General features: G+C 67.1%; 109 protein-coding genes and 1 pseudogene (2 of these 110 cut by a window edge). 62 read left to right on the top strand and 48 right to left on the bottom strand.

Annotated elements, in window-relative coordinates:
• From AC6RIC_RS16025 to AC6RIC_RS16000, 6 genes are all read right to left on the bottom strand, one after another.
• Positions 1-409, bottom strand: partial view of an ABC transporter ATP-binding protein gene (locus AC6RIC_RS16025; RefSeq protein ID WP_454657193.1) — the 5' portion only. The gene continues 689 nt to the left of window position 1, outside the view; the window shows 409 of its 1,098 coding nt (coding positions 1-409); its start codon is at positions 407-409; the stop codon falls past the left edge of the window.
• A 2-nt stretch (positions 410-411) separates the two neighbouring features.
• Complete coding sequence (locus AC6RIC_RS16020) at positions 412-2,127, bottom strand: ABC transporter permease (protein WP_499733069.1); 1,716 nt, start codon at positions 2,125-2,127, stop codon at positions 412-414.
• A 175-nt stretch (positions 2,128-2,302) separates the two neighbouring features.
• Positions 2,303-3,640, bottom strand: coding sequence for an ABC transporter substrate-binding protein (locus AC6RIC_RS16015; protein ID WP_499733068.1), 1,338 nt, complete (start codon positions 3,638-3,640; stop codon positions 2,303-2,305).
• A 468-nt stretch (positions 3,641-4,108) separates the two neighbouring features.
• Positions 4,109-5,464, bottom strand: a complete 1,356-nt coding sequence (locus tag AC6RIC_RS16010; protein WP_454657191.1) for a sigma-54-dependent transcriptional regulator — start codon at positions 5,462-5,464, stop codon at positions 4,109-4,111.
• The gene (locus AC6RIC_RS16005; RefSeq protein WP_499733067.1) at positions 5,461-7,404 is read right to left on the bottom strand and encodes an ATP-binding protein; all 1,944 of its coding nucleotides are present in this window, start codon (positions 7,402-7,404) and stop codon (positions 5,461-5,463) included. The genes AC6RIC_RS16010 and AC6RIC_RS16005 overlap by 4 nt, the downstream gene beginning before the upstream one ends.
• Entirely contained in the window at positions 7,401-8,777 is a 1,377-nt protein-coding gene (locus AC6RIC_RS16000) for an ABC transporter substrate-binding protein (RefSeq protein WP_454657189.1), read from the bottom strand. Before AC6RIC_RS16000 ends, AC6RIC_RS16005 begins: the two co-directional genes overlap by 4 nt.
• Positions 8,778-8,918: 141 nt before the next feature.
• Between AC6RIC_RS16000 and AC6RIC_RS15995 the strand changes: the two genes are divergently transcribed.
• Positions 8,919-9,665: a hypothetical protein gene (locus AC6RIC_RS15995; protein WP_454657188.1), complete on the top strand. Its 747-nt coding sequence runs from the start codon at positions 8,919-8,921 to the stop codon at positions 9,663-9,665.
• A 28-nt stretch (positions 9,666-9,693) separates the two neighbouring features.
• Here AC6RIC_RS15995 and AC6RIC_RS15990 read toward each other — a convergent pair whose 3' ends face one another.
• Genes AC6RIC_RS15990 through AC6RIC_RS15965 form a run of 6 tightly spaced genes read right to left on the bottom strand, consistent with a single transcriptional unit; the run spans position 9,694 to position 15,761 of the window.
• A complete protein-coding gene (locus AC6RIC_RS15990) occupies positions 9,694-10,599 on the bottom strand; it encodes an RDD family protein (RefSeq protein ID WP_499733066.1) in 906 nt (301 codons plus the stop codon).
• On the bottom strand, positions 10,583-11,620 hold the full coding sequence (locus AC6RIC_RS15985) for a stage II sporulation protein M (protein ID WP_499733065.1): 1,038 nt from the start codon (positions 11,618-11,620) through the stop codon (positions 10,583-10,585). The genes AC6RIC_RS15990 and AC6RIC_RS15985 overlap by 17 nt, the downstream gene beginning before the upstream one ends.
• 17 nt (positions 11,621-11,637) lie before the next feature.
• Positions 11,638-12,951, bottom strand: a complete 1,314-nt coding sequence (locus AC6RIC_RS15980) for a DUF58 domain-containing protein (protein ID WP_499733064.1) — start codon at positions 12,949-12,951, stop codon at positions 11,638-11,640.
• Positions 12,948-13,904 (bottom strand): AAA family ATPase, encoded by a 957-nt coding sequence (locus AC6RIC_RS15975; RefSeq protein ID WP_499733063.1) that lies wholly within the window; start codon positions 13,902-13,904, stop codon positions 12,948-12,950. The genes AC6RIC_RS15980 and AC6RIC_RS15975 overlap by 4 nt, the downstream gene beginning before the upstream one ends.
• Entirely contained in the window at positions 13,873-15,108 is a 1,236-nt protein-coding gene (locus AC6RIC_RS15970; protein ID WP_499733062.1) for a DUF4350 domain-containing protein, read from the bottom strand. The genes AC6RIC_RS15975 and AC6RIC_RS15970 overlap by 32 nt, the downstream gene beginning before the upstream one ends.
• On the bottom strand, positions 15,108-15,761 hold the full coding sequence (locus tag AC6RIC_RS15965) for a DUF4129 domain-containing protein (RefSeq protein ID WP_499733061.1): 654 nt from the start codon (positions 15,759-15,761) through the stop codon (positions 15,108-15,110). Before AC6RIC_RS15965 ends, AC6RIC_RS15970 begins: the two co-directional genes overlap by 1 nt.
• 140 nt (positions 15,762-15,901) lie before the next feature.
• On the opposite strand from AC6RIC_RS15965, the gene AC6RIC_RS15960 reads away from it, so the two are divergent.
• On the top strand, positions 15,902-16,570 hold the full coding sequence (locus AC6RIC_RS15960) for a MarR family winged helix-turn-helix transcriptional regulator (protein ID WP_499733060.1): 669 nt from the start codon (positions 15,902-15,904) through the stop codon (positions 16,568-16,570).
• Positions 16,571-16,585: 15 nt separating this feature from the next.
• Positions 16,586-17,305, top strand: a complete 720-nt coding sequence (locus AC6RIC_RS15955; RefSeq protein ID WP_499733059.1) for a hypothetical protein — start codon at positions 16,586-16,588, stop codon at positions 17,303-17,305.
• 82 nt (positions 17,306-17,387) lie between these two features.
• Here AC6RIC_RS15955 and AC6RIC_RS15950 read toward each other — a convergent pair whose 3' ends face one another.
• Both AC6RIC_RS15950 and AC6RIC_RS15945 read right to left on the bottom strand, forming a co-directional pair.
• A complete protein-coding gene (locus tag AC6RIC_RS15950; RefSeq protein ID WP_499733058.1) occupies positions 17,388-18,005 on the bottom strand; it encodes a UbiX family flavin prenyltransferase in 618 nt (205 codons plus the stop codon).
• Positions 18,002-19,549 carry a UbiD family decarboxylase gene (locus tag AC6RIC_RS15945; protein WP_499733057.1) on the bottom strand — a complete coding sequence of 516 codons (1,548 nt, stop codon included), beginning with the start codon at positions 19,547-19,549 and terminating at the stop codon, positions 18,002-18,004. The genes AC6RIC_RS15950 and AC6RIC_RS15945 overlap by 4 nt, the downstream gene beginning before the upstream one ends.
• Before the next feature lie 83 nt (positions 19,550-19,632).
• Here AC6RIC_RS15945 and ubiT point away from each other — a divergent pair, with 83 nt between their 5' ends.
• The 4 genes from ubiT to AC6RIC_RS15925 are packed head-to-tail and all read left to right on the top strand — an operon-like array spanning position 19,633 to position 22,454.
• A complete protein-coding gene (ubiT, locus tag AC6RIC_RS15940) occupies positions 19,633-20,181 on the top strand; it encodes a ubiquinone anaerobic biosynthesis accessory factor UbiT (protein WP_499733056.1) in 549 nt (182 codons plus the stop codon).
• On the top strand, positions 20,172-21,149 hold the full coding sequence (gene ubiU / locus AC6RIC_RS15935; RefSeq protein WP_499733055.1) for a ubiquinone anaerobic biosynthesis protein UbiU: 978 nt from the start codon (positions 20,172-20,174) through the stop codon (positions 21,147-21,149). Before ubiT ends, ubiU begins: the two co-directional genes overlap by 10 nt.
• Positions 21,150-21,162: 13 nt before the next feature.
• Positions 21,163-22,059 (top strand): ubiquinone anaerobic biosynthesis protein UbiV, encoded by an 897-nt coding sequence (gene ubiV / locus AC6RIC_RS15930; RefSeq protein WP_499733054.1) that lies wholly within the window; start codon positions 21,163-21,165, stop codon positions 22,057-22,059.
• Positions 22,060-22,091: 32 nt separating this feature from the next.
• Entirely contained in the window at positions 22,092-22,454 is a 363-nt protein-coding gene (locus tag AC6RIC_RS15925) for a hypothetical protein (RefSeq protein WP_499733053.1), read from the top strand.
• Positions 22,455-22,462: 8 nt separating this feature from the next.
• Here AC6RIC_RS15925 and AC6RIC_RS15920 read toward each other — a convergent pair whose 3' ends face one another.
• The 5 genes from AC6RIC_RS15920 to AC6RIC_RS15900 all read right to left on the bottom strand — a co-directional run bounded on the left by AC6RIC_RS15920 (position 22,463) and on the right by AC6RIC_RS15900 (position 27,350).
• Positions 22,463-23,392 carry an arginase family protein gene (locus AC6RIC_RS15920; protein ID WP_499733052.1) on the bottom strand — a complete coding sequence of 310 codons (930 nt, stop codon included), beginning with the start codon at positions 23,390-23,392 and terminating at the stop codon, positions 22,463-22,465.
• 68 nt (positions 23,393-23,460) lie between these two features.
• The gene (locus tag AC6RIC_RS15915) at positions 23,461-24,579 is read right to left on the bottom strand and encodes an ABC transporter substrate-binding protein (RefSeq protein WP_499733051.1); all 1,119 of its coding nucleotides are present in this window, start codon (positions 24,577-24,579) and stop codon (positions 23,461-23,463) included.
• A 19-nt stretch (positions 24,580-24,598) separates the two neighbouring features.
• Entirely contained in the window at positions 24,599-25,402 is an 804-nt protein-coding gene (locus AC6RIC_RS15910; protein ID WP_499733050.1) for an ABC transporter permease, read from the bottom strand.
• Positions 25,403-25,404: 2 nt separating this feature from the next.
• Positions 25,405-26,259 (bottom strand): ABC transporter permease, encoded by an 855-nt coding sequence (locus AC6RIC_RS15905; protein WP_499733049.1) that lies wholly within the window; start codon positions 26,257-26,259, stop codon positions 25,405-25,407.
• Positions 26,256-27,350: an ABC transporter ATP-binding protein gene (locus AC6RIC_RS15900; protein WP_499733048.1), complete on the bottom strand. Its 1,095-nt coding sequence runs from the start codon at positions 27,348-27,350 to the stop codon at positions 26,256-26,258. The genes AC6RIC_RS15905 and AC6RIC_RS15900 overlap by 4 nt, the downstream gene beginning before the upstream one ends.
• A gap of 124 nt (positions 27,351-27,474) precedes the next feature.
• Here AC6RIC_RS15900 and AC6RIC_RS15895 point away from each other — a divergent pair, with 124 nt between their 5' ends.
• On the top strand, positions 27,475-28,383 hold the full coding sequence (locus AC6RIC_RS15895; RefSeq protein ID WP_499733047.1) for a LysR substrate-binding domain-containing protein: 909 nt from the start codon (positions 27,475-27,477) through the stop codon (positions 28,381-28,383).
• Between the two features lie 34 nt (positions 28,384-28,417).
• Here the strand turns inward: AC6RIC_RS15895 and AC6RIC_RS15890 are convergent, their stop codons facing one another.
• The 9 genes from AC6RIC_RS15890 to AC6RIC_RS15850 form a co-directional block, all read right to left on the bottom strand.
• A complete protein-coding gene (locus AC6RIC_RS15890; protein WP_499733046.1) occupies positions 28,418-29,653 on the bottom strand; it encodes a metal-dependent hydrolase family protein in 1,236 nt (411 codons plus the stop codon).
• A gap of 40 nt (positions 29,654-29,693) precedes the next feature.
• Positions 29,694-30,182: a GAF domain-containing protein gene (locus tag AC6RIC_RS15885; protein ID WP_499733045.1), complete on the bottom strand. Its 489-nt coding sequence runs from the start codon at positions 30,180-30,182 to the stop codon at positions 29,694-29,696.
• A gap of 15 nt (positions 30,183-30,197) precedes the next feature.
• Positions 30,198-31,109, bottom strand: a complete 912-nt coding sequence (locus AC6RIC_RS15880) for a branched-chain amino acid ABC transporter permease (RefSeq protein ID WP_499733044.1) — start codon at positions 31,107-31,109, stop codon at positions 30,198-30,200.
• Positions 31,109-31,972, bottom strand: coding sequence for a branched-chain amino acid ABC transporter permease (locus AC6RIC_RS15875; protein ID WP_499733043.1), 864 nt, complete (start codon positions 31,970-31,972; stop codon positions 31,109-31,111). The genes AC6RIC_RS15880 and AC6RIC_RS15875 overlap by 1 nt, the downstream gene beginning before the upstream one ends.
• On the bottom strand, positions 31,969-33,174 hold the full coding sequence (locus AC6RIC_RS15870; protein WP_454657163.1) for an ABC transporter substrate-binding protein: 1,206 nt from the start codon (positions 33,172-33,174) through the stop codon (positions 31,969-31,971). The genes AC6RIC_RS15875 and AC6RIC_RS15870 overlap by 4 nt, the downstream gene beginning before the upstream one ends.
• Before the next feature lie 47 nt (positions 33,175-33,221).
• Entirely contained in the window at positions 33,222-33,944 is a 723-nt protein-coding gene (locus tag AC6RIC_RS15865; protein ID WP_499733042.1) for an ABC transporter ATP-binding protein, read from the bottom strand.
• Positions 33,941-34,705, bottom strand: a complete 765-nt coding sequence (locus AC6RIC_RS15860; protein ID WP_499733041.1) for an ABC transporter ATP-binding protein — start codon at positions 34,703-34,705, stop codon at positions 33,941-33,943. The genes AC6RIC_RS15865 and AC6RIC_RS15860 overlap by 4 nt, the downstream gene beginning before the upstream one ends.
• Positions 34,702-35,358 carry a TetR/AcrR family transcriptional regulator gene (locus AC6RIC_RS15855; RefSeq protein WP_454657160.1) on the bottom strand — a complete coding sequence of 219 codons (657 nt, stop codon included), beginning with the start codon at positions 35,356-35,358 and terminating at the stop codon, positions 34,702-34,704. Before AC6RIC_RS15855 ends, AC6RIC_RS15860 begins: the two co-directional genes overlap by 4 nt.
• 272 nt (positions 35,359-35,630) lie before the next feature.
• Complete coding sequence (locus tag AC6RIC_RS15850) at positions 35,631-36,323, bottom strand: YcbK family protein (protein WP_454657159.1); 693 nt, start codon at positions 36,321-36,323, stop codon at positions 35,631-35,633.
• Between the two features lie 341 nt (positions 36,324-36,664).
• On the opposite strand from AC6RIC_RS15850, the gene AC6RIC_RS15845 reads away from it, so the two are divergent.
• The 25 genes from AC6RIC_RS15845 to queA all read left to right on the top strand — a co-directional run bounded on the left by AC6RIC_RS15845 (position 36,665) and on the right by queA (position 59,724).
• The gene (locus AC6RIC_RS15845; protein WP_374678812.1) at positions 36,665-37,045 is read left to right on the top strand and encodes an NADH-quinone oxidoreductase subunit A; all 381 of its coding nucleotides are present in this window, start codon (positions 36,665-36,667) and stop codon (positions 37,043-37,045) included.
• A gap of 65 nt (positions 37,046-37,110) precedes the next feature.
• On the top strand, positions 37,111-37,695 hold the full coding sequence (locus tag AC6RIC_RS15840) for a NuoB/complex I 20 kDa subunit family protein (RefSeq protein ID WP_454657157.1): 585 nt from the start codon (positions 37,111-37,113) through the stop codon (positions 37,693-37,695).
• A gap of 41 nt (positions 37,696-37,736) precedes the next feature.
• Complete coding sequence (locus AC6RIC_RS15835; RefSeq protein WP_499733040.1) at positions 37,737-38,342, top strand: NADH-quinone oxidoreductase subunit C; 606 nt, start codon at positions 37,737-37,739, stop codon at positions 38,340-38,342.
• On the top strand, positions 38,342-38,779 hold the full coding sequence (locus AC6RIC_RS15830) for a GFA family protein (RefSeq protein WP_499733039.1): 438 nt from the start codon (positions 38,342-38,344) through the stop codon (positions 38,777-38,779). Before AC6RIC_RS15835 ends, AC6RIC_RS15830 begins: the two co-directional genes overlap by 1 nt.
• Positions 38,780-38,781: 2 nt before the next feature.
• Positions 38,782-39,972, top strand: a complete 1,191-nt coding sequence (locus tag AC6RIC_RS15825; protein WP_199092713.1) for an NADH-quinone oxidoreductase subunit D — start codon at positions 38,782-38,784, stop codon at positions 39,970-39,972.
• On the top strand, positions 39,972-41,189 hold the full coding sequence (nuoE, locus tag AC6RIC_RS15820) for an NADH-quinone oxidoreductase subunit NuoE (RefSeq protein ID WP_499733038.1): 1,218 nt from the start codon (positions 39,972-39,974) through the stop codon (positions 41,187-41,189). Before AC6RIC_RS15825 ends, nuoE begins: the two co-directional genes overlap by 1 nt.
• Before the next feature lie 11 nt (positions 41,190-41,200).
• Complete coding sequence (gene nuoF, locus AC6RIC_RS15815) at positions 41,201-42,505, top strand: NADH-quinone oxidoreductase subunit NuoF (RefSeq protein ID WP_499733037.1); 1,305 nt, start codon at positions 41,201-41,203, stop codon at positions 42,503-42,505.
• 4 nt (positions 42,506-42,509) lie between these two features.
• On the top strand, positions 42,510-44,573 hold the full coding sequence (gene nuoG / locus AC6RIC_RS15810) for an NADH-quinone oxidoreductase subunit NuoG (protein ID WP_499733036.1): 2,064 nt from the start codon (positions 42,510-42,512) through the stop codon (positions 44,571-44,573).
• Between the two features lie 6 nt (positions 44,574-44,579).
• Complete coding sequence (gene nuoH, locus AC6RIC_RS15805) at positions 44,580-45,632, top strand: NADH-quinone oxidoreductase subunit NuoH (RefSeq protein ID WP_454032797.1); 1,053 nt, start codon at positions 44,580-44,582, stop codon at positions 45,630-45,632.
• Positions 45,629-45,865 (top strand): hypothetical protein, encoded by a 237-nt coding sequence (locus AC6RIC_RS15800; protein WP_499733035.1) that lies wholly within the window; start codon positions 45,629-45,631, stop codon positions 45,863-45,865. The genes nuoH and AC6RIC_RS15800 overlap by 4 nt, the downstream gene beginning before the upstream one ends.
• 20 nt (positions 45,866-45,885) lie before the next feature.
• The gene (gene nuoI, locus AC6RIC_RS15795) at positions 45,886-46,374 is read left to right on the top strand and encodes an NADH-quinone oxidoreductase subunit NuoI (protein WP_038367698.1); all 489 of its coding nucleotides are present in this window, start codon (positions 45,886-45,888) and stop codon (positions 46,372-46,374) included.
• 275 nt (positions 46,375-46,649) lie between these two features.
• Positions 46,650-47,273 (top strand): NADH-quinone oxidoreductase subunit J, encoded by a 624-nt coding sequence (locus AC6RIC_RS15790; RefSeq protein ID WP_454657150.1) that lies wholly within the window; start codon positions 46,650-46,652, stop codon positions 47,271-47,273.
• Positions 47,273-47,581: an NADH-quinone oxidoreductase subunit NuoK gene (gene nuoK / locus AC6RIC_RS15785; RefSeq protein WP_336812933.1), complete on the top strand. Its 309-nt coding sequence runs from the start codon at positions 47,273-47,275 to the stop codon at positions 47,579-47,581. The genes AC6RIC_RS15790 and nuoK overlap by 1 nt, the downstream gene beginning before the upstream one ends.
• A gap of 29 nt (positions 47,582-47,610) precedes the next feature.
• Positions 47,611-49,614: an NADH-quinone oxidoreductase subunit L gene (gene nuoL, locus AC6RIC_RS15780; RefSeq protein WP_454657149.1), complete on the top strand. Its 2,004-nt coding sequence runs from the start codon at positions 47,611-47,613 to the stop codon at positions 49,612-49,614.
• 1 nt (position 49,615) lies between these two features.
• Positions 49,616-51,136: an NADH-quinone oxidoreductase subunit M gene (locus tag AC6RIC_RS15775; RefSeq protein WP_499733034.1), complete on the top strand. Its 1,521-nt coding sequence runs from the start codon at positions 49,616-49,618 to the stop codon at positions 51,134-51,136.
• A 9-nt stretch (positions 51,137-51,145) separates the two neighbouring features.
• Positions 51,146-52,573, top strand: a complete 1,428-nt coding sequence (nuoN, locus tag AC6RIC_RS15770) for an NADH-quinone oxidoreductase subunit NuoN (protein WP_499733033.1) — start codon at positions 51,146-51,148, stop codon at positions 52,571-52,573.
• Positions 52,574-52,584: 11 nt separating this feature from the next.
• Positions 52,585-53,343, top strand: coding sequence for a biotin--[acetyl-CoA-carboxylase] ligase (locus AC6RIC_RS15765; RefSeq protein ID WP_499733032.1), 759 nt, complete (start codon positions 52,585-52,587; stop codon positions 53,341-53,343).
• Positions 53,344-53,453: 110 nt separating this feature from the next.
• Positions 53,454-55,124 carry a ribonuclease J gene (locus tag AC6RIC_RS15760; protein WP_499733031.1) on the top strand — a complete coding sequence of 557 codons (1,671 nt, stop codon included), beginning with the start codon at positions 53,454-53,456 and terminating at the stop codon, positions 55,122-55,124.
• Between the two features lie 169 nt (positions 55,125-55,293).
• The gene (gene mce / locus AC6RIC_RS15755) at positions 55,294-55,698 is read left to right on the top strand and encodes a methylmalonyl-CoA epimerase (protein WP_091859718.1); all 405 of its coding nucleotides are present in this window, start codon (positions 55,294-55,296) and stop codon (positions 55,696-55,698) included.
• Positions 55,699-55,703: 5 nt separating this feature from the next.
• Positions 55,704-56,096: a RidA family protein gene (locus AC6RIC_RS15750; RefSeq protein WP_454657143.1), complete on the top strand. Its 393-nt coding sequence runs from the start codon at positions 55,704-55,706 to the stop codon at positions 56,094-56,096.
• Positions 56,093-56,323 carry a DUF1467 family protein gene (locus tag AC6RIC_RS15745; protein ID WP_499733030.1) on the top strand — a complete coding sequence of 77 codons (231 nt, stop codon included), beginning with the start codon at positions 56,093-56,095 and terminating at the stop codon, positions 56,321-56,323. Before AC6RIC_RS15750 ends, AC6RIC_RS15745 begins: the two co-directional genes overlap by 4 nt.
• 387 nt (positions 56,324-56,710) lie before the next feature.
• The gene (locus tag AC6RIC_RS15740; protein WP_499733029.1) at positions 56,711-57,262 is read left to right on the top strand and encodes a peptidylprolyl isomerase; all 552 of its coding nucleotides are present in this window, start codon (positions 56,711-56,713) and stop codon (positions 57,260-57,262) included.
• Positions 57,263-57,304: 42 nt separating this feature from the next.
• On the top strand, positions 57,305-57,949 hold the full coding sequence (gene tolA / locus AC6RIC_RS15735) for a cell envelope integrity protein TolA (RefSeq protein WP_499733028.1): 645 nt from the start codon (positions 57,305-57,307) through the stop codon (positions 57,947-57,949).
• Complete coding sequence (locus AC6RIC_RS15730) at positions 57,949-58,419, top strand: peptidylprolyl isomerase (RefSeq protein ID WP_454657139.1); 471 nt, start codon at positions 57,949-57,951, stop codon at positions 58,417-58,419. Before tolA ends, AC6RIC_RS15730 begins: the two co-directional genes overlap by 1 nt.
• A 219-nt stretch (positions 58,420-58,638) precedes the next feature.
• Positions 58,639-59,724, top strand: a complete 1,086-nt coding sequence (gene queA / locus AC6RIC_RS15725) for a tRNA preQ1(34) S-adenosylmethionine ribosyltransferase-isomerase QueA (RefSeq protein ID WP_499733027.1) — start codon at positions 58,639-58,641, stop codon at positions 59,722-59,724.
• Between the two features lie 172 nt (positions 59,725-59,896).
• Here the strand turns inward: queA and AC6RIC_RS15720 are convergent, their stop codons facing one another.
• Positions 59,897-60,931: a purine-nucleoside phosphorylase gene (locus tag AC6RIC_RS15720; protein WP_499733026.1), complete on the bottom strand. Its 1,035-nt coding sequence runs from the start codon at positions 60,929-60,931 to the stop codon at positions 59,897-59,899.
• A 178-nt stretch (positions 60,932-61,109) separates the two neighbouring features.
• Between AC6RIC_RS15720 and AC6RIC_RS15715 the strand changes: the two genes are divergently transcribed.
• The 4 genes from AC6RIC_RS15715 (at position 61,110) to AC6RIC_RS15700 (ending at position 64,778) form a co-directional block, all read left to right on the top strand.
• Positions 61,110-61,772, top strand: coding sequence for a tetratricopeptide repeat protein (locus AC6RIC_RS15715; RefSeq protein ID WP_499733025.1), 663 nt, complete (start codon positions 61,110-61,112; stop codon positions 61,770-61,772).
• 83 nt (positions 61,773-61,855) lie between these two features.
• Positions 61,856-63,253, top strand: a complete 1,398-nt coding sequence (der, locus tag AC6RIC_RS15710; protein WP_454657135.1) for a ribosome biogenesis GTPase Der — start codon at positions 61,856-61,858, stop codon at positions 63,251-63,253.
• A complete protein-coding gene (locus AC6RIC_RS15705) occupies positions 63,253-64,350 on the top strand; it encodes an NAD(P)/FAD-dependent oxidoreductase (RefSeq protein ID WP_499733024.1) in 1,098 nt (365 codons plus the stop codon). Before der ends, AC6RIC_RS15705 begins: the two co-directional genes overlap by 1 nt.
• A gap of 17 nt (positions 64,351-64,367) precedes the next feature.
• On the top strand, positions 64,368-64,778 hold the full coding sequence (locus AC6RIC_RS15700) for an NUDIX hydrolase (RefSeq protein ID WP_499733023.1): 411 nt from the start codon (positions 64,368-64,370) through the stop codon (positions 64,776-64,778).
• Positions 64,779-64,784: 6 nt separating this feature from the next.
• Here AC6RIC_RS15700 and AC6RIC_RS15695 read toward each other — a convergent pair whose 3' ends face one another.
• The 10 genes from AC6RIC_RS15695 to rpsF form a co-directional block, all read right to left on the bottom strand.
• Positions 64,785-65,525, bottom strand: a complete 741-nt coding sequence (locus AC6RIC_RS15695) for an SDR family NAD(P)-dependent oxidoreductase (RefSeq protein WP_454657132.1) — start codon at positions 65,523-65,525, stop codon at positions 64,785-64,787.
• A 161-nt stretch (positions 65,526-65,686) separates the two neighbouring features.
• Positions 65,687-67,159, bottom strand: coding sequence for an amidophosphoribosyltransferase (gene purF, locus AC6RIC_RS15690; protein ID WP_499733022.1), 1,473 nt, complete (start codon positions 67,157-67,159; stop codon positions 65,687-65,689).
• Between the two features lie 45 nt (positions 67,160-67,204).
• Positions 67,205-67,822, bottom strand: a complete 618-nt coding sequence (locus AC6RIC_RS15685) for a CvpA family protein (protein WP_454657130.1) — start codon at positions 67,820-67,822, stop codon at positions 67,205-67,207.
• Positions 67,823-67,929: 107 nt separating this feature from the next.
• Positions 67,930-69,330 carry a DNA repair protein RadA gene (gene radA, locus AC6RIC_RS15680; protein WP_454657129.1) on the bottom strand — a complete coding sequence of 467 codons (1,401 nt, stop codon included), beginning with the start codon at positions 69,328-69,330 and terminating at the stop codon, positions 67,930-67,932.
• A gap of 158 nt (positions 69,331-69,488) precedes the next feature.
• Positions 69,489-70,619: an alanine racemase gene (gene alr, locus AC6RIC_RS15675; protein ID WP_499733021.1), complete on the bottom strand. Its 1,131-nt coding sequence runs from the start codon at positions 70,617-70,619 to the stop codon at positions 69,489-69,491.
• On the bottom strand, positions 70,616-72,103 hold the full coding sequence (locus tag AC6RIC_RS15670; RefSeq protein WP_454657128.1) for a replicative DNA helicase: 1,488 nt from the start codon (positions 72,101-72,103) through the stop codon (positions 70,616-70,618). The genes alr and AC6RIC_RS15670 overlap by 4 nt, the downstream gene beginning before the upstream one ends.
• Positions 72,104-72,322: 219 nt before the next feature.
• Positions 72,323-72,886 carry a 50S ribosomal protein L9 gene (gene rplI, locus AC6RIC_RS15665; protein ID WP_454657127.1) on the bottom strand — a complete coding sequence of 188 codons (564 nt, stop codon included), beginning with the start codon at positions 72,884-72,886 and terminating at the stop codon, positions 72,323-72,325.
• A gap of 36 nt (positions 72,887-72,922) precedes the next feature.
• On the bottom strand, positions 72,923-73,870 hold the full coding sequence (locus AC6RIC_RS15660; RefSeq protein WP_499733020.1) for a DUF2232 domain-containing protein: 948 nt from the start codon (positions 73,868-73,870) through the stop codon (positions 72,923-72,925).
• A gap of 178 nt (positions 73,871-74,048) precedes the next feature.
• A complete protein-coding gene (rpsR, locus tag AC6RIC_RS15655; protein ID WP_038367644.1) occupies positions 74,049-74,294 on the bottom strand; it encodes a 30S ribosomal protein S18 in 246 nt (81 codons plus the stop codon).
• A gap of 2 nt (positions 74,295-74,296) precedes the next feature.
• A complete protein-coding gene (gene rpsF / locus AC6RIC_RS15650; RefSeq protein ID WP_454657125.1) occupies positions 74,297-74,728 on the bottom strand; it encodes a 30S ribosomal protein S6 in 432 nt (143 codons plus the stop codon).
• A 336-nt stretch (positions 74,729-75,064) separates the two neighbouring features.
• Here rpsF and fabD point away from each other — a divergent pair, with 336 nt between their 5' ends.
• From fabD to gmk, 7 genes are all read left to right on the top strand, one after another.
• On the top strand, positions 75,065-76,009 hold the full coding sequence (gene fabD / locus AC6RIC_RS15645) for an ACP S-malonyltransferase (protein WP_499733019.1): 945 nt from the start codon (positions 75,065-75,067) through the stop codon (positions 76,007-76,009).
• A 105-nt stretch (positions 76,010-76,114) separates the two neighbouring features.
• Positions 76,115-76,852: a 3-oxoacyl-[acyl-carrier-protein] reductase gene (gene fabG / locus AC6RIC_RS15640; protein WP_499733018.1), complete on the top strand. Its 738-nt coding sequence runs from the start codon at positions 76,115-76,117 to the stop codon at positions 76,850-76,852.
• A gap of 264 nt (positions 76,853-77,116) precedes the next feature.
• A complete protein-coding gene (locus AC6RIC_RS15635) occupies positions 77,117-77,353 on the top strand; it encodes an acyl carrier protein (protein WP_047578895.1) in 237 nt (78 codons plus the stop codon).
• A gap of 55 nt (positions 77,354-77,408) precedes the next feature.
• A complete protein-coding gene (gene fabF / locus AC6RIC_RS15630) occupies positions 77,409-78,680 on the top strand; it encodes a beta-ketoacyl-ACP synthase II (protein WP_454659001.1) in 1,272 nt (423 codons plus the stop codon).
• A gap of 322 nt (positions 78,681-79,002) precedes the next feature.
• Positions 79,003-80,235: an endolytic transglycosylase MltG gene (gene mltG, locus AC6RIC_RS15625; protein ID WP_499733017.1), complete on the top strand. Its 1,233-nt coding sequence runs from the start codon at positions 79,003-79,005 to the stop codon at positions 80,233-80,235.
• 110 nt (positions 80,236-80,345) lie between these two features.
• Positions 80,346-81,227 carry a YicC/YloC family endoribonuclease gene (locus AC6RIC_RS15620; protein ID WP_499733016.1) on the top strand — a complete coding sequence of 294 codons (882 nt, stop codon included), beginning with the start codon at positions 80,346-80,348 and terminating at the stop codon, positions 81,225-81,227.
• 5 nt (positions 81,228-81,232) lie between these two features.
• Positions 81,233-81,877: a guanylate kinase gene (gmk, locus tag AC6RIC_RS15615; RefSeq protein WP_454657120.1), complete on the top strand. Its 645-nt coding sequence runs from the start codon at positions 81,233-81,235 to the stop codon at positions 81,875-81,877.
• Positions 81,878-82,036: 159 nt separating this feature from the next.
• Here gmk and rsmA read toward each other — a convergent pair whose 3' ends face one another.
• From rsmA to lptF, 5 genes are read right to left on the bottom strand one after another with little or no spacing between them, the layout of a single operon-like run.
• A complete protein-coding gene (rsmA, locus tag AC6RIC_RS15610) occupies positions 82,037-82,885 on the bottom strand; it encodes a 16S rRNA (adenine(1518)-N(6)/adenine(1519)-N(6))-dimethyltransferase RsmA (protein WP_499733015.1) in 849 nt (282 codons plus the stop codon).
• Positions 82,882-83,904 (bottom strand): 4-hydroxythreonine-4-phosphate dehydrogenase PdxA, encoded by a 1,023-nt coding sequence (pdxA, locus tag AC6RIC_RS15605; RefSeq protein ID WP_499733014.1) that lies wholly within the window; start codon positions 83,902-83,904, stop codon positions 82,882-82,884. Before pdxA ends, rsmA begins: the two co-directional genes overlap by 4 nt.
• 57 nt (positions 83,905-83,961) lie before the next feature.
• Positions 83,962-86,514 carry an LPS-assembly protein LptD gene (locus AC6RIC_RS15600; RefSeq protein WP_499733013.1) on the bottom strand — a complete coding sequence of 851 codons (2,553 nt, stop codon included), beginning with the start codon at positions 86,512-86,514 and terminating at the stop codon, positions 83,962-83,964.
• A 49-nt stretch (positions 86,515-86,563) separates the two neighbouring features.
• The gene (gene lptG / locus AC6RIC_RS15595) at positions 86,564-87,655 is read right to left on the bottom strand and encodes an LPS export ABC transporter permease LptG (protein ID WP_454657116.1); all 1,092 of its coding nucleotides are present in this window, start codon (positions 87,653-87,655) and stop codon (positions 86,564-86,566) included.
• A complete protein-coding gene (gene lptF, locus AC6RIC_RS15590; protein WP_499733012.1) occupies positions 87,655-88,848 on the bottom strand; it encodes an LPS export ABC transporter permease LptF in 1,194 nt (397 codons plus the stop codon). The genes lptG and lptF overlap by 1 nt, the downstream gene beginning before the upstream one ends.
• A 155-nt stretch (positions 88,849-89,003) precedes the next feature.
• Between lptF and AC6RIC_RS15585 the strand changes: the two genes are divergently transcribed.
• From AC6RIC_RS15585 to AC6RIC_RS15570, 4 genes and pseudogenes are all read left to right on the top strand, one after another.
• Positions 89,004-90,497: a leucyl aminopeptidase gene (locus AC6RIC_RS15585; protein WP_499733011.1), complete on the top strand. Its 1,494-nt coding sequence runs from the start codon at positions 89,004-89,006 to the stop codon at positions 90,495-90,497.
• A 49-nt stretch (positions 90,498-90,546) separates the two neighbouring features.
• Entirely contained in the window at positions 90,547-90,999 is a 453-nt protein-coding gene (locus AC6RIC_RS15580) for a DNA polymerase III subunit chi (protein ID WP_499733010.1), read from the top strand.
• On the top strand, positions 90,996-91,406 hold the full coding sequence (locus tag AC6RIC_RS15575; protein ID WP_499733009.1) for a hypothetical protein: 411 nt from the start codon (positions 90,996-90,998) through the stop codon (positions 91,404-91,406). Before AC6RIC_RS15580 ends, AC6RIC_RS15575 begins: the two co-directional genes overlap by 4 nt.
• 117 nt (positions 91,407-91,523) lie before the next feature.
• Positions 91,524-92,072, top strand: a pseudogene (locus AC6RIC_RS15570) (GNAT family N-acetyltransferase).
• A 27-nt stretch (positions 92,073-92,099) separates the two neighbouring features.
• Here AC6RIC_RS15570 and AC6RIC_RS15565 read toward each other — a convergent pair.
• Complete coding sequence (locus tag AC6RIC_RS15565; protein ID WP_499733008.1) at positions 92,100-92,756, bottom strand: class I SAM-dependent methyltransferase family protein; 657 nt, start codon at positions 92,754-92,756, stop codon at positions 92,100-92,102.
• A gap of 158 nt (positions 92,757-92,914) precedes the next feature.
• On the opposite strand from AC6RIC_RS15565, the gene AC6RIC_RS15560 reads away from it, so the two are divergent.
• Positions 92,915-93,253, top strand: a complete 339-nt coding sequence (locus AC6RIC_RS15560; RefSeq protein ID WP_499733007.1) for a YciI family protein — start codon at positions 92,915-92,917, stop codon at positions 93,251-93,253.
• A 3-nt stretch (positions 93,254-93,256) separates the two neighbouring features.
• Here AC6RIC_RS15560 and AC6RIC_RS15555 read toward each other — a convergent pair whose 3' ends face one another.
• Positions 93,257-95,128 (bottom strand): ABC-F family ATP-binding cassette domain-containing protein, encoded by a 1,872-nt coding sequence (locus tag AC6RIC_RS15555; RefSeq protein WP_499733006.1) that lies wholly within the window; start codon positions 95,126-95,128, stop codon positions 93,257-93,259.
• Here AC6RIC_RS15555 and AC6RIC_RS15550 point away from each other — a divergent pair.
• The 7 genes from AC6RIC_RS15550 to pncA all read left to right on the top strand — a co-directional run bounded on the left by AC6RIC_RS15550 (position 95,109) and on the right by pncA (position 104,305).
• A complete protein-coding gene (locus AC6RIC_RS15550) occupies positions 95,109-95,408 on the top strand; it encodes a hypothetical protein (protein WP_454657107.1) in 300 nt (99 codons plus the stop codon). The two genes, AC6RIC_RS15555 and AC6RIC_RS15550, sit on opposite strands and share 20 nt — an antisense overlap.
• 59 nt (positions 95,409-95,467) lie before the next feature.
• The gene (gene coaD / locus AC6RIC_RS15545; protein WP_454657106.1) at positions 95,468-95,968 is read left to right on the top strand and encodes a pantetheine-phosphate adenylyltransferase; all 501 of its coding nucleotides are present in this window, start codon (positions 95,468-95,470) and stop codon (positions 95,966-95,968) included.
• 164 nt (positions 95,969-96,132) lie between these two features.
• Entirely contained in the window at positions 96,133-97,464 is a 1,332-nt protein-coding gene (proS, locus tag AC6RIC_RS15540) for a proline--tRNA ligase (protein WP_454657105.1), read from the top strand.
• 43 nt (positions 97,465-97,507) lie between these two features.
• A complete protein-coding gene (locus AC6RIC_RS15535; protein WP_499733005.1) occupies positions 97,508-98,815 on the top strand; it encodes a lipoprotein-releasing ABC transporter permease subunit in 1,308 nt (435 codons plus the stop codon).
• 4 nt (positions 98,816-98,819) lie between these two features.
• A complete protein-coding gene (locus AC6RIC_RS15530; RefSeq protein ID WP_306226232.1) occupies positions 98,820-99,506 on the top strand; it encodes an ABC transporter ATP-binding protein in 687 nt (228 codons plus the stop codon).
• A 687-nt stretch (positions 99,507-100,193) separates the two neighbouring features.
• Positions 100,194-103,667 carry a DNA polymerase III subunit alpha gene (gene dnaE, locus AC6RIC_RS15525; protein ID WP_499733004.1) on the top strand — a complete coding sequence of 1,158 codons (3,474 nt, stop codon included), beginning with the start codon at positions 100,194-100,196 and terminating at the stop codon, positions 103,665-103,667.
• 11 nt (positions 103,668-103,678) lie between these two features.
• The gene (gene pncA, locus AC6RIC_RS15520; RefSeq protein WP_499733003.1) at positions 103,679-104,305 is read left to right on the top strand and encodes a bifunctional nicotinamidase/pyrazinamidase; all 627 of its coding nucleotides are present in this window, start codon (positions 103,679-103,681) and stop codon (positions 104,303-104,305) included.
• Between the two features lie 14 nt (positions 104,306-104,319).
• Here pncA and AC6RIC_RS15515 read toward each other — a convergent pair whose 3' ends face one another.
• A complete protein-coding gene (locus tag AC6RIC_RS15515; protein ID WP_499733002.1) occupies positions 104,320-105,474 on the bottom strand; it encodes a GGDEF domain-containing protein in 1,155 nt (384 codons plus the stop codon).
• 565 nt (positions 105,475-106,039) lie between these two features.
• Here AC6RIC_RS15515 and AC6RIC_RS15510 point away from each other — a divergent pair.
• The 3 genes from AC6RIC_RS15510 (at position 106,040) to pyrH (ending at position 108,967) form a co-directional block, all read left to right on the top strand.
• On the top strand, positions 106,040-107,032 hold the full coding sequence (locus AC6RIC_RS15510) for a 30S ribosomal protein S2 (protein WP_454657099.1): 993 nt from the start codon (positions 106,040-106,042) through the stop codon (positions 107,030-107,032).
• Positions 107,033-107,226: 194 nt separating this feature from the next.
• A complete protein-coding gene (gene tsf, locus AC6RIC_RS15505; protein ID WP_499733001.1) occupies positions 107,227-108,150 on the top strand; it encodes a translation elongation factor Ts in 924 nt (307 codons plus the stop codon).
• 109 nt (positions 108,151-108,259) lie between these two features.
• A complete protein-coding gene (gene pyrH, locus AC6RIC_RS15500; RefSeq protein ID WP_257732981.1) occupies positions 108,260-108,967 on the top strand; it encodes a UMP kinase in 708 nt (235 codons plus the stop codon).
• Between the two features lie 10 nt (positions 108,968-108,977).
• On the opposite strand, the gene AC6RIC_RS15495 is transcribed toward pyrH, so the two are convergent.
• A complete protein-coding gene (locus AC6RIC_RS15495) occupies positions 108,978-109,391 on the bottom strand; it encodes a VOC family protein (protein WP_499733000.1) in 414 nt (137 codons plus the stop codon).
• Positions 109,392-109,640: 249 nt separating this feature from the next.
• Here AC6RIC_RS15495 and frr point away from each other — a divergent pair, with 249 nt between their 5' ends.
• The 3 genes from frr to AC6RIC_RS15480 all read left to right on the top strand — a co-directional run.
• Positions 109,641-110,204: a ribosome recycling factor gene (frr, locus tag AC6RIC_RS15490; RefSeq protein ID WP_454657096.1), complete on the top strand. Its 564-nt coding sequence runs from the start codon at positions 109,641-109,643 to the stop codon at positions 110,202-110,204.
• A 106-nt stretch (positions 110,205-110,310) separates the two neighbouring features.
• Positions 110,311-111,069 carry an isoprenyl transferase gene (locus tag AC6RIC_RS15485; protein ID WP_454657095.1) on the top strand — a complete coding sequence of 253 codons (759 nt, stop codon included), beginning with the start codon at positions 110,311-110,313 and terminating at the stop codon, positions 111,067-111,069.
• A protein-coding gene (locus AC6RIC_RS15480; protein WP_454657094.1) for a phosphatidate cytidylyltransferase crosses the window boundary here: on the top strand, positions 111,066-111,228 show its start. The gene runs 665 nt beyond the window's last position; only the first 163 of its 828 coding nucleotides appear in the window; the start codon lies at positions 111,066-111,068; its stop codon lies off the right edge, out of view. The genes AC6RIC_RS15485 and AC6RIC_RS15480 overlap by 4 nt, the downstream gene beginning before the upstream one ends.

The following is a 111,228-nucleotide window of genomic DNA, read 5'->3' as shown; positions in this document are numbered from 1 at the left end:
CGAGATGGGTGAGACCGACCAGGCCCAGCGCCGCCTCGACGCGCCGTTCGACCTCGGCGCGCTTCACGCCGCGCTCCTCCAGTCCGAAGGCGACATTGCGGTGCACCGTCATATGCGGCCAGAGCGCATAGGACTGGAAGACCATGCCGACATCGCGCTTCCAGGGCGGCAGGTTGGTGATCGGCTTGCCGCCGATCCGGACCTCCCCGGTATCGGCATGGTTGAAGCCGGCGATCAGGCGCAGCAGCGTGGTCTTGCCGCAGCCGGACGGGCCGAGGAAGGCGAAGAACTCGCCCGGCCTGATCGCCAGATTGACGTTCTTGAGCACATGATTGGTGCCGTAGGACAGGTTGACGCCTTCGATGTCGACGGCGACGGCGGGCGTGGTGAGAGAGACGGTTGCGTTCATGATCAGTGGCCCATTCCCTTGGCCTTCTGGCTGCGTTCGATGATGAGATGGGAGAGGAAGGTGCAGGCCGCGACGAGGATCACCGCGACGACGCCGAGCGCGGCACCGGGGCCGCGCCCCGCGGCGGACTGCATGAAGACATAGAGTCCATAGGCCAGCGGTGCGTCCGAGTTGGACTGCACCAGCATCAGCGTCGCCGAGAGCTCGACGGCGGCCGTCGAGAACGAGGTGACGAAGCCGGCAAGGATGCCGCCGGCCATCAACGGCACGACGATGCGTCGGACCGTGCGCGCCTTGGTGGCTCCAAGGTTCTCGGCCGCTTCCTCAAGCGAGACCGAGATCTGCTGGAGCGCCGCATAGCAGGCGCGCAGGGCATAGGGCAGGCGCCGGATCGCCAGCGCCATGACGACGGTGACCCAGAGCGCGGCGAGCGGAGTCCCGTCCGGCAGGGTGATGCCGTAGAACGTCCTGAGATAGCCGATGCCGAGCACCACGCCGGGGATGGCAAGTGCGGCGGTCGCCATCCAGTCGAGCCATTCGCGACCGATGAGCTTGGTCCGCAGCACCAGATAGGCGATCGCCACCCCGAGCACGACGTCGATGCCGCCGGCGATGCTGGCATAGATCAGCGTGTTCTTGATGTAGACCGAGCTCTCGCCGAAGACGCGGCCGTAATGCGCGATCGTGTAGGCATCGGGCAGTGGCGAGTACGACCAGATCGTCGCGAAGGAGAGCAGCAGCAGGCCCAGATGCGGCGCCAGCACCAGCGCCAGGATCAGGATGACGATGCCGTAGCCGAACACGGCCTCCATCGGCGTCATCACCCGCTTGGCGAGGCCGCCGCCGCCGCGCTGCGTCGTGGCGTAGTCGCGCCCCTTCAGCGCCCTTGCCGAGAGCCACATCGCCAGAACCGAGGCGATGATCAGCACGACCGAGATGACATAGCCCATCGGGTCGGCGATGCCGATCGAGGTTACCCGCAGATAGGCCTGCGGCGCCAGCATGTCCTTGACGTTGAGCAGCAGCGGCGTCGCGAGATCGTCGAAGACCTTGACGAAGACGAGAGAGGCGCCGGCGAGATAGCCCGGCATGGCCAGCGGGAAGACGATCCGCCGGAACAGCCGGAAGCCGGAGGAGCCGAGATTCTGCGCGGCCTCTTCCATGGCGCGGTCGACATTGCGCAGGGCCGCCGAGAGGTTGATCAGGATGAACGGGAAATAATGGACGGACTGGACGAAGATGACGCCGTTCAGCCCTTCCATGAAGTCGATCTTGAAGCCGAACCAGTCGTCCAGCAGCAGGTTGACCGAGCCGTTGCGGCCGAAGAAGAGCTGCATCGCAACCGCCCCGACGAAGGGCGGCATGATCAGCGGCAGGAAGCCCAGCGTCTGGACGATCGCCGCGCCGCGGAAGACGAAGCGGGTCGTGAGATAGGCCAGCGGCAGGGCGAAGACGGACGCCCAGACCACAGACATCGCAGAGACATAGAACGAGTTCCACAACGAGCGCATGAACAGCTCGGTGCGGACGAAGTCGTAGAAGTTGACGAGCGTGAAGGTCGAGGTGCCCTTCTCGGTGAAGGCGACATAGATCACCGTCGTCACTGGTAGCACCAGGAACATCAGGAGGAAGGCGGCGATTGCCAGCGCCAGCGCGATCTGGCCGGGCGTGCCGGTGATGCGACGGGGGCGGGGAGCCGAGGTCGGAATGGCTGTCATGGGTGGGTGCCAGGTGTCATTCCGTGCGCGCAGCGGCATGCAAATGCCGCTGCGCAGACACGGGACCGTTGTCAGGAAAAGGCGTCTACTGGTCGCGCGGTCCCGTGTCTGCGCCGCAGCGTTTCACGCTGCAGCGCGCTCGGGAAGACACGCGGGACGACAAAGACAGGCGAGCTTACTTGGCCGCCTTGAGCGCTTCTTCAGCCTTGGCCTTGGCCTTGGCGTAGTTGTCGCGGGCGAAGCTCGCCCATTGCGCCTCGAGCTCGGCCTGGCGGGCGCCCTTTTCCTTGCTGCCTGTGAAGGCGCCGCGCAGCTCCGCGCTCGCGGCCTGCGCTTCGCTGACCGGCATGGCGGCGAGCAGCACGCGCGCTTCCTCGGCCAGCGCCTTGGCCTTGTCGTTCGGCTTCTTGGCCAGCGCCGCATCGACCTCGTGCAGCACCTTGTTGACGCCCTTCAACGCGTCGAGCTGGAAGGAGATGAGCTGGTCGAACAGCGTGTCGACGACCGCCGTGCGACCTTCAGACTTGTCGACGTCGAAGCCGATCATCTTCTGGAAACGCGGATCGGTGAAGGGGTTCGGATAATCGGCACCGGCCTTGGCGTAGACGGCCGGGTTGACCGGCAGACGGCGGATGCCGGGCTCGAGCAGCACTTCCTGGCCGGCGGGCGAGAGCAGGAACTCGACGAAGGCCTCGGCTGCGACCCTGTTCGGCGGGTTGGTGACGATGCCGACATTGGCCGGGACCACCGTCGTCACGCTCGGATAGACGAACTTGACCGGGAAGCCCGAAGCCTGGGCCGAGAAGGCGAAGAAGTCGATGACGACGCCGACGCCGACCTGGCCGGAATTGACCTGCTCCGGCACGCCGAAGGAGCGCTCGTTGATCGAGCGGAAATTGCCGGCCATTGCCTTGATGGTGCGCCAGCCCTTGTCCCAGCCTTCGCCCTGCAGGATCGTCTCGATCGTCAGGTGCGTCGTGCCGGAGCGGGAGGGCGCCGCGATCGCGACATGATCGTAGAAGACCGGCTTGGCGAGGTCCTGCCATTCCTTCGGCTCGGGCAGCTTGTTGGCCTTGGCATAGCGGTCATTCCACATGATGCCGTAGCCGGAGGCCGCGAAGCCGAAATAGAAGCCCTGCGGATCGTTGATCGGATAGGAGCCGATCTTGTCGGGGATGCCGGTCGCCTTGGGCTTGTAGGCGGTGAGCAGCTTCTTGCCTTTCAGCACCTCGAAGGCGTCGGGCGCCGAGGCCCAGAACAGGTCGACCTGGTTGTTCGCCTTGGTCTCCTCGACATATTTCACGCCGGCATTGGTGTTGCGGTTCTGCACTTCGAGCGTGACGCCCGGAACCGCCTTCTCGAACGCCTTCTTCATGGGGTCGGTGACGTCCTTGGAGAAGGAGGTCACCACCGTGACCTTCCCGGCAGGCGCCTGCGCCAGCGCGATGGTCATAAACGAGGCGCTCAACGACAGGCCAAGAGTGGTCGCGAGCGCGGTTCTACGATTCAACATGGCTTCCTCCCGAAGCGTGTTATCTGGTCGACGTCGAGGTCGATGCCATCTTCTCAGCAATGGTGATGCCAAGTGCCGGTGGCATTGATTTCGTTGCGGAATTCGGAAGGAGGGGTCTTCAGATACCCGGTTTCGGGGGCATGGCGGTAACTTGCCGGAGCCCCTGATGGGTCATTGCGGTAACGTCGCCGCCGTCATTGCGAGGAGCGAAGCGACGAAGCAATCCAGCGGGACTGGGTTGAACCTCTCGGAGCTCTCACCCGATCCCCTGGATTGCTTCGCTGCGCTCGCAATGACGATCAGTGGGGCGGAGTACCCGGCACTTTACAAAGCGCGCGTCATCCCGGACGCAGCGGAGCAGAGATCCGGGATCCATCATAGAGCGCAGCGCTTTACGATGGATCCCGGGTCAAGCCCGGGATGACGGTGTGGGTCCGAAGAAAAACCTGACTCGTGGACCTCGATTGCTCAGTCTGCGAGCGCCGCCGCGCCGCTCAAGCCATACCGGCGCATCTTGAGGTAGAGCGTCTTGCGGGTGATGCCGAGCGCCGCGGCGGTGATGCCGATGCGCCCGCCATGGCGCTTCAGGGCGGCGCCGATCGCCTCTGCCTCGGCGATGGCGACCAGCTCCTCCAGCGTGCGCTCCGCGCCGTCGGATGCTGCCGCGCCGGTATCGGCATCTTCGAAATCCTCGTCCATGCCGAGCAGGCTGCGTTCGGCGGCGTTCCGGAGTTCGCGCACATTGCCCGGCCAATCCTGCCGCGTCAGCCGTTGCAGCAGGTCGCGCCCCAGCGGCGGTGCCGAGCGGCCGACGCGGGCGGCGGCAAGCGCGAGGAAGTGCTGGAACAGCAGCGGGATATCCTCGCGCCGGTCGCGCAGAGGCGGCAGGCGCAGGGTCACGACGTTCAGCCGGTAGACAAGGTCCTCGCGGAAGCCGCCGGATTTGGCGAGCGCGGCGAGGTCGGTCTTTGTCGCCGCGACGATGCGGATATCGACCGCGATCTCCTTGTTGGAGCCGAGGCGCTCGATTCGCCGTTCCTGCAAGGCGCGCAGCAGGCGCACCTGCGCGGCCATCGGCATCGACTCGATTTCGTCGAGGAAGAGCGTGCCGCCGCTGGCATGCTCGATCTTGCCGATCCGCCGCTCGCGCGCCCCGGTGAAGGCGCCGGCCTCGTGCCCGAACAATTCGCTCTCGATCATGGTCTCGGGGATCGCCCCGCAATTCACCGCGACGAAGCGCCCGGTGCGGCGATTGCCGAGATCGTGCAGCGCCCGGGCCGCGACCTCCTTGCCGGTGCCGGTCTCGCCGAAGAGCAGCACGTCGGTATCGGCATCGGCGAGCAAGGCAAGCCGGCTGCGCAACCGCACGACCGCCGGGGAATGGCCGACGACACGCGCCGCCCATGGGTCTTCGGGATGGGCGCCGGCCCTGAGCGAGCGGTTCTCGATGATCAGCCGGCGGTATTCGCTGGCACGCCGGATCGTCTCGATCAGGCGGACGGGATCGGCCGGCTTTTCGACGAAATCCCAGGCACCTTCGCGGATCGCCTTCACCGCCATGGGAACATCGGCATGGCCGGTGATCAGCACGACGGGGATCTCCGCGTCGATCGCGGTCACGGCCGCGAGCAGGCCGAAGCCGTCGCGACCGGGCATGCGGACATCGCTGACCAGTACGACCGATGCATCGCGCCCGAGTTCGGCCAGCGCGGCATCCGCCGAGCGCTTGGCAGTCACCGAAAAACCTTCCAGCTCCAGCGTCAGCCGCCAGGCTTCCAGCACCTCGGCATCGTCATCAACGAGGACGACTTTTTGAGTGCTCATGCGTCGATTTCCAGCGGGGCCATGACGTGGGCTGTCGTCCCTTCGAGGGTGATCAGGAAACGGGTGCCGGCGGGGCCGGTCTCGGAGACCGCGAGCGTGCCGCCGAGATCCTTGATGATGTTGTAGGACAGCGAGAGGCCAAGGCCGAGCCCCGAGCCGACCGGCTTGGTCGTGAAGAACGGGTCGAAGATGCGTTCCAAGTGCGCCCGGTCGATGCCGGGCCCGCTATCCGCGACCCAGATCTCGACCTTGTGGCCAGCACGGCGCGCACCGATCGCGATCGTCGCGCCCTCCATGCCTGCGACGGCGTCGAGTGCATTGGCGATCAGATTGACCAGCACCTGCTCCAGCCGGATTTCCTCGGCATGGACATGCAGCCGCCCGGCCGGCAGGTCGCGGGTCAGCGTCACGCGCTCGGCATCGAAGCGCGGCCCGAACAACGACAGCGCGGTTTCGACGACATCGCCGACAGAGACAGGGTTTAGAACCACGCCGGGTTTGCGGGCAAAGCGCCGGAGATGCGCGATCAGATCGGCTGCGCGCGTCGTCAGCGCCTGGATGCGGCCGATGGCCTTGCGCGCTTCGTCGGGCCGCCCGCGTTCCAGCAGCAGCGCACCGTTATGGGCATGGGAGCGGATCGCGGCGAGCGGCTGGTTGAGCTCGTGGCTGAGGCCCGCCGCCATCTGCCCGAGCGCAGCCAGCTTGGCCGCCTGGATCAGGTCGTCGCGCGTCTGGCGGAACACGGCGAGCGCGCGGGTGAGGTCGCCGAGCTCGTCATTGCCCGCCTTGGGTAGCAGCGCCGAGGACTGGCCGCTGGCGATGCTGGTCGCGGCCTCGGTCAGGACCCGCAGGCGCGCCACGAGATGGCGTCGGACATAGAACCAGCCGATCAGGAGCGCGCCCAGCAGCGACGCCGCAGCGATGGCGAGCAGCAGGTTGCGGCCGAGCCGTATCGCTTCGGCCGAGCGGTCGGCGGCTTCCTTCGCCACGGCCTCGGTCCGCTGCACCTCCTGCGAGACCAGTGAGCCCAGTTCCGTGACGAGGCGACGGCTTTCAGAGATCAGGCGCTGCGCATCGGCGAGCGCGGCGAGTTCCGAGCGCTTGAGGCCGGGCAGGCCGGTCGTGGTGTCGGCGAGCCCGACCAGGCGCTGCGTGATCTGCCGCACCGTGATTGTATCGGGCCAGCCTGCGAGCGCCTTGGCCTCGACCTCGAGTTGGTCGACCGCCTCGCCGATGACATGGCCGGTCTGCTCCATGTCCTCGCGGGTCTGGACCGTGCCGAGCCGCCCGAACAACCCGACGATCAGGTTGGCCTGGGCGTTGAGCGTCATCAGCGCTTCGCTCTTGCGGGTTTCTTCGCGGATCGTGTTTGGCTTGCCGGCGGATGAAGCCTCGCTGCCGATCTGGCCGAGCGCGGTATCGATGTTGAAGCGGGCATCGTCGGTCAGCGGCTCGATCTCGTCGATGAGGTCGGCCTGGAGCCAGCGCAGTTCTTCGCTGACGCCGCGGATGCGCTCGGCCAGCGTGAAACGGCGCCCCGACACGTCATCGATGGCGCCGAGATTGCGGCGGATCTCGGCCGCCACGGCTGTCAGCTGCGGCGCGTCGAAACCGCTGCCCGTCCGCTCGGCCAGAACCTTGTCGAGCTCGCTCAAGCGCTCTCCCACCACGCGACGGCCACGCTCATAGCCGTCACGCCGCTCCGCATTGGCGAGTTCCGGCATGCCGGCGATGACGCGGGCGCTGGCCTCAGCCAGCCGTGCGGCGGAGGCGAGACCGGGCAGATGTTCGCGGGCGATTGCCGCCAGCTCCTTGCTGAGCCGCTCATAGGAGATGACGCCGACGATGCCGGCGCCGACCGCAAAAAGGCCGACGCCGAGGAAGGCGACGATCAGGCGGCCGCCGATGCCGAAGCGCCGCTTGGGCAAGGCGGGCGTCATGGCCGCGCCCCGGTCAGGTTCTCGTCGCGCCAGCCCAGAGCCGCCAGCCGTTCGGCTGCACGTTGCAGGTTGTCGCTGGCCTCCGTTGCGCGAGCTGCAATCGCATTCCGGATATCGGTCTCGATCCGTGCCTGCTCTTCGGGCACAGGAAGCCCCCGCGGCACGCGGACGATGTTCTGGAAGCGCCCCGGCTCTCCGAGTTCGGCCGTGGAGATCGGCGGCCGAGTCAGAGCGGCCCGGGCCTGCGTCAAGAGCCTGGCGGCCTGCTCGTCAGGGCGTGTGAGCAGCGCGGCCTCCATCGTCTGGAGGCCGCGCCAGAGCCTGGCGTGCTCGGTGCGGCGGAAGGTGATCCACTCGTCGAAGATCAGGTTGACCAGTTCGTAGCGCCCCGCCGACAGGCCGGCGTCGAAGCCGGTGCGGTTGAAGATGCCTTCCGTTTCCGACAGATGCGGCGGCGTCTCGTCCGGAGCATAGGCCGAGGGCGAGATGGCGAGGCGCCCGATCCGCGGCTCGCGCAGCATCTTTTGCCCCTCCGGCGAGAGCACGAAATCGATGAAGAGCTCGGCCTCCTTCGGATTGGGCGAGGTCGCGAGCCTTGCGATGCTGGCGGGAGCGAACAGCGTCTCGCCGGGCAGCACGAAACGGTTGGTCTCACCGTCGCCCGTCCTGGCCTCCGTCAGGAAATCGATGGAGATGCCGATCCCGAAGCGGCCGCGGGCGACGCCGGCGGTGACGCCGAAGCTGCGCGCCGTGATCGTCGCGAGATTGCCGCCGATGACCGACCACAGGGCCCAGCCGCGCTCCCAGCCGAGAGATTGCAGGAGAGCCTCGACCATCAGATGCGTGGTGCCCGAGCGGGCGGGCGAAGTCAGACCGATATGGCCTGCATAAACGGGAGCCGCGAGATCGGCCCAGGTGCGCGGCACCGGCAGGCCGCGCGCCGCCAGATAGGCGGGATTGTAGACCAGCCCATAGCCCGAGACGGCGAAGCCGAGATAGCGATGATCGGGATCGTTGACCGGATAGCCGGCGATGGTCTCCGGCGCACCGGTCTTGCGCGGCTGTACCGGCGCCAGCAGGTTCGCGCGCTTCAGCAGTTCGAAGGCATCGGGTGCGGAGGCCCAGAACAGGTCGGCCTCCGGCCGCTTCTGCGCGCGGATGTCGATGACCGCGGCCGTCGTCTTCCGTTGCACCACCTCGACGGCGATGTCGGGATGATTCTTGCGGAAGGCGCTGCGGAAGGGCTCGAAGAAGGATGGCGGGAACGAGGTGATGATCTGGACGCGCCGCCCCTCGGCCATGCCGATGGCGGGCCAGCCGAAAGCCAGCAAGGCGAGAAAGGCGAACCTGATCGTGGCGGCGTAACGACCCATGAAACCGTCATATAGCCGGCTTTGCGGCGCGGCTAGGCCGGCCACGCCTTCATGGCAAACGGCGCGCCTCCCGCGCTGCCGCCGATTGTATGCCTGCGCAGGCCGTGCCACAGTTCGGCCTCATTCGCGGCGGGGTTCCTCATGAGCAGCACATCGACCGGCGGATTTTCCGCCGCACCGGGACAGTTTCGCGTCGGCTCGGTGATGAATAAGACCTTCGCCATACTGGGGCGCCAGTTCGGCAAATTCGTCCTGCTGGCCCTTGTGCCGATGATTCCGATCTTCCTGCTGACGCTGGGGGCGCTGTCGTCGAGCGCGCCTTCGCCATCCGGCATCGCCGTTGGCGCGATGCTGACCGGGCTGCTGACCTTCGTGCTCCAGACCGTGGCACAGGCGACGAGCCTCTACGGCGCTTTCCAGGAGATGCGCCAGCAGCCCTTCACCATCGGCGATTCCCTGCGGATCGGGCTCGCCCGTACCGTCCCCGTCATCGGCGTCGGCATCCTGGTCGGCCTTGCGACAGGCCTCGGTATGCTGCTTCTCGTCGTGCCCGGCGTCATTCTCGGCTGCATGCTCTATGTCGCCATTCCCGCCTGCGTCATCGAGAAGCTGGGCGTGACCGCCAGTATGAGCCGCAGCGTCGCGCTGACCAAGGGCTATCGCTGGCAGATCTTCGGGCTCTTCCTGCTCGTTGTGGTGATCTCGCTGGTCGGCATGCTCGTGCTCGCGCGGATCGGCGGCGCCGGCTTCATCGGGCAGACCTTGAGCTTCGCCTGGCAGGTCGTCTCGACCGCCTTCGGCGCCGTGCTCGCGGCCGTGATCTATCACGATCTGCGCATGGCCAAGGAAGGCATCGACCTCGACACGCTGACGAGCGTCTTCGACTGATCGAAACCGGCCGCGCCGCTGCCGGTCCTCACGGGTTGGTCGCGGCGGGCTCGTTCTTGTCGGCGCGGTAGCGGCCGAATTGCTGCTCGCGTTCGAGATGCGCACGCTCGGCCGTGTAGAAGGCCTTGAGGAAGTCGAGCGCTTCGGCCGGCGGGACCGGCTCCGCCCAGCCGATCTTGCGGCGGATCTTGTCGCAGACTTGGCTCTGCATGCTGTGCGTGTCGGGTGAGGGCGGCCGGCGCAGCAATTCTTCCAGCACCTGCAATTCGAAGGCGCCATAGGCGTCGAGCTGCTTACGGCTGAAGACGAAGCGGCTCTGCGCCTCCGCCAGCTCGGCCAGGAGCGCCCGGCGCGGCACCGAGATCACCATGGTCCCGGCGATGAGATCGCCGGCTCGCAGATGGTCGCGGTTGAAGAAGGGCAGGGCCGAGAGCGCGACCGCCCAGCCGAAATAGCTTGCCGCCGTCCAGAATTCTGCCCCCGCTCCGATCTTCGGCACGGCGAAGAACAGCCCGAGCGGCAGGAAGATCTCGACCTCGCGCGTCAGGTTGCGGGCGACGATCGCGCCGGGCAGGAGCGGCCCGCCGCTCCTGTCGATCACCTTGAGGTTGACGATGCGCTTGCCCGGCGTGGCGCCCTGGCTCTGCAGCTCGAAGTGGATGAAGTAGAGGTTCCGGAGCAGGAAGGACAGGAACAGCACGACCGTGACCGTCACCGAGCCGGTAGCGCCGTGCAGGAACGTCAGGCCGAGCACGAGGAAGAGCAGGACGGTCGCCAGCATCCAGAACAGGAAGTCGATCAGGAAGGCGACGAGCCGCTCGCCATGGTTGGCGATATCGACCTCCAACGCCACCCCCTCCGGCGTAATGATCTCGCGCCGGTTGCGGGTGATGCCGTCGAGCAGACGGTTGATGCGGTCAAGTCGCTGGGCCATGGCGTCCGCGTCTGCCGATCGAGAGGAAATAGGCGGTCCACAGCACGCCGGTCGCGATGCCGATCGCAAGCCGCCAGGGCGTCGAGGCGATGAGCTGGCGCAAGCCGCCCTCGATGATCCCGGCGACGAAGAGCATCAGCACGGCCCCGCCCGCGAGCCCGGCCGCGGCCTTGCCGGCCATGGCGAGGCTGTCGAGGCGGTTGTAGCGGCCGGGAAACAGGATCTTCTCGGCGATGACGAGCCCGCCGGCACCGCACAGGATCAGTGCGCCGATCTCGGTCACGCCATGGATCGAGACCCAGCCGATGAAGTCGATCAGCAGACCGCGATTGTAGTGCAGCGCCAGGAAGGCGCCCAGGATGAGGCCCTGATAGCCGAGCAGCAGCAGTGTCGGGACGCCGCCGAGCACGCCGAGCCCGAAGGTCATGATCCCGATCGTGGCGTTGTGCCGGAACAGGAAGTTGGCAAAGACCACGAAGGAATCGACGAAGCCCGGCCAGGGCGCGAAGATTTCCGTCCGGCGCAACTGCTCGGCCGTGCTCGCCGGCCCGCGCCCGCCGGCCAGCCCTTCGGGAACGAGCAGGCTGAACCAGGCCTCGTTCGGCAGCACCATCAGGTAGCCGATGCCGATCCCGGCGGCGATGGCGAGCGTCGCCAGCAGGATATGCCAGCCCGCCCCGCGAACGGCGGCCGGGAAGCCACGCTTCAGGAAGCCACTGAGGGCTTCGAGAATGCCGATGCGCGGGCCGTAGACGACGAAGAACGCGCGCAGCACCAGCCCTTCGAGATAGAGGATCAGATTGCGGTCGAGCGCGATCGAGCGGGCGACCGAGAGCGAGGAGGCCGCGGTTCGGTAGAGCAGGGGCAGTTCCTGCAACTCCGCGGCGGAGAGGCGCGACAGGCCCTTCTTCTCGACGCGCGAGACGAGTTCGTCGAGCATCCGCCAGGCCGTCTCGCGGTTGCGGCGGAACTCGGCGCTGCGCAGCGTGACGGTTGCGACCGGAGCCGCTGGCGCGGCCATCGGGGAGCTGTCCGGTTCTATAGCAGCCCCCTCTGCTTGATGGTGAGGTAGCGGTTGGCCAGGCCGACGGCGAGGCCGCGCGGTGGGATTTCCAGGCAATGCACGCCCATCCGCGCCAGCCGCTCCAGCACGACGGCGCGCTCGCGCTGCAGGTCGCGCGCGACGACCGCCTCGGCGACCGGCCGGAAGCTTGCGGGCTCGGCCTCGACGATATCGGCCAGCAGCGGGTCGCGCAGGGTGACGAAGATCACGGCATGGCGATTGGCCATGCGCTGCAGGCTTTCCAGCAGCAGACCCGCCGTCGTGGTGTCGATGAATTCGGTGAACAGCACGACCAGCGCCCGGCGTTTCAGGCGGGCATTGAGCTCGGCGAGCCCCAGCGTGAAATTCGTTTCCTCGGCCCGGTAGCCGAGCTGGCCCGACGCGTTCTGAAGCCGGGCAAAGGCGCTCCGGCCGGGCGAGGGCTGGAGATATTGCCGGATGCGGGAATCGAAGCCGAACGAGCCGACATGGTCGCCGCTGCGCAGCGCCACCCAGCCCAGCAGCAGGCCGGCATGGATCGCATGGTCGAGCCGCGGCAGGCCGTCGATCGGCTCGGCCATCAGGTAGCCGGTATCGAAGGCAAGCACGATCTGGTGGTTGCGCTCGATCCGGAATTCCTTCGACAGGAGCTTGAGATGCTTGGCCGAGTGCTTCCAGTCGATGAAGCGGTTGTCGAGCCCCTGGACATGGTCGCGCAGCGCCTCGAATTCGGTGCCTTCGCCCTTCTGGCGCTGGACCTTGATGCCGTCGACCGCGTCGCGGCTGAAGAACTGTACGGCGGCCGAGGCGATGCCGCGGATATCGGGCACGACGTCGATCGCAAGCGCCAGAGGCCGCCGCTGGCTCCGGCTGGCGAGGCCGAGCGGGCCACGCCAGCGCAGCCAAAGCGCCTCGATGGTGATCCGCCCGCGCCTGAGTGGCCGGATCGGCAATGTGACCGCGCCAACGGTTCCCGGCAGGACATCGAGCCGGGCGGGCTCGGGAGGCGCGACATCGCCGCTTTGCTCTGGCAGGAGCTGGATCGACACTGCCCGCGCGGCGCCCTCGATGGCGGCGCTGACGCTCAATTGCCCCTCGCTGCCGATGTATAGGCGCGGGGGCGCATCGACCGTCAGCGAAAGCCGCGACGGCCGGGCGCAGAGCAGGGCGTCGAGTCCGATCAGGGCCAGCACGAACAGGCCGAGATCGAGCGCGATCGGCCAGAGCGTCTGGTCATGGATCATGAGGCCGATGGCGACCGGCACGGTCGCCCCGAAGAGCAGGACGGCGCGCGGTGTCGGCCTGATCATCGCGGCACGGCGACCTGGTCGATCAGCTCGAGGATCACGTTGTCGGCGACCAACCCGTCGATCTCGGCATTGGGCGCGAGCACGATCCGGTGGCGCAGCAGGGGCAGGGCGATGCCCTTGACGTCGTCGGGGATGACGAAGTCGCGCCCTTGCGTCGCGGCCCGCGCCCGACTGGCCGAGGCCAGCATCGTCGCGGCACGCGGCGAGGCGCCGGTCTCGATCGCCGGATGGCTGCGGGTCGCGCGGATCAGGTCGACGATATAGCCGACCAGCGGCTCGCCGAGAGCGATTCCCCCGACCAGTGCGCGCGCCGCCAGCAGATGTTGCTCCGAGACGACCGGGGCGAGGCCGAATTCCGCGAGCTTGGGCATGGCGGCGCGGTGCCCGTGGCGCGCGACGATGGCGAACTCCTCCTCGCGGCTGGGATAGGCGAGGTTGATCTTGAACAGGAAGCGGTCGAGCTGCGCTTCGGGCAGCGGATAGGTGCCCTGCTGCTCGATCGGGTTCTGCGTCGCCACCACCATGAAGGCCTCGCCCAGCGGATGGGTCGTGCCGTCGATCGTAACGTTGCGCTCGTTCATCGCCTGCAGCAGCGCGGCCTGCGTCTTGGGCGGCGTGCGGTTGATCTCGTCGGCGAGCAGGATGTCGGTGAAGATCGGCCCGCGCGTCAGGTTGAAGCTGCTGGTGCGGAAATCGAAGAGATTGGTGCCGAGCAGGTCGCCCGGCATCATGTCCGGCGTGAACTGGATGCGCCCGAAGCGCAGCGAGAGCCCGGTGGCGAAGCTTTGCGCCAGCAGCGTCTTGGCCGTGCCCGGCACGCCTTCGAGCAGGACATGCCCGCCGCAGAGCAGGCTGACGAGCATGAGCTCGACGACCTCGTCCTGGCCGACGACGGCTTTACGGATTTCGCCGCGAAGCCCTTCAGTGATCGTCGAGACGTCGCGGAGTTCCATGCGGCAGATCCTTGCGCCAGTGATGGAGCGCCTGCGCCGCGGCGAGCAGCGAGGCGAGATTGCGGGAGCCGGCGGCTGGGTTGTCGCCCAGTCCCGCGAGCGGTTTCGGATCGATGCCGCGCGCCTCTGAAGCGCGCGCGAGCCATGCGGTCAGGTCGGCGCCCTCGAGCCCGGCCGGGGCGCGCAAGACCCGCGCGGCGTCCTGAAGCGTCATCGCGATATAGCGTTGCAGGAACGCGGCATGGTGCCCGGCATAGTCGACCAGCGCTGCCGCGTTGCCGATCAGCGCATGCCGGCCGGCATCGAGCCGTCGTGGCGCCGGCAGCGGCGCGCCGAAGCGCCTCATCGCCGCCCAGAGCAGCAGCGCGGCCGCGGCCAGGATCTGGACGAGGACGAGATTGAGCGGGAATTCGTAGAGGAATTTCAGCAGGTTGGGCGGCGATCTTTTGAAGCCGTGGATGGTCTCGTCGAAGACCAACGGGCCGCTCCGGCCGTCGAGCAGGGCGGCGACCACGTCGCGCGCGAAGGCGGCATTCGCGCCCTTGCCGATGCCGTGATTCTCGATCGGATCGGGATCGGACAGCACGAGGGTGCGACGGTTGCCCTGCCGCAATTCGCCGAGCAGGATGCCGTCCGGCGTCGAGATCAGCGGCGTGAGGTTGGAGCCCTTGATCAGCTGGAGCTCGCCCTGGATGGTCGGGTCTGCCGCCGCGATCGTCTTGCGATAGGTGGCCGGCGGCTTGGTCCGGATGATGTCGCCGCCGCTCACCGCCGCGCCGAGCGCTGACTGGACCCGCAAGGCCGGAGCGAGCTCTGCCTCCCCGATCCAATCCTTGCGCCGCTCCCCCGGTTTCACGGTCCATTTCGGCAGGACGAGCAGAATGCGGCCGGCGGTCGAGAGCTTGTTGCGGTTCTCGTCGCTCGTCAGGCTTCCCGCCGGCTCGGCCAGGATGAGCACGCCGTTCTCGCCGGCCGCCTCCAGCGGCCGATCCTCGGCACGCAGCGTCCGGTAACCGAGGCCACCGAGCAGGTCGTGGAAAGCGAGATGGCCTACGGCGGAGTTGGAATAGCTGTTGGCGCCGGAAGAGAGGCCGGCCGCCTCACGCCCGCCCATGCCCGTCAGCAGCAGGGAGGCGGCGAAGAGCGTGCAGAGCGCCGCGGCAAGCGCTGCAAGGACGCGCGGCTGGAAGGTCGCAGCGCCCATCAGGCCGTGCCTGCCGCCAGCGAGCGCCTGAGTGTCTCGAACTCCTGCCGGCAGCCGAGATAGTCTTCCCGCCCCGCCGGCCGCCCGCCGAAATAGGTCTGCTCGACCGACTGGACGATCGCGCCGAGCGCGCCGGCCCCGGCCTGCGGAAGAGAGACCTTGCGCAGGATCTCGCGGCTGGTCAGCGAAACCGCGAAGCTTGTGCCGAGCCGCAACCGGATCTCGGCGAGGCTCTTGAGCAGCAGCACATGCATGGCCTCGCCATAGTGCCCCCGGCCCGCGAGATCGTCCGCTTCGAGCTGGGCTTCCTCCATCCGGACGGAAGGGTTGGAAAAGCCGGACGGCAGCTCACCGGCCTTGATCCGGCGCGAGCGGCTGAAGGCCGGCAGGCTGTCGCGCAGCGACCAGATCGTCACGGCCACGCCGAGGATGACGGCGCCCCAGAGCAGGAGGCGCGCCGTATCGGCCGAGATGTCGAATTTGAGCCAGTCGAGCCAGCTCGCCGCGCGTGGCTGTGGAACTGGCATCTCCGTTTGGATGTCGCGGCGGCGGATGGCCTGCCTGACGATCTCGCCTGCATCGCCGGCGGCCTGCGCCGCGCTGCTCAGCGTGACGGCGCAGAATGCAACGAGCAGGACGGGCAATCGCTTCACAGGCATCGAATCCGCATGCGGCCGAAGGCCACTATGGCGAAGAAATCGGCTGCGCCATAGCCAGAGAATGCGCAGGCGACACTCCGGCAAGCACCGCGGCAGCGTTGACAGAAATAATTAGGAGTCCTAATTGTTTTTCCATGAGCGAACCGACGAACGATATCGTGACGCGGCTGCGCGAGGGCTTCGAGCGGATCGCCCTCGTCCTGCGCGCCGATCTCTGGGCAGCAGCCGGCGAGGCGGGGCTCAATCCGACGCAGGCGCAGGTGCTCGGTTTCCTCGCCGCCCGCCCGCCGGGCGTCCGCCCGAAGGATATCGCCGCCCATCTCGGCGTCTCCGCTGCCAGCGTGACGGACACGCTCAATGCGCTCGACCGCAAGGGCCTGGTCCTGCGTCAGGCCGACCCGGCGGATGCCCGCTCCGTCGCACTGCGTCCGACCGCCGAAGGGTTGCGGATAAACCAGGCGATCGCAACCGCTGCCTCGCAGGTCGCGGCGGCGCTCGCGCAGCTCTCGCCCGCCGAGCAGGCGAACCTGCTGCTGGCGCAGGTGAAGCTGGTTCGCAGCCTCCAGCTCGCGGACGCCATTCCCGTCCAGCGCCTTTGCGTGACCTGCCGCCATTTCCGGCCGAACGCCCGTCCCGGCGCGGCCCATCCGCATCATTGCGCCTTCGTGAACGCGGCCATCGGGACGGAGGATCTCCGGCTCGACTGCGGCGAGCATGAACCGGCCGACCCCGCGACTCAGTCTGCCAACTGGGCCGCCTTCGAACAGGGCCGGCCACCCCTCCAGGCACCACCCGCCAGCTGAGAAGGAAGCACACGCATGAACCGATTGGGAACCGCAGGCCTCGGCCTCGCGGCACTGGCCTTGCTCGGCCTGTCGCCGGCCGTCATGGCTCATGAGATCAAGGTGAAGAGCGACGACAAGGTGCTGGCGAGTTTCGACATCGTCGAGACCCGCATCACCACGGAAGCCGGCAAGGCCGTCTTCCGCACCCGTGTCCGTACCGATGCGGGCAAGGTGAAGCCGGCCGCGACCGGCAAGTTCCCGGGCTCGGAGGTCTATGCCTATGTCTGGCCGACCTCGCTCAACTCGGGCGATATCGGCTTCGACGCCGGGCAGGGCATCGTCGCCCTGGCCGTGACTTTCCATCCCGATTTCGACGACGGCGCGCGCGGCGCCAAGAACCGCGACGTCTGGCATCCGCACTGGGTCGTGCTCAACGAGGACAAGGCCTGTCCCGGCGGGCTGAAGGTCAAGGACATCCCTGAGGGCGCCAAGCCGAAGCTGCCCGAGACCTGGCCCGGCGTGCCGCTACTGATCGACAGCCCGGCTTATCCGACAGAGCTCAAGGGCGATGCCGTCGAGGTTCAGGTCCCGCTCGCCAGCATCGGGGCGCTCGCCACCGCGTCCTTCGACGGCGTCACGGCGGGCTTGAGGGTCGACGGCAATCTCCACGCGCCGCTGCTCTGCGTCAGCAATGTCTTCAAGGTCGCATCGGGCAACCTGTCGCTGCCCGGCAAGGTCGTGCCAGCGCGCTAGCCCCGACGTGAAAGGCGGCCCGGCGACTGCCATCGCCGGACCGCCCCGTTTTCCCCTCCAGGCAATGGAGAAGGAAGCCGGATCATCGCACATCTCCGGCGCGGCCGGCCAGTCCCGGCTCCACGCCGTGCCATTCCGTCGCCGCCGGCCCATCGAGATCGAGCCCGAGAAGGCCGAGTGCGCGCAGGGCGATCTGGTCGACGATCGCTGCGATGTCGGCCGGCTTCAGATAGAAGGCCGGGACGGGCGGGGCGATGATCGCGCCATATTCGGTGACCTGCGCCATCGCCCGCAGATGGCCCAGATGCAGCGGGCTTTCCCGCGCCACCAGCACGAGCCGGCGCCGCTCCTTGAGCTGGACGTCGGCGGCGCGCGTCAGGAGGTCGCCGAGCTGGCCATAGGCGATGGCGCAGAGACTGCGCATCGAGCAGGGCGCGACGATCATCCCCGCCGTGCGGAACGAGCCGCTGGCGATGCTCGCGCCGATATCGCGATGGTCGTGGCACTGCGATGCCAACGCGCGGGCCCGTGCAGGCGCCTCCGCGTCGATTTCGGCCGCCAGCGTCCGCTCCGCCGCCGGCGAGATCACCAGATGGGTCTCGACTGTGCCGACCTCGGCGAGCCTTTCCAATACCCTGAGCCCGATCGCGGCACCCGAGGCGCCGCTGATCCCGACGATGACACGCTGCGGCCGGTTCATCGCGCAGCTCCGGCCGTCGGCGCTAGCCTCAACGAAGGCCAGAGCGCATCGATCCGGGCCATGACGGCCGGGTCCATCGCCATCGGCCGACCCCATTCCCGTTCGGTCTCGGGCGCAAGCTTGTTGGTGGCGTCGATGCCGAGCTTGCCGCCCAGTCCCGGCTTCGGCGAGGCGAAGTCGAGATAGTCGATCGGCGTGTCGGTGAGCGTGACGAGATCGCGGCTGGCGTCGGCCCGCGTCGCCACCGCCCACATCACCTGCGCCCAGTCGCGCGGGTCGATATCGTCGTCCACGACGATGACGAGCTTGGTGTAGCTGAACTGCGGCAGCAGCGACCACAGGCCGAGCATGAGGCGCCGCGCCTGGCCGGGATAGCGCTTGGCGATGGCGACGACGGCAATCCGGTAGGAGCAGGCTTCCGGCGGCAGCCAGAGATCGACCACCTCAGGGAACTGCCGTTGCAGCAATGGCAGGAACAGCACGTTGAGCGCCTCGCCGATGCGCGAGGGCTCGTCCGGCGCCCGGCCGGTGAAGGTCGAGAGATAGAGCGGCGCGCGCCGCGTCGTCACGGCCGTGACCCGCATCACCGGGAAGGGCTCGACGGAGTTGTAATAGCCGGTGTGGTCGCCATAGGGGCCTTCCGGCGCGGTCTCGTCGGGCGAAACGAAGCCCTCGATCACGATTTCGGCCTCGGCCGGCACCGAAAGCGGAACGCTGACGCAAGGGACGAGCGCAGGCCGCTCGCCGCGCAGCAGCCCGGAGAAGCGCAGCTCCGGCATGGTTTCCGGCAAGGGCAGCACGGCCGAGAGGATCGTCGCGGGATCGGCGCCGATCACCACCGCGACCGGCATCTCGCGGCCGATCCGGCGCCATTGCGCATGATGGCGCGCCCCGCCGCGATGGGCGAGCCAGCGCATGATGGCGCGGTCGCGCCCGAGCACCTGCATCCGGTAGACGCCGAGATTGCTCTCGTCTCCGGGCGCGGGCTCGGGCGGCACGGTCAGGACCAGCGGCCAGGTGATCAGGGGCGCAGGTTCGCCGGGCCAGCAGAGCTGCACCGGCAGTGCCGTCAGGTCGATGTCCTCGCCCCGGAAGATGCGTTCCTGCACCGGTGCCCGCCGGCATTCGCGCGGGCGCATCGAGAGAGCAGCGCGCGCCAGCGGCAACGCCTGCCAGGCTTCGCTCAATCCGCGCGGCGGCCGCGGCTCGCGCAGCTCGGCGAGCTTGCCGCCGAGCGCGGGCAGCTGTCCCGCCTCGACGCCCAAGCCCCAGGCGACGCGTTCGACCGTGCCGAACAGATTGGTCACGAGCGGCATGGACGAGACCACCCCGTTTGGCAGCAAGGGCCGCTCGAACAGCAGTGCCGGCCCGTCATCGGCAATGACGCGGCGATGGATCTCGGTGACCTCGTGCACGACGCTGACCGGCTCGGCGATCCGCCTGAGCTGTCCGTTGGCGTCGAGATGGGCGAGGAAGGCATTGAGGTCGCGGAAGCGAGGCAGGTCGCGGATCGGCAAGGGCAGGGGCTCCGGTTGCCGGACCATCGCCCGCTTCAATCGCGGCCGTCTTTGCGCGGGCGCAACGAGCGCAGCGGCTGCCGGCCTAGTCTCAAGGCCGGAGGTGAGCGATGCCGGAGCCGGAGACGACAGGATTGCGGGTGATGCCGCCGCGATTGCCGCCATGGCTGTCGCGAGCGGTCGCGCCCCTACCGTTGGCGCCCTTGCAGCCGGCACTGGCGCTGATGCTCGCCCGCATCGGCCGCGCCCATCCTGATCTCTATGACCGCCTCGGCGAACACGCCGAGAAGCGCTTCGGCATCGATCCCACCGATCTGCCCTTCGCCTTCGTGTTGGAACCGCGACCGGGCCGGCCGCAGGCGCGCGCCGTCCGCGCCTTGCCGGAAGGGCTCGATGCCAGCATCCGCGGCCCGCTCGCCGGCCTGATCGGCATGGCCGAAGGCTCGCTCGACGGCGACGCATTGTTCTTCTCGCGCGTGCTCTGGGTGGAAGGCGACGTCGCGGCCTCGCTCGCCCTGCGCAACGCCATCGACGACGCCCGCATCGATTTCGGCAAGCTCCTGCTCGGCGGTTTCGGGCCGCTCGGCGCGCGTCTTGCCGATGCCGTGCGCGAGCGGATGCGGGCGCTGCCCGTCGCGGGAGGCTCTTCGTGGAACTGATCTGCCCGGCCGGCACGCCGGCAAGCCTCGAGGCGGCTGTCGAGGCCGGAGCCGACGCGGTCTATTGCGGCTTCCGAGACGAGACCAACGCGCGTAACTTCCCCGGCCTCAATTTTTCACGCGAGGAGCTGAGGAAGGGCATCGCCTTCGCCCATCGCCACGGCGTCAAGGTGTTGGTCGCGATCAATACCTTCGCGCGCGCCGGCTCCTTCGGACTCTGGCAGGCGGCGATCGACGATGCCGTCGCGGCCGGGGCGGATGCCTTGATCCTGGCCGATCTCGCGACGCTCGACTATGCCGCGCGCCGCCATCCGGCGCAGCGGCTGCATGTTTCGGTCCAGGCCGGGGCCGCCAATCCCGACGCGATCCGCTTTTATGCCGAGAGCTTCGGCGCGCGCCGTGTCGTGCTGCCGCGTGTGCTCAGCGTGCCCGAGATCGCCGCGATCATCCGCGAAAGCGCTGTCGAGACCGAGGTTTTCGTCTTCGGCGGCCTCTGCGTGATGGAGGAGGGGCGCTGCTCGCTTTCGTCCTATGCCACCGGCCAGTCGCCGAACATGAACGGCGTCTGCTCGCCGGCGAGCCATGTCGCCTATGCCGAGCGCGAAGGGCAGATCGTCTCGACGCTCGGCGGCTTCACCATCAACAGTTTCGGCAAGGACGAGCCCGCGGGCTACCCGACCCTGTGCAAGGGCCGCTTCACCACGCCGAAGAGCTCCGGCTACATCTTCGAAGAGCCGGTCAGCCTCGATGCGGCAGCGATGCTGCCGGCGCTCCGTGAGGCCGGGGTCACCGCGCTCAAGATCGAAGGGCGCCAGCGCGGCCGCGCCTATATCGCCGGCGTCGTTCGCTCCTTCCGCGGCATTCTTGCCGCGCTCGACGAGGGGCGCCGGGCGCCGGCTCCCGGCCTTGCCGCCATGGCGGAGGGGCAGGCGAGCACGGTCGGCGCCTATCGCAAGGGCTGGCGCTAAGGGATTGACGACGATGCAACTCACCCTCGGTCCCGTGCTCTATCATTGGCAGCCGGAGCGCTGGCGCGACTTCTATTTCCGGATCGCCGACGAAGCGCCGGTCGACACGGTGGTGGTCGGCGAGGCCGTCTGCTCCAAGCGCACGCCCTTCAAGCAGGATCACATCCCCGCCGTGGTCGAGCGGCTGGAAGCCGCGGGCAAGCGGGTGCTGCATGCCTCGCTGATCCTGGTCTCGCTGCCGCGCGAGCGGCGCCAGACCCGCGAGCTGATGCAGGCCGCCGAGGCCGAGGTCGAGATCAACGACCTGACTTGCCTCGCCTCGCTCGGCGAAAGGCCCTTCGCCGTCGGTCCCTTCGTCAACGTCTATAACGAGGCGGCAGCCGGCTTCCTGGCCGCGCGCGGCGCCAGCCGCATCTGCCTCCCGCCGGAACTCCCGTTGCCGGCCATCGCGTCCATCGCCGCGGCGCTGCCGCAGGTCGCCGTCGAGGTCTTCGCCTTCGGCAAGGTGCCGCTGGCGATCTCGGCGCGCTGCTACCATGCCCGCGCGCACAAGCTGACCAAGGACAATTGCCGCTTCGTCTGCGAGCAGGACCCGGACGGCATGGCGGTCGACACGCTGGATGGCGCCGGCTTTCTCTCCGTCAACGGCGTGCAGACCCTGTCGCATGGCGCGGCCTGCCTGCTCGGCGACATCCCGGCCTTGCGCGAGGCCGGCGTCGCTTCGCTCAGGCTCTCGCCGCAAGACTGTGACATGGTCGCGGTCGCCAGGTTGTTCCGCGAGGTCGTCGACGGGCGGCTCGACGCGGAGGAGGCCGAGCACCGGCTCGGCACGCTCTATCCGGACGTGCCTTTGGCCAACGGCTTCCTGCATGCGGCACCCGGCCATGTCCATGTCCGGGCCAGCGTCTGAGGCACAGTTTAGACCTCACAGGGGAGGCGGAGATGGGCGGCAGCTACGACAAGGCCTCGCAGCACGAGCCCGGCCGGGACACGCCTGCGAGCGAGCTGATCGTCCGGTTGCGGCGCGTGCTGCGACCGGAGGGGCTCGATTGCGCCTGCCGCGAGACGCTGGACGGCGCCCTCGACCGCTTCGACCAGCTTGAACGCCGGCGCGAGGCGCGGCGCCGCCTCACCGATGCGCGCGACCACAAGATCCGGATCGAGGCGCTCCTGTCCTTCCTCTCCGATCTCGACACTCTGACCGAGGCCGAGACCGACCGCAGCGTCTTCGACGAGATGGCGCTGCTTCTCGTCGAGATCGCGCGCAGTGCCGAGGCCGGAGCGGCGGCTTTGCGCGCGATGTAGCCGGCCGGTCAGCCGCGTTCCGCCGCCTTCGACTGGTGCTGTCGCGCGATCAGGTTGAGGGCGTTCAACGTCACCTGCGCGGCCAGCAGCGCCGACATGCCGCCGACATCGTGAGGTGGGCTGACCGTGTTGATGTTGACGCCCACCAGATTGAGCCCGGCGCAGGCTTCCAGCACCGCCAGCCCCTCGCGCGAGGTCGCCCCGCCCCAGGTCGGCGTGCAGACGCCTGGCGCGACCGAGGGGTCGAAGAAATCCATGTCGTAGGAGAGATAGACCGGCCGGTCGCCGATATGGGCGCGGACTTCGGCGAAGACCTTGGCGATGCCGCGCTCCAGCAATTCGGCGAGCGGAATCACGTTGTAGCCGAGGCTCCGCCCGTATTCGCCGACGCCGGGCAGCATCGTCGTGCCGCGCATGCCGATCTGGTAGGAGCGGGTCGGATCGACCAATCCTTCCTCGGCGGCGCGGCCGAAGGCGGTCGCGGTATTGTAGCCCTCGATCGGGTAGGCGTCGGTATGGGCGTCGATATGGATGGTGACGAGATCGGGATAGACCCGGTGCAGCGCCCGCATCTCCGGCAGCGCGATCGCCCCGTCGCCGCCAAGCGTCACCGCGACGGCCCGCGTCTCGGCGATGGCGCCGACGGCCGCCTCGATCGCGACATAGGAGGCTTCGAGATCGCCGGGGCTGACCTTGGCATCGCCGACATCGACGACGCCGAGCGCCTCCAGCGGATTGATGCCGTTGACGAAGTCGAAGGCGCGCAGCAGCAGCGACTGCTCGCGGATCGAGGACGGCCCGAGCCGCGAGCCGACGCGCTGCGGATGCGTGCCGCAATCGAAGGGCAGGCCGAGGACCACGGCCTTGGCGTCGCCGATCTCGGTGCGGTGCGGGACGCCCATGAAGGTCTGGGCGAGCGAAAACGGCGCCGTTGTCATCGATAGTCCTGTGTCTTGGTCGCAGAGGCGGGAACGGGCGGCGCGATGCCGCCCGTCAGGGTCGAGGCTCAGGACGCGATCGCGTCCATGTAGCGGGCGAGGATCGTGGCGTAGTGCTGCGCATACCACTCGTTGTCGACGGCGACCTGGCGCGCGAAATTCTCGGGCGAGCCGCAGTCCAGCGCCTTCATCTCGGCCGGCACCATCGCGGCGGCGGCCGGGTTCACCGGTCCGTTGCCGACGCGCTTGAACAGCTCAACCTGGCTCTTCGGGTCCTGCGCCGAGGCGATGAACTTCCAGGCGCCGGCCTTGGCCGGGTTGCCCTTCGGCACAATCCAGGCGCCGGGGAACAGGATGCCGTCCTCGAAGGTGAACTTGATGTGGTCGCCGACCTCCTTGGCGAGCAGCATCGAGCGCGTGTGCCACAGGTTCCCCATAACGACCTCCTGGTTGCGGAAGAGCTGCTGGCTCTCCGCGCCGGTGGTCCAGAAAATCGTGTGCGGCTTGATCTCCTTGATCTTGGCCAGCGCCCGGTCGACATCGATCGGGTAGATCTTGTCGCGGCTGACGCCGTCGGCGAGCAGCGCGGCTTCCAGCATACCCTCGATATTGTTGCGGAGCGTGCGCTTGCCGGGGAATTCCTTGACGTTCCAGAAGTCCTTCCAGTTCTTCGGCGCCGGCCCCTTCAGGGCCTTGGCGTCATAGGTCAGCACGAAGGAATAGAGATAGGCGCCGACGCCCCAGTCCGAGCGATGCGCGGCGCGGACCTTGTCCTGCGACACGATCGACCAGTCGACCTTCTCCAGCAGGTTCTGGCGGCCGAGCTCGATCGAGGCCGGCACGGTGCGGTCGCAGACGTCCCAGGTAACAGTGCCGCTCTCGACCATCGCCTTGATCTTGCCCGAGCTCGGTCCCGAGCCGTTGATCAGCGCCTTCGCACCGGGATTGGCGGTGTTGAAGGGCTGCGCCCAGATCGCGTCATAGGCCGGCACGGCATCGCCGCCCCAGTTGACGACGACGATCTCGCTGCTCTGCGCATGGGCCGGCGTCAGCCGCAGACCGGCCGGGATCGCCCCCAGCATGGCCAGCGCCTGCAGGAAGCGGCGGCGATGCACGCGCTTGCCTTCGGTCTCCCGGCGCAGGATCGCCAGGCAGTCGTCACGGAATTCCTGATGCTCTCTGGTCATGCTGGTCTCCCCTCTGTTGTCAGGCTTTTGCGGCGGTGCTGCGCAGCGTCGAGATCGCGACGGCGGCGAAGGTCAGGACGATCATCACCGTGCCGAGCGCGGCGATGGCGGGGTCGATATTGTCGGCGAGCCCCTCCCAGATCCGGCGGGGTAGGGTGGTCACCGCCCGGCTGGTGACGAAGAGCGCGACGATGGTCTCGTCCCAGGAGGTGATGAAGGCGAAGGCCGCGCCGGCGACGATGCCGGCCTTGATCTGCGGCAGCACGACCCAGCCCATCGCCTGCCGCGGATTGGCGCCGAGGCTGCGCGCCGCCTGCTCCAGCCGTGGATCGACATTGGCCAGCGTGCCGGCGACGGTGAGAACGACGAAGGGCAGCCCCTTCATCGCGTGGATCAGGATCAGGCCGAGATAGGTGTCGAGCAGCCCGAGCGTGGCCCAGGCGCGGTAGAAGGCGACGGCATGCACGATCGGCGGCACGATGATCGGCGCCAGCAACAGCAGGCGCAGGCGCTTTGCGAGCGGCGCGCCCAGCCGCCAGGCTCCGACCGCGAAGGCGACGCCGAGGACGGTCGCCAGCACCGTCGCGCCGATACCGACGACGAGGCTGTCGAGGATGCTCTTCGTCCAGCGGCCATCGGTCACGAGGCTGTTGTAATGGCGAAACGAGATCGACGTCGTCGGCAGCGAGAGATAGCGCTCTGGCGTCAGCGAGATCGGGATGATGACGAGGATCGGCAGCAACAGGAACGAGGCCGCGAGCCAGGCGACGATCCGGTTGAGCGAGATGCCGTTATGGGTCGAGGGGACGCTGAGCGCTGCCATGGCTATTTCCTCAGCGCCTGTTCGACATCCATGAAGCGGCTGAGCCACATCACGAGCAGCAGCACGGCGCCGAGCAGCACGGTCGCCAGCATCGCCGCCAGCCCCCAGCGCAAGGTCTCTGAGATCTGCACGCTGATGAATTCGGCGACCATGATCGTGCGCCCGCCGCCGAGGATGGCCGGGGTGATGTAGAAGCCGAGCGAGAAGATCATCACGATCACGCCCGCACCGATCAGGCCGGGCAGGCTCAGCGGCAGGAAGACCCAGCGGAAGGCCTGTCCCGGCGTCGCCCCGAGCGCGCGGGCCGCCGGCACCAGCCGGTCGTCGATGCCGCGCAGGCTCGTATAGAGCGGCAGGATCGCATAGGGCAGCATGTAGTGGGTCATGCCGATGATCACGCCGAGTTCGTTGCGCACGAGGCTGAGCGGGCTCTCGATCAGTCCGGTCGACAGCAGGATTGAGTTGACCAGCCCCTTCGATTGCAGCAGCGCGACCCAGGCGAAGGCGCGGATGAGGGCGCTGATCCAGAAGCTCGCCACGACGATGCCGAGCAGGATCTGGCGCTCGCGCGGCCCGCATTGCAGCAGGGCATAGGCGACGACATAGCCGATCCCGAGCGCCAGAATCGTGGTGATCGCCCCGATCCTGAGCGTCGTCCAGAGCACGCGCTGCACGGCGCCGTTATTGACGAGCTCGGCATAGTTGGCGACGCCGGGCTTCGGCACGGTGAAGCTCAGCACCAGCACGTTCAGCACCGGCACGAGGTAGAACAGCGCCAGGAAGACGCAAGGCGCCAGCAGCAGCAGCCAGTAGAGCCGCTCGCTTCCGCCGGTTCCGGTGGCAGCCACCGCGCTCATGGCGAGGCCTCGTTGCCACGCACGAGGATGGCCGCATCCGGCGCCCAGGACGCGACGATCTCCTCGCCCTGCGTGAAGCTGCGCTGCCCGGCCGGAACCGTCGCCAGCAGCGTTTCGCCATCCGCCAGCCTGACCTCGACCTCGATCGAGGAGCCGAGATAGGTGATGTCGCCGACACGGCCGCTCACCGAACAGGAAGCGGCCTCGGCGCCGGTCGCCGGCGCCGCCAGCCTGATCTTCTCCGGCCGGAGCGCGGCGACGGCCGCCTGTCCTGCCTGTGCCGCGATGCCGTTCCCGTTCGCCGTCGCGGCGAAGCCGGGCATATGGATTTCGACCTGCCCGCCACTGGCCGACGCGACCTTGCCGCGCAGGAAATTGCTCTTGCCGAGGAAGCCGGCGACGAACTCGGTGGCCGGCCGCTCGTAAAGCTCTGCCGGCGGGGCGATCTGGAGGATGCGGCCGCGATCGAGGATGACGATGCGGTCCGACATCGTCAGCGCCTCCTCCTGATCATGCGTGACATAGATGAAGGTCGAGCCGACCTCGCGATGGATCGACCGGAATTCGGTCTGGAATTCCTTGCGCAGCGCCTTGTCGAGCGCGCTCAGCGGCTCGTCGAGCAGCAGCAGCTCCGGCGAAAAGACCAGCGAGCGGGCGAGCGCCACGCGCTGCTGCTGCCCGCCCGACAACTGGCGGGGATAGCGATGGGCGAAGGCCTGGAGCTTGGCCATCTCCAGCGCGGCCATGATCTTCGGCCGGGCGGCGTCGCCGGTGATGCCGCGCGCCCTCAACGGAAAGGCGACGTTGTCGTAGACGGTGAGATGCGGGAACAGCGCATAGCCCTGGAAGACCACGCCGAAATTGCGCCGCTCCGGCGGCAGCGCGGTCACGTCGCGACCGTCGAGCAACATGCGCCCGCTGCTGGGTGCGACGAAGCCGGCGATACTCATCAGGATCGTCGTCTTGCCCGAGCCGGAGGGGCCGAGCAGCGTGATGAACTCGCCGGCCTTGATCGTCAGATCGGTCGGTTCGAGCGCGACGAAATCGCCATAGCGCTTCCCAACCTTGTCGAGGACAAGCGAGTCTTTCACCGATGCGGTCCCATTCCCCATGCCGTTCAGGCTTGGCTCCATGGTCCCGTTTTCGTGGCTTACGTCAAAAACGAAATGGGCTAAAAGGTATAAATCTGCATTATAACTTGACGGCGGGGCGAGCTTGGACACGCGGCATCTGGAAGCCTTTCGCGCCGTCATCGAGACCGGCTCGATGAGCGCTGCGGCGACCCTGCTGGCGAAGTCGCAGCCGGCGATCAGCAATCTGATCACGCGGCTGGAGGACGAACTCGGCGTCTCGCTGTTTGAGCGCAAGAAGGGCAGGCTGCAGGTCACGCCCGAGGCGATGCTGTTCTACGAAGAGGCGCGGCGCACGCTCGGCGTGCTCGAACGCACCCGGCAGGTCGCACGCGATCTCAAGGGCCTGCGCTCGGGAACGCTGTCGCTGGCGAGCCAGCCCGGCCTCGCCACCTATGCCTTGCCGCCGATCATCGCCCGATTGCTGACGCGCTGGCCGGACGGCACGGTGCGCTTCATCACCCGCTCATCGCCGACCGTGCGCGATCTCGGACGCATCGAGGCCTTCGATATCGGCTTCGCCGAGCATCCGATCGAGAGCCCGGCCTCGGTCATCGAGACGATCGAAGTTCCCTGCGTCTGCATGCTGCCGGCCGATCATCCGCTGGCGGCCGAGCCCGTCATCACGCCGGCCCATCTCGACGATGCGCCGTTCATCTCCCTCTATGCCGACCATTTTCTGCATGAGGCGATCGAGCGCGCCTTCGCCGAGCAATCGGCGCGGCTGCGCATGGCCGTGCATGTCGAGTTCTTCGGGACGGCCTGCGCACTGGTGATGGAGGGCGTCGGCGTGACCATCGTCGACGTCGTCACCAGCCTGCATTTCCAAAAGGTCGGGCTGGTGGCGCGGCCCTTCGCGCCGCGCCTGTCCTATCGCTATGCGATGTTCCAGCCGGCGCCGCGCCCGCTCTCGCGCATCGCCCGCGAATTCGTCGAGTCCTTCCGCGAGCACAATGCCGCGTTGATCCGCGAGCACAGCCCCTACCGGGATTGAAGCCGGCGAGGGTGTCCTCGCCGGCTCCGAAGGGTCAGTTCAGGCTGGCGCGCTTCATGAAGGCGCCGCCCTTCATGATCAGCGGGATGTGCCGGCCCTGGCGGGTCAAGAGCGAGAGGTCTTTCAGCGGATCGCCATCGACGACGATCAGGTCGGCATGGGCGCCGGCCGAGACCGTGCCGATCAGGCCTTCCATCTTCAGGAGCTTCGCCGCGACATGGGTCGCCGAGGCGATGACCTCATGCGCGGGCAGGGCCCGGCCGCGGATCACGAACTCTTCCGACTGGTACTTGTGCATCTCGCCGAGCAGGTCGCTGCCATAGGCCATGGTCAGGCCGGCCTTCTTCATGATGGCGAGCGATTCCATGCCGGCCGAGCGCACGACATCGACCTTCGCGACGGAATCCGGCGGGAAGCCGAGCTTCGGTCCGTCCGAGACGAGCTTGTCATAGGTCACCAGCGTCGGCACCGCGACGGCGCCCTTCGAAGCAGCGAGCTTCGCCGTCTCGGCCTTGATCAGGTTGCAATGTTCCAGCGAATGCACGCCGGCCTCGACGCAGCGGCGAATGGCGTCGTCAGTATAGACATGGGCCGAGACATAGGTGCCGGCCATCCGGGCTTCCTCGACCACGGCCTCCAGCTCGCTCACCGAGAAGCCGAGGAAGTGGATCGGGTCGGTCGGCGAGGCGCAGCCGCCATTGGCCATGATCTTGATGAAATCGGCGCCGCCCTTCAGCTCCTCGCGCGCGGCGCGGCGCACCTGGTCGACGCCGTCGCAGATACGGCCGAGGGCGCCAAGCCGATGGCGCTCGATCACGCTCGGGCGGTCGTCGTAGCGGCCGCGGAAATCGGCATGGCCGCCGGTCTGGCTCAGCGCCTTGCCGGAGATGACGAGGCGCGGCGTCGGGAAATCGCCTTCTTCCGTCGCCTGCTTCAGGCCGAAATCGGCGCCGCCGACATCGCGCACCGTGGTGAAGCCGCGCATCAGCATCGCCCGCATGATCCCGAAGGAGCGGGCGGTGACCAGCGAATCCGGCAGGCGGGCATTCGCGCCGAGATCGGCGACGCCGGCCACGACATGGACATGGGCGTCGATCAGGCCGGGCATCAGCGTCTTGCCCTTGAGATCGACGACCTTGGCCTTGGCCGAGGTCACGGACTTGCCGACCTCGCGGATGGTGCCGCCCTCGACGAGGACGCTGACGGGCGCGCCGGCCTCGGGCGCCGAGCCGTCGACGATGCGGGCATTGGTAAACAGGGTGGAAGCCACTGGCATGTTCCTTCGGTCGGGATGCGTCGGGGAAACGGGATCAGGCGGCCTTGTTGGCGGCACGCGCGGCGAGGAAGGCCGGCACCAGCAGCGGCGCCAGCTTCTCGACCGGCGCAACATGCTCCTCGCGGTAATGGTGTTCGGGCGCGAGCAGGTTGATCGTGCCGACGACCTTGCCGTCATAGATCGCGGGGATGTTGATCACTGAGCCCAGCCCCATGCTCTCGATCAATTCATGGTCGAAGAAGGCCCAGCGGATGCCGGCCTTGTCCTTGCCGAGATAGGGCTGGCGGCCGTCCAGCACATGCTTGCCCCAGGGCGTCGGGCCCATCGTCTTGCGGCCGGAGATCGGGTACTCGGTCGGGCGGTTGGAATAGATGCGCGCGACCTCCTGCCCGTCGACATAGAGCAGCGTGAACAATTCATGGCCGACGAGGCGGCGGGTGATGTCCTCGAAGGCCTTGAACACCGTGTCGGGCTGGCCGGGCTCCCTGATGAGGGCGGAGAGGGTGGCGAGATCGTCGGACATGGGCAGGCCTTCGGTTTAAGCGGCGGTCGGAGGAACCGGCGCCTTCGGAATGCGCTCGGGCAGGATGCCCTGCGGCTTGAGATGCAGGACGAGGATGAGGGCGATGCCGATCAGCATCTCGCGCGTCGCGGCGAGCTGCACCGGTTGCAGGCCCGGCACCCATTCGGTGACGAAGCGCGTCGCCTCCAGGAAGATCACGACGAGATAGGCGCCGAGCACGGCTCCGCTCGGCCGTCCGACGCCGCCGGCCGTGACGGCGAGGAAGATGTAGATCGTGATCAGCGGCTGGAAATGGTCGGGCGAGACATAGGACTGGAAATGCGCGTAGAGCGCCCCCGCCAGCGCCGCGATCGCGGCCGAGAGCGCGAAGGCCTGGAGCTTGAAGCGCAGCACCGGCTTGCCCGCGAAGGCCGCAAGCTGCTGGTCCTCGCGGATCGCCTTGAGCGCCCGGCCATAGGGGGAAGCGTCGAGCCGGCGCAGCAGCGCCCAGACGATCAGCAGCACCAGCGTTGCGAGGCCGAGATAGAACCAGGCGAAGTTCTGCGTGCCAAGCTCGGCCTTGAGCGGCGCCTTGATCCCGGAAATGCCGTCCGAGCCGTTGGTCAGCCAGCGCTCGTTCAGCGCGACGAGCCGGATGACCTCGGCGAAGCCGAGCGTGACGATGGCAAGATAGTCGTCGCGCAGGCGCAATGTCGCGAAGGTGACGACGAGGCCGACCGCGGCGCCGACGAGGAGCGCAGCCCCCCAGCCGATCAGCACGGGCGCGCCAGCCCCTGTCGCCAAGGCCGAGGCATAGGCGCCGACGGCGAAGAAGCCTGCGAGGCCGAGATTGACGAGGCCGGCGCTGCCCCAGATCAGGTTCAGGCTCAGCGCGAGCAGGCCATAGATCGCGCAGAGCGTCAGGGTGAAGATCAGATAGGACAGCATCAGGCGGCCCTTTCCCCGAGGAGGCCGCGTGGGCGGAAGGTGAGCATCAGCAGGATCGCGACGAAGCCGACGCCGGTGCGATAGGTCGCGGGCACGACGAGCAGTGCGAGCTCCTCGGCGATACCGAGCATCAGCGCGCCTGCGACCGCGCCGGGAATCGAGCCGAGCCCGCCGAGAACGGCGGCGGCGAAGACCGAGAGCAGCACGCGGTAGCCGGTCAGCGGATCGATCGAGGTGTCCAGACCGATCAGCACGCCGCCGACACCGGTCAGCCCTGCGCCGAGGAAGAGCGTGACGATTGCGATCCTGGCGGGGTCGATGCCCTTGAGCCGGGCGAGGTCGGGATTGTCGGCGACGGCGCGCATCGCCTTGCCGAAGCGGGTATAGCGCAGGAACAGGAACATCGCCGCCATGATCACGATGGCGAGCAGCAGGCTCTGGAGCTGCTGCGGGCCGATGCGCAGGTCACCGAAGCGCATGTCACGCGCGATCGGCAGGTCGTAGCCGCGCATCTCGTTGCCGAAGATGAAGCGGACGATGTTTTCCAGCACGAGATTGAGCGCGATCGAGGCGATGGCCACGATCAGCGCGCCGTTGTTGCGCAGGCGCTTCAGCGAGGTCTCTTCCGCAACGACGCCGACGAATCCGGTCACCGCGAAGGCGACAAGGAGTGCAGCCGGTATCGGCAACTCCATCGCGACATTCGCCCACCAGGCTGCGAAGGCGCCGATGGTGGCATAGGCCGCGATGGCGAAGTTCGGATAGCGCAGAACCGCGAAGATGGCGGAGAAGCCGATGGCCGGGACGGCGATCAGCGTCCCGGTCATCACCCCGTTGACGAGCGCCTGCAGGAGCTGGCTCACGCGATCTTCACCAGCGCCAGCTTGCCGCCCTGGACCTGCTCGTAGCGGAACTGGCAATCGGCGATGTCGCCGGTCTCGGTGAAGTCGCAGGGGCCGCTGGCGCCGTCATAATCGACCGGCTGCTTGGCGGCGATCGCCTTGAGCCCGTCGATGGCATTGTCGACCTTGGCGCCGCCCGGCGCCTGGCTGATCTTGCGGACCGCATCCTTGATCGCGGTGCCGGAGCTGTCGCCGGCCATGGCGATCGCCATCAGGATCAGGTTGATCTGGTCGTAGACCTGGGTGGTGTAGGGATCGGGCGAGGCGACGCCGATCATCTTGACCAGCCGCGCATAGGCCTTCGAGCCTTCGGCCGGCGACGGCGCGATGGTGAAGGTCTTGTCGACGACCTCGGCCGGCACGCTCTCGACCAGCTTCTGGTTGACCGCGTAGCCGAAGGCGACCTTCAGCCCGCCATAGCCGGCGCGATAGGCGTCCTTGAGCATGACGGCGGTATCGGGGGTGTAGCCGCCGAAGATGATCGCGTCGGGCTTGAAGCGCAGAACCTCGTCGATCTCGCTGCGATAGGCCGGCTTCTTGTCGTCATAGATCAGCGAGCCGGTCTCGCCGCCGGCCTTCTTCACGGCCTCGGTGATGTTGTCGAACTGGCTCTTGGCGAAAGGCGTCTGCGGCGAGAGGAAGAAGACGCGCTTGGCCTTCTCGGCGATGCAGAACTCGCCGAACTTGCGGCCCTGCAGGGTCGTGTTCGGCTGGGTGCGGATCAGGTAGCCCTGATGCGGGAGCTGCGTGATCGAATCGGCGCCGGAGACGGTCGCAAGGAAGGTCTTCGATTCCCAGCAGAGCGGCGCGACGGCGGTGGTGACCGAGGAGGCCCAGGTGCCGAGGATGGCGGAGACCTTGTCGACGTCGATCAGCTTGCGGGCGGCGCGTACGCCGGCCTCAGGATTGGTCTGGTCGTCTTCCGAGATCAGCTCGACCTTCCGGCCGAGCACGCCGCCGGCGGCATTGACCTCGTCGATCACGGCCTTGACCGCCTTGACCATGACCGGGCCATAGGGGCCGCCGGCACCGGTGAGAGGCGTCAGCGTGCCGATCTTGATCGGGGCGCCCTGGGCGAGCGCGCGGCCGGGCAGGGCGGAGAGGCCGGCAAGCGCGGCGGCACCTGCCAGAAGCGTGCGGCGGTCGGTCGTGAACGCGGTCATGATGTTCCCCTGTTGTCTTGTTGGTTTGCTGTCGTTTCGGCGTCGTCCTAGCCGCCGAGGAAGAGGCGGCGGATTTCAGGATCGGTGGCGAGCGCAGGTCCGGCGCCCTCGCGGCTGTTGCGGCCGGAGACCAGCACATAGCCACGCGTCGAGATCTGCAGCGCTTCGAGCGCGTGCTGCTCGACCATCAGGATCGGCAGGCCGCCCTTGTTGAGCGCGACGATGGCGTCGAACAATTCATCGGCAGCCTTGGGCGAGAGACCGGCCGTCGGCTCGTCGAGCAGGAGCAGGGCAGGGGCGTTCATCAGCCCCATCGCCATGGCGAGGATCTGGCGCTGGCCGCCCGAGAGCGTGCGTGCGAGCGCCTTGCGCTTCTCGGCGAGCATCGGATAGCGCGCATACATCTCTTCAGCGCGTGCGCCGACCTTGCCGGGCTCCTGGAAGCCGCTGATCTCAAGATTTTCGGCGACCGTCATCGCGCCGAAGACGTTGCGCTCCTGCGGCACGAAGCCGATGCCGGCCTTTGCCCGGCCGAGCGCGTTCTCGCGGGTGACGTCGCCGCCCTTCAGCTTGATCGTACCGTCGCGCGCTTGGACCAAGCCCGCGATGGTCTTGAGCAGCGTCGACTTGCCGGCACCGTTCGGGCCGATGATCGAGACGATCTCGCCCGGCGCGACCCTGAGCGAGGTGCCCTTCAGGATCTGCTCGGCTGCGCCATAACCGGCGACGACGCCGTCGACGGTGAGCAACTCACCCTGTGCCGCGCTCAATGACGCCTCCCGAGATAGGCTTCCTGCACGCGGGTGTCGGCGGCGACCTCGTCGAACGACCCTTGCGTCAGCGTCTTGCCCTCGGCCATGACGATGACGGGCGCGCAGAGCTTCTTGATCAGCCCCATATCGTGTTCGATCAGGCAGATCGTCAGCCCGTCGCGGTTGAGCCCAACGAGATGCTCGGCGATCTGTTCGGTCAGGCTTGGATTGACGCCGGCCATCGGCTCGTCGAGCAGCAGCAGCTTCGGCTCGGCCATCAGGGCGCGACCGATCTCGACCAGTTTCTTCTGGCCGCCGGAGAGCGCGGTGACGGGATTGTCGAGCACATGGTCGAGCTTCAGCCTTCGGGCGATGCCGAAGGCGCGCTCGGACAATTCCGCCTCGCGCCGCTTGGCTCCGCCCGTGCCGATCAGCCCAGCCAGCAGGCCCTCGCCCGGCTGGTCGGCGCCATAGAGCATCAGGTGCTGGAAGACGCTGAGCTTGGGAAAGCCGCGCGCGAGCTGGAAGGAGCGCACCAGCCCTGCCGCGACGAGCTTCTCCGGCGGCATCCCGGCCGTCTCGGTCGTACCGAGCCTGACGGAGCCGGCTTGCGGCCGATAAAGCCCGGAGACCGCGTTGAACAGGGTCGACTTGCCGGCGCCGTTAGGCCCGATCAACCCGGTGAAGGAGCCTTGCGGTACCGCGAAATCGACGCCGCGCAGCACCTGGACGCCGTAGAAGCCAAGCTTCAGCCCCTGGATGGTCAGTGCTGCCGTCATGCCGTCGCCGTCTTGCGCCGGCCGGCGAGGGCGGCCGCTGGTTTCATCGGGAAATGCTGCCTGACCTGCTGCTTCCAGAAACTGAGCAGGCCTTCGTAATAGGCCGGATCGTTCGGCCGCAGCACGGTCTGGCTGATCATGCCGCGGACCAGGCACATCGTCGCGTTCATCACGGTGCGGGTATGGTCCGGGTCGGTGCCGGCGCGGGCGGCGAGCGCGGTCCAGACCGCATCGAGCCCGGCATGGAATTCCTTGACCGTGGGGATGAGATCGGCACGGAAGGCCGGGTTGTGGCGCGCTTCCGGCAGGTATTCCATCGTCACATAGAACAGCCGGTCGTCCATCATCTGCCAGGCGTAGTCGACGATCTCGTCGCTGGAGCCGCCGCGCGCCATGAAATCCTCGGCGAAACGGTGCAGGCCGCGCGCCGCCTTGCCCAGCAGGTCGGCGATAGAGGCGCTGATGATCGCCTCGCGCCCGGCGAAGTGATGGGTCAGCGCGCCCCTCGAGACCCCCGCAAGTCGGGCGATCTCGGGCGTGGTGGTGCGGGCAAGCCCCTGATCGTGCAGCAGGTCGATGGTCGCGTTCATCAGCCGCGCGGAGGTCTCCGCGCTGCGCTCCTTCTGCGATCGCCGCTTGCCGGTGCTGCTCATCCCGATCTCGTTTCCCTTAATGATGGGGAAACGGTGCGACTCCACTTACAAACAGTCAAGCCTGTTTTTTGAGGCGCAAGAGGGTGTTCTGAAGGCAGGCGCTAACGAAAGGCGCGGGTCATCCCGGACGCAGCGAAGCGGAGAACCGGGATCCATGCCCGAACCTTTATCGGAAGCGCTCCGGCATGGATCCCGGGTCAAGCCCGGGATGACGCCGTGGTCCTGCGCAAGAGGAATGAGCTGCCGCGACAGAGGTTCAGACCCCGCCGCGCTCACCAGGGCCGGCGCGGCCCGGTATCGATATGGATCAGCCCGTTCCAGTAGACATGGTTGCCGCCGACCTCGGGCAGGGCGCGCACCCATTCCAGCACCAGCCGCGGCCTGACGCCGGGGACGCGGAAATCCATCGCCTGGCAGCCCTTGTGATAGGAGCCGCGCCGGGCGCGCCAGGGTGGGCGCCAGGTCGAGGTCACCTTCACCGCCCCGTATTTGTCGGCGATCTTGCCGAGGATCTCCTTCAGTTCCTGCGGCAGGCAGGTGATCGAGGTGCCGGGATCGGTCGAGATGCCCGGCCGCTCCGGCTTTTCGTTCGGATCGAAATCGGGCTCGGCGCCGGCCTTCTGGCCGGGCGTCAGCTTCGGCCACTCGACGCCTTCGTCGTCATCCGGCTCGCCGGGGTTGGGCGGCGTGGCTTCGGTGGGTGGGGTTTCCTGAGCCGGCGCCGCTGGGGGCGTTGCCTCGGAGGGGGCGGGCACAGGAGTATCGGGAGCCGAGGCACGCGGCGTCGGCGGCGGAACGATGATCGGTGGCAGCTTCGGCGTGCCCTCGAGGTCGAGATCGAACGGGCGCTGTGGCGGCAGGGGCGCGCGCATCGGCTCTCCCTCCTGGGCGCAGATCGCGGTCGTCGAGAGCAGCAGGGCGAGCGCCGGCATGGCCAGCACGCGCGAAAGGCAGGCCGGGCTCATAGCGCGGCCGGGCGCCCGCAAATGGATGGCAGACGAGCGGGGCGGGGATCACGAAACATCGAAGGCCTTTCGGGATAAAGCGCTCGCGCAGCCGGCAACGATTCGGCACGGTGAACGGATTGCTGCCGCTGCCGCATGCCGAAAGCAGGCGGTTTTGTCGATTTTTCACCGATGCATGGCAGGGCTGCGGCGAGACGTGGCCGGATTTTGCCGTATTCTGCGCCGGGTTCAACCCGGATGCGGCGATTGTGCGGCGCGGCGGAGTCTTGCTTCATTCTAATCGAGGGTCTAAGCGACTGGGACAGCGAGCCGCGCCACGGCCGCCTGAAATGAGTTCGACCATGCAAGCTGCCACGGTGCCATCCATTCTGAGCGACTACCTGCCGCTGGTGCTGTTCATCGGCGTCTCGGCGGTGATCGGCCTGGCCCTGCTGATCGCGCCCTTCGCGATCGCCTATTCCAAGCCGGATGCGGAAAAGCTCTCGGCCTATGAATGCGGCTTCAACGCCTTCGACGACGCCCGCATGAAGTTCGACGTCCGGTTCTATCTGGTCGCGATTCTCTTCATCATCTTCGATCTCGAGGTCGCGTTCCTGTTCCCCTGGGCCGTCGCCTTCGGCGGGCTCGGCTGGTATGGTTTCTGGTCGATGATGGTCTTTCTCGGCGTGCTCACCGTGGGTTTCATCTACGAGTGGCGCAAGGGCGCGCTGGAGTGGGACTGATTGTCGGGTTGCGAGGCGGCGCTCCGCATTCGATCCGGCAGTCAAAGGTTCACGAGGATTAGGTCATGGCAGTCACAGCGATCGATCGTGGTGATCCGCTCGTCGCGCAGGCGCCGAGGGGTTTGCTCGGTCCCGACGGCAAGCCGTTGGGAGCGCGTGATCCGTTCTTCGTCGAGATAAACAACGAACTCGCCGACAAGGGCTTCCTCGTCACCACGACCGACGACCTGATCAACTGGGCTCGCACGGGCTCGCTGATGTGGATGACCTTCGGCCTGGCCTGCTGCGCCGTCGAGATGATGCAGCTCTCGATGCCGCGCTACGACGTTGAGCGCTTCGGCTTCGCCCCGCGCGCCTCACCGCGCCAGTCCGACGTGATGATCGTCGCGGGCACGCTGACCAACAAGATGGCTCCGGCGCTCCGCAAGGTCTACGACCAGATGCCGGAGCCGCGCTACGTCATCTCGATGGGCTCCTGCGCCAATGGCGGCGGCTATTACCACTACAGCTACTCGGTGGTTCGCGGCTGCGACCGCATCGTCCCGATCGACATCTATGTCCCGGGCTGCCCGCCGACGGCCGAGGCGCTGCTCTACGGCGTCCTGCTGCTGCAGAAGAAGATCCGCCGCACCGGTACGATCGAGCGCTGAGCGCTCTTTCGGTCGATGCTGCAGGCGATGAAGGTGAGACGATGAGCGAAGCGCTCGTACAACTCGGCGAAGAGATCAAGGCCGCGCTGCCCGGCGCGGTGACGGAGGCCGTCGTCGCCTTCGAGGAGCTGACGGTTCATGCCGAGGCGGCCTCGATCGTCGAGGTCCTGCGCACGCTGTACAGCGACCCGCGCTTCCGCTTCGTGAACTTCACCGATATCGCCGGCGCCGACTATCCCGGCCGCGAGAAGCGCTTCGACGTCGTCTACCACCTGCTGGCGCCGCACCATAACCGCCGCATTCGCGTGAAGGTCCAGACCGACGAGGCGACGCCCGTTCCCTCCGTCATCGAGGTCTTCCCGGCGGCGAACTGGTTCGAGCGCGAGGCCTATGATTTCTACGGCATCCTGTTCTCCGGCCATCCGGACCTGCGCCGCATCCTCACCGATTACGGCTTCGAGGGTTATCCGCTGCGCAAGGACTTCCCGCTGACCGGCTTCGTCGAGGTTCGCTACGACGACGAGCAGAAGCGCGTCGTCTACGAGCCGGTGAAGCTCAACCAGGAATTCCGCAACTTCGATTTCCTTTCGCCCTGGGAAGGCACGGATTACGTGCTGCCGGGCGACGAGAAGGCGAAGGGGGCGTGATGGCATCCGGCCAGCAAACCCTGTCCGGCGGCTGCCTCTGCGGCGCGGTGCGTTTCACCGCTCTGCCGGAGAAGGCCGAGATGGACGTCTGCCATTGCGGCATGTGCCGGAAATGGAGCGGCGGCGTCTTCATGGCCGTTCCCTGCACCGGGGTGTCGGTCGCTGACGAACAGGCGCTCGGCGTCTACCCGTCCTCCGACTGGGCCGAACGCGTCTTCTGCAAGACCTGCGGCACGAGCCTCTTCTGGCGCTTGCGCGAGGGCGGTGACGGCCATGTCGCTGTGGCCTTCCAGAGCTTCGACGACCAATCGTCCTTCACCTTCGCCGAAGAGATCTTCATCGACGAGAAGCCTGCCCTCTACGCCTTCGCCGGTGAGCGAAGCCGCAAGACCGGCGCGCAGGTGATCGCCGAATTCGCCGCGAAACAGGCGGGCTGAGCATGACCGAGCACAATATCCGCAATTTCTCGATCAACTTCGGCCCGCAGCACCCGGCCGCGCACGGCGTGCTGCGCCTCGTGCTGGAGCTTGACGGCGAGATCGTCGAGCGCGTCGATCCGCATATCGGCCTGCTGCATCGCGGCACCGAGAAGCTGATCGAGGCCAAGACCTATCTCCAGGCCGTGCCCTATTTCGACCGGCTCGACTATGTCGCGCCGATGAACCAGGAGCATGCCTATGCGCTCGCGGTCGAGCGCCTCGTCGGCGTGACCGTGCCGCGCCGCGGCCAGCTCATTCGCGTGCTCTATTCCGAGATCGGCCGCATCCTCTCACATCTCTTGAACGTCACCACGCAGGCGATGGACGTCGGCGCCCTCACGCCTCCGCTCTGGGGCTTCGAGGAGCGCGAGAAGCTGATGATCTTCTACGAGCGGGCCTGCGGCGCGCGCATGCATGCGGCCTATGTCCGGCCCGGCGGCGTTCACCAGGATATCCCGGTCTCGCTGATCCATGACATCGCCGAGTGGTGCGATCCGTTCCTCAAGGTCTGTGACGACCTCGAAGGGCTGCTCAGCGACAACCGCATCTTCAAGCAGCGCAACGTCGATATCGGCGTGGTCGATCTCGAAACCTGCTGGAAATGGGGCTTCTCGGGCGTGATGGTGCGCGGCTCCGGCGCGCCCTGGGACCTGCGCAAGTCGCAGCCCTACGAGTGCTACGAGGAGATGGAATTCGACATCCCCGTCGGCAAGAACGGCGACTGCTTCGACCGCTACCACATCCGCATGGAAGAGATGCGCCAGTCGGTGCGCATCATGAAGCAGTGCTGCGACAAGCTGCTGGCGCCCGATGGCGGCGGCCCGGTCTCCTCGCTCGACGGCAAGATGGTGCCCCCCAAGCGCGGTGAGATGAAGCGCTCGATGGAAGCGCTGATCCATCACTTCAAGCTCTATACCGAGGGCTACAAGGTCCCGGCCGGCGAGGTCTATGCTGCGGTCGAGGCGCCGAAGGGCGAGTTCGGCGTCTATCTGGTCTCCGACGGCACCAACAAGCCCTATCGCTGCAAGATCAAGGCCCCGGGCTTCGCCCATCTCCAGGCCATGGATTTCATGTGCCGCAAGCACATGCTCGCCGACGTCTCCGCGATCCTCGGCTCCCTCGATATCGTCTTTGGTGAAGTTGACCGCTGATGTCCGTCCGTCGTCTCGCCCCTGATCCGGTCCAGCCCGCCTCCTTCGCCTTCACCGCGGCGAACGAGAACTGGATCGTCCAGCAGATCGCCAAGTATCCGGAAGGCCGCCAGGCGTCCGCCGTCATTCCGCTTCTGTGGAAGGCACAGGAGCAGGAGGGCTGGGTCTCGCGCGCGGTGATCGAGACCGTCGCGAAGCGCCTCGGCATGGCGCCGATGCGGGTGCTGGAGGTCGCGACCTTCTACACCATGTTCAACCTGCAGCCGGTTGGCGAGTTCTTCGTCCAGCTCTGCGGCACGACGCCCTGCGCGCTGCGCGGCGCCGAAGCGCTGAAGAAGGTCTGCGAAGACGTCATCGGCCCGCAATCGACCGTGACCGCCGACGGCAAGCTCTCCTGGCTCGAAGTCGAGTGCTTGGGCGCCTGCTGCAACGCCCCGATGGCGCAGATCAATGTCGACTATTACGAGGACCTGACGCCGGCGAATTTCCGCCAGCTCCTCGATGATCTCCGCAACGGTCGTGCGACCAAGCCCGGCCCGCAGAACGGCCGCACCGGCTCCGAGCCGGAAGGCGGTCCGCAGACGCTGACCGACAAGGCGCTCTATGACGGCTCGATGATCGGCGCCGGCGACTGGCAGAAGCGCATCGTCGAGCAGCGCAAGGCCGCGGCCGAAGCCGCGGCTGCGAAGGCCGCTGCCGAGGCGGAAGCCAAGAAGGCTGCTGAAGCCGAGGCGAAGAAGGCCGAGGCAACCCCGGCAGCCGTTGCCGAGAAGCCTGCGAGCGAGACCGCTGCCGCCAGCCGTCCGAAGCCCTCTGCTCCCGCCCAGCCGTCCAGCGCCGCGAGCGATACGCCGGCCGCCAAGGGCAAGGTCGAGAAGAAGGATGTCGCCGAGGCTGCCAAGCCCGCGGCAGCGGATAAACTGCCTGCGGTCGACGAGAGCAAGCCCGAGCTGCTGGCCGCCGCGCGCGGCGGCAAGGGCGACGATCTCGAACTGATCTGGGGCGTCGGGCCGAAGCTCGGCAAGATGCTCAATGAGATGGGGGTCTGGCACTACGACCAGATCGCCAAATGGACACCGGCGGAGCTCGCCTGGGTCGATGCGCGGCTGACCGGCTTCAAGGGCCGGGCGGAGCGTGACGACTGGATTGCTCAGTCGAAGAAGCTCGCGACGGGTTGGCGCCCGGAGTCGAAGCTTGGCGACAAGCCGGCAGAGTGAGGCACTAGGACATGCTCGCAGATCGCGATCGCATCTTCACCAATCTCTACGGCCTGCATGACCGTACCCTGAAGGGTGCGATCCAGCGCGGCGCCTGGGATGGCACCAAGTTCATCCTGGAGCAGGGCCGGGACTGGATCATCGACGAGATGAAGAAGTCCGGCCTGCGCGGCCGTGGTGGCGCAGGCTTCCCGACCGGGCTGAAATGGTCGTTCATGCCCAAGCAGAGCGACGGGCGCCCGCATTATCTCGTCGTCAATGCCGACGAGTCGGAGCCGGGCACCTGCAAGGATCGCGAGATCATGCGCAACGACCCGCATACGCTGGTCGAGGGCTGCCTGATCGCCTCCTTCGCCATGGGCGCGCATGCCGCCTATATCTATATCCGCGGCGAGTATGTCCGGGAGCGCGAGGCGCTGCAGCGCGCGGTTGACGAGGCCTATGCGGCCAAGCTCATCGGCAAGGACAACGTCCACGGCTATCCCTTTGATCTCTATGTGCATCACGGCGCCGGCGCCTATATCTGCGGCGAAGAGACGGCGCTGCTGGAGAGCCTCGAGGGCAAGAAGGGCATGCCGCGGCTGAAGCCGCCATTCCCGGCCAATATGGGCCTCTATGGCTGCCCGACCACGGTGAACAACGTCGAGTCGATCGCGGTCGCCCCGACCATCCTGCGCCGCGGCGCGAGCTGGTTCTCCTCGATCGGCACGCCGAATAATGTCGGCACCAAGCTCTTCTGCGTCTCGGGCCATGTGAACAAGCCCTGCAACGTCGAAGAGGCGATGGGCCTGACCTTCCGCGAGCTGATCGACAAGCATTGCGGCGGCATCCGCGGCGGTTGGGACAATCTCAAGGCGGTCATCCCCGGAGGTTCGTCGGTGCGCATGGTCCCGGCCGAGCAGATCATCGACACACCGATGGATTTCGACTCGCTTTCGAAGTTGCGCTCCGGCCTCGGCACGGCGGCGGTGATCGTGATGGACAAGTCGACCGACATCGTCCGCGCCATCGCCCGCATCAGCCATTTCTATAAGCACGAGAGCTGCGGCCAGTGCACGCCCTGCCGCGAAGGCACGGGCTGGATGTGGCGCGTCATGGAACGCATGGCCGAAGGCCGTGCCCAGAAGCGCGAGATCGACATGCTGCTCGACGTCACCAAGCAGATCGAGGGCCACACGATCTGCGCGCTCGGTGATGCCGCAGCCTGGCCGATCCAGGGCCTGATCGCGCATTTCCGTCACGAGATCGAGCAGCGCATCGACGACTATGCCGCCAACCCGCACAGCGAGCCTGTGCGCCTGATGGCGGCGGAGTGAGACCATGACGAAACTCCTCATCGACGGCGTCGAGGTCGACGTTCCCGCCGAGTACACCGTGCTCCAGGCCTGCGAGGCCGCGGGCGTCGAGGTGCCGCGCTTCTGCTTCCACGAGCGCCTCTCGATCGCCGGCAACTGCCGCATGTGCCTCGTCGAGGTGAAGGGTGGTCCGCCGAAGCCGCAGGCCTCCTGCGCCATCGGCGTGCGCGATCTGCGCCCCGGCCCGAACGGCGAGCCGCCGGTCGTCCTGACCAAGTCTCCGATGGTCAAGAAGGCCCGCGAAGGGGTGATGGAGTTCCTGCTCATCAACCACCCGCTGGATTGCCCGATCTGCGACCAGGGCGGCGAGTGCGACCTGCAGGACCAGGCGATGGCCTATGGCGCGGACACCTCGCGCTATGCCGAGAACAAGCGCGCGGTCGAGGACAAGTATATCGGCCCGCTGGTCAAGACGACGATGACGCGCTGCATCCAGTGCACGCGCTGCGTCCGCTTCACCACCGAGGTTGCCGGCGCCTCCGATCTCGGCGCCATCGGCCGCGGCGAGGACATGGAGATCACGACCTATCTCGAGCAGGCGATGTCGTCGGAGCTCCAGAGCAACGTCGTCGATCTCTGCCCGGTCGGCGCGCTGACCTCGAAGCCCTACCAGAACAAGGCCCGGCCCTGGGAGCTCTCCAAGACCGAGAGCGTCGACGTGATGGACGCGGTCGGCTCGGCCATCCGCGTCGACTCGCGCGGCAAGGAAGTGATGCGCATCCTGCCCCGCCTCAACGAGGCGGTGAACGAGGAGTGGATCTCCGACAAGACCCGCCATGTCGCCGACGGCCTCAAGACCCAGCGTCTCGACCGGCCCTATATCCGCGAGAACGGCCGCCTGCGTCCCGCGAGCTGGAACGAGGCTTTCGCCGCCATTGCCGGCAAGGTGAAGGCGACGTCGCCTGAGAAGATCGGCGCCATCGCCGGCGATCTCGCCGCTGTCGAGGACATGTTTGCGCTGAAGAGCCTGATCGCCTCGCTCGGCTCCGCCAATCTCGACGCCCGTCAGGACGGCACGAAGCTGCATCCGAAATTCGGCCGCGCATCTTACGTCCTCAACGCCGGCATCGCCGGCATCGAGGATGCGACCTCGCTGCTGATCATCGGCTCGAACCCGCGCCGCGAGGCGCCGATCCTGAACGCCCGCATCCGCAAGCGCTGGCTGCGCGGCGACTTCAAGGTTTCCGTCATCGGCGAGAAGGCCGACCTGACCTACGCTTGCGACTATCTCGGCGCCGGCCCGGAGACGCTGGCCGAGGTCGTGAAGTCGGCCGCCGCTGCCGGCGGCAAGCCGATGGTGCTGGTCGGGCAGGGCGCTCTCGTCCGCACTGACGGCGAGGCCGTGCTTTCGCTCGCCGCCAAGGCGGCGCAGGCGCTCGGTGCGATCACCGAGGGCTGGAACGGCTTCGGCGTGATCCACACCGCCGCTGCCCGCGTCGGCGCGCTCGATCTCGGCTTCGTGCCGGGTGAGGGTGGTCTCGATGCGGCTGCCATGGTCAAGCCGGGCGCGCTCGATGTGCTCTTCCTGCTCGGCGCCGACGAGATCGAGGTGCCGGACGGTGCTTTCGTCGTCTATCAGGGCACGCATGGCGACAAGGGCGCGCACCGCGCCGACGTCATCCTGCCGGGCGCGGCCTATACCGAGAAGTCCGGCACCTATGTGAACACGGAAGGCCGTGTGCAGATGGGCGACCGCGCCACCTTCCCGCCGGGCGATGCCCGCGAGGACTGGGCGATCCTGCGTGCGCTGTCCGCGACGCTGGGCAAGACGCTGCCCTTCGACTCGCTCTCCGGCCTGCGCAAGGCGCTCTATGAGGCGCATCCGCATTTCGCGGCGCTCGACGGCCTCCCAGTCAACGACGCCTCGGAGATCGGCAAGCTCGCCGGCCTCGGCGGCAAGACCGACAAGGCGGGCTTCGCGCCCGTCGTCGCCGATTTCTATCAGACCAACCCGATCGCGCGTGCCTCCGCCGTCATGGCGGAATGCTCGGCGCTGGCCTCCGGCCGGCATCAGCAGGCGGCGGAGTAAGCGGCCATGAACTGGGACCTCGTCCTCGATATCGCGATCATCCTCGGCAAGAGCCTGCTGCTGCTGGTCTGCCTCCTGGTCTTCATCGCCTATATCCTGCTCGCCGACCGCAAGGTCTGGGCGGCGGTGCAGCTTCGCCGCGGCCCGAACGTGGTCGGACCCTGGGGCCTGTTCCAGAGCTTCGCGGACCTGATCAAGTTCGCGCTCAAGGAGCCGATCATCCCGTCCGGCGCCAACAAGGGCATCTTCCTGCTGGCGCCGTTCATCTCCTGCCTGCTGGCGCTCGGCGCCTGGGCGGTGATCCCGGTGGCGGAAGGCTGGGCGATCGCCGACATCAATGTCGGCGTGCTCTACATCCTCGCGATCTCCTCGCTCGGCGTCTACGGCATCATCATGGCCGGCTGGGCCTCGAACTCGAAATACCCGTTCATGAGCGCGCTGCGCTCGGCGGCGCAGATGGTCTCCTACGAGGTCTCGATCGGCTTCGTGATCATCACCGTCCTGCTCTGCGTCGGCTCGCTGAACCTCTCGGCGGTGGTCGAGGCGCAGCAGAACAGGGGTCTGGCGCATGCGCTGGGCGTGCCGTGGCTCTCGATCCTGAATTGGTACTTCATCCCGCTCTTCCCGATGTTCGTGGTCTTCTTCATCTCGGCGCTGGCCGAGACGAACCGGCCGCCCTTCGATCTGGCTGAAGCCGAGTCGGAGCTCGTGGCGGGCTTCATGGTCGAGTATTCCTCGACCCCGTACCTGCTGTTCATGCTCGGCGAATACGTGGCGATCATGACCATGTGCTCGCTGACCACGATCCTCTTCCTTGGCGGCTGGGCTCCCCCGGTCGCACTGCCGCCCTTCACCTGGCTGCCCGGCGTGTTCTGGTTCGCGCTCAAGGTCTGCTTCGTGTTCTTCATGTTCGCGCTGGTGAAGGCCTTCGTGCCGCGCTACCGCTACGACCAATTGATGCGCCTGGGCTGGAAGGTCTTCCTGCCGCTCTCGCTCGCTTGCGTGGTGATCGTGGCGCTGGTGCTGCAGCTGACGGGCTGGGGGCCGGTGGCGGGATGAGTTGGGCCGGCCCGCTCGGTGCCCTGATCGGCTTCGGGCTCGGCCTGCTGGAATACCGGCTGATGTCGGCGGTGGTGATCGGGGCGCTCCGGCGCACGGATCGCTCGACGACCGAGGCCGAGAAGGCTGACTATGAGCGCCGTATCCGCATCCTGCGGGCGGTGCTGGTGGTGATGACGATCGGCTTGATGCCGATCCTGGGTTTCGTGATCGGCCGAACGGTGTTCGGCTGAGGATGTAAAGGACGAAGGCGATGTCACTCGCGCAAGCCGCAAGGGGCCTGCTGCTGAAGGAGTTCGTCGGGGCTATCGGCCTGTCGATGCGCTATTTCTTCAAGCCGAAGGCGACGCTGAATTACCCGTTCGAGAAGGGCCAGCTCTCGCCGCGCTTCCGTGGCGAGCACGCGCTGCGCCGCTACCCGAACGGCGAGGAGCGTTGCATCGCGTGCAAGCTCTGCGAGGCGATCTGCCCGGCGCAGGCCATCACCATCGAGGCCGGCCCGCGCCGCAACGACGGCACGCGCCGCACCACCCGTTACGACATCGACATGACCAAGTGCATCTACTGCGGCTTCTGCCAGGAAGCCTGCCCGGTCGATGCCATCGTCGAGGGGCCGAATTTCGAGTTCGCGACCGAGACCCGCGAGGAGCTGTTCTACGACAAGGACAAGCTGCTCGCGAACGGCGCGCGCTGGGAACGCGAGATCGCGCGCAACATCGCGATGGACGCGCCCTATCGGTAGTTGATTGACCTCTCCGGCGTCATCCCGGACAAGCCGCGAAGCGGCGCCGATCCGGGACCCATCGGAGGGAACCGCGCTTTACGATGAATCCCGGATCGGCGCTTCGCTTGTCCGGGATGACGTTGCAGGGTGCAATTGAGTTCACAGACCCGCCGTGCGGTTGTCCCGCCCGGCGGGCCTGATTATAGACGCTCCAAATTGCTCGGGGTCCTTGAGTCCCGGAGCACGAACCAAACGAGGACCGCGCCGAAAAGGGGCGGGAAGGGCTGACCGAGATGAATGCCGCAGCGGCTTTCTTCTATCTCTTCGCAGGCATCACCGTGGCATCCGCCTTCATGGTGGTGACCTCGCGCAATCCCGTGCACTCGGTGCTCTACCTCATCCTGGCCTTCGTCAATGCGGCCGGGCTGTTCATGCTGCTCGGTGCCGAGTTCCTCGCGATGCTGCTGGTCGTCGTCTATGTCGGCGCGGTCGCGGTGCTCTTCCTCTTCGTGGTGATGATGCTCGACGTCGATTTCGCCGAGTTCCGCCAGGGCTTCCTGAACTACCTGCCGATCGGCGCGCTGATCGGCTTCATCTTCGCCGTCGAGCTCCTGCTGGTCGTCGGCGCCTGGGTCATCGATCCGCAGATCGTCAAGGCGCCGGTCGCCGCGATCCCGGCGGGCATCTCGAACACCGAGGCGCTCGGCCGCGTGCTCTACACCCAGTATGTCTACTACTTCCAGGCGGCCGGCCTCGTGCTGCTCGTCGCCATGATCGGCGCGATCGTGCTGACGCTGCGCGAGCGGCCCGGCATCAAGCGCCAGCATGTCCCGACCCAGAACGCCCGCACCAAGGACGCGGCGATGGCGGTCAAGCAGGTGCCTTCGCGCGCCGGCGTTCCCGAGGAGATGGCGTGATGACGATCGGACTGGGCCATTATCTCGCGGTCAGTGCCATCCTGTTCACGCTCGGCGTGCTCGGCATCTTCGTCAACCGCAAGAACATCATCGTTATCCTGATGTCGGTCGAGCTCATCCTGCTCTCGGTCAACCTGAACTTCGTCGCCTTCTCGAGCTTCCTGAACGACATCGTCGGCCAGGTCTTCGCGCTGCTCGTGCTCACGGTGGCGGCGGCTGAGGCCGCGATCGGCCTCGCCATTCTCGTCGTCTACTTCCGCAACCGCGGCACGATCGCGGTGGAAGACATCAACATGATGAAAGGCTGAGCGCGCCCTCGCGCCTGGACCTCACTGCCATGTATCACGCGATCGTCTTCCTCCCTCTCATCGGCTTCCTGATCGCCGGCCTGTTCGGCCGGCTGATCGGCGCACGCGGCTCCGAGATCGTCACGACCTCGCTGCTGATCGTCTCCGCCCTCCTGTCCTGGGTCGCTTTCATCCAGGTCGGCTTCGGCTCCGGCACGACCCGCGTGCAGGTCGCGAGCTGGATCTCGTCGGGACAGCTGCAGGTCGATTGGGCCTTCCGCGTCGATACGTTGACCGCGGTGATGCTGGTCGTGGTCAACACGGTCTCCAGCCTCGTGCACCTCTATTCGATCGGCTACATGCACGAGGACCCGCACCGTCCGCGCTTCTTCGCCTATCTCTCGCTCTTCACCTTCGCGATGCTGATGCTGGTGACGTCGGACAACCTCGTCCAGATGTTCTTCGGCTGGGAAGGCGTCGGTCTCGCCTCCTATCTCCTCATCGGCTTCTGGTATCAGAAGCCCTCGGCCAATGCGGCCGCGATGAAGGCCTTCATCGTCAACCGCGTCGGCGATTTCGGCTTCTCGCTCGGCATCTTCCTCGTTTTCGTGCTGTTCGGCTCTGTCGGCTTCGACGCGATCTTCCCGCGCGCCGGCGAACTGGTGAACCAGAGCTTCCGCTTCCTCGGCTATGACTGGAACGCCCTGACCCTGACCTGCCTGCTGCTCTTCATGGGCGCCATGGGCAAGTCCGCGCAGTTCCTGCTGCACACCTGGCTGCCAGACGCGATGGAAGGCCCGACCCCGGTTTCGGCCCTCATCCATGCCGCGACCATGGTCACCGCCGGCGTTTTCATGTTGGCGCGCCTGTCCCCGGTCTTCGAATACGCACCGGTCGCGCTCACGGTCGTCGTCGTCATCGGCGCCACCACCGCCTTCTTCGCGGCGACGGTCGGCCTCGTGCAGAACGACATCAAGCGCGTCATCGCCTATTCGACCTGCTCGCAGCTCGGCTACATGTTCGTCGCGCTCGGCGTCGGCAATTACGGCGCCGGCATCTTCCACCTCTTCACCCACGCCTTCTTCAAGGCGCTGCTCTTCCTGGGCGCCGGCTCGGTCATCCATGCGATGCATCACGAGCAGGACATGCGCCACATGGGTGGCCTCCGGAAGCACATCCCGCTGACCGCGCTCGCCATGACGATCGGCACGCTGGCGCTGACCGGCTTCCCGTTCCTCGCCGGCTATTTCTCGAAGGATGCGATCATCGAGAGCGCCTATGCCGCCCATAGCGCCGCTGCGACGAGCTATGCCTTCCCGCTGCTGGTCATCGCGGCCTGCATGACCTCGTTCTACTCCTGGCGGCTCTACTTCATGACCTTCGAGGGCAAGCCGCGCTGGGGGCATGGGCACGACTCGCATGGTCACGGCCATGACGACCACGCGCACGCCGCGCATGGCCATGACGATCACGGCCATGGTCACGACCACACGCCGCATGAGAGCCCGTGGGTGATGCTGATCCCGCTCGCCGTGCTCTCGGTCGGCGCGGTCGCTGCCGGCTTCGTCTTCAAGGAAGCCTTCATCGGCCACGACTTCGAGACGTTCTGGAAGTCGGCCCTGTTCATGGGCAAGGACAACCACATCCTGCACGCCATGCACGAAGTGCCGAAATGGGTCGTCTGGTCGCCCTTCGTGGCGATGGTGATCGGCTTCGTGCTCGCCTACTACATGTATGTCCGCCGCCCGGACGTGCCCGGCAAGCTGGCCGCCGCCAACCCGGCGCTCTACCAGTTCCTGCTCAACAAGTGGTATTTCGACGAGCTCTACGACTTCCTGTTCGTGCGTCCGTCGAAATGGCTCGGCCGCTTCCTCTGGAAGAAGGGCGACGGTCTGGTCATTGACGGCTTCGGCCCGGACGGCGTCTCGGCCCGCGTGGTCGACGTCACCAACCGGGTGGTCCGGCTGCAGACCGGCTATCTCTATCACTATGCCTTCGCCATGCTGATCGGCGTCGCTGGGCTCGTGACCTGGTATCTCGTGGCTCGCGGGTGAGATGATGTCCTTCTTCGGCTTCGGTATCCTCACCGGTCTTCTCGTCCTGCCGCTGGTCGGCGCGGTCCTGATTCTCGTCCAGCGCGGCGATCAGGCGGCGGTCGATTCAAATGCGCGCTGGATCGCGCTGTTCACGACCGGCCTGACCTTCCTGCTTGCCTGCGTCGCCTGGAACCGCTTCGACATCGCCAATCCCGGCTTCCAGATGGTCGAGACCCACGCCTGGGTTTCGGACGCCATCAAGTTCAAGCTCGGCGTCGACGGCTTCTCTTTCCCCTTCATCGTGCTGACGGCCTTCCTGATGCCGTTCTGCATCGTCGCCTCCTGGACTTCGGTCGAGAAGCGGGTGCGCGAATACATGATCGCGTTCCTGGTGCTGGAAGCGCTGATGATCGGCGTCTTCGCGGCGCTCGACCTCGTGCTGTTCTACCTGTTCTTCGAGGCAGGCCTGATCCCGATGTTCCTGATCATCGGCATCTGGGGCGGCAAGCGGCGCGTCTATGCGTCCTACAAGTTCTTCCTCTACACGCTGCTCGGCTCGGTCCTGATGCTGCTCGCCGTGATGGCGATGTACTGGAACGCCGGCACGACCGACATCCCGACGCTGCTGGCGCATAAGTTCCCGTCGCAGATGCAGACTTGGCTGTGGCTCGCCTTCTTCGCCTCCTTCGCGGTGAAGATGCCGATGTGGCCGGTCCATACCTGGCTGCCCGACGCGCACGTCGAGGCGCCGACCGCCGGCTCCGTCGTGCTGGCCGCGATCCTGCTGAAGATGGGCGGTTACGGCTTCATCCGCTTCTCGATCCCGATGTTCCCGGAAGCCTCGGCGCTGTTCGCGCCGCTGGTCTTCGCCCTCTCGGTCGTCGCCATCGTCTACACCTCGCTGGTGGCGCTGATGCAGGAGGACATGAAGAAGCTGATCGCCTATTCCTCGGTCGCCCATATGGGCTTCGTGACGATGGGCCTCTTCACCCTGACGCCGCAGGGCATCCAGGGCGCGATGTTCCAGATGGTCAGCCACGGGCTGGTCTCCGGCGCGCTCTTCCTCTGCGTCGGCGTGATCTATGATCGCATGCATACCCGTGAGATCGCGGCCTATGGCGGTTTGGTGAACCGGATGCCGGCCTATGCCGTCGTCTTCATGGTCTTCACCATGGCTAATGTCGGCCTGCCCGGCACGGCCGGCTTCGTCGGCGAGTTCCTGACGCTGCTCGGCGCCTTCCGCGCCAATCCCTGGGTGGCGTTCTTCGCGACCTCCGGCGTCATCCTCTCGGCGGCCTATGCGCTCTGGCTCTATCGCCGGGTCGTGTTCGGCGAGCTGGTCAAGCCCGAGCTGAAGGACATCAAGGACCTCAACGTCCGCGAATACGTGACGCTGGTCCCGCTCGTCCTGCTGACGATCTGGTACGGCATCCAGCCGCACACGATCCTCGACGCCTTCGCGGCGCCGACCGAAGCGCTCATCAAGAACTATCAGGCAGCCCTCGCCGTCGCGAAGACGGCGCTGGCAGCCGCGCAGTAAGGTCTCGTCATGGCTCTGCCCGCTCTCGGCCCGGCCCTGCCGGAAATCATCCTCGCCATCGGCGCCATCGCCATGGTGCTGGTCGGCGCGATCCAGGGCGAGCGCTCGACGCGCCTGCTCGAAGGGCTCGCCCTTGTGCTGCTCGCGGTCGCGCTGGTGATGGTCGTCTCCGGCACCGGCAAGATGCTGACCTTCAACGATGGCTTCATCGTCGACGGCTTCGCCCGGTTCATGAAGGTGCTGACGCTGCTCGGCGCCGGCGCCTCCATCCTGCTCTCGGCCGATACGCTACGGCGCCAGGGCACGATGCGCTTCGAGTTCCCGATCCTCGTCGTGCTCTCGACGATCGGCATGATGATGATGATCTCGGCCAACGATCTCATCAGCCTCTATGTCGGCCTCGAGTTGCAGTCGCTGGCGCTCTATGTCGTCGCAGCCTTCGACCGCGACAACGCCAAGTCGACCGAGGCCGGCCTGAAGTACTTCGTGCTCGGCGCGCTCTCGTCGGGCATGCTGCTCTATGGCGGCTCGCTGGTCTATGGCTTCACCGGCACCGTCACCTTCCCGGGCATCGCGGCCGCGACGGCCGGCGGCCATGCCGGCATCGGCCTGATTTTCGGCATCGTCTTCATCGCGGCGGGCGTCGCCTTCAAGATCTCGGCGGTGCCGTTCCACATGTGGACGCCGGACGTCTACGAGGGCGCGCCGACCCCGGTCGCGGCCTTCTTCGCCTCGGCGCCCAAGATGGCCGCCATGGCGATGGTGATCCGCGTCTTCATCGGCGCCTTCCCCGGCGCGATTCATGACTGGCGCCAGATCATCGTCTTCATCTCGATCGCCTCGATGGGCCTTGGCGCCTTCGCCGCGATCGGCCAGCGCAACATCAAGCGCCTGCTCGCTTACTCCTCGATCGCCAATATGGGCTATGCGCTGGTCGGCCTCGCTGCCGGCACGGCCGAGGGCGTGCAGGGCGTGATGACCTACATGGCGATCTATCTCGCCACGACGCTCGCCGCCTTCGCCTGCGTGCTGATGATGCGCCGCGACGGCAAGCTGGTCGAGGACATCTCGGAGCTCGCCGGCCTGTCCCGCACCAATGGCTGGATGGCCTTCGCGATGGCGATGATGATGTTCTCGCTCGCCGGCATCCCGCCGCTCGCCGGCTTCTGGGCCAAGTGGTACGTCTTCCTGGCCGCGATCAACGCCAAGCTCTATGTGCTCGCGGTGATCGGCGTGCTGACCAGCGTCGTCGGCGCCTACTACTACCTGCGTCTCGTCAAGGTGATGTATTTCGACGAGCCGAAGCCGGCTTTCGAGAAGTCGGATCTCGGCGTGCGCACCGTGCTGCTGGTCTCGGCGCTCTTCGTGCTGGTGCTCTCGCTGGTTCCGGCGCCGCTGTTCGACACGGCGGCCGCTGCGGCGAAGTCGCTGTTCTGAGCTGACGGCGCGTGCTCGGTGAGGCGGCCCGCGCCGCGGGCTATCGGTTGATCGTCCGCGACGAGGTCGGCTCCACCATGGAGGAGGCCCGCCGCGCGCTCGATCAGGGCGAGCCCGGCAAGCTCTGGATCGTCGCCCGCAGCCAGAATGCCGGCCGCGGCCGCCATGGCCGGCAATGGGGCTCGCCCCCCGGCAATCTCTACGCCAGCCTGCTCCTGACCGATCCGTCCGAGCCGGCTTTGGCTCCGCAGCTCGGTTTCGTCGTAGGCCTCGCCCTGCACGATGCCGCCGCGAAGCTGCTCGGTCCGGCCGCATCCGGCCTCAGGCTGAAATGGCCGAACGACCTGCTGCTCGACCGGGCCAAGACCTCCGGGCTGCTGCTGGAGGGCGAGAGCCGGGCAGGGCGCTTCAATGTCATCGTCGGCTGCGGCGTCAATATCGCCTCCTGCCCCACGGACACGCCGTACCCTGCGACCTTCCTCAAGGCCGTGGCGCCGCAGGCCAATGTCGAGGCCATGCTGACCGGCCTGAGCGATGCCTTCGCCCAGCGCTTCGCCATCTGGTCGCAGCCCGGTGGCTTCGGCCCGACCCGCGCCGCCTGGTTGGAGCGCGCCGCCTTCCTCGGCGAGACCATCACCATCCGCCTGCCCGAGGGGCCGCTCAGCGGCGTCTTCATCGGTCTCGACCCGTCGGGGCGCCTCGAACTCGAAACCGAAACCGGCCGCCGCGTGATCGATGCGGGCGACCTCTTCTTCGGGCCTCCGGGCTGACCGTGCCTATTGCCCGGCCTCCGTCGATCTGGAGGCCATCTCGCTGGCGTGCTAGGGCTCGTTGCCATCACGCGGCATAGATCAAGCCATTGCCAGAATCAGGATTGCCAGTGACCCGCTCCTCCGACCAGCTCGTCTTCGTTCCCCTCGGCGGCCTCGGCGAGATCGGCATGAACGCCGCTCTCTACGGCTTCGGGCCCGAGGGCCGACGAAAGTGGATCCTGGTCGATTGCGGCCTGTCCTTCGCCGGGCCGGAGGTGCCGGGCGTCGATATCGTCCTGCCCGATCTGCGCTACATCATTGAGGAACGGGCGAACCTTCTCGGCATCATCATCACCCACGCCCATGAGGATCATATCGGCGCGCTCGCCGCGCTCTGGCCCTCATTGCGCGCCCCGGTCTACTGCACGCGCTTCGCCGCCGGCCTGCTCGCGACGCGCCGCCTTTCCGAGCCAGGCGCGCCGAGTGTCGACATCAATGTCGTGCCGCAGGGCGGAGCGATCACGCTGGGGCCCTTCGATATCGAGTTCGTGCCCGTGGCGCATTCGATTCCGGAATCGAACGCGCTCGCCATCCGCACGCCGGCCGGCCTCGTCGTCCATACCGGCGACTGGAAGATCGATCCGACGCCGCAGGTCGGCCTGCCGACCGACGAGAAGCGCCTGCGCGAGCTTGGCGAGGAGGGCGTTCTGGCGCTGGTCTGCGACTCGACCAATGTCATGCGCGACGGCATCAGCCCGAGCGAGGCCGATGTCGCCGCCAAGCTGAAAGAGCTGATCCACTCGGCGCCGGGCCGCGTCGCGGTCACCACCTTCGCGTCGAACGTGGCACGCTTGCGCGCCGTCGCCGAGGCGGCGATGGCCGATCAGCGCGAGGTCGTGGTCGTCGGCCGCGCCATGGACCGCGTCATCGATGTCGCCCGCGAATGCGGCTATCTCGACGGCATCCCCGGCTTCCGCGCGGTCGATGCCTATGGCTATCTGCCGCGCGACAAGGTCGTGGCGCTGGTCACCGGCAGCCAGGGCGAGCCGCGCGCCGCGCTCTCGCGCATCGCCTCGGACGACCATCCCGAGATCGCGCTCTCGCCCGGCGACCGCGTGATCTTTTCGTCGCGCACCATCCCCGGCAACGAGAAGTCGGTCGGCAACATCCTGAACGCGCTCGCCCGCGACAAGATCGAGATCATCACGGACCGGACCCATCTGGTCCATGTCTCCGGTCACCCCCGCCGCGAGGAGATGGCCCGGCTCTATGGTTGGCTGAAGCCGCAGATCGCGATCCCCGCCCATGGCGAGGACCTGCATCTGGCCGAGCATGAAACCTTCGCCCGCAGCCTCGGCGTGAAGCATGTTCTGCGCGCCGGCAATGGCGACGTGGTCGCGATCTCGGGAGAGGGCGCCCGCAAGGTCGATGAGGTCCGGCATGGCCGGCTCTATCAGGACGGTGCCGTGCTGGTGAACGCTCTTGAGAAGACCATTCAGGAGCGCCGCCGCCTGTCCTTCGCCGGCATCGTTTCGATCGCGGTCGCCGTCGACGACAAGGGCGGCATCGCCGGCGAGCCGGAGATCGCGGTGCTCGGCCTGCCGCCGCGCACGCTCGGCGGCATCGATTTCGACGAATATGTCGCCGATACGGTCGGCGATCTCCTCGACAATATCCCGAAGGCCCGCCGCCGTGATCCCGAGGCCCTGCGCAACGCGCTGGAGCGCGGCGTGCGCAGCGCGGTCAATGAGGAGTGGGGCAAGAAGCCGCTGGTGCATGCGCTGGTGATTGAGGTTTAGGGTACGGCCCGTATGAACTGTGCGCCGTCATCCCGGGCGTAGCGAAGCGAAGACCCGGGATCCATACCGGAACGGTTCAGGCATGGATCCCGGATCGGCGCCGCTATCGCGACTTGTCCGGGATGACGCCGTGTTTCTGAGTTGAATGGATGTGATCGGGAAGAGAGACATGATCGGACGCCTGAACCACGTCGCCATTGCGGTGAAGGACTTGGAAGCCTCGACGGCGCTCTATCGCGACACGCTCGGCGCGCGCGTGTCGCAGCCGCAGCCCGAGCCGGAGCACGGCGTCACCGTCGTCTTCGTCGAACTGCCCAATACCAAGATCGAATTGCTGGAGCCGCTCGGGGCCGACTCGCCGATCGCCAAGTTCCTCGAGCGCAACGCCGATGGCGGCATCCATCACATCTGCTACGAGGTCGACGACATCCTCGCGGCACGCGACCGGCTCAAGGCGCAAGGTGCGCGCGTGCTCGGCTCGGGCGAGCCGCGCATCGGCGCCCATGGCAAGCCGGTGCTGTTCCTGCACCCCAAGGATTTCCTGGGCACGCTGGTCGAACTCGAACAGGCCTGACGACGATGACCGACATTGCTTTTCTCGGCCAGCCGGAAGCCGGCTCGCCGCGCCCCTTCAGCGCCGCGACCGTCGCGGGCGGCCTCGTCTTCGTCTCCGGGCACTCGGCGCCGCATGACCCGGCGCGCGGCATCCACCGTGGCCAGACCCCGGCCGAGGAGGTCCGCAACGCGCTCGGCCGTGTCGCCGAGATCCTGGCCGAGGCCGGGAGCTCCCTCGACCGCGTCGTGCAGATGACGATGCTGATCACCGACCCGGCCGACTACGTCGCCTGCAACGCCGAATACGTGAAGCACTTCCCGGGCGGCTTACCGGCCCGCCATACCGCACGCTTCGGTGTACCGACCGAGGCGAAGGTCGCCTTCTCCTGCATCGCGCTCGCGGGGAAAGCGGCATGAACATCGTCGGCGGCCTCGCACTCTATTTCGTGATCTGGTGGATCACGCTTTTCGCGGTGCTGCCCTTCGGCATCCGCAGCCAGCATGAGGCGGGCGATGTCGTGACCGGCACCGAGCCCGGCGCGCCCGTGCTGCCGGGCTTGCTGAAGAAGGCCGTCATCACCTCGCTGATCGCGGCGGTGATCTTCGCCGGCGTCTGGTATGTCTGGGTGACCTACGACATCTGAAAATTGGCACGTCCGCTCAAGGTACCGCCCAAGAAAAAAGGCAAGGCCGATGCCTTGCCTTTGGTAGTCCGCTTTTACCGCTGCACCGGCACACGTCTCAAAGAGCGTGCGACTCGTTTTGCAAAGCGGGCGTTTGCTCCTCCCGAGACCTGGTCCGCAGCGCTTCGACTGGCAAAGCGCTCCCAGCGCCGGAAGGATTAGCCGATTGTGACGGCGCTGTCATCAGTTTAGGCAGCTTCAGCCTGGAATTTTTGCAAGATTAGTCTTCCTTGCACTTGTGCAGTGCAGCAAGGGCAGGCGGCTGATCGACGCGATGCCTTGTTCCGGCCAAAGGATAGGGCTATCGACCGGCATCCGCCGGGCTCGCCGGCGGCCATGGAGATTTTCATGCTGCGCAGCTCGCTCGCCGCCCTTGCCGTCGTCGCCTCGCTCGGTTTCGCCCAGGCTCAGACGCCGAAGCCCGATCCCGAGAACACCGTCATCCTCGAGACCAAGGACGGCCCGGTGACGATCCGCCTGCGGCCGGACCTCGCGCCGAAGCATGTCGCGCAGATCAAGACGCTGGTGAAGCGCGGCTTCTATGACGGCATCGTCTTCCACCGCGTCATCGACGGCTTCATGGCCCAGACCGGCGATCCGACCGGCACCGGCACCGGCAAGTCCGACCTGCCGAACCTGCCCGCCGAATTTACGCCCACGCCCTACAAGGTCGGCTCGCTCGGCATGGCCCGTTCGCAGTCGCCGGATTCGGCGAATTCGCAGTTCTTCATCTGCTACGAGGGCTGCGGCTCGCTGACCGGCCAGTACACGCTCTTCGGCGAAGTGGTTTCCGGCATGGACGCCGTCCGCAAGATCAAGAAGGGCTCCAGCGCCAATAACGGCCAGGTCAGCGGCCCCGACAAGATCGTCCGCATGCGCATGCAGGCCGACGCGAAGTAAGCCGGCTCATAGCAGCAAGGGCGAGCCGGGGAGGGTACGGCGATGGTTCGAACGGCCCTGGTCGGGATCGCCCTGGCGCTCGGCATGGGCGGAGCCTTCGCGCAGGACACGCGCGATCTCGGCCTGCCGCCGCCCTCCGGCTCGCAGAATCCGGTTCTGCCCCCGCCTTCGGGCTCACAGAACCCGATCCTGCCGCCGCAGAGCGGCCAGCGCTACAATCCCGGTGTCGGCGGGCCGTTCAGCGGCGACGACATCCCCGGCCTCGACCAGCGCCGGCTCGGCACCCCGCGCGTGCTGCGCGGTGGCGGCGAGATCGGCCTGATCGGTTCGGTCACGCCTGACAATCCGCCAGAGAGCATTGAAACCGTCGATCGGCTCGACGAGATCGCCCCGGCGATCCGCCGCTGCTGGGACCCGCCGCCGCTTCCAGGCGATCTGACGGGCGCGATGGTTTCGCTCCGCTTCAGCCTCCGGCGCGATGGCAGCCTCTTTGGCCAGCCGCGCGTCACTTGGGAAACCAAGCGCGGCGACGCCGAGTTTCAGCGGCGCTTCAGCGATTCTGCGGTTGCCGCGATCCGCTCCTGCACGCCGATGAGGTTGTCGGCGGGCCTCGGAGCGAGTATCGCGGGGCGACCCTTCACCATCCGCTTCCACGGCCGCACGCGGCTCAATGAAAGGCAAACCTGATGTCCCTCGATCCCGAGAACACCCTCGTCATGGAAACCACCAAGGGCAAGGTGGTGATCAAGCTGCGTCCCGATCTCGCGCCCGGCCATGTCGAGCGCATCAAGCTGCTCGCCCGCGAAGGCTTCTATGACGGCATCGTCTTCCATCGCGTCATCGACGGCTTCATGGCCCAGGTCGGCTGCCCGCACGGCACCGGCACCGGCGGCTCGAGCTATCCGGACCTGAAGCAGGAGTTCAACGCCGAGCCGCATGTCCGCGGCATCTGCTCGATGGCCCGCGCCCAGAACCCGAACTCGGCCAACAGCCAGTTCTTCATCGTGTTCGACGATGCCCGCTTCCTCGACAAGCAGTACACCGTCTGGGGCCAGGTCGTCGAAGGCATGGAGAATGTCGACACCATCAAGCGCGGCGAGCCGGTGCGTGATCCCGATTCGATCGTTTCGATGAAGGTGATGGCCGACGCGGCCTGAGGACTGAGGTCTTCCCACCGTCATGCTCGGGCTTGACCCGAGCATCTCCTGCCAGAGATTCTCGAGTTTCCGCCCGAGAATAACGTGCGTCATCCCGGGCTTGACCCGGGATCCATGCCAGAGCGTCTCCCGACGAGGTTCAGGCATGGATCCCGGCTCTTCGCTTCGCTCCGGCCGGGATGACCGCGCGGGGATAGGGCCAAGAACGAGTTCTGCCGGATGAACGTCGATCTCTTCGATTTCGACCTGCCCGAGGAGCGTATCGCGCTCAGGCCCGCAAGCCCGCGCGATGCGGCGCGGCTGCTCGTGGTGCGTCCCGATGCGCCCGAGCCGCTGGAGGATCGCGGCATCCGCGATCTCGTCTCGCTGCTTCAGCCCGGCGATGCGCTCGTCCTCAACGATACGCGCGTCATCCCGTCCCGCCTGCGCGGACGGCGCTATCGCGGCGCGGATTCGGCCCGCGTCGAGATCATGCTGCACAAGCGCGAGAGCGAGGATCGCTGGCTCGCCTTCGCCCGCCCGGCCAAGAAGCTGGCGCTGGGCGAGCGCGTGGTTTTCGATTCGGAGGCCGCCAGCAATGCCTGCGAGCTCGGCCGCCTGCATGCCGAGGTGATCGCCAAGGGCGAGGGCGGCGAGGTCGAGCTGCAGTTCAGCCTGACCGGCGCCTATCTCGACGAGGCGATCGCGCGGCTCGGCGAGTTGCCGCTGCCGCCCTATATCGCCGGCAAGCGCCCGACCGACAGCGCCGACACGGCCGATTACCAGACCAATTTCGCCCGCAAGGATGGCGCCGTGGCCGCGCCGACCGCGGGGCTGCATTTCACGCCGGAGCTGCTGGCGGCTCTGGAGGCGCGCGGCGTCGGCCGGCATTTCGTCACGCTCCATGTCGGCGCCGGCACCTTCCTGCCGGTGAAGGCGGATGATACCGACGAGCACCGGATGCATGCCGAATGGGGCACGGTCTCAGCCGAAACGGCGGCAGCGTTGAACGCCGTCAAGGCGAAGGGCGGGCGCATCATCTGCGTCGGCACGACCTCGTTGCGCCTGATCGAGAGCGCGGCGGCGGAGGACGGCACGATCAAGCCTTTCTCGGGCGACACCGCGATCTTCATCACGCCGGGCTACCGCTTCCGGGCGGTCGATCTCCTGATGACGAACTTCCATCTGCCGCGCTCGACGCTGTTCATGCTCGTCTCCGCCTTCTGCGGGCTCGACGTGATGAAACGCGCCTATGCCCATGCGATCGCAGCGAATTACCGCTTCTACTCCTACGGCGACGGCAGCCTGCTCTTCCGGGCAGGGTGATCGTAGAGCGAACCACCTCTGTCATTCCGGGGCGCGCCGCAGGCGCGAACCCGGAACCCACGACTGGGTGAGATGCTAGACAATCCGACCGGGCAAGGGCTCGCCCGGTCGTGGGTTCCGGGTTCTTCGCTTCGCGAAGCCCCGGAATGACAAAGGGCGTGGAAATCAACCCTCACTTCATCGGCAGCGCCGGCACGCCCTTCTGCCAGACCGGCCAGTCCGCGACGATGTGGTCGACCACCTTCGAACCGACCGCCTCGATATTGGCGACGGTCTCGGCGAAGCCGCCGGCCGTCTGCCCCGGCGCCGGGTCGAGATGCTGCAGCGTCGTCTCGTTGGGGTTGCCCTGGTCGAAATTGACCGCGCCGCGCAGGCTCATGATCCGGTCGGTGCCGAATTGCCGCTTGATCACCAGCGTGATCGCCGCGGCCTCCATCTCGGTGATCACGTAATCGTCGGCGCCGTAGAGCTTGGCCATGTATTGCGCCTCCTTCGACAGGCCCGGCCCGTGGAAGAAGGTATCGCCGGTCATATGCGTGCCGACCTGGACGGAGGGAGCGGCTTGCGCCTGCTTGTCGGGATAGCGCATGCGGTACTGCTTCGCGGAATCCGAATCCTGCAGGTTCGCGCGCGAGCCGAGCCTCACCGCCCATTTCACCAGCACCGGATTGAGCTGGAAGACGCGATAGGCCTCATAACCCTTGCGCGGCATGAACACCGGCTCGCCGGGCTTGCCTTCCTCCGGTGCCCAGCGGTGGCCGAGATCGTAGTCGACCAGCCAGCTCCCCCAGGAGACATCGCCGATCGTGCCGCGCGAGGGCGGCGTGCCGGCGACGCCGCTCAGCACGAAATAGGCCTGCGAGAAGTCGTAGGCGGGGTCGAGCAGGATCGCCTGCATCGAGGATGATGAATTGACCTTGCCCATGCCGAGCACGCCGCCGCAGACGCCGTCGCCATTGCAATAGACCGGCTTCAGCGCGCCCTTGACCTCGTGCGGCTGGCTCGCCTTCCAGTAGCGCTCGTACCAGTGCTGGAACTCACCGGCGCGGTCTCCGGTATTCTCGCCGATCTCGAACATCGCGGCGATGAAGACCTTGACCTTGATCGGCTGGGTCTGCGCGGCTGCGGGCGTCGCAAGCGCTCCACAGGCGAAGGCGGCAAGAGTGAGGGCGGCGAGGCCGGCCCGTCTGGTTGTCGTCTGGTTCATGGAATTCTCCACGGCCGAAAGCTGAAAGGGCCGTCCGGATCGGCGCAGCAAGGGCCGGGCCGATTTTGCCACGGTCGGAGTGCCATCGTCCATCATGGCCTTGCCCCATGCGCTGAACCGGCTCGCATTCCCCGCCCGAAAATGCTACCGGGCTCCCAACAGGGATCAAGACAGTCAAATGGCCGATATTTTTCGCGAGATCGATGAGGAAGTCCGCCGCGACAAGGCAGCGGAACTCTGGAAGAAATATGGCTGGGTCGTCACCAGCCTCGCCGTGCTGGCGGTGCTGGCCGTCGCCGGCTGGCAGTACTGGCTGCATCGCGAGAATCAGGCCTCGCAAGCCGTCGGCGCACGCCTCGAAGCCGCGCTGAAATCCTCGCGCGATGGCGACGCCACCCAGGCCGAGACCATCCTGAAGGAATTGTCGACCACGGCGCCCGCCGGCTATCGCCTGATCGCCCGCTTCCGCCTCGCCGCGGAAACGGCCAAGCGCGGCGCTGCTGCCGGCGCCACCGCCTTCGATGCGCTCGCCGCAGACGCCTCGCTCGACCAGACCTCTCGCGACCTCGCCAAGCTGCGCGCCGGCATCCTGCGCGTCGATCTTGCTCCCTATGCGGAGGTCAAGGCCGCGCTGGAGCCGCTCGCGACCGCGCAGGGCGTCTGGCGCCATACCGCCCGCGAATTCCTTGGAATCGCCGCGCTCAAGGCCAACCTCTTCGAGGACGCCGGGCGCTGGTTTGACGCGGCGATCACCGATCCGCAGGCGCCGGCGGCCCTGCGCCAGCGCGTCGAGCTTTATCTCGCTTTGGTCCGTGGCGGTCCCGTCACGGTGAAGAACTGAACCGGAGCCTTGCTCCAACGGCGCCGCCGCCCCGGTTTCCCGCTTCGGTGGGCCGGGACGACGGCGAAAATGTGTGAAATCTGATGACAGCCATCGTCGCCCTGATCGGGCGCCCCAATGTCGGCAAGTCGACGCTGTTCAACCGGCTGGTCGGCAAGAAGCTCGCCCTGGTCGACGACCGGCCGGGCGTGACGCGCGACCGCCGCGAGGGTGACGCCACCCTCGGCCATCTCCGCTTCAAGGTGATCGATACTGCCGGCCTTGAAGAGGCCGACAAGGATTCGCTCGCCGGCCGCATGCGCGCCCAGACCGAGACCGCGATCGCGCAGGCCGATGTCGTGCTCTTCATGATCGACGCGCGCCTCGGCATCACGCCGATGGACCAGCCTTTCGCCGATCTGGTGCGCCGCTCCGGCAAGCCGGTGATCCTGCTCGCCAACAAGGCCGAGGGCAAGAAGGGCACCGAGGGCATCATCGAGTCCTACGGGCTCGGCCTCGGCGATCCCGTGCCGTTCTCGGCCGAGCATGGCGAGGGCACCTCGGACCTGCTGGAGGCGCTCGCGCCTTACATCCCCGACGAGCCCGAGGACGACGAGGACGAGACGGCCTGGGCCGACGTTCCCGCCGCCGATTCGGATGGCGAAGAGGATATCGATCCCGATCGCCCGCTGCGTGTCACCATCATCGGCCGCCCGAACGCCGGCAAGTCGACGCTGGTCAACCGCATGATCGGCGAGGAGCGGATGCTGACCGGCCCCGAGGCCGGCATCACCCGCGACACCATCTCGGTCGACTGGGAATGGCGCGGCCGCAAGGTCAAGCTCTTCGACACCGCCGGCATGCGCAAGCGCGCCCGCATCGAGGAGAAGCTGGAGAAGCTCTCCGTCGCGGATTCGCTGCGCGCGATCCGCTTCGCCGAGGTCGTGGTCGTGCTGCTCGATGCCACCATCCCCTTCGAGAAGCAGGACCTGACGCTGGTCGACCTGACCGAGCGCGAAGGCCGGGCGGTCGTCATCGGCCTCAACAAATGGGACCTCGTCGCCGACAAGCAGGGCCTGCTGGCCGAGCTCAAGGAGAAGGCCAACCATCTGCTGGCGCAGGTACGCGGCGTGCCGATCATCCCGCTCTCCGGCCTCGCCGGCGAGGGCATCGACAAGCTGATGCAGGGCGTGTTCTCGGCTTACGGTGTCTGGAACCGCCGCGTCTCGACCGCGCGGATCAACCGCTGGCTCGAAGGCGTGCTCTCGGCGCATCCGCCCCCGGCCGTCGCGGGGCGCCGCATCAAGATCCGCTACATGACGCAGGCCAAGGCCCGGCCGCCGACCTTCGCGCTGTTCGGCAACCAGCTCGACCATCTGCCGGTGTCCTACACCCGCTATCTCGTCAACAACCTGCGGGAGGCGTTCGAGCTTCCGGGCACGCCGATCCGCCTGCATCGCCGCGGCGGCGAGAATCCCTATGACAAGGAGCGCAAGGGCTGATGAGGATCGCGGTCGTCGGCGCCGGTATCGCCGGGCTTTCCACTGCCTGGTCGCTGAACAGGCGCGGGCATGAGGTGACGCTGTTCGAGCAGGCACCGCAGATCCCCAATCCCTATGCGGCCTCCGGCGACCAGCACCGCATCATCCGCCGCGCCTATGGCGGCGCCGACGGCTATGCCCGCACGATCACCGAGGCCTTCGAGGCCTGGGACGAACTCTGGGCCGATCTGGGCAGGCAGCATTACGCGCCCTGCGGCGTGCTCGGCATCTCCCAGACCGAGGGCGACGAAGGCGAGGAGTACCGCGAGGGCCTCGACCGCATGGCCTCGCCCTACGAGCTCTACGACGCCGCCGAGACCGCTCGGCGCTACCCCTTCATCGATCCGGCGACGATCCGCTACGCCTATCTCAGCCCGGAAGGCGGCGCGCTCTTCCCGGCCCGCATCGCCGCCGACATGGTGCGCCTGCTGCGCGAGCGCGGCGTCACCCTGCGCGAGGGCGCGACGGTGACCTCGATCGATCCCGAGAGCGGCCGCATCGGTCTCGCGAATGGCGAGGCGGCGAGCTTCGACCGCATCGTCGTCAGCTCCGGCGCCTGGGTGCTGAAGCTCCTGCCGGAGCTTGCCGATGTGCTCACGACCTATCGCACCGCCGTGGCCTATCTCGACCCGCCGGCTGACCTGAAGGCGGCCTGGGAGGCGGCGCCTGTCATCGTCGATGTCGGCGGTACGGTCGACGGCTATGTCCTGCCGCCGGTCGACGGCACCGGCCTCAAGGTTGGCGCCGGCGTGCACAAGCGCCCGCGCCAGCCCGACGAGGAGCGCGAGCCGCGAGCGGACGAGGGCGAGCAGATCCGCGACTATTTCTCGCCGCCCTTCGCGCGCATCGCCGAGTACCGGGTCGAACGCGTCGTGACCTGCGCCTACACCTTCACGGCGGACCGCAAGTTCCTGTCGCGGCAGATTGGCCGCGTGACGGCGGTCTCGGCCTGCTCCGGCCATGGCTACAAGTTCGGCGCGTCCGTCGGGCGGCGCGTCGCAGCTGCCGTCGAGAGCGGCGATCAGGCCGGCCTGCTGCGCTGGCTCAGGGCCGAATAGCGATCGCGGGCGCGCGCATGATCGAAACCGTCAGCGCGCTCTTCGTCGATGCCGACCGGAAGGTCCTGCTCGGCCTGCGCGCTTGCTGGAAGCAGGCCTGGCCCGGCCATTGGGATGCGATCGGCGGCAGGGTCGAGCCTGGCGAGGCGCTGGAACAGGCCCTGCTGCGGGAATGCCACGAAGAGGTCGGCCTGACGCCGACGCGCTATGAATTGGTGCTCTCGGAAGCCGAGCGCTTCCCCGAGCGCAACGGCGCCGCGCTCCACCACATCTATGTCGTCAGCGCCTGGGAGGGCGGGGCGGCGGTCAATCTCGTCGACGAACACGATGAGATCCGCTGGTTCGGCCTGGATGAGATGGCGGCCCTGCCGAACCTCACCATTCCCGATCTGATCACGCTGGTGCGGGCCTCGCTGGCGCGCGGCTGAGCCTGTTCAGGCCGGCATCTGCGGGGTCAGCACCTTGCCCTGCGGGAAGTCGAAGATCTTGCCGCTCTCGGACCAATCCGGCGCGGCCAGCCTGACCAGATGCGGTGCCAGCTCCTCCGGCGTCTTCAGCGTCTGCGGGTCTTCGCCCGGCATCGCCTCGGCCCGCATCCGGGTGCGCAGGGGGCCGGGATTGACCAGCATGAGCTTGACCGGGGTCGTCGCCGTCTCGGCCGCATAGGTGCGCCCCAGGGCCTCCACGGCAGCCTTTGAAACCGAATAGGGCCCCCAATAGGCCGTGCACTTGTGGGCAGCGCCCGAGGTCATCAGTAGGACGCGGCCGGCATCCGAAGCGCGCAGCGCCGGGTCGAGCGCCTTGAGCAGGCGCCAGTTGGCTGTGACGTTGATCTCGAGGACCCTGGCCCAGTCCTTCTCGGTGACATGGTCGAGCGGGCTCAGCGAGCCGAGGATACCGGCATTGGCGAGCAGGATGTCGAGCTTGCCCCAGCGTTCCGTAACGGCGTGGCCGAGCTTCTCCAGCCCGCCGGCGTCGCTGAGGTCGAGCGGTACCAGCGTGGCACTGCCGCCGATCGCGACGATCTCGTCGTCGAGTTCCTCCAGCGCGCCAGCCGTGCGGGCGAGCGCGATGACATGCGCGCCCGCTTCGGCAAAGGCGAGGGCGGCGGAACGGCCGATGCCGCGCGAGGCGCCGGTGACGAGCGCGACGCGCCCCTGCAGTGGTTTGGTCATGACGGACGCAGCCCCGGTCTCATCAAGCGCTCGTCATCCCGGACAAGCTGCGAAGCAGCGCCGATCCGGGATCCATTCCGGAGCGCTGCCAATGAAGGTTCAGGCATGGATCCCGGGTTTGCGCTTCGCTTGCCCGGGATGACAGCCCGCTCGCGAAAAGATCAGCCGGCTTCGGCCAGCAGCGAGATCTGCTGCTTGGCGCTCTCGCCGACCATATCGGTCAGCGAGGTCGGATAGTCGCCGGTGAAGCAGTGGTCGGTGAATTGCGGCCGGGCCGGGTCGCGGCGCTCGTGGCCCATCGCCCGGTAGAGCCCGTCCACCGAGATGAAGGCCAGCGAATCCGCGCCGACGAACTGGCGCATCTCCTCAAGCGAATGGGTCGCGGCCAGCAGCTTCTCGCGGTCGGGCGTGTCGATGCCGTAATAGTCGGGATGGGTGATCGGCGGCGAGGAGATGCGGAAATGCACCTCCTTGGCGCCGGCCTCGCGCATCATCTTCACGATCTTGAACGAGGTCGTGCCGCGCACGATCGAATCGTCGACCAGGATGATGCGCTTGCCCTCGACCACCGAGCGGTTGGCCGAATGCTTCAGCTTGACGCCGAGCTCGCGGACCTTCTGCGTCGGCTCGATGAAGGTGCGGCCGACATAGTGGTTGCGGATGATGCCGAGTTCGAACGGGATGCCGCTGGCCTGGGCATAGCCCAGCGCCGCCGGCACGCCGGAATCCGGCACGGGCACGACGACGTCGGCTTCGGTCGGCGCTTCCTGCGCCAGCACCGCGCCCATTGCCTTGCGGCGCTCATAGATGCTGCGGCCCTTCACGATGGAGTCGGGCCGGGCGAAGTAGATGTATTCGAAGATGCAGGGCCGCTCCGCTGCCGGCGGGAAGGGCTTGTGGCTCTCGATCCCGGACTCGGAGATGATCACGACCTCGCCGTTCTCGATCTCGCGGACGAACTTCGCGCCGATGATGTCGAGCGCACAGGTTTCCGAGGTCAGGATCGGGCAGCCGTCGAGCTCGCCGAGCACCAGCGGGCGGATGCCGAGCGGATCGCGGGCGCCGATCAGCTTCTTGTTGGTGATGCCGACGAAGGCATAGGCGCCCTCGATCTGGCGGATCGCCTCGATGAAGCGATCGACGAATTGCTGCTTGCGGCTGCGCGCGACGAGATGCAGCAGAACCTCGGTGTCGGAGGTCGACTGGTAGATCGCGCCGTCGCGGACGAGGTTGCGACGCAGCGTCAGCCCGTTGGTCAGGTTGCCGTTATGCGCGACGGCGAAGCCGCCGCCATGCAGCTCGGCGAAGAGCGGCTGGACGTTGCGCAGGATCGTCTCGCCCGTCGTCGAGTAGCGGACATGGCCGATGGCCTGCTTGCCCTTGAGCTTGTCGATGACGCTCGCTTCCGAGAAGGCGTCGCCGACGAGGCCCAGCCGGCGCTCCGAATGGAAGCGCTTGCCGTCGAAGGAGACGATGCCCGCCGCCTCCTGGCCGCGATGCTGCAGCGCATGCAGGCCGAGCGCGGTCAGCGCCGCGGCATCGGCATGGCCATAGATGCCGAAGACGCCGCATTCCTCCCGCAGCCGGTCGGCATTGGGGTCGAAGGCGGTATCACGCTCGGTTTGCGAGATCATGTCGCGCTCCACGCAGAGGGCTTGTGCTGATGTTCTACGCGCTAATTAGGGACGGGCTGGGGCAGGTGCAACCGGCGCCGGCGTCGCGGGGCTGCGCGGTTCCTCCGCCGGGGCCTCCGGCGCGGTCTCGGCGCCGGGCTTCTTCAGCAGGTTCTTGAAGAAATCGGCCTTCATGTCTTGCGGCAGCATGGCGATCAGCGACTGGCCGGTCTCCTCCAGCACAGGCTTGGCCTTGGCGTCCTTGGCCCAGCTCGGCAGCTTCTCGCTGCCGACGAGCCCGGTGAAGAAGGCATAGCCGATCACCGCCAGCAGCAGGCCGCGGGCCGCGCCGAAGACGAAGCCGAGCGTGCGGTCCAGCGCGCCGATGCGCGAATCCAGCACGAAATCGGAAATCCGGGCCGTGATCAGCGAGACGACGATCAGCGTGCCCAGGAACAGGGCCGCGATCGCGGCGACCAACGCGATCGTGTCCTGCGCCGAGCTCGCCGGGATGTACTGCTTCACGAAGGGCACGAGCTGGGGATGGAACACCCAGGCCACGGCCGCCGCTGCGACCCAGGAGGCGATCGCCAGCACTTCGCGCGTGAAGCCGCGCACGGCCGCGAGCAAAGCCGAGATCAGAACCACGCCGATGACGACGAGATCGAGAATGGTGACAGGCATGGGGAGGGCCGCTTTGCTATGGTCAGGTACCGACCGGCCGGAGGCAGGGCGGCCGTTTCGGCTTTGCTATACGCGTTCCCGGGCTTTCAGTCACCCTTCCGGCAAAGTCATTTCACATCTCTGCGAGGTGCGCGCGCGGCAATATCGGCAACGAGTTCCGTGACATGGCCGAAACGGCGCAGGTTCAGGCCGTTGCCGTCGCCGTGATCGGCGCCGCCGCTCGGCATCAGCGCGGCCTCGAAGCCGAGCTTGGCCGCTTCCCTGAGGCGCGCCGCTGCGACCGCGACCGGCCGAATCGCGCCCGAAAGCGCGATCTCGCCGAAATAGACCGCCTCCTGCGGCAAAGTCGCCCCGCTCAGCGACGAGACCAGCGCGGCAGCGACTGCGACATCGGCCGCCGGCTCGTTGACGCGCAGGCCACCCGCGACGTTGAGATAGACGTCGTGCTGGCCGAGCCTGAGGCCTCCATGCGTCTCGAGCACCGCCAGCACCATGGCGAGCCGGCTGTTCTCCCAGCCGACGACGGCGCGCCGCGGCGTGCCGAGCGCGGTCGGGGCGACCAGCGCCTGGATCTCGACCAGAACCGGCCGCGTGCCCTCCATGCCCGCGAAGACGGCCGCGCCCGGCGCCGGCTGGTCGCGGCCGGCGAGGAACAGTGCCGAGGGGTTGGTGACTTCCGACAGGCCCTTGCCGGTCATCTCGAAGACGCCGATCTCGTCGGTCGCGCCGAAGCGGTTCTTCTGGCCGCGCAGGATGCGGAAGGAATGCGCGCCTTCGCCTTCGAAGGAGAGCACGGCGTCGACCATGTGCTCGACCACGCGTGGTCCGGCGATCTGGCCGTCCTTGGTGACGTGGCCGACGAGGATCAGGCAGACGCCTGACGTCTTGGCATAGCGGATCAGCGCCTGTGCCGAGCCGCGCACCTGCGTCACCGTGCCCGGCGCACTCTCGACCTCGCCGGACCACATCGTCTGGATCGAATCGATCACCACCAGGGCAGGGCGCTCGCCCTGATTGAGGGTCGCGACGATGTCCTCGACATTGGTCTCGGCCGCGAGATCGACCGGCGCCTCGGCCAATCCCATGCGCTCGGCCCGGAGCCTGACCTGCCCGGTCGATTCCTCGCCCGAGACATAGACGACGCGCCGCCCGCCCATCGCCAGCGCGGCGCAGGCCTGCATCAGCAATGTCGACTTGCCGATGCCGGGGTCGCCGCCGATCAACAGCACCGAGCCCGGCACGAAGCCGCCGCCGGTGACGCGGTCCAGTTCCCCGATGCCGGAGACGATGCGTGGCGCATCCTGCGTCTCGCCCTTCAGCGTCTCCAGCGCGAAGACGCGGCCACGCGCCCGGCCGCCTGAGGAGGGGCGGCCGCCGCCGGGAACGGGTGCCGCCTGCGCATCCTCGACCAGCGAGGACCATGTCCCGCAGGCGTCGCACTTGCCCTGCCAGCGGTGATAGACCGCGCCGCAGGACTGGCAGTGATAGGTCGGACCGCGCTTGGCCATCGCTAGATTGTCATTCCGGGGCGCGGCACAGCCGCGAACCCGGAATCCACGACGGGCCGCGACTTATTCCGAAGGCGGTGGCAACCGCTCGCCCGGTCGTGGGTTCCGGGTTCTTCGCTGGTGCGAAGCCCCGGAATGACAAGGGAATGCCCCACCTTCTACAGCCCCACATAACGCCGGTGATAGCGACGGCCGAGGCTGGTCAGTATCTCGTAGCCGATCGTCTTGGCGCCGCCGCCGACCGTCTCCAGGTCGAGAGGGCCGCCGATGAGCGTCACGCTCCCGCCGCGCTTGGCGGTATCGGCGGGGGCGTCGGTGACGTCGATGATGATCAGGTCCATCGAGACCGAGCCGACGAAGGGACAGGAGACGCCGTCGATCAGCACCGAGCCGCCGGTCGAGGTATCGGTCCAGCTGCCGTTGCGCGGATAGCCGTCGGCATAGCCGAGGCAGATCGTGGCGAGCTTGCGCCTGCCCTTGGCCGTCCAGCGCCCATTATAGCCGACTTGCGTGCCGTCCTCGACCTCGCGGGTCTGGATGATCGTCGCCTCCAGTCCCACGACCGGCTTCATCGGGTTCGGCTGCCCGGGCGTCGGATTGCCGCCATAGAGCGCATAGCCCGGTCGGGTCAGCTGATAGGACGGGCAGTCCTTGAGGAAATGGCCCGACGAGTTCTTGAGCGAGGCCGGCACATCCGGCAGCGCCGCGGCGATCTCGGCGAAGGCGGCGATCTGGCGGGCATTGGCCGGATCGGTCTCGTCCTCCGACGAGGCGAAATGGCTCATCAGCAGTCCGATTCCCGCCGCCGCGATCACGCCCGAGCGCTCGCGGGCGAGGTTGAGACCCTCGCCCGGCCAGAGGCCGAGCCGGTTCATCGCCGTGTCGACATGCAGCGCCGCCGGCCGGACCTGCGCGCCGGTCTGCCGGAACGAGGCCCATTCCAGCAATTCCTCATGCGAGCCCAGCACCGGCGACAGCCCATGCGCGGCGAAGGTCTCGGCGGCGCCGGGCAGCAGGCCGTTCAGCACATAGATCGTGGCGTCCGGCGCGACCTTGCGGGCGCGGATGGCTTCAGAGATGTGGGCGACGAAGAAGCTCTTGCAGCCGGCCTTGGCCAGCGCCGTCACGGCCGGCTCGATGCCGATGCCGTAGGCATCCGCCTTGACCACGGCTCCGGCCTCTGTGCCGGCACGTTGTCCGAGCAGGCGCCAGTTCGAGACCAGCGCGTCGAGATCGATGGTGAGGGTCGCGCCGAAGGCGGCGGAATCAGGCAGGTCGGCAGGCATCATTCACGGTCCGGCAGGCGCATCTCATCGGCGCGATCCGAGAAGCGTGTCACATCCGCGTCGAACTGCAAGGCCACCGCGCCGGTCGGGCCGTGACGCTGCTTGCCGATGATCAGTTCGGCGACGCCGTGCATGGCTTCCATCTCGAGCTGCCACTTGTTGTGCTCTTCGGTGCCGGGGCGCGGCTCCTTGCCCTTGAGGTAATACTCCTCGCGATAGACGAACATCACCACGTCGGCGTCCTGCTCGATCGAGCCGGATTCGCGCAGGTCGGAGAGTTGCGGGCGCTTGTCGTCGCGATTCTCGACCTGGCGCGAGAGCTGCGAGAGCGCGATGATCGGGACGTTGAGCTCCTTCGCCAGCGCCTTCAGGCTGGTCGTGATCTCGGTCAGCTCCTGCACGCGGTTCTGGCTGTTCTTCGACGAGCCGGAGAGGAGCTGCAGGTAGTCGATGAACAGGACGTCGAGCCCCTTCTGGCGCTTCAGGCGGCGCGCGCGCGCCATCAATTGCGCGATCGAGATGCCGCCGGTCTGGTCGATATAGAGCGGCAGCTTTTCGATCTGGGCGGCGACATCGGTCAATCGGGCGAAATCGCCCTCGGTGATGCGGCCCTGCCTGATCTTGTAGGAGGAGATGCTCGACTGCTCGGCGACGATACGGGTCGCGAGCTGGTCGGCCGACATTTCGAGCGAGAAGAAGCCGACGATGCCGCCGTCGACCGACTTGATCGAGCCGTCCTCCTGCCGCTCGCCGCGCCACGCCTTGGCGATGTTGAAGGCGATATTGGTGGCAAGCGAAGTCTTGCCCATGGCGGGGCGTCCGGCGAGCACCAGCAGGTCCGAGCGCTGCAGGCCGCCCATGCGCTGGTCGACGTCGCGCAGGCCGGTTGAGATGCCGGAGAGACCGCCGGCGCGCTGGTAGGCGCTGGCCGCCATGTCGATCGCGAGGCGCAGCGCCCCGTCGAATTTCTGGAAGCCGCCCTCGTAACGGCCCTTTTCGGCAAGCTCGTAGAGCTTGCGCTCGGCATCCTCGATCTGCTCGCGCGGCGCCATCTCGACGGGAGCGTCATAGGCGACGTTGACGAGGTCCTCGCCGACGCCGATCAATTGCCGGCGCACGGCGAGGTCGTAGATCGTGCGGCCGTAATCGGCGGCGTTGATGACGGTCGTCGCCTCGGCCGCGAGGCGGGCGAGATACTGGCTCGGCGTGATCTCGCCGAGATCGAGGTCGTTGACGAAGGTCTTGAGCGTGATCGGCGTCGCGATCTTGCCGGCGCGGATCATGCTCGACGCCAGCTCGTAGATGCGCTGATGGATCGGCTCGAAGAAATGGTCCGGCTGCAGGAAGTCGGAGACGCGATAGAATGCGTCGTTATTGACCAGGATCGCGCCCAGCAGCGCCTGCTCGGCCTCGATATTGTGAGGCTGGACGCGGAATTCCGCCTCGCGGTTGTCGAGGCGGGCGACGAGAGCTGTAGCGGTGGCCATGGCCGTCCCGATAAATCAATGCTGACTGATAATTCAAGCCGACAATCAGCCGCGGAAGCTTGCGCTCCGGCATGGCTGAGTCGGGCAGAAAATTACCTTAACATTCTGACAATCGGCGCCAGCAGGCTTCGGTTCCATCCACCACTTTGCACAGCCTCCGAAATGAAAAAGGCGCCGTGTTGCCACGGCGCCCTTGACTCGATTCGGGAGCGATAAGGCTCAGAGCTCGACGTCGCCGGCCTCGGCCAGCGCCGCGCCGACCTCGAGGCCGAGATCGTCGAGATCGAACTTCTCCTGGGCCGTGACGTTCTCGCCGGCAGCCTGGCGCTGAGCCTCTTCGGCCGAGCGGGCGATGTTGACGGTGATCGTGACCGAGACTTCCGGATGCAGCACGACCGGGACGGTGTGCAGGCCGAGCGTCTTGATCGGGGTGTTCAGCGTCACCTGGCCGCGCGAAACGTTGAAGCCGTCCTTGGTCAGGGCCTCGGCGATATCACGGGTCGAGACCGAACCGTAGAGCACGCCGGACTCGCCCGACTGGCGCAGGATGGTGACGCTCTGGCCGTCCAGGCGCTCGGCGACGGCGTCGGCCTCGGACTTCAGCTCGAGGTTGCGGGTCTCGAGCTCGAGCTTCTGGCTCTCGAAGCGCTTCTTGTTGTCCTCGGTGGCGCGCAGCGCCTTGCCGCGGGCGAGCAGGTAGTTGCGGCCGAAGCCGTCGCGAACCTTCACGATGTCGCCCATCTGGCCGAGCTTGGCGACGCGTTCGAGCAGGATCACTTCCATGGGTCTTCTCCTTGTTTTTGTCTTCAGACGTAGGTTTCAGGAATGGTTAGGCGGAGGCGGCAGCGCGGCCCGCTTGCGTAGGCCGAGCAGCGTGTCGATGACGCCCGCGATCGCGAGCAGCGGCGTCAGAACGGCCTGCATCACGACGAGGGCGACATAGATCGAGATCAGCATCGGCAGCCGCCAGGGACGGCCGCGCGAGATGTCGTGCAGCGTGGCGAGCCCGCTGAACATGAAGGCGGCGAGCAGCGCGCCGGCCATGGCCATGGCGGCGACGCCGATGAAGCCGCCGGTCGTCGCGACGAAACCCGTGGCGATCAGCAGCAGCAGCGCCTGACGCGGCAGCGTCGTCGACGGGATGAAGGGCCAGGGCCGCGGCAGACGGTCTGACATCTTCACGGTGCGGGCCGCGAGCCAGAGATTGGCGGTGATGGTGGTGACGAAGGAGGCGCCGATGCCGAGCGGAACGGCCGGGGCCAGGCTCTGCGCGAGTTCCTTGACCTGCACGTCGCCGGGCAGCGCGATCAGCTTGCCGCGCACCATCTCGTTCAGCAGGTTCTCGATCATGCGGGCGATCACCGAGCGATAGGTCTCGTAATCGGTGGTCATCACCAGCGCGCTGCCGACGGTGGCGAGCGCGGCGGTGGCCGCGATCCAGAGCAGCAGGTTGCCGAGCGGATACCATTCGACCCGGCCATCGGTGTCGTCGCGGGCAAGAAGTGCGAGATAGGCGATCCACCAGGCCGGCAGGCCGATGATCAGGGCAAAGGCGATGCCGCCGGTGGGGGCGAGCGCAACCGCGACGGCGAGCGCGCCCGCAGCCGTGGCGAACAGCCCGGAGCGGTGGTTCCAGCCCAGCGATGCGATGAAGATCGGGAGGGGAGCGGCCGAATACAGCACGGCAGCCAGCGGCGATCCGGTGATCACCACTGAGAAGAGCAGGGCCGAAACGAGGCCCGCGCCGATGCCGACGATCGGAATCATAAGTCCGTCCTGCTGTCCCGCTGCTCGCAAGCCTTGCGGCTCGGCAGGGTGAGAGGCTTCTGGCCTCAACGAACCCGAGGGAGTTTCACCGACGGGCGACTGGTTGATCTTGAAAGCGAGAACCGGAGGCGCGTGAGGCGCCTCCGGGATTTATCGGTATCCGGAACCGGTGAACGGCTCAGCGGATGACGTAGGGCAGCAGGCCGAGGAAGCGGGCGCGCTTGATCGCCTGGGCGAGCTCGCGCTGCTTCTTGGCGGAGACCGCCGTGATGCGGGACGGAACGATCTTGCCGCGCTCGGAGATGTAGCGCGAGAGCAGACGCACGTCCTTGTAGTCGATCTTCGGGGCGCCTTCGCCCGAGAAGGGGCAGGACTTGCGGCGGCGGAAGAAGGGGCGACGGGCGCCAGCGGATGCAGTCGACATTCTCAGGCCTCCGCTTCGGTGGTTTCGGTCGCTTCGTCGTCACGACGCGGGCGATCACGGCGCGGGCCGCGATCGAAACGGTCGCCGCCGCGCTCCGGACGGTCTTCGCGGTCACGCTTCTGCAGCATGGCCGACGGACCTTCCTCGAGCTCCTCGACCTTGACGGTCATGAAGCGCAGGACGTCTTCGTTGATGCGCATCTGGCGCTCCATCTCCAGCACGGCGGCGGAGGGAGCCTCGATGTTCAGCAGCGTGTAATGCGCCTTGCGGTTCTTGCGGATGCGGTAGCCGAGGGACTTGACGCCCCAGTACTCGACCTTGCGGATGGCGCCGCCATTCGCTTCGATCACGCCCTTGAAAAGCTCGACAAGAGCTTCGACCTGCTGCGCGCTGACATCCTGCCGCGCGAGCAGCACATGCTCGTACAATGCCATATGTGGCCTTCCTTGTTTCACCCTGCTTCGCCCGGCGCGGAGCCCTCCGAGCCCTGGATAAGGCCCGACAGGATTTCATCGAAGGCGGAGACACGGGATGACGGTTCGGGAAACGAGCCTGCGCCGATCCTTGCGGACATGCGCCATCCGTTCAGCCTCCGGCCGAACAAGCAGATGGCGGTGGTTACAGGGTCCGATGCGTCATGGCAACCGGAATCTGGTGTGGAAGACCGCCCATCCGGCGGAAAAGATGGGCCTTGTGCTTGACTTGGCTGCTAAACCGATGTGACAGCCCCGTCATAATACATAAGTAGTGAAGAACGAGGCGTTCCACGCATGACCACAGCCTTCATCTTCCCGGGCCAGGGTTCGCAGGCCGTCGGCATGGGCAAGAGCCTGGCCGACAACTTCGCCGTCGCGAAGGCGGTTTTCGACGAGGTCGATGCGGCCCTGTCGCAGAAGCTCTCCGCCGTGATGTGGGACGGCCCTTCCGAGGAGCTGACCCTGACGGCTAATGCCCAGCCGGCCCTGATGGCGGTCAGCCTTGCGGTCGTGCGCGTGCTCGAAGGCGAAGCCGGGCTCGATCTGAAGCGCGATGCCGCCTTCGTCGCTGGCCATTCGCTCGGTGAGTACTCGGCGCTGGCCGCCGCCGGCACCTTCTCGATCAGCGATGCCGCCCGCCTGCTGCGCATCCGTGGCGACGCCATGCAGAAGGCTGTTCCGGCCGGACAGGGTGCCATGGCGGCGCTGCTCGGCGCCGAGCTCGATCTCGCTCGCGAGATTGCGGCCGCCGCGGCCCAGGGCGAAGTTTGTGAAGCGGCCAATGACAATGGCGGCGGTCAGGTCGTGCTTTCCGGTGCGAAGGCCGCGATCGACCGCGCCATCGCCCTTGCTGGCGAGCGCGGCGTGAAGCGTGCCATGCTGCTGCCGGTCTCCGCGCCCTTCCATTGCGCCCTGATGCAGCCCGCCGCCGACGCCATGCGCGACGCCTTGGCCAAGGTTACGATGCAGGCGCCGGTCGTTCCGGTCGTCGCCAATGTCGGCGCCGCGCCGCTGAGCGACCCCGATGCGATCCGGGCCTCGCTCGTCGCGCAGGTCACCGGCACGGTGCGCTGGCGCGAATGCGTGCAGGCGATGGCGGCTGCCGGGGTCACCGATTTCGTCGAGGCCGGCAGCGGCAAGGTGCTGGCCGGGCTGGTCAAGCGTATCGTCGCGGGCGCCGCGCCGGTCTCGATCGGCACGGCTGAGGACATCGCGGCCTGGAAGGCCCGCAAGGCTTGATATCGTCGCATCAAACCGAGAAGTGGTTCCCACTTTCGGTCTGATGCGGAGTGCAGAAACCCAGGACGGGCTGCAGCGGCAGGATGCCGAACAAGGGGAGCGAACATGTTTGATCTGACCGGCCGCAAGGCCCTGGTCACCGGCGCGACCGGTGGCCTCGGCGGAGCCATCGCCCGGACGCTGCATGCGCAGGGCGCCAGCGTCGCGATCTCGGGGACGCGCGCCGAAGCGCTGGAAGCCCTGGCGGTCGAGCTCGGCGAGCGCGTCGTGATCGCGCCCTGCAACCTCTCCGACAAGGATTCGGTCGAGGCCCTGGTGCCGACCGCCGAGGAGAAGCTCGGCGGGCTCGATATCCTCGTCAACAATGCCGGCATCACCCGCGACAACCTGTTCATGCGCCTCAAGGACGAGGACTGGGACAGCGTGCTCGCGGTCAACCTGACGGCCGCCTTCCGCCTGTCGCGCGCCGCCGTGAAGTCGATGATGCGCCGCCGCTATGGCCGAATCGTCGCGATCGGCTCCGTCGTCGGCACGACCGGCAACCCCGGCCAGGGCAACTACGCTGCCGCCAAGGCGGGGCTGATCGGCATGTCCAAGGCGCTGGCCGCCGAGGTCGCCAGCCGCAACATCACCGTCAACGTGGTCGCTCCGGGCTTCATCGAGTCGCCGATGACGCAGGCCCTCAACGACAAGCAGCGCGAGGGCATTCTCGCCGGCGTGCCGATGGGCCGCCTTGGCGAGGGCGCCGATGTGGCCGCGGCCGTGGCCTTCCTCGCCAGCACGGAGGCCGGTTACGTGACCGGGCAGACGCTCCACGTCAACGGCGGAATGGCAATGATCTAGGGGCGTTAGCGCTCATTTTAGATCGGTTTTGATAAGTCTGCGGCGCACTCGCCAGCCCGTAAAGGTTGTGTTAACTAGCGCCGTCGCGCTGCCGCTGGGCGATCCGAGGGGACTTGACGAAACCTCGGTTGTTGCGTTTGTGCAGGCTTCGAGCTTTCCGGATCGCGGACATCGTCAGGTGGCGCGGCGGCTCGGAATGAGATCCCTCCACCGCGTCGCATCCCTGCGATGCGTTTTCAGTTTCTAAGTCTAAGGAAAAGACCCATGAGCGATGTTGCCGAGCGCGTGAAGAAGATCGTGGTCGAGCACCTCGGCGTCGAGGCCGACAAGGTCGTCGACGGCGCCAACTTCATCGAGGACCTGGGCGCGGACAGCCTCGACACCGTCGAGCTCGTGATGGCCTTCGAGGAAGAGTTCGGCGTCGAGATCCCCGACGATGCGGCCGAGACGATCGTGACCGTCGGCGACGCCGTGAAGTTCCTCTCCGCGAAGAGCGCCTGATCGGCCCTCAGGGTCGATCCACGCAGAAAGAGCCATGGCTTCTCGCAGTTATCCGATGCGGCGCGTCGTCGTGACCGGGCTCGGCATGGTGACGCCGCTTGCATGCGGCGTCGAGCCGACCTGGTCGCGCCTTCTGGCCGGCGCCAGTGGCGCTGGCCCCATCACCAGTTTCGACGCCAGCGACCTGCCGGCGCGGATCGCCTGCAACATCCCGCGGGGTGACGGCAGCGACGGGACCTTCAATCCCGACCAGTGGATGGAGCCGAAGGAGCAGCGCAAGGTCGATGACTTCATCGTCTTCGCCATGGCGGCGGCCACGCAGGCGTTGCAGGACGCCGGCTGGAAGCCTGAAAGCTACGAGGATCAGATCCGCACCGGCGTCGCCATCGGCTCCGGCATCGGCGGGCTCGGCGGCATCTACGAAGCCTCGCTCCTGCTCAAGGAGCGCGGCCCGCGCCGCCTCTCGCCCTTCTTCATCCCCGGCCGCCTGAGCAATCTGGCGGCGGGCTACGTCTCGATCGAGCACGGGCTGAAAGGTCCGAACCATGCCGTCGTGACCGCCTGCTCGACCGGTGCGCATGCGGTCGGCGACGCTGCCCGCATGATCGCGCTGGGCGATGCCGAGGTCATGGTCGCGGGCGGCGCCGAATCGGCGATCAACCGCATCGGCATTGCCGGCTTCTGTGCCTGCCGCGCGCTCTCGACCGGTTTCAACGATACGCCCGAGAAGGCCTCGCGCCCCTATGACAGGGACCGCGACGGCTTCGTGATGGGTGAGGGCGCTGGCGTGCTCGTGCTCGAGGAGCTCGATCACGCTCTGGCTCGCGGCGCGCGCATCTATGCCGAGATCGTCGGCTACGGCATGTCGGGCGACGCCTATCACATCACCTCGCCCTCCGAGGATGGCGATGGCGCCTATCGCTGCATGCAGGCCGCGCTGGATCGCGCCGGCATCACGGCTGGCGATCTCGACTACATCAACGCCCATGGCACCTCGACGCCGCTCGGTGACGAGATCGAGCTGCGCGCCGTCGAGCGCCTGCTGGCCAATGCGCCCAAGCGCCCGTCCATGTCCTCGACCAAGTCTGCGACCGGCCATCTGCTGGGGGCTGCCGGTGCGATCGAGGCGATCTTCACTGTGCTCGCCATCCGCGACCAGGTTGCGCCGCCGACGATCAATCTCGACAATCCGTCCGTCGAGACCGAGATCGACCTGGTGCCGCATGTCGCCCGCAAGCGCGAGATCGACTACGCGCTGTCGAATTCCTTCGGCTTCGGCGGGACCAATGCCTCGCTGGTGATGCGGCGCTATCGACCCGAACAGTGAGCCGCTGCGAGATAGCGCGGTTTCGCCATAATCTTGGGTAGAGTCTGTAGCCGATGCGGCCGAATGCGTGATTCCGCGTTCACAGCCGCGAGGAAACCGGCTCTAATGCGACCGTCCGGCTTCGGTGCGGTCGCCTGCCCACTCCGGCAGGCGCGGTCAGGTTGCACCGTGCCGAGATCATCTACCCCGTGCTGCGAGCGTCTTGATCGTGAATGATACGCCCCGCGTCGCCCCGAAGAGTCCGAGCGAGGCCCTCAAGCCCGTAGCGCCGCCGGCGCCGCCGCCGAAGGTCCGTCGCCGTCGGCGCAGCCCTTTCCTGTCCATGCTGAGTGGTCTGTTCACGGTCGCGCTCGTCGGCGCCGGCGTGGTGGGTGCCGGCATCGCGATCGTCTCGAACCAGAGCAAGGCGCCGGGGCCGCTCGCCAGCGACCGCACCCTCATCATCCCCAAGGAAAGCGGGCTCACCGAGATCACGGAGCTGCTGCAGCGCGAAGGCCTGATCGAGCATCCGCTGAGCTTCCGCATCGCGGCCATCGTCAGCGGCGACTGGCACAAGCTGAAGGCGGGCGAGTACCTGTTCAAGGCGCGCGTCAGCCCGCAGGAGATCCTCGGTGTCATTTCCAGCGGCAAGTCGGTCGAGTATTCGATCACCATCCCCGAGGGGCTGACGAGCGAGCAGATCGTCGAGCGGCTGCGGAACAACGAGCTTCTGACCGGCGATATCGCGGAAGTGCCCAAGGAAGGCTCGATCCTGCCCGACACCTATCGCTTTCCGCGCGGCTTCTCCCGGAAGGGCATCCTCGACGTGATGGCGCGCAGCCAGGTCGCGGTTCTCAGGAATATCCGCATTCCCGCCGGCCTGCCGATCAAGACGACCGAGGAACTGGTCATCCTCGCCTCGATCGTCGAGAAGGAGACCGGTCGCGCCGACGAGCGCCCGCGTGTCGCCGGCGTCTTCATCAACCGCCTGAACCAGAAGATGCGGCTGCAATCCGACCCGACGATCGTCTACGGCCTCGTCGGCGGCAAGGGCACGCTCGGCCGGTCGATCATGCGCAGCGAGATCACCCAGGCGACACCCTATAACACCTATGTGATCAACGGCCTGCCGCCGGGCCCGATCGCCAATCCCGGCCGCGCCGCCATGGAAGCTGTCGTCAATCACTCGCGGACCAAAGACCTCTACTTCGTTGCCGACGGCAGCGGTGGCCACGCCTTCGCCGAGACCCTCGAGCAGCACAACCGCAATGTCGGGCGCTGGCGCCAGATCGAGACGACGCGTTCGCAGCAGCAGGGCGGCAAGCCGCCGGCGGACAGCGTCGACAAGGTCGAGCCCCCGGCCGGCCCCGACAATCGCACCGAGGCGCCCGCCACGACGCAGCCAGCGGCCGACAATGCCGGCTCCGCCGGCGTTCCGGTCGCCCAGCCGGTCGGAACGGTGGCGGGCACGCGCGCCCGCGCCTTCGACGCTTCGGAAGGCACGACACGGGACCCGCTGCTCAACAAGAGCTTCGACTTGAACTCGCCGAAGCAGGTTCCGCAGCTCAAGCCCTGATCTGCCGGCCGGAAGGCTCTCAATCCCCATTTTCCGGCAGCGGGCCGCTTGCTGTCGCGGATGCGCGCCACTACGGTCCCGCCCGATCTTACACGAAGGCGGCAGGGGCAATGGCCATCGAAAGCATGACGGGGTTTGCCCGTGCGGCAGGAACGGCCGGAGTCCACGGCTGGGCCTGGGAGATCCGCAGCGTCAACGGGCGTGGGCTCGATCTGCGCGTCCGTGTTCCACCCGGTTTCGAGGTCCTCGCCGAGGCGGCCCGCAAGCGGCTGGGTGGCGCCTTCTCGCGCGGAACGCTTCACGTCAATCTCGCCGTCACCAGCGATGCCGGCCCGCCGCGCCCGCGCGTCAACGAGGCGGTTCTCGCTGCGCTGCTTGAGGCCGTGGAGAGGCTGCCGCCCGCTGCCGGGATCAACCCGCCATCCTATGACGGGCTGCTCGGCATCCGCGGCGTCGTCGACTATGCCGACGAGGCGCAGGATGCGCTGAGCGCGGTCGAGGCGCCGGCTCTGGCCGGTCTCGAGGCCGTCACCGACGCCTTGAAGGATGCGCGGGCCGCCGAAGGACGCGCGCTTGAAACGATTGTCCTCGGCCATCTCGAAACCATCGCCCGGCTCGCCGGCGAAGCGGAGCATCACCCCGCCCGCAGCAGCGAGGCGATCCGCGCCCGGATCGCGGCGCAGGTCGAGACGCTTCTGGGAGCGAATAACGGCTTCGAGCCCCAGCGCCTTCACCAGGAGGCTGCGCTGATCGCGGTGCGCGCCGATATCCGCGAGGAGATCGACCGCCTGCAGGCTCATGTCGTGGCTCTGCGCGAGCTCCTGTCCAAGGGCGGCCCGATCGGCCGCAAGCTCGATTTCCTCGCGCAGGAATTCGGCCGCGAGGCTTCGACGCTTTGCGCCAAGGCCAACGATCCCGGCCTGTCGCGTATCGGGCTCGAGCTGCGCACGGTCGTCGACCAGATGCGCGAGCAGGTTCAGAACGTAGAGTGAGCCCGATGGCCGATACCCTTCATCCGGCCCGCCGCGGCCTCATGCTGATCCTGTCCTCGCCCTCGGGCGCCGGCAAGACGACGCTCACCCGCAATCTCAAGAGCGAGAACAATCTCGACCTCTCGATCTCGGTGACGACCCGCGCCAAGCGTCCGTCGGAAATCGAGGGCGTGCATTATCGCTTCATCGACCGCACGGCCTTCGACACCATGCGGCAGCACAACGACCTGCTGGAGTGGGCCGAGGTCCATGGCAACGGCTACGGCACGCCGCGGAAGGAGGTCGAGGCTTCGCTGGCGGCGGGGCGCGACGTGCTGTTCGACATCGACTGGCAGGGCACCCAGCAGATCGTGAAGAAGGCGCGGGCCGACGTGGTCACCATCTTCATCCTGCCGCCCTCGATGGCGGAACTTCGTTCACGCCTGATCCGCCGCGCCGAGGATGCCGAAGAGGTCATCGTCAAGCGCCTCGCCAATGCTCGCGACGAGATCGCGCGCTGGAGCCAGTACGACTACGTCATCGTCAACCACGATCTTCAAACGGCCTATGAGCAGATCAAGGCGATCCTGACGGCCGAGCGCCTGAAGCGCAGCCGCGCCGTCGGCCTCACCGATTTCGTCGACCAGCTCCTGACCGAACAACTGCCCTGATCAGCGGGCGCCACAACCCCTGTCATTCCGGGGCGGCCGGAGGCCGAACCCGGAACCCACGACTGGGTGAGCCCTTTCAGCCGCATGATCGCCAACACTCGCCCAGTCGTGGGTTCCGGGTTCTTCGCTAAGCGAAGCCCCGGAATGACGAGGATGTACCTAGCGCTGCGCGGCCAGCGCGTTCGCCAGCCTGACGAATCCCGAGACCGGGATCTCCTCGGCTCGCGCCGTCTCGGCGAGGCCCGCGGCTTCGATGATCGGCGTCGGGTCCGGCAGCACGGCCTTCAGGCTCTGCCGCAGCATCTTGCGACGCTGTCCGAAGGCCGCGAGCGTCACCCGCTCCAGCAGGCGCCGGTCGCAGGGCTCCGGCTGCGCACGCGGTATGAGCTGGACGATCGACGAGGTGATCTTCGGCGGCGGCACGAAGGCGCTGCGCGGCACGTCGAACAGGATCTTCGTTTCGCAGCGCCAGTTCGACAGCACCGCGAGCCGGCCGTAATCGGCCCGCTCGTCCGGCGTCGCGACGATGCGCTCGGCGACCTCGCGCTGGAACATCAGGGTCAGCGAATCCCACCAGGACGGCCAAGGCTCGAGGCTGAGCCAGCCGACCAGCAGCGGCGTGCCGATATTATAGGGCAGGTTGGCGACGATCCGCGCCCGCCCGCCGCCGAGATGGGGCGTCAGGTCGACCGCCAGCGCATCGCCGTCGATGACCTCCAGCCGCCCCGGATAATGCGCCGCGATCTCGGCAAGCGCCGGCAGGCAGCGTCGGTCGCGTTCGATCGCGATGACGCGGCCCGCGCCATTGGCCAGCAGCGCCCGTGTCAGCCCGCCGGGGCCGGGACCGATCTCGACCACCGTCTGGCCTTCGAGTGGCCCGGCCGAACGGGCGATGCGGCTCGTCAGGTTGAGGTCGAACAGGAAATTCTGGCCGAGCGCCTTCTGCGCCATCAGCCCATGGCGCTCCACCACGTCGCGCAGTGGCGGCAGGTCGTCGATCTGACTCATGAAGCGGTGTCCGCGAGATTGCGTTCGGCCATCCGGGCGGCGAGTTTCAGCGCGGCGCAGAGGCTGTCCGGTCGCGCGATGCCCTGGCCTGCGATGTCGAAGGCCGTGCCATGGTCCGGCGAGGTCCGGATGAAAGGCAGGCCCAGCGTGACATTGACGCCCTCGTCGAAGGCGATCGTCTTGATCGGGATCAGGGCCTGGTCGTGATACATCGCCAGCGCCGCATCGTAGCCGGCGCGCGCCCGCGCATGAAACATCGTGTCGGCGGGGTAAGGGCCGCGTGCGTCGATACCTTCGGCCTGCAGCTGGGCGATGGCCGGCGCGACGATCGCCTCGTCCTCGTGACCCATCGTGCCGTTCTCGCCGGCATGCGGATTGAGCCCGCTGATCGCCAATCGCGGCTGGGCGACACCGAAGCGGCTGCGCAATTCCGCCGCGACGATCCGGCCGGTTTCGACGATGAGCGCCGTGGTCAGCAGCTCGGGCACCCGGCGTAAGGGTTCGTGGATCGTCACCGGGACGACGGCGAGTTCCTCGCACCAGAGCATCATCACCGGGCGCGGCGCGATGCCACCCTGAGCCGCGAGATGCGCGAGGTATTCGGTATGGCCGGGATGCTTGAAGCCGGCTTGGTAAAGCACTGATTTTGCGATTGGATTGGTCACGACGGCGGCGGCCTCGCCGGCACGGACGGCCGCGACCGCCCGGTCGATCGAGTCGATCGTGCCGCCGGCCGTCGCCGGATCGGGCTTGCCCAGAATGGCCCTGCCTGCCCCGGAAGCGAGCGGGATGACGGGCAGCATCTCGGCAAAGGCGGCGCCGGCATCGCCCCAGTCGCAGAGGCGGAGCGGCACGCTCCAGCCGAGCCGGCCGGCGACAGCGGCGAGATGGTCGGGGTCGGCGATGCAGGCGAAAGCAGGAAGCGCGCGCTCGTGACGTTCAAGCCAGGCACGCAGCGTCAGCTCCGGCCCGATCCCGGCCGGATCTCCTTGTGTCAATGCGAGCGGCGTTGCCGGCAAGACGAACTCCGCGGCCTGAAGGGAGGGCCGACCCGCTGATCCGGGCCGGCGCTGCGACTAGTTCGAGCTGACACCGTCGCTCGACGAGCTCGAGCTGAGGTTCTGCGAATAGCTGATCTCGCCAAGCGTGCGCAGTTCGAGGCGGAACATGACTGTACGCGTGTCTTTCGTCGATCCGGCCTGACGATCGGCATAGCTCTGCGAATAGCTGATGTCGAAGACCGTGCACTCGTCGGTATAGTTGAGGCCGAACGAAGTCGACGCGGTCTGGAACGGACCCGTATTCGGGTAGATCGGCACCGCGGCCACGGCCGGAGCCGCCAGATAGGATGCGTAGGCATCCCGGTAGCGTTCGCGGTCGTACTTGTACTTGTCGAGGTCGAACAGCACGCCGGCGCGCAGGCGCCAGTTCTCGGCCACGCGCAGCGAGCCGTTGAGCGACAGACCCTCGCGGCGCCGCGAGATGCCGAGATCGGGCTGCGGCTCGTAGCGGCCATAACCGACCGAGGCGGTGATGATGCTGTTGGCATAGGTCGCGGCGGCGTCGATCCGCTGGGCCTCGAAGGTCGTCGCGTTGAGGCGGGTCGCGCCGGTCAGGAAGAAGCCCTTGAACGGCGAGAGCTGGGCGCGGGCGACATAGTCGGAGTTGCGGGTTTCGAGGCCGGAATTCAGGCCGGTATTGAGCATGTCGCCGCTGGCGAAGGAATTGCGTCCGCCGAGCTGGAAGGACTGGCCGATGAGCAGGTTGGCGAACGCCTCCTTGCCGAAACGGCCGGTATAGAGCGCGCCGACATTCGCGCGCGTCCCGCCTTCGACGCGGTCGAAGCCGGAGAACTTGCCGCTCCATTCGAACAGGTTGTTGGCGTCGAAGACGAGGCTCTGCGCATCCTCGTTGGCGACGCGCAGGCTGTTCGTCTCGTTCGGGCGGGCAACCACCTGGGCGACCGGCTCGATGATATGGGTGCCCCAGCCGGTCTTGGCGACGAACGGGTAGCGGTACATCAGCCCGATCGCCGGCATGACCCGGCCGAAGACCTCGTCCGAGGTGTCGGCGATGGTCGCGACGCGCGAGTTGATCAGCCCGGTGGTGTCGGGGTTGACCGAGAAGATATCGGCCCGCACCGAGGCGTAGGGCGTCCACATCTGGCCGAGCGGGTCGATGAAGTTGCGCCGCCAGGCAACCTGTGCCGTGGCCCGGGAGACATTGCCGGCCAGCCCGCGCACCAGGCAGTGATTCTTGTCGTAAACGGCGCAGCCGTCATAGAGCGAATAGCTCGGCGTCGTGATCAGGTAATTCTTCTGCTGCGGCAGCTGCGTGAAGGCAGCTGTATCGCGCGTCAGGCTCGTGACGTTGGCGGTGAACGAGAGCTCGCCACCCAGGAAGGACGGCTTGTGGACGCGCTTGTCGTAGTCCAGCACCGGCAGCACGACGGGCTGCTGCTTCTGCCAGTCCTGGTAGTTCAACGGCTGGAAGTAGTAGCCGCGCAGGTCGAACCAGGCGCTCTCGCTCTGGCCGTTCAGATAGGCGGTCGAGATCGCTTCCTGCAGATAGGTGGTGGTGCTGAGGCTCTCGTTGCGAATGCGGTAGTTCTTGTAGAACCAGCGATCCGTCGACATCGAGGCGTTCCAGCCCACCGTCCAGCGCGGGTTGATGAAGAACTTGCCGTTCGTCTCCACCGAGCCGCGGAACTCCTTGTCGCGCGGGCCGAGCGGGCTCGGCAGGAAGGCGTTCTTGTCCTGTTGGAAGATGCCCGAGGCCCGGATCGTATAGGACCCGTTCATCAGGCGGTGCCGCCATTCCGTCTGCCCCAGGAAGCCCTGGCGGCTGAAATAGGTCGGCGTGAACGTCAGGTCGTAATTCGGTGCCAGATTGAGGAAATAGGGCAGGCCGACGCCATAGCCGAGCGCCGAGGTGTTGATGAATTTCGGCGACAGGAAGCCGGACTTGCGCTTCACCGTCGAATCCGGGCCCGACATATAGGGGATATAGGCCATCGGAATGCCGGCGAATTCGACCCGGGCATCCTCGTAATAGATGGTCTGCTCGGACTTCTTGTGGATGATCCGCGCAGCGCGGACCTGCCAGAGCGGCGGCCGCTCCGGGTTGTCCTTGCAGGGCTCGCAGGCCGTGTAGATGCCCTTTTCGAAGACGAAGGTTTCGCCGTCGGTGCGTTCGGCGCGCGGTGCCGAGAAACGGGTCTTGTCCGGGTTCACGACGCGCAGCGAGTCGATGAAGCCGTCGCGGAAATCGTCGGTCAGGTTGAACTTGTCGCCGGTGATGACCGTGCCGTTGGATTCGGTGATCCGGGCATTGCCGATGGCGGTGACGCGCTTGTTGCCCTGGTCGTAGATGACGCGATCGGCCTCGATCGTCCGGCCCTGGTACAGGATCTGGACGTCGCCGACGGCCGCGACCGTCTTCTTGTCGTTGTCGTAGACGAGTTCGCGCGCATCCACGACCATCCGGTCCTGCGGCTTGGCCGCAGCGGCGGTCGCAGGCTTGGGCTGCGCACCGGCCGCCCGATTCTGGGCGTGGGCCGGCCCGGCCAGCAGATAGGCCAGGCTGGAGGCGAGAGCCGTCGCCGCAGCGAAGTGCGCTAGCCGGTTCACTCCTGGACCCATCTCGTAAACTCGAAATTAACCATAGGCACAGTACGTTTCACCCATCTTCCTGATGGAGGAGGGCGAGTGCTCCCAGCATTGCCCCCAATGCTGCAGGCAACCACGCCGCGACGATCGGATTGACGATTCCCGACGATCCGAGTTCCTCCGACAGTTGTGTCGCCACATAGAGCACGAACCCCGCGGCGACGCCACCTATCACCAGTTTGGTCACACCACCAAATCTGAAAAATCTTAAAGAAACGGATGCTGCCACCAGCACCATCGCGATCAGCAGCAGCGGGCGCGCCATGAGCGATTGGTAGCGCAGCTCATAGGGCGTCGTGTCGAGCCCGGCGCGCTGCGTCCGCTCGATCACCGCAGGCATGGACCAGAAGCCCACCGCGTCAGGTGGGGTGAAGCTCTGGCGCATCTGTTCAGGCTCCAGCGTCGTTGCGAGCACGTAGCTCTTATAGCTCTGTGGCTCTTCCGTGGCGGAGGTGGAGCGCGCGTCGCTCAACTCCCAGTGCCCCGGGCGCAGCACGGCCTGCCGGGCGTCGATTCGCTCCTTGAAGCTGCCGTCGGGATTGAAGATGAAGAAGGCGACCTGGGACAGGCCGTCCTCGTCGGGCAGGGCGCCGGCGGCGCGGATGATCGCCTGGCCGTCGACGCTGCGCTGCCTCAGCCAGATTTCCTTGGGCAGGCCGGATTTGCCGCCCGAACGCACGAACAGGCGTGTTTCGAGAGCCGTGGCCTTGCGCTTCAGCTCGGCGGCGACGGGGTTGTAGATCATGATCGAGACGAGCCCGATCACGCCGGCGACGGTGGCGGCGGGTTGGAGGAACTGCCAGGCCGAGACGCCGACGGAGCGGGCGACGACGAGCTCGAGCTTCCGGCTCAGCGTCAGCAATGCGAACATGCCGCCGAACAGCGCGGCGAAAGGGAAGATCTGCTCGGCCACGGCCGGGGCCCGGAACAGGGCAAGCTGCACGATTCGCGGCGTTGTCGCGATCGGGGAATCGCCGGCGCGGCGCATCAGCTCGACGAAATCGAGCGTCCCGATCAGGAAGAAGAAGGTGCCGAAGACGCCGACGATGGCGCGCGCGAAGCGCTTCGTCAGATAGCGGCCGAAGGTCGTGAGCAGCAGCATCAGGCGCGCCGGAAACGGGCCGCGAGGTTGACCAGCGGCGTTGTGAGGGGGGCAAGGAGGCGGGCCAGCATCGGCTGGATCCGCGCGCCGTAGAAGATGAAGCCCGTCGCCAGGACGATGGCCATGATCGGCAGGATGTAGAGCAGCGCGGCGGCAAAGGGCGAGCGCACGCTCGCGGTCCAGGCGGCATAGGCCGCGATGCGGGTTGCGCCGACGATCATGACCGCCGACTGGATCGCCAGCGCCCGGCCCTGGCGGGTGGTGCGCGCCTCGCCGATGGCGGCGAACGCAATCAGCATGAAGGCGAACGGATAGAGCGGGGACGACAGCCGGTTGTGCAGTTCAGCCCGGAAACGGCCTTCCTGGATCTTGTAATAGGCCTCGTTCGTGTCCTGCCGGAGGAGCTCCCAGGTCGAGCGCTCGCGCGGCTTGTAGATCACCTTGTCGCCGTCGCCCTCGCCGGGGCCGCCGCTGGAATCGCCGGTCAGCGCCGAGAGGTTCAGGGCATAGCGCTCGAAGGAGATGATCGAGGTCGTGCTGGTGTTCTTGGTCTCGCGCTGGATCGTGCCCTTCTCCAGCATGAGGAAGCTCTGGCCCTCGGCTTCCACCGTCCGGCCGCGCTCGGCGAGATAGATCGAGGGCTGCGACGGGTCGCGGCGATCCTGCATGAAGATGCCGACCAGCGCGTCGCCGGCCTTTTCGCGGTAGTGGAAGGTCACGCCGGAATCGAGCGAGACGAACTGGCCTTCCTTGACGACATTGGCGACGAAATCGGCACGGATCAGCGTGATCAGGTCGCGCAGCATGCGGAAGCTCGCCGGCATCACCGAGATCGTCATCCAGGCGACGACCAGCGAGGTCGCGATCGTCAGCACGATGAAGGGGCGCGTGATCCGCTGCGGTGCGACGCCCGCGGCATTCATCACGATCAGCTCGGAATCGCCGTTGAGCCTGTTGAGCGTGTAGAGCGTCGCCATGAACAGCGCGACCGGCGCGATGCCGGCGATCAGCGCCGGCAGCGAAAGCAGCGTCACGGTCAGGAAGATCAGGACCGTCTGGCCCTTGCCGGTGATGAGATCGACCTCGCGCAGCGCCTGCGTGACCCAGATCACGCCGGTCAGGCCGAGCAGGAGCACGATCGCCGCGACCGCCGCGATCTTCAGGATGTAGCGATCGAGGCGGTTGAGAAGCACGCGTCGGTTCCGGAGCTGGAGAGCCTTGAGCCCTCCGAGGTGGTTCGTCGGACACACCCTATGGTATAGGCGCGGCGAGGGCGCAAACGGGAATCGTTTGTCGTCTGCCGTCTAGTGTCCTTCCCCTGTCATTTTCGCAAGATTGTGAGCGGATCATGTCGCAGCGCCTGAAGCTCGAGATCAAAGCCCTGGATGCCGTCGAGGGGCAGGATCTCGTGATCCTCGTTTCGGATGCGCTCGCGGTGCCCGGCGCGGCGCTGCAATGGACCGGCGAGGGCGCCCAGCCGCTGCTGACGCGGGCTGCCGCTGCCGAACGTTTCAAGGGCAAGGCGCTGGCGGGGCTGACATTGCCTTCGCCGGAGGGGGCCTCCTACGAGCGCCTGATCGTCGTCGGAATCGGGCCTGAGGACGAGCGCGCCAAGCTCGATTTCGTCAAGCTGGGCGGCGCCATCGCCGGCCGCCTCGGGGCCGGCCGCAGTGCCGACATTGTTCTCGCTCTGCCCGAGGGCGCGATCGCGGCGAAGCAGGCCGCCGACATCGCACTCGGTCTCAGGCTGCGCGCCTATGCCTTCGATCGCTACAAGACCAAGAGCAAGGATAAGGATGAAGCCGAGCCGCTGACGGTCACGCTGCGCGCGCTCGACCCGTCCGCGGTCAAGAAGGCGGTCAAGACGGCTGACGCCATCGCCGCCGGCGTCATCCAGGCTCGCGACCTCGTGAACGAGCCACCGAACGTGCTCTACCCCGAGGAATTCGCCGACCGCGCCGCCAAGCTCGAAAAGCTCGGCGTCGAGATCGAGATCCTCGATGAGAAGGCGCTGAAGAAGATCGGCATGCGCGCGCTGCTCGGCGTCGGCCAGGGCTCGCGTCGGGAAAGCCGCGTCGCCATCATGCGCTGGAACGGCGCGAAGAAGGACGAGCAGCCCGTCGCCTTCGTCGGCAAGGGCGTGACCTTCGACACCGGCGGCATCTCGCTGAAGCCCGGCGCCGGTATGGAGGACATGAAGGGCGACATGGCGGGAGCGGCCTGCGTCGTCGGCCTGATGCAGGCGCTCGCCGGCCGCAAGGCCAAGGTCAACGCCATCGGCGTGATCGGCCTCGTCGAGAACATGCCTGACGGCAACGCCCAGCGCCCCGGCGATATCGTGACCTCGCTCTCCGGCCAGACCATCGAGATCATCAACACCGACGCCGAGGGCCGCCTCGTGCTGGCGGATGTGCTCTGGTACACACAGGAGCGCTTCTCGCCGCGCTTCATGATCAACCTGGCGACCCTGACCGGCGCGATCCTCGTTGCCCTGGCGCAGGAGAATGCCGGGCTGTTCAGCAATAATGACGAGCTCTCGGAGCGCCTGACGGCAGCCGGCCTCGCCACCGGCGAGACGGTCTGGCGCATGCCGCTCGGCAAGGCCTACGACAAGCTGATCGACTCGAAATTCGCCGACATGAAGAACTCGGCCGGCCGCTATGGCGGCTCGATCACCGCGGCGCAGTTCCTGCAGCGCCATGTCAACGACACGCCCTGGGCGCATCTCGACATCGCGGGAACCGGAATGGCCGCGGCGAATTCGGAGATCAACCGCTCCTGGGGGCCGGGTTGGGGCGTGCGCCTGCTCGACCGGCTGGTCGCCGACCACTACGAGGATTGATTCGATTCCTGCGGTAATGCTGGTAACCCGTTAGAGGATAAGGGTTTCAATGGCCGAGATCCTGTTCTTCCATCTGCAGTCCCGCCCGTTGGAGCAGGTCCTGCCGACGATCCTCGACCGCGCCTTGTCGCGCGGCCAGAAAGTCGTCGTCGAGGTCGGCGGCCAGGAGCGGATGAGCGTGCTCGACGACCACCTCTGGACCTATGCGGATGAGAGCTTCCTGCCGCATGTCACGGCGCTGGAGGCGGATGCGGCCAGCAATCCTGTCGTGCTGACCACCCAGGCGCATAATCCGAATGCCGCCCAGGTCCGGATCTGCGCCGACGGGGTCCGCATTCCCGACGCAATGCAGGACTACGAGCGCGTCGTCCTGATATTCGATGGCGACGATCCCGAGGCGCTTGCCGCGGCTCGCGAGGATTGGAAGAAGGCCAGGGCCTCGGGCCATGCCGCCAGCTACTGGCAGCAGGACGACGCCGGCCGTTGGGAGAAGAAAGCGTGAGACTGCCTGTTCTGTTGCTCTGCACCGCGGCCCTTGCCGGCTGCTCGGTCGACATGGGCGGCTTCGCCTTCCAGTCCGAAACCAGAGGCGGCGTCACCACGACGAAGACCGCCTCGGCCAGTGCCGGCATCTCGACGCAGGAGCCGGTGCTGACCCCGGAGGGCGAGTGCAGCGTCGGTGTTTCGCTCGATCCCTCGACCCGGCCGCTGCCGAAGGAGATCGCGCCCGGCATCACCGAATGCGAACTGGTCAAGCTGAAGGGCGGGCGCCCGACCGACGTGCTGGTCGGCGAGAGCGGCAAGGGCCAGCGCGAGGTCCAGGTGCTCTATTCCGAGCCCGGCGGCCGCGAGATCTACCTCTTCACCGACAACCGCCTGACCCGGATCGTGAAGCCCGGGCAGGGGTGAGTTGAAAGGCTGCGGGCGGCCTCTGGAGTGGAAGAGGTCCGCTGACAGCCACTTCGGTCATGTGAGCATCGACTGGGCCCGGCTCTGTGATATTGGCTTTGTCATCGGCCGCGGTGGATGAGCATGGCCCCTATACCTCCTTGTCGGATGATGACCGAGCGCCTCGTTTTGCGCCCGACGAGCGTCTCCGACGTGGAACGCGCCTTCGAAATTCAGTCTGACTGGGACGTGACGCGAATGCTGCGCATGGCCGCGTTCCCTCCGGATCGAGAGCGCATCGAGGCCTGGTTCGCGGACCATGGGCGCGAATGGGGGGCCGGTGAAGCCTATCGGTTCGCTGTCTAGCTGGAGGGGCGCTTCATCGGCGTCGTCGATGTCGACGAAATCTCCGGGCAGGAAGGCGAACTGGGGTATTGGTTCGAACAGGCGTCCTGGGGACGCGGCTACGCCCGTGAGGCAGCACAGGCGGTCGTGGATTTTGCTTTCGAGAAGGTCCGGCTGCGGGGCCTCCGATCCGGGCACGCTGCCGAGAACGCGGCATCCGGGAACATCCTCCTCAAGCTCGGATTTCAGCCGCTCGACATCGTTCGCGTCGAATCGCGCTCACGGGGGCAGGACATCCAACAGCAGCGTTACCTGCTGTCAGCGCCGCTGCTCGGCGTCTGAGCGATGGCGCTCGCGCCAGCTCGTCGCTCAGTTCGCGAGCCTGTCATATCCGACAAATCGGAACATACTCCGCCCGTTTTCGAGCGGTTGAGGCTCTCCCGAGAAGCGATGCACGCCGACGCCGAGCTCCGTATCGTCCCCCGACAACCTGCACTGCTCAAAACCCAGCGCTTCGAACTGCTCGCAGATCAGCGGCACGCGATCGGGCGAGCGACGATGGCGGGTCCAGATCACATGCCCGCCGATCGCGCATAACTGCGGGCAGGTGTCGATCGTGCGTTTGATGTCCGCATCGGAGATGTTGCCGAACAGGCCGCAGATCAACACGAGATCCGCCGGCACCATGCCATGATACTGGTCGGTCAGCGAAGCATCGCCGGTCACGATCTCAATCTGATCGAGCGTGTTGGCGCGCGCGAATTCTGCGGCGACCGCCGTGTTGTTTCCATCCAGTTCCACGAGCCGTGCCCTGACATCGCTGCGCCTCGGATGATCCGTGAGGACCTCGAGCAGATCGCGCCCTTGCCCCGCGCACAGGCTGACGACCTGGAAGGGGCCGGGTCGGCTGTTGTCCAGCACGGTTCGGATTTGATCCTGAACGGTCCGCAGCCGTCGCGACATCCGGGAATCCGGGCTGTCGTATTTCTCGTGCCAGGCCCGCCAATCCATGGCCGGAAGCTCCATGCTCGCTCGTCCAGGCGAGCTTACGGCTTCGCTGAATGTCGAGATAGCGCTCGTGCTTCTTCAATGTCGTCGTCCGGCCCGTTCAGGCGTCCCGGCTGGGAAAGCCACCCGGCGCCCGTCCACTTGTTTCCATCGAAACCGTCACGCATCATCGCATCATGACGAAATACCTCATCTCCTTTCCGAGCGAGGCGATGGTCGTCACGGACGAGCAGTTGGCCGCCGCTGGCGTCGACTCCCGCGCCGTGATCGAGGAGGCGAAGGCTGCCGGCGTTTATGTCTTCGCCGGTGGGATCAACGAGCCGGTTGCCCCCGTGCTCGTCTCCGCGGATGGATCGGTGTCGGGGCAGATTTATCCCGGCAGCCGCCTCAATGGCGGCTTCGCTGTGCTGGAGCTGCCGTCGCGCGAAGAGGCGGTGAAATGGGCGGCGAAGCTCGCGCGGGCCTGCCGCTGCGCGCAGGAACTCCGCGAATTCATGTACGATCCGGCCAGCTAGGCCTTACGCGTTCTCCAGCTCCTCGCCGAGCAGCAGCCATTCCTCCTCGGCCGCGGCCAGCGCCTCCGACAGTTCCGCGCGCTGGCGCGAGATCTGAACAGCCTTGTCGGGGTCGCGCGCGAAGGCGCCGTTGGCGAGCGCAGCATCCACCTTCTCGATCAGGCCGGTCAGTTTGGCGATGCGCGCCTCGGCGAGGTTGAGCTTCTGGCGCAGCGGCCCCTGCGCAGCGCGCTTCGTCGCGGCTTCCTTGCGCTCGTCGGCCTTGGGCTTGGCGCTGGCGTCCGGCGCGGGCTTGCCGCGCTTCTCGGCCTTGGCGGCGCCAAGCACGTAAGTGCGGTAATCGTCCATGTCGCCGTCGAAATTCTTCACCGTGCCGCCGCCGACGAGCCAGAGCCGGTCGGCGCAGGCCTCGATCAGGAAGCGGTCGTGGCTGACGAGGATGACAGCGCCGGGATAGTCGTTGATCGCGTTGACCAGCGCGGTGCGGCTGTCGATGTCGAGATGGTTGGTCGGCTCGTCGAGGATGAGCAGATGCGGACCGTGGAAGGTCGCCAAGCCCAGCATCAATCGGGCTTTCTCGCCGCCCGAGAGCAGCTTCACCGGAGTATCGGCCTTGCTTGCCGGGAAGCCGATCTGCGCTGCCTTGGAACGCACCTTGGCCTCAGGAGCATCCGGCATCAGGTCGCGCAGATGCCCGACCGGCGTGTCCTCGATGCGGAGCTCGTCGAGCTGGTGCTGGGCGAAATAGGCCGTTTCCAGCTTGCTCGACTTCTTCATCTCGCCGGACATCGCGTCGAGCCGGCCGCCGATGAGCTTGCAGAAGGTCGACTTGCCGTTGCCGTTCGAGCCGAGGAGCGCGATGCGGTCATCCGGCGCGAGCGACAGGTTGAGCCGCGACAGAACCTTGCGCTCGCCATAGCCGGCGGCGGCATCCTCCAGCACGATCATCGGCGGCGAGAGCGGCTTTTCCGGGCCGGGGAAGACGAAGGGCTGCACGTCGCGGTCGACGATCGCGGCGATGGTCTGCATCTTCTCCAGCCGCTTGACGCGCGACTGCGCCTGCCGGGCCTTGGTCGCCTTGGCCTTGAAGCGGTCGACGAAGGATTGGAGATGCTTGCGCTCGGCGTCCTGCTTCTCCTTGGCGCGAGCGAGCTGCATCTGCTTCTCGGCGCGCTGCTTCTCGAAGGAGGAATAGCCGCCGCGATAGAGCGTCAGCTTGCCCTGGTCGAGATGCATGATGTGGTCGACCGAGGTGTCCAGCAGTTCGCGATCGTGGCTGATGACGATCACGGTATGCGGATAGCGCTCCAGATAGTCGTAGAGCCAGAGCGTGCCTTCGAGGTCGAGATAGTTGGTGGGTTCGTCGAGCAGCAGCAGGTCGGGCTCGGAGAACAGCACGGCCGCGAGCGCGACGCGCATGCGCCAGCCGCCCGAGAAATCGGAGCAGGGGCGCTGCTGCGCCTCCTCGTTGAAGCCGAGCCCGTGCAGCACCATCGCGGCGCGCGCCGGGGCCGAATGCGCGCCGATATCGGCGAGACGCGTGCCGATCTCGGCGATGCGGTGCGGATCGGTCGCGGTCTCCGCCTCCGTCATCAGGGCCATGCGCTCGGTATCGGCGGCGAGCACGACTTCGATCAGCGTCTCCGGGCCGCCCGGCGCTTCCTGCGCGACGCCGCCGATGCGCCGGCCCCTCGGCAGGCTGATATTGCCGCTCTCGGTGCCGAGATCGCCGGTGATGATCTTGAACAGGGTGGTCTTGCCGGTGCCGTTGCGGCCGACGAAGCCGACGCGCGCGCCGTCGGGGATGGCGGCACCGGTATGGTCGAGCAGCAGGCGTTCGCCGAGGCGATAGGTGATGTCGTTGATCGTCAGCATGGCGCGATCGTTTAGGCTTGCCGGGCCCAAAAAGGCAATCGAAAGCCGGAACAAGCGGCCGATGTCACCGTTTCGTCAAAATCTCGCCTTGCGACGGCCCGCACCGGCCATCACCCAAGGGAAACCGGATCAACCGCGATTCGCCGAGGTTATCTTCATGGATACCCGCCTGTCCTTTGCCAGCTCCCGCCGCGCTTCCGCTGCGGCTTCGCTCATGGTTCTCGTCTCGATCATCATCGGCAGCGCCGCAGCGCTTGCCGCGCTGGTGCCGCTGTCCTGAGAGCGCCAAGCCTCTGATGCGGCTTGTCCTTTTTCGGTTCAGCCGCTAACGCTGGCCCCATGGCACGCATCGCTTTCTACACCGGTTCCTTCGACCCCGTGACCAACGGCCATGCCGACGTCATCGCCGCGGCCGCCGGCCTCTGCGACAGGCTCGTCCTGGCGATCGGGGTCCATCCCGGCAAGACGCCTCTGCTCTCGGTCGAGCAGCGCGCCGAATTGCTGCGCGCCGTCGCCGGGCCGTTGCTGGCGGCGAAGGGCGCCGCGCTCGATGTCGTGACCTTCGACGATCTCGCCGTCGATGCGGCGCGCCGGGCAGGGGCCTCGATCATCATCCGCGGCCTGCGCGACGGCAGCGACCTCGATTACGAGATGCAGATGGCCGGGATGAACGGCACGATGGCGCCGGATGTGCAGACGGTGTTCCTGCCGGCCTCGCCCGGCGTGCGCCACATCACCGCGACCTTGGTGCGCCAGATCGCGGCGATGGGCGGCGACGTCTCGCCCTTCGTGCCGGCCCCGGTGCTCGCCGCGCTGAAGGCGCGCTTCGCCAAGGGCTGACGGGGCGATCCCGGCGAAAGGCACATAACTTCGCCATCTTCCGCCGCTTCCTGCTGATTTTGGTTTGCTTTTTGCCGAGAGCGATGGTGTCTCTCAGGCAGGCCGACTCGCTCTCCGATCTCCTGGCGCGATTCCGCGCGCAGGGCCCTCCGACAGGTTTTCCGATGCGTCTTTCCCGCTATTTCCTGCCCCTTCTGCGCGACACGCCCAAGGAAGCGGAGATCGTCTCGCACCGGCTGATGCTGCGCGCCGGCATGATCCGCCAGCAATCGGCGGGCATCTATTCCTGGCTGCCGCTCGGCCTGCGCGTGCTGAACAAGATCAGCAACGTCGTGCGCGAGGAGCAGAATCGCTCGGGCGCCATCGAGATCCTGATGCCGACCATCCAGTCGGCCGACCTCTGGCGCGAGAGCGGGCGCTACGACGCCTATGGCAAGGAGATGCTGCGCATCAAGGACCGGCACGACCGCGACATGCTGTACGGCCCGACCAACGAGGAGATGGTCACCGAGATCGTCCGCTCCTACGTCAAGTCCTACAAGGACCTGCCGCTCAATCTCTACCACATCCAGTGGAAGTTCCGCGACGAGGTCCGCCCGCGCTTCGGCGTGATGCGCGGCCGCGAGTTCCTGATGAAGGACGCCTATTCCTTCGATCTCGACAAGGACGCTGCGCGCCACGCCTATAACCGCATGTTCACGGCCTATCTGCGCACCTTCGCGCGGCTCGGCCTGAAGGCGATCCCGATGAAGGCCGATACCGGCCCGATCGGTGGCGATCTCAGCCACGAGTTCATCGTGCTCGCCTCGACCGGCGAGAGCGAGGTCTTCTGCCATAGCGATTACCTGAATTTCGAGACGCCGGCCGCCGATACCGATTTCGACAGCGTCGCCGGCCTGCAGGGCGTCTTCGACAAGTGGACGAGCCTCTACGCCGCGACCGAGGAAATGCACGACAAGGCCGCCTTCGAGGCGGTTCCCGAAGACAAGCGCGTTTCGGCGCGCGGTATCGAGGTCGGCCATATCTTCTATTTCGGCACGAAATATTCCGAGCCGATGGGCGCGACCGTTGCAGGCCCGGACGGCCAGCCGGTGCTGCTGCATGGCGGCTCCTACGGCATCGGCCCGAGCCGCCTCGTCGCGGCGCTGATCGAGGCCGGGCATGACGATGCCGGCATCGTCTGGCCCGAGGAGATCGCGCCCTTCGACGTGGCGGTCATCAACCTCAAGGCCGGCGACGCCGCGACCGATGGCGCGGCCGAGCGAATCTACCAGCACCTGCTCGCCAAGGGCTACGACGCCGCGCTCGACGACACCGACGACCGGCCGGGCGCCAAATTCGCCACCGCCGACCTGATCGGCGTGCCCTGGCAGATCATCGTCGGCCCGAAGGGGCTGGCCGAGGGCAAGGTCGAGCTGAAGCGCCGCGCCGGTGGCGAGCGTGAGCTCGTCTCGCTGGAAGCCGCGCTCGATCGCTTCAAGGGCAGGGCGGCGTGACGGCGGGCACCGTCATGAAGTCGTACCTGATGGGAGCTGCCGCATGAGCGCCGTCGCCGACAGCGCCGAAATCCCGGCCGGCGAGATTCCGACCGGAACCAAGGCCTTCGCCGGTTTCGAATGGCAGCTCGCCGGGCGCTATCTTCGCACGCGCCGCCGCGAGGGGTTCGTCTCGGTCATCGCCGGCTTCTCCTTCCTCGGCATCATGCTCGGCGTCGCCACGCTGATCATCGTGATGTCGGTGATGAACGGCTTCCGCATCGAGCTGCTCAGCAAGATCGTCGGCGTGAACGGCCATATCTTCGCGACGCCGATCGACCGTCCGCTCGACGATTACGACAGCGTCGCGGCGCGGCTCGCCAAGATCTCCGGCATCAGCCACGCCATTCCGCTGGTCGAAGGGCAGGCGCTTGCCTCCTCGCAGACCGGCAATAACGGCGTGCTGGTGCGGGGCATTCGCGAGAAAGACATCAAGGCGATCCCCTTCATCGGCGGCAACATCAAGTCCGGTACGCTCGACGGCTTCGACGGCGGGACGCCTGGCGTCGCGATCGGCCGCCGCCTCGCCAATGCGCTGGGCATCCAGACCGGCGACATGATGACGCTCGTCTCGCCGCAGGGCGCCTCGACCCCCTTCGGCACCGCGCCGCGCATCAAGGCCTATCCGGTCAAGGCGATCTTCGAGATCGGCATGACCGAGTTCGACGGCACCTTCGTCTACATGCCGCTCGGCGAGGCTCAGGCCTATTTCAACCGCGACGGCGACGTGAACGTCATCGAGATCTTCGTCGACAATCCCGACAAGACCCAGGCCGTCCGCGACGCGATCGAGGCCGATGCGCCGCGCCCGCTCGTGCTCTCCGACTGGCGTCAGAGGAACCGCAGCTTCTTCAATGCCTTGGAAGTCGAGCGGAACGTGATGTTCATCATCCTGACGCTGATCGTGCTGGTCGCGGCTTTGAACATCGTTTCCGGCCTGATCATGCTGGTGAAGGACAAGACCGCCGACATCGCGATCATGCGGACCATGGGCTGCACGCGCGGCACGGTGCTGCGCATCTTCCTGATCACGGGCGCCGCGATCGGCGTGATCGGTACGCTCGCCGGGCTCGCTCTCGGCGTCGCCTTCGCCAAGAACATCAAGTCGATCATGGCAGCGCTGAACTGGATCACGGGCGCCAATCTCTGGGACCCGACCGTGCGCTTCCTCAGCGACATCCCCTCCGTCACGGATTGGCGCGAGGTGGTGAGCGTGGTGCTGATGGCGCTGACCCTGTCGCTGCTGGCAACGCTCTACCCGGCCTGGAAGGCTGCCCGGCTCGATCCGGTCGAAGCGCTGAGGATGGGCTGAGCACATGGCACAGGAGATGCCCGCGCTCTTCCTCTCCCAGGTCGAGCGCTATTACCCGCAGAGCGACGCGCCGCTCGAAGTGCTGCGCAAGGCCGATTTCGCGCTCTGGCCGGGCGAGGTCGTAGCCCTGGTTGCGCCCAGCGGCACCGGCAAGTCGACGCTGCTGCATGTCGCCGGCCTTCTGGAGAAGCCCGATGCCGGCGAGGTGTTCGTCGGCGGGCTCGCCACGACCAAGCTCGACGACAAGGGCCGCACGCGCCTGCGCCGCACCGAGATCGGCTTCGTCTACCAGTTCCACCATCTCCTGCCGGAATTCACGGCGCTGGAGAACGTGGTGCTGCCGCAGCGCATCCGCGGCCTCGCCCGCGGCCTTGCCGAGGAGCGGGCATCGGAGCTTCTGACCTTCCTCGGCCTCGGCGAGCGGCTCGACCATCTGCCGGGTGAATTGTCCGGCGGCGAGCAGCAGCGCGTCGCCATCGGCCGCGCCGTCGCCAATGGGCCGCGGCTGCTGCTGGCCGACGAGCCGACCGGCAATCTCGACCCGCAGACCGCGCAGCATGTCTTCGGCACGCTGATGGCGCTGGCGCGGGCCTCGGGGCTGGCGGCGCTGATCGCGACGCACAACCTCGACCTCGCCCGCCAGATGGACCGGCAGGTCACGATCCGCGACGGGCTCGTCGTCAAGCTGTAGCCTTCGGGCGCCCGCCGGATCGTTCCTTGCGAGCACCACCCTTGTCATTCCGGGGCTTCGCGCAGCGAAGAACCCGGAACCCACGACGGGGTGAGCCCTAGCAAATGCATGACTGGAAGCGCTCACCCCGCCGTGGGTTCCGGGTTCACGCCTGCGGCGCGCCCCGGAATGACAAGGGTCGTTCCGGCGGGAACGACGCCACGTCATGCTCGCCCTTGTGGCGAGCATCCACGTCTTGAACGCCGTCATCAGCGAAGGAAGACGTGGATGGTCGGGACAAGCCCGACCATGACGAGGGTGCAAGTTCGAGAGAGGCGACAATAACCGCCAACGCCTGCATCGGAACGGCGGTAGGATTTCGTTAACCTCCGCGCCGGGTTCGCGTTCCAGGCTTCCGTATCGACATTGACGAGAACAAAAAGAGAACTAAACTGAACCTATCACGAACACAGGAGGTTCTCATGACTGCAGCGCGTAAACTCGCCGCCGGCCTCGCCGAGATCGCCTCGCTCGGCGTCTTCCTCGGCATGATCTGGCTCTGGGCTGCAATCTTCTCCGGCCCGCATGTCTGAGTGCGGCAGGAGCCATCCACAGACCGGGCCGCAAGGCCTCGACGCCGGCCCCGCCCAGGACGCATAAGAAGGGCTGGGTACGGACGAGTCGCCAGCGCGGCGACAGGAGTGGGACATGGGTCAGGAAGCTGGCGAGGCGCGCGTTCTCCAGGAGATCGGCTTCGTCCACCTGCATGTCCATTCGAGCTATTCGCTGCTCGAAGGCGCGATGACCATCGCGACGCTGGCCAAGATGGCGGCGGCCGACGGACAGCCGGCCCTGGCGCTGACCGACACCGACAATCTCTTCGGCGGCCTCGAATTCTCCGAGAAGCTGGCGGGCTCAGGCCTGCAGCCGATCGTCGGCGTGCAGCTCTCCGTCGATTTCGCCGATGAGGGCGAGGGCGGCCGCAAGCCTGCGCAGTTGCAGCGCCTGCCGCATATCGTCCTGCTCGCCATGGACGAGGCCGGTTACGGCAATCTGATGAAGCTCGTCAGCGAGGCCGCGTTGGCGACCGGCGGCTCCGGCCAGCCGATCACCACGGTCGAGCGCCTTGCCGCCTACAATACCGGCCTGATCGCGCTGACCGGCGGGCAGGGCGGGCCGGTCGACGTTGCGCTCCGCCTCGGTCAGCTCCCGCAGGCGCAGTCGCGCCTCGCGACCCTCGCCGGCATCTATGGCGATCGGCTCTATGTCGAGATCCAGCGCCATGGCGGTGACGGCGAGGCGGCGCGGGAGGCCCATCTCCTGCGGCTCGCCTATGATGCCGATCTGCCGATCGTCGCGACCAACGAGCCCTTCTTCGCCAAGCCCGCCGATTTCGACGCGCATGACGCGCTGCTGGCGGTGGCGGAGGGGCGCCTCGTTTCCGACGGCACGCGCCGCCGCGTCACGCCCGAGCATTATTTCGCCTCGCGCGCCGAGATGAAGAAGCGCTTCGCCGACCTGCCTGAAGCGCTGGCGAACACGGTCGAGATCGCGATGCGCTGCCATTGGCGCGTCACCACCCGCAAGCCGATCCTGCCGCGCTTCGGCGAGGAGGGCCGCGACGAGGCGGAGGAGCTTCAGGAGCAGGCGCGCGCCGGCCTGGCCGCGCGGCTCGCCAAGCACGGCCCGGCCGAGGGCTTTACCGTCGAGGATTACGAGAAGCGGCTCGATTTCGAGCTCTCGATCATCACGCGGATGAAGTTCCCGGGCTACTTCCTGATCGTCTCGGACTTCATCAAATGGGCGAAGAACCATGACATCCCGGTCGGGCCGGGCCGCGGCTCGGGCGCGGGTTCGCTGGTCGCCTATGCGCTGACCATTACGGACGTCGACCCGCTGCGCTTCGGCCTGCTCTTCGAGCGCTTCCTCAATCCCGACCGCGTCTCGATGCCGGACTTCGACATCGACTTCTGCCAGAACCGGCGTGAAGAGGTGATCGAGTACGTCAAGCACCATTACGGGCAGGAGCGCGTCGCCCAGATCATCACCTTCGGTACGCTGCTCGCCCGCGGCGTGCTGCGCGACGTCGGCCGCGTGCTCGAAATGCCCTATGGCCAGGTCGACAAGCTGACGAAGCTCGTGCCGCAGAACCCGGCCAAGCCGATCTCGCTGAAGGATGCGATCGAGGGCGAGCCCAAGCTGCAGCAGGCCGCCGAAGAGGAACCGATCGTCGCGCGGTTGCTCGAAATTGGCCAGAAGCTGGAAGGGCTTCACCGCCATGCTTCGACCCACGCCGCAGGCGTGGTGATCGGCGACAGGCCGCTCGAACAGCTCGTCGCGCTCTCGGTCGACGCGCGCACCGGCATGCGCGTCACCCAGTTCAATATGAAATGGGTCGAGCAGGCCGGGCTGGTGAAGTTCGACTTCCTCGGCCTGAAGACGCTGACGACGCTGACGACCGCGGTGAAGCTCATCGCCCAGCGCGATATCCATATCGATCTGGCGCAACTGCCCTTCGACGATCCGACGACCTACGCCATGCTGGCGCGCGGCGAGACGGTCGGCGTGTTCCAGGTGGAATCGGTCGGCATGCGCAAGGCGCTGGTCGAGATGAAGGCCGACCGGATCGAGGACCTGATCGCGCTGGTGGCGCTCTACCGGCCGGGCCCGATGGACAACATCCCGACCTATTGCCGCCGCAAGCTCGGGCTGGAGGACCCGACCTATCTCCATCCCGGCATGGAGCCCTATCTGCGCGAGACCCACGGCATCATCGTCTACCAGGAACAGGTGATGCAGGTGGCGCAGGCGCTTTCCGGCTATTCGCTCGGCGAAGCCGACCTCTTGCGCCGCGCCATGGGCAAGAAGATCAAGGCGGAGATGGACGCCCAGCGCGACCGTTTCGTGAAGGGCGCGATCGAGGGCGGCATCAAGAAGGAGATCGCCTCCGAGATCTTCGACCTGCTCGCCAAGTTCGCCGATTATGGCTTCAACAAGAGCCACGCGGCGGCCTATGCCATCGTCGCCTTCCAGACCGCCTATCTGAAGGCGAATTACCCGGTCGAGTTCCTGGCCGCGTCGATGACGCTCGACATGGGCAATACCGACAAGCTCTCGGAATTCCGCCGCGATGCCGAGCGGCTCGGCATCAAGGTCGAGCGGCCGGCGATCAACCAGTCCGGCGTCGAGTTCGACGTGGCCGACGGCAAGATCTTCTACGCGCTCGGCGCCATCAAGGGCGTCGGCACGGCGGCGGTGGAATCGCTGGTGGCGGCACGGCAATCCGCCGGCCCGTTCCGCGACCTCGCCGATCTCGCCCGCCGCATCGACACCCGGCTGGTCAACCGCCGCACGCTGGAAGCGCTCATCGCGGCCGGCGCGCTCGACGAGCTGGAGGCCGATCGCGCGCGGGCGGTGGCGGCGCTCGACGGCATGCTGGCGCTGTCCAACCGCACCCGCGACGAGGCCGCAGCCGGCCAGTTCGATCTCTTGAGCGGCGGCGTGGTGCAGGAGGCCTTCCGCATTCCGCAGGTCGAGCCCTGGGCGCCGGCCGAGAAGCTCAAGCGCGAGCATGAGGCGGTCGGCTTTTTCCTCTCCGGCCATCCGCTCGACGATTACGAGCATGTGCTGAAGCGCCTGCGCGTGCAGCGCTATGCCGATTTCGCCCAGACCGTGCGTGTCAACGGCACCGGCGTCGGCAAGGTCGCGGTTTCCGTCATCGACAAGTCGGAGCGGCGCACCAAATCCGGCTCCAAGATGGGCATCGTCAACCTGTCCGATCCGAGCGGCCAGTTCGAGGCCGTGCTGTTCTCGGAAGGGCTGATGAAATTGCGTGACCTGCTGGAGCCGGGCAGGGCGCTGGTGCTGCGTCTCTCCGCCGTGCTCGATGGCGAAGAGGTGCGTCCGCGCATCGAGGATGCCGAGGAACTCGACGGCCTCGCCGCGCGCCAGAAGCAGGACCTCGTCGTCTATCTGCGCGACGAGAAGGCGGTGGCGTCCATCGCTGAGCGCATTCGACCCCGCGAGGCCGTGCGCGCCGAGGGCAAGGTCTCGATCGTGATGATCATCGACGACGGCGCCCAGGAGGTCGAGATCGAGTTGCCCGGCAAGTTCCCGGTCAATCAGCAGATCGCCAATGCCGTGCGGGCCGCGCCCGGCGTGGTCGATGTCAGGCTGCAATAGGAGCTAAGCCGATGGCCGACGACCGGACCGTCCTGCTCGTCGTCGACGTCCAGAACGATTTCTGTCCGGGCGGGAGCCTCGCCGTGACGGATGGCGACGCGGTCGTAGCCGCAGTCAACGCGCTCGGGCGCCGCTTCCGCCATGTCGTGCTGACGCAGGACTGGCACCCGGCGGGACACGCCTCCTTCGCCTCCAGCCACCCCGGCCGCGAGCCCTTCGAGACGATCGAGCTGGATTATGGCCCGCAGGTGCTCTGGCCGGATCATTGCGTGCAGGGGACGACCGGGGCCGCCTTCCATGCCGGGCTCGACCTGCCTCATGCCGAAGCGGTGATCCGCAAGGGTTTTCGCCGGGGCATCGACAGCTATTCCGGCTTCATCGAGGCCGATCGCCGGGCGCGGACGGGGCTGGAAGGCTATCTGCGCGAGCGTTGCATCGCCAAGGTCGTGGTCGCCGGCCTCGCCACCGATTTCTGCGTGAGCTGGACGGCGCAGGATGCCGCTCGCGCCGGCTTCGAGACCATCGTGGTCGAGGATGCCTGCCGCGCGATCGATCTCGATGGCTCGCTTGATCGCGCTTGGGCCGAGATGGCATCAGCCGGCATCAGGCGCGTAACCGCCGCAGCCTTGGTGCTCTGAGGCTGAGCCCGGCCTCAGGCTGCGGGCTTGAGCTGTGCCTGGACGCGGTCACGCCCGAGCCGCTTGGCGCGATAGAGCGCTTCGTCCGCCTCGACCAGGAGATCGTCGAGCTCGCGCCCGCCGAGCTCGGCCTCGGCCACGCCGATGCTGAGCGTCGGCTGCAATCCGATCTCGGCGAGATCGGCGACCTTGTCGCGGAAGGCCCCGCGAAGGCGCTCGGCCACCCGCACCGCCTCCCGCACGCCGACGCCGGGGAGGATGATCGTGAATTCGTCACCGCCCTGCCGGGCCAGGATGTCGGTGCTGCGCAACTGCTCCCGCACCGCATCCGCGAACAGGCGCAGGGTCCGGTCGCCGGCCACATGGCCGAGCGTATCGTTGAGCTTCTTGAAGTGGTCGATATCGACGAGCAGCAGCGCAGCCCGCCTTTCGCCGTGCGACTGCTGCGCCAGCCATTGCTCGAGGCCGGAGCGATTCATCGCTCCCGTCAGCGGATCGCGGCGGGCGAGCGTCGCGAGAATGCGGTTGCTGCGCTCGGCCGCGAGCAGCAGCAGGGCCTGGCCTCTCAGGATGACGAACGTCACGCCGATCGCGGCGAGCCAGCCCGTCGCTCCCGAATCGGCCGGGAACAGCGTCGTGCCGACCCGGTCCAGCGCTCCCAGCGCGATGCGGCCGGCATAGATCATCACCGTCGGCGAGAACAGCGCGACGAGCAGCCAGGCCGAGCGCAGCTTCTCCTGCCGGCCGAGCCGGACGGCTTCGCGGACGATGGCGGCATCGCAGAGCGCCATGACCGTCGCCACGACCATGACGCGTGTCGAATAGCCTTCCGCCCCGGGCGACAGCGCGAGCAGGGTCCAGATGCCGAGGAGCACCACCCCGAAGCCGAACCAGTTGAGTTCGCGGCCGGCGAAGTTGCGGATGCCGAAGAGCAGCAGCAGGCAGCCCGCCAGCATGGTGGTGTTGGCAAACTCGATCGAAACGATATCGGGTATCGCGCCGCGGAAAGCCGCGCCGAGCAGGCCGGTCCCGATGCACAGGCTGCTGGCGCCCCACCAGACCGGGCTGCGGGTGAAGCGGCCGGTCGCGAAGGTCATCAACTGCAGCGCGCCGATGATGAAGCAGGTCAGCGCGCCGGTGACGAAGATCGTTCTCAGGTCGAGCGTCACGCCGATTCCGGCTTCTCGCGGTCGATTCGACGAAGGAGCCGGCCCGCGGCTCGGTCGGCCTGCCTCGAACGCGAATCCTGCCCGCGAGGCCGGGCATGCCGCGGCGTTCCGGGTTGTCCGGCCCGGCTGCGCACGTCAGGCAGTCCGGGGTGGGGGGAAGTGCCTCTTGGCATGCTTGAGAACATGATAGCGTGAGGATATTCCCCATGAACTTTTATAAGTCGTTGATGGCCGTGTCCGCGGTCGCATTTTTGGGCTCGGTCGCCCCATCTTTCGCCTAGACGCAAGCCGACCAGCTCAAGGTCGTCTATCCGTGACGGGCTCCGGCGCCCTCGCGCCCAGCCCTCTCGCAAACAGGCCCATGCGGTATCCGCATGGGCCTTATCACGACGCGTTGCCGGCTTTCTCGGTCGAGCCGGCTTGCAATGAAGCGCCATCCCCTGTAAGGCGCAGCCCATCCCACATGGAGCGCATCGCCTCGATTTCCCGAGGCGTTCCGGTGACGTGGCAGCTCATGCCTTGTTCATTCGCGCTCCAGAGGCTCAACCGGAAGGACTAGAACACCATGGCTCTGCCTGATTTCTCCATGCGCCAGCTCCTCGAGGCCGGTGCCCATTTCGGCCACCAGGCCCACCGCTGGAACCCCAAGATGTCCCCGTACATCTTCGGCGTCCGCAACAACATCCACATCCTCGACCTGTCGCAGTCGGTGCCGATGCTGCACCGCGCCCTGCAGGCCGTGTCGGACACCGTCGCCCGTGGCGGCCGCGTCCTCTTCGTCGGCACCAAGCGCCAGGCGCAGGATGCCATCGCCGATGCCGCCAAGCGTTCGGCCCAGTATTATGTCAACTCCCGCTGGCTCGGCGGCATGCTGACCAACTGGAAGACCATTTCGGCTTCGATCCAGCGCCTGCGCAAGGTCGACGAGCTGCTCAACGGCGGCGGCTCGGGCCTGACCAAGAAGGAGCGCCTGATGCTGTCGCGTGAGCGCGACAAGCTCGAAAAGGCTCTGGGCGGCATCAAGGACATGGGCGGCACGCCGGACATGATCTTCGTGATCGACACCAACAAGGAAGCGCTCGCGATCAAGGAGGCCCAGCGCCTCGGCATCCCGGTCGCCGCGATCGTCGACTCGAACTCGGATCCTGACGGCATCACCTTCCCGGTCCCGGCCAATGACGACGCCGGCCGCGCGATCCAGTTCTATTGCGACCTGATCGCCCGCTCGGCGATCGACGGCATCGGCCGCGCCTCGGGCGACCAGGGCATCGATATCGGCGCCGCCGAGGCGCCGGTCGTCGAGGAGGCTCTCGAGACCGCTTCGGGCGCCTTCGAGACGCTGACCGCCCCGCGTGGCGCTCCGGACGATCTGACCAAGCTCTCGGGCATGGGCCCGGACGCGGTTCAGAAGCTGAACGACGGCGGCATCTACCACTTCTGGCAGATCGCTGCGATGACCCCGGCCGACGTGACCAAGATCGACCACGACCTGAAGCTCGGCGGCAAGATCGACCGCGAGGGCTGGGTCGCCCAGGCTCGCGATCTCGCCGACGCGTAATTCGGTTAGCGGTTGCGGCGCGTCATCGGCGCGTCGCAATCGGGCCTCTCGATTGACGCCGGCTTCTAGATGTTAAGAGGACGCGCCGACGGCCGGAAACGGAGCGTCGGCGTTTCCCCATGCAGGCGTCCGCAATATCCCGATCCGTGGCCGGCCCTCGGGCCCGCGCCGCACCGACAGCAAGGACAAGACAGATGGCAGCGATCACCGCCGCGATGGTGAAGGAACTCCGCGACAAGACCGGCGCGGGCATGATGGATTGTAAGACCGCCCTCTCGGCGACCGACGGCAACATGGAAGCCGCCGTCGACTGGCTGCGCGCCAAGGGCCTGTCGAAGGCCGCCAAGAAGGCCGGCCGCATCGCCGCCGAGGGCCTCGTCGCCGTCACCGTGCAGGGCACCGAAGGCGTCGTCGTCGAGGTCAACTCCGAGACCGACTTCGTCGCGCGCAACCCGGAATTCCAGGCGCTCGCCAAGACCATCGCCGATGTCGCGCTGGAGCGCGGCGGCGACGTCGAGGCGCTGCTCGGCCATCACTATCCGGGCGGCGGCACCGTCCAGGAGGCGATCTCCAACGCCATCGCCACCATCGGTGAGAACATGACGCTGCGCCGCGTCGCTGCGCTCAAGGTCTCCTCGGGCGTGGTCGGCTCCTATGTCCACGGCGCGATCACCGAGGGCCTCGGCAAGATCGGCGTCATCGTCGCCCTCGAGTCGACCGGCAAGTCGGACGAGCTCGCTACGCTCGGCCGCCAGCTCGCCATGCATGTCGCCGCGACCAACCCGGTCGCGCTCGATCTCGCTTCGGTCGCCCCGGAAGTCCTGGAGCGCGAGAAGGCGATCCTGGCCGAGAAGAATGCCGGCAAGCCCGCCCATGTGCTCGAGAAGATCACCGAGAGCGGCCTGAAGAGCTACGCCAAGGAATATTGCCTGCTCGAGCAGGCCTATATCCATGACGGCTCGAAGTCGGTCGCGCAGGTCCTCAAGGAGATCGAGGGCAAGGTCGGCGCTCCCGTGAAGCTCACCGGCTTCGCCCGTTTCGCGCTCGGCGAGGGCATCGAGAAGGAAGAGCAGGACTTCGCGGCCGAGGTCGCTGCCGCCGGCGGAGCCACGGGCTGATAAGCTCTGTATCAAGTCACAGAAAGGCCGCGCATCGCGCGGCCTTTTTTGTAGGAAGATAGGGCTGCGTCGAATCGCGGCCGGCCCCCAACACGACGGAGAGACATCGATGAGACCCCAACGCGTTCTCGTGAAGCTCTCCGGTGAAGCCCTTGCCGGTCCGGTCGGAAACGGCCTCGATGGGGTCACTCTGACGGCGCTCGCTGCCGATATCGCCCATGCCTCGCGTGAGGGCGTCGAGATCGGCATTGTCGTCGGCGGCGGCAATTTCTTCCGCGGCGTCCAGGGCCTGAACAAGGGCCTCGACCGCACCACCGCCGATTCGATCGGCATGCTCGGCACGGTCATGAACGCGCTCGCGCTGGAGCATGCGATCGAGGCGGCCGGCGCCCCGGCGCGCGCCATGTCGGCGGTGCCGATGCCCTCGCTCTGCGAGAGCTATGCCCGCAAGCGCGCGCTCGACCATCTCAGCAACGGCAAGGTCGTCATCCTCGGCGGCGGCACCGGCAACCCGTATTTCACCACCGACACCGGCGCGGCCCTGCGCGCGGCCGAGCTCGGCTGCAGCCACCTCCTCAAGGCGACGCAGGTCGACGGCGTCTACAGCGCCGACCCGAAGAAGGATCCGGCCGCGACCCGTTACGACACGCTGACCCATGAGGACGCGATCAAGCGCGACCTCAAGGTGATGGACACTGCGGCCTTCGCGCTCGCCCGCGATGCGAGCCTGACCATCGTCGTCTTTTCGATCGCCGAGCCCGGCATGCTGGCCGCCGTCCTGCGCGGCGAGGGCAGGGCGACCTACGTCACGCCCTGAGGCGCCGGCCTCAATAGGTCCGCCACAGGCCGGGCGTCGCCAGCTCCAGCAGATGCCCGTCCGGGTCGCGGAAGTAGAGACTCGTGCCGCCGCGCTCCCATTGCATGCGCCCCTCCACGGCGATGCCGCGTTCCTCCAGCCTGGCCTCCCAGGCCGGGAGTTCGTCGGCATCGATCGCAAAGGCGATGTGAAGCGGCCCGTTGCCGTCATGCGGCGGGATCGTTCCCTCGGCCGCGCTCTGGGTCTGGAGCGAGGCGCCGCGCTGGAACAGCAGCAGCACATTCGCGCCGCCGACATCGTAGGCGAAGAGCGTTTTCGTCTTGAGCAGCGGCGCAAGGCCGAGCTTGTCCTCGTAGAAGGCGCGGGCGCGGTCGAGATCGTCGACATAGAGCGCGGTCTCGACGATGCGGTTGAGGCGAGGCACGTGTTTTCTCCGTGGTTCCGCGCAGGCGGCGCTGGCCGGCAGGCGAGCCGCTCTCTAGGATGAGATGGGCATCTGGAGGCTGCGGACCAGCGGGTTGCGCTGCCAACCGGCCATGTTCTGCCCGCATCGACGCTTTTCCCTTGCTCATCGCGGGGGAAAATGCTGTTCGAACATGTAATTCTTGACCCTGCGCGGCCCCGCCGCCATGGTCTCGCCGATTTTGAATTACCTGCAAAGGTTCCGATTGAAATGGCCCAGACGACGTTCGACCTCGCCGACATCAAGCGCCGCATGGCCGGTGCGGTGCAGTCCTTCAAGGGCGATCTCGCCTCGCTGCGCTCCGGCCGCGCATCCGCCAACATGCTCGACCCGATCATGGTCGAGGCCTATGGCGCCCGCACCCCGCTCAGCCAGCTTGCCACGGTGAGCGTTCCCGAGCCGCGCCTGCTCAGCGTGCAGGTCTGGGACCGCTCGATGGTCAACGCCGTGGACAAGGCGGTCCGCGAATCCGATCTCGGCCTCAACCCGCAGACGGAAGGGCAGGTGCTGCGCATCCGCATCCCCGAGCTGAACGAGCAGCGCCGCAAGGAGATGGTCAAGGTCGCGCATAAATACGCCGAGGAGGCCAAGATCTCGGTGCGCCATGTCCGCCGCGACGGCATCGACGTGATCAAGAAGCTCGAGAAGGACGGCGACATGACCAAGGACGATGCCGCCCGCAATTCCGACCTCGTCCAGAAGGCGACCGACCAGCATATCGGCGAGATCGACCAGGCGCTGGCGGCGAAGGAAAAGGAAATCCTGCACGTCTGATCTCCTGCAAGTCTGATCTCCTGGACGTCTGATTTCCTGGACGTTTGATCTCCCGCGCGGGGACCTCCCGCGTTCCTTCGGCCGAAGCCGAGCGAGGCTCATCCGCATGTCATCCGGTCAGCGCGACGCAGGCGTGTCCAACCCGGCCCATGTCGCCATCATCATGGACGGCAACGGGCGCTGGGCGCAGATGCGCGGGCTGCCGCGGCAGGAGGGACACCGCCGCGGGCTCGACGCGCTGCGCCGCACCGTGCGCAATGCCAGCGATCTCGGCATCCAGGTCCTGACGCTCTACAGCTTCTCCACCGAGAACTGGCGCCGGCCCTATGCCGAGGTTTCCTTCCTGATGGGGCTGCTCAAGCACTTCGTCGAGAAGGACCTCGCCGAGCTCTCGGCCGCCAATGTCCGGGTCCGGATCATCGGCAGCCGCGACGATCTGGCGGCCGACCTGCGCCGTCTCGTCGAGCACGCGGAAACCAGCACCCGCGCCAATACCGGTCTCGTGCTGGTCATCGCCTTCAACTACGGCTCGCGCGATGAGATCATGCGCGCCACGCGGCGGCTGGCGGCCGATGCCGTGGCGGGGCGGATCGACCCGGCCGCGATCGACGAGGCCGCGATCGCCCGTCAGCTCGATACCCATGACCTTCCCGATCCCGAACTGGTCATCCGCACTTCGGGCGAGACTCGGATCTCGAATTTCCTGCTCTGGCAGGCGGCCTATGCCGAGTTCATCTTCGCGCCGGTGATGTGGCCCGATTTCGATCGCGCGGCCTTCGAGGATGCGTTGGCCCAGTACCGCCAGCGCGACCGCCGTTTCGGCGGCCTGTCCGCTCCCTCCGACCGCAGCGTGGGCGTCGCGTGAATGCGCCGAACCCCTCCGCGCCGCGAACGAACTCCGAGCTGAAGCTCAGGGTCGCCTCGGCGCTGGTCCTCGGAGCCCTGATCCTGCTGGTTACGCTCTGGGGCGGCTGGCCCTTCCGGCTGGTCTGGATTCTGGTCGCGGGGCTCGTGGCCTATGAGT

The sequence above is a fragment of the Allobosea sp. TBD101 genome (assembly GCF_059817965.1).
The sequence above is the reverse complement of the archived record's forward strand: the minus strand, read 5'-3'. Positions and strand labels throughout refer to the sequence as shown.

Excerpts from the sequence above, each read along its gene's own strand:
- nuoI (WP_038367698.1), top strand. The coding sequence starts at position 45,886 with ATGTCACTCGCGCAAGCCGCAAGGGGCCTGCTGCTGAAGGAGTTCGTC.
- AC6RIC_RS15580 (WP_499733010.1), top strand. The coding sequence starts at position 90,547 with ATGGCCGAGATCCTGTTCTTCCATCTGCAGTCCCGCCCGTTGGAGCAG.
- purF (WP_499733022.1), bottom strand. The coding sequence starts at position 67,159 with ATGATCTCGCAAACCGAGCGTGATACCGCCTTCGACCCCAATGCCGAC.
- AC6RIC_RS15985 (WP_499733065.1), bottom strand. The coding sequence starts at position 11,620 with ATGGCCGCGCCAGCGGCTCCGGTCGCAACCGTCACGCTGCGCAGCGCC.
- frr (WP_454657096.1), top strand. The coding sequence starts at position 109,641 with ATGGCCCAGACGACGTTCGACCTCGCCGACATCAAGCGCCGCATGGCC.
- alr (WP_499733021.1), bottom strand. The coding sequence starts at position 70,619 with ATGATGCCTGCCGACCTGCCTGATTCCGCCGCCTTCGGCGCGACCCTC.
- AC6RIC_RS15730 (WP_454657139.1), top strand. The coding sequence starts at position 57,949 with ATGTCCCTCGATCCCGAGAACACCCTCGTCATGGAAACCACCAAGGGC.
- AC6RIC_RS15715 (WP_499733025.1), top strand. The coding sequence starts at position 61,110 with ATGGCCGATATTTTTCGCGAGATCGATGAGGAAGTCCGCCGCGACAAG.
- AC6RIC_RS16010 (WP_454657191.1), bottom strand. The coding sequence starts at position 5,464 with ATGAGCACTCAAAAAGTCGTCCTCGTTGATGACGATGCCGAGGTGCTG.
- AC6RIC_RS15835 (WP_499733040.1), top strand. The coding sequence starts at position 37,737 with ATGAGCGAAGCGCTCGTACAACTCGGCGAAGAGATCAAGGCCGCGCTG.
- proS (WP_454657105.1), top strand. The coding sequence starts at position 96,133 with ATGCGTCTTTCCCGCTATTTCCTGCCCCTTCTGCGCGACACGCCCAAG.
- AC6RIC_RS15620 (WP_499733016.1), top strand. The coding sequence starts at position 80,346 with ATGGCCATCGAAAGCATGACGGGGTTTGCCCGTGCGGCAGGAACGGCC.
- rplI (WP_454657127.1), bottom strand. The coding sequence starts at position 72,886 with ATGGAAGTGATCCTGCTCGAACGCGTCGCCAAGCTCGGCCAGATGGGC.
- AC6RIC_RS15705 (WP_499733024.1), top strand. The coding sequence starts at position 63,253 with ATGAGGATCGCGGTCGTCGGCGCCGGTATCGCCGGGCTTTCCACTGCC.
- AC6RIC_RS15850 (WP_454657159.1), bottom strand. The coding sequence starts at position 36,323 with ATGAGCCCGGCCTGCCTTTCGCGCGTGCTGGCCATGCCGGCGCTCGCC.
- AC6RIC_RS15950 (WP_499733058.1), bottom strand. The coding sequence starts at position 18,005 with ATGAACCGGCCGCAGCGTGTCATCGTCGGGATCAGCGGCGCCTCGGGT.
- AC6RIC_RS15510 (WP_454657099.1), top strand. The coding sequence starts at position 106,040 with ATGGCTCTGCCTGATTTCTCCATGCGCCAGCTCCTCGAGGCCGGTGCC.
- AC6RIC_RS15880 (WP_499733044.1), bottom strand. The coding sequence starts at position 31,109 with ATGCTGTCCTATCTGATCTTCACCCTGACGCTCTGCGCGATCTATGGC.
- AC6RIC_RS15660 (WP_499733020.1), bottom strand. The coding sequence starts at position 73,870 with ATGATTCCGATCGTCGGCATCGGCGCGGGCCTCGTTTCGGCCCTGCTC.
- AC6RIC_RS15750 (WP_454657143.1), top strand. The coding sequence starts at position 55,704 with ATGACCGACATTGCTTTTCTCGGCCAGCCGGAAGCCGGCTCGCCGCGC.
- AC6RIC_RS15905 (WP_499733049.1), bottom strand. The coding sequence starts at position 26,259 with ATGAGCGCGGTGGCTGCCACCGGAACCGGCGGAAGCGAGCGGCTCTAC.
- mltG (WP_499733017.1), top strand. The coding sequence starts at position 79,003 with ATGCTGAGTGGTCTGTTCACGGTCGCGCTCGTCGGCGCCGGCGTGGTG.
- AC6RIC_RS16015 (WP_499733068.1), bottom strand. The coding sequence starts at position 3,640 with ATGTTGAATCGTAGAACCGCGCTCGCGACCACTCTTGGCCTGTCGTTG.
- AC6RIC_RS15790 (WP_454657150.1), top strand. The coding sequence starts at position 46,650 with ATGAATGCCGCAGCGGCTTTCTTCTATCTCTTCGCAGGCATCACCGTG.
- queA (WP_499733027.1), top strand. The coding sequence starts at position 58,639 with ATGAACGTCGATCTCTTCGATTTCGACCTGCCCGAGGAGCGTATCGCG.
- fabD (WP_499733019.1), top strand. The coding sequence starts at position 75,065 with ATGACCACAGCCTTCATCTTCCCGGGCCAGGGTTCGCAGGCCGTCGGC.
- AC6RIC_RS15685 (WP_454657130.1), bottom strand. The coding sequence starts at position 67,822 with ATGCCTGTCACCATTCTCGATCTCGTCGTCATCGGCGTGGTTCTGATC.
- AC6RIC_RS15775 (WP_499733034.1), top strand. The coding sequence starts at position 49,616 with ATGATGTCCTTCTTCGGCTTCGGTATCCTCACCGGTCTTCTCGTCCTG.
- lptG (WP_454657116.1), bottom strand. The coding sequence starts at position 87,655 with ATGCTGCTGCTCACGACCTTCGGCCGCTATCTGACGAAGCGCTTCGCG.
- tsf (WP_499733001.1), top strand. The coding sequence starts at position 107,227 with ATGGCAGCGATCACCGCCGCGATGGTGAAGGAACTCCGCGACAAGACC.
- AC6RIC_RS15830 (WP_499733039.1), top strand. The coding sequence starts at position 38,342 with ATGGCATCCGGCCAGCAAACCCTGTCCGGCGGCTGCCTCTGCGGCGCG.
- nuoE (WP_499733038.1), top strand. The coding sequence starts at position 39,972 with ATGTCCGTCCGTCGTCTCGCCCCTGATCCGGTCCAGCCCGCCTCCTTC.
- AC6RIC_RS15840 (WP_454657157.1), top strand. The coding sequence starts at position 37,111 with ATGGCAGTCACAGCGATCGATCGTGGTGATCCGCTCGTCGCGCAGGCG.
- AC6RIC_RS15955 (WP_499733059.1), top strand. The coding sequence starts at position 16,586 with ATGAACCGATTGGGAACCGCAGGCCTCGGCCTCGCGGCACTGGCCTTG.
- AC6RIC_RS15845 (WP_374678812.1), top strand. The coding sequence starts at position 36,665 with ATGCAAGCTGCCACGGTGCCATCCATTCTGAGCGACTACCTGCCGCTG.
- pyrH (WP_257732981.1), top strand. The coding sequence starts at position 108,260 with ATGAGACCCCAACGCGTTCTCGTGAAGCTCTCCGGTGAAGCCCTTGCC.
- AC6RIC_RS15910 (WP_499733050.1), bottom strand. The coding sequence starts at position 25,402 with ATGGCAGCGCTCAGCGTCCCCTCGACCCATAACGGCATCTCGCTCAAC.
- AC6RIC_RS16020 (WP_499733069.1), bottom strand. The coding sequence starts at position 2,127 with ATGACAGCCATTCCGACCTCGGCTCCCCGCCCCCGTCGCATCACCGGC.
- AC6RIC_RS15925 (WP_499733053.1), top strand. The coding sequence starts at position 22,092 with ATGGGCGGCAGCTACGACAAGGCCTCGCAGCACGAGCCCGGCCGGGAC.
- AC6RIC_RS15530 (WP_306226232.1), top strand. The coding sequence starts at position 98,820 with ATGGCACAGGAGATGCCCGCGCTCTTCCTCTCCCAGGTCGAGCGCTAT.
- AC6RIC_RS15535 (WP_499733005.1), top strand. The coding sequence starts at position 97,508 with ATGAGCGCCGTCGCCGACAGCGCCGAAATCCCGGCCGGCGAGATTCCG.
- radA (WP_454657129.1), bottom strand. The coding sequence starts at position 69,330 with ATGGCCAAGCGCGGTCCGACCTATCACTGCCAGTCCTGCGGCGCGGTC.
- AC6RIC_RS15485 (WP_454657095.1), top strand. The coding sequence starts at position 110,311 with ATGTCATCCGGTCAGCGCGACGCAGGCGTGTCCAACCCGGCCCATGTC.
- AC6RIC_RS16005 (WP_499733067.1), bottom strand. The coding sequence starts at position 7,404 with ATGACGCCCGCCTTGCCCAAGCGGCGCTTCGGCATCGGCGGCCGCCTG.
- der (WP_454657135.1), top strand. The coding sequence starts at position 61,856 with ATGACAGCCATCGTCGCCCTGATCGGGCGCCCCAATGTCGGCAAGTCG.
- rpsR (WP_038367644.1), bottom strand. The coding sequence starts at position 74,294 with ATGTCGACTGCATCCGCTGGCGCCCGTCGCCCCTTCTTCCGCCGCCGC.
- AC6RIC_RS15855 (WP_454657160.1), bottom strand. The coding sequence starts at position 35,358 with ATGAGCAGCACCGGCAAGCGGCGATCGCAGAAGGAGCGCAGCGCGGAG.
- AC6RIC_RS15885 (WP_499733045.1), bottom strand. The coding sequence starts at position 30,182 with ATGTCCGACGATCTCGCCACCCTCTCCGCCCTCATCAGGGAGCCCGGC.
- mce (WP_091859718.1), top strand. The coding sequence starts at position 55,294 with ATGATCGGACGCCTGAACCACGTCGCCATTGCGGTGAAGGACTTGGAA.
- AC6RIC_RS15960 (WP_499733060.1), top strand. The coding sequence starts at position 15,902 with ATGAGCGAACCGACGAACGATATCGTGACGCGGCTGCGCGAGGGCTTC.
- rpsF (WP_454657125.1), bottom strand. The coding sequence starts at position 74,728 with ATGGCATTGTACGAGCATGTGCTGCTCGCGCGGCAGGATGTCAGCGCG.
- nuoG (WP_499733036.1), top strand. The coding sequence starts at position 42,510 with ATGACGAAACTCCTCATCGACGGCGTCGAGGTCGACGTTCCCGCCGAG.
- nuoK (WP_336812933.1), top strand. The coding sequence starts at position 47,273 with ATGACGATCGGACTGGGCCATTATCTCGCGGTCAGTGCCATCCTGTTC.
- AC6RIC_RS15695 (WP_454657132.1), bottom strand. The coding sequence starts at position 65,525 with ATGACCAAACCACTGCAGGGGCGCGTCGCGCTCGTCACCGGCGCCTCG.
- rsmA (WP_499733015.1), bottom strand. The coding sequence starts at position 82,885 with ATGAGTCAGATCGACGACCTGCCGCCACTGCGCGACGTGGTGGAGCGC.
- gmk (WP_454657120.1), top strand. The coding sequence starts at position 81,233 with ATGGCCGATACCCTTCATCCGGCCCGCCGCGGCCTCATGCTGATCCTG.
- nuoH (WP_454032797.1), top strand. The coding sequence starts at position 44,580 with ATGAACTGGGACCTCGTCCTCGATATCGCGATCATCCTCGGCAAGAGC.
- AC6RIC_RS15980 (WP_499733064.1), bottom strand. The coding sequence starts at position 12,951 with ATGATCAGGCCGACACCGCGCGCCGTCCTGCTCTTCGGGGCGACCGTG.
- AC6RIC_RS15915 (WP_499733051.1), bottom strand. The coding sequence starts at position 24,579 with ATGACCAGAGAGCATCAGGAATTCCGTGACGACTGCCTGGCGATCCTG.
- AC6RIC_RS15720 (WP_499733026.1), bottom strand. The coding sequence starts at position 60,931 with ATGAACCAGACGACAACCAGACGGGCCGGCCTCGCCGCCCTCACTCTT.
- AC6RIC_RS15920 (WP_499733052.1), bottom strand. The coding sequence starts at position 23,392 with ATGACAACGGCGCCGTTTTCGCTCGCCCAGACCTTCATGGGCGTCCCG.
- AC6RIC_RS15585 (WP_499733011.1), top strand. The coding sequence starts at position 89,004 with ATGTCGCAGCGCCTGAAGCTCGAGATCAAAGCCCTGGATGCCGTCGAG.
- ubiV (WP_499733054.1), top strand. The coding sequence starts at position 21,163 with ATGCAACTCACCCTCGGTCCCGTGCTCTATCATTGGCAGCCGGAGCGC.
- AC6RIC_RS15800 (WP_499733035.1), top strand. The coding sequence starts at position 45,629 with ATGAGTTGGGCCGGCCCGCTCGGTGCCCTGATCGGCTTCGGGCTCGGC.
- nuoF (WP_499733037.1), top strand. The coding sequence starts at position 41,201 with ATGCTCGCAGATCGCGATCGCATCTTCACCAATCTCTACGGCCTGCAT.
- AC6RIC_RS16000 (WP_454657189.1), bottom strand. The coding sequence starts at position 8,777 with ATGGGTCGTTACGCCGCCACGATCAGGTTCGCCTTTCTCGCCTTGCTG.
- AC6RIC_RS15990 (WP_499733066.1), bottom strand. The coding sequence starts at position 10,599 with ATGGCCCAGCGACTTGACCGCATCAACCGTCTGCTCGACGGCATCACC.
- AC6RIC_RS15975 (WP_499733063.1), bottom strand. The coding sequence starts at position 13,904 with ATGGAACTCCGCGACGTCTCGACGATCACTGAAGGGCTTCGCGGCGAA.
- AC6RIC_RS15945 (WP_499733057.1), bottom strand. The coding sequence starts at position 19,549 with ATGGTCCGGCAACCGGAGCCCCTGCCCTTGCCGATCCGCGACCTGCCT.
- coaD (WP_454657106.1), top strand. The coding sequence starts at position 95,468 with ATGGCACGCATCGCTTTCTACACCGGTTCCTTCGACCCCGTGACCAAC.
- AC6RIC_RS15565 (WP_499733008.1), bottom strand. The coding sequence starts at position 92,756 with ATGGAGCTTCCGGCCATGGATTGGCGGGCCTGGCACGAGAAATACGAC.
- nuoN (WP_499733033.1), top strand. The coding sequence starts at position 51,146 with ATGGCTCTGCCCGCTCTCGGCCCGGCCCTGCCGGAAATCATCCTCGCC.
- AC6RIC_RS15700 (WP_499733023.1), top strand. The coding sequence starts at position 64,368 with ATGATCGAAACCGTCAGCGCGCTCTTCGTCGATGCCGACCGGAAGGTC.
- dnaE (WP_499733004.1), top strand. The coding sequence starts at position 100,194 with ATGGGTCAGGAAGCTGGCGAGGCGCGCGTTCTCCAGGAGATCGGCTTC.
- AC6RIC_RS15825 (WP_199092713.1), top strand. The coding sequence starts at position 38,782 with ATGACCGAGCACAATATCCGCAATTTCTCGATCAACTTCGGCCCGCAG.
- AC6RIC_RS15870 (WP_454657163.1), bottom strand. The coding sequence starts at position 33,174 with ATGACCGCGTTCACGACCGACCGCCGCACGCTTCTGGCAGGTGCCGCC.
- AC6RIC_RS15970 (WP_499733062.1), bottom strand. The coding sequence starts at position 15,108 with ATGGGCGCTGCGACCTTCCAGCCGCGCGTCCTTGCAGCGCTTGCCGCG.
- fabF (WP_454659001.1), top strand. The coding sequence starts at position 77,409 with ATGCGGCGCGTCGTCGTGACCGGGCTCGGCATGGTGACGCCGCTTGCA.
- AC6RIC_RS15560 (WP_499733007.1), top strand. The coding sequence starts at position 92,915 with ATGACGAAATACCTCATCTCCTTTCCGAGCGAGGCGATGGTCGTCACG.
- fabG (WP_499733018.1), top strand. The coding sequence starts at position 76,115 with ATGTTTGATCTGACCGGCCGCAAGGCCCTGGTCACCGGCGCGACCGGT.
- AC6RIC_RS15745 (WP_499733030.1), top strand. The coding sequence starts at position 56,093 with ATGAACATCGTCGGCGGCCTCGCACTCTATTTCGTGATCTGGTGGATC.
- ubiT (WP_499733056.1), top strand. The coding sequence starts at position 19,633 with ATGCCGGAGCCGGAGACGACAGGATTGCGGGTGATGCCGCCGCGATTG.
- AC6RIC_RS15635 (WP_047578895.1), top strand. The coding sequence starts at position 77,117 with ATGAGCGATGTTGCCGAGCGCGTGAAGAAGATCGTGGTCGAGCACCTC.
- pncA (WP_499733003.1), top strand. The coding sequence starts at position 103,679 with ATGGCCGACGACCGGACCGTCCTGCTCGTCGTCGACGTCCAGAACGAT.
- AC6RIC_RS15550 (WP_454657107.1), top strand. The coding sequence starts at position 95,109 with ATGTCGTTGATCGTCAGCATGGCGCGATCGTTTAGGCTTGCCGGGCCC.
- AC6RIC_RS15860 (WP_499733041.1), bottom strand. The coding sequence starts at position 34,705 with ATGACGGCAGCACTGACCATCCAGGGGCTGAAGCTTGGCTTCTACGGC.
- AC6RIC_RS15670 (WP_454657128.1), bottom strand. The coding sequence starts at position 72,103 with ATGGCCACCGCTACAGCTCTCGTCGCCCGCCTCGACAACCGCGAGGCG.
- AC6RIC_RS15995 (WP_454657188.1), top strand. The coding sequence starts at position 8,919 with ATGAGCAGCACATCGACCGGCGGATTTTCCGCCGCACCGGGACAGTTT.
- AC6RIC_RS15740 (WP_499733029.1), top strand. The coding sequence starts at position 56,711 with ATGCTGCGCAGCTCGCTCGCCGCCCTTGCCGTCGTCGCCTCGCTCGGT.
- nuoL (WP_454657149.1), top strand. The coding sequence starts at position 47,611 with ATGTATCACGCGATCGTCTTCCTCCCTCTCATCGGCTTCCTGATCGCC.
- AC6RIC_RS15555 (WP_499733006.1), bottom strand. The coding sequence starts at position 95,128 with ATGCTGACGATCAACGACATCACCTATCGCCTCGGCGAACGCCTGCTG.
- tolA (WP_499733028.1), top strand. The coding sequence starts at position 57,305 with ATGGTTCGAACGGCCCTGGTCGGGATCGCCCTGGCGCTCGGCATGGGC.